Source organism: Pontibacter sp. LHS2, from assembly GCF_058932845.1.
This window is the reverse complement of record NZ_JBZYWG010000002.1, coordinates 230687-346029: the sequence shown is the minus strand read 5'-3', so window position 1 is coordinate 346029 and position 115343 is coordinate 230687. Positions and strand designations below refer to the sequence as shown.

99 protein-coding genes (2 of these 99 running past the window's edge) are annotated in these 115343 nt (G+C 46.4%); 61 read left to right on the top strand and 38 right to left on the bottom strand.

Translation table 11 applies throughout. The annotated features are described in order from the left end of the window. Positions 1 to 214, bottom strand: partial view of a c-type cytochrome gene (locus AC5FX6_RS10160; RefSeq protein ID WP_493596941.1) — the start only. It extends 794 nt beyond the left edge of the window; the window shows 214 of its 1008 coding nt (coding positions 1-214); the start codon lies at positions 212 to 214; its stop codon lies off the left edge, out of view. Between the two features lie 411 nt (positions 215 to 625). Here AC5FX6_RS10160 and AC5FX6_RS10155 point away from each other — a divergent pair, with 411 nt between their 5' ends. From AC5FX6_RS10155 to AC5FX6_RS10140, 4 genes are all read left to right on the top strand, one after another. After that, positions 626 to 1075, top strand: coding sequence for a MarR family winged helix-turn-helix transcriptional regulator (locus AC5FX6_RS10155; RefSeq protein WP_493596940.1), 450 nt, complete (start codon positions 626 to 628; stop codon positions 1073 to 1075). A gap of 64 nt (positions 1076 to 1139) precedes the next feature. After that, positions 1140 to 1799, top strand: a complete 660-nt coding sequence (locus tag AC5FX6_RS10150) for a YceI family protein (protein WP_493596939.1) — start codon at positions 1140 to 1142, stop codon at positions 1797 to 1799. Positions 1800 to 2325: 526 nt separating this feature from the next. Continuing rightward, entirely contained in the window at positions 2326 to 2988 is a 663-nt protein-coding gene (locus tag AC5FX6_RS10145) for a YceI family protein (protein WP_493596938.1), read from the top strand. 306 nt (positions 2989 to 3294) lie between these two features. Then, positions 3295 to 4056: a DUF6503 family protein gene (locus tag AC5FX6_RS10140; protein ID WP_493596937.1), complete on the top strand. Its 762-nt coding sequence runs from the start codon at positions 3295 to 3297 to the stop codon at positions 4054 to 4056. Positions 4057 to 4135: 79 nt separating this feature from the next. Here AC5FX6_RS10140 and AC5FX6_RS10135 read toward each other — a convergent pair whose 3' ends face one another. The 3 genes from AC5FX6_RS10135 to AC5FX6_RS10125 all read right to left on the bottom strand — a co-directional run bounded on the left by AC5FX6_RS10135 (position 4136) and on the right by AC5FX6_RS10125 (position 7150). Beyond that, positions 4136 to 5041 carry a flavin reductase family protein gene (locus AC5FX6_RS10135; RefSeq protein ID WP_493596936.1) on the bottom strand — a complete coding sequence of 302 codons (906 nt, stop codon included), beginning with the start codon at positions 5039 to 5041 and terminating at the stop codon, positions 4136 to 4138. A 109-nt stretch (positions 5042 to 5150) separates the two neighbouring features. Next, a complete protein-coding gene (locus AC5FX6_RS10130; RefSeq protein WP_493596935.1) occupies positions 5151 to 6239 on the bottom strand; it encodes a HEPN domain-containing protein in 1089 nt (362 codons plus the stop codon). Positions 6240 to 6496: 257 nt separating this feature from the next. Continuing rightward, positions 6497 to 7150 (bottom strand): hypothetical protein, encoded by a 654-nt coding sequence (locus AC5FX6_RS10125; RefSeq protein WP_493596934.1) that lies wholly within the window; start codon positions 7148 to 7150, stop codon positions 6497 to 6499. A 120-nt stretch (positions 7151 to 7270) separates the two neighbouring features. Here AC5FX6_RS10125 and AC5FX6_RS10120 point away from each other — a divergent pair, with 120 nt between their 5' ends. The 34 genes from AC5FX6_RS10120 to AC5FX6_RS09955 all read left to right on the top strand — a co-directional run bounded on the left by AC5FX6_RS10120 (position 7271) and on the right by AC5FX6_RS09955 (position 46127). Next, the gene (locus tag AC5FX6_RS10120) at positions 7271 to 7669 is read left to right on the top strand and encodes a helix-turn-helix domain-containing protein (protein WP_493596933.1); all 399 of its coding nucleotides are present in this window, start codon (positions 7271 to 7273) and stop codon (positions 7667 to 7669) included. 458 nt (positions 7670 to 8127) lie between these two features. Then, on the top strand, positions 8128 to 8916 hold the full coding sequence (locus tag AC5FX6_RS10115; RefSeq protein ID WP_493596932.1) for a polysaccharide biosynthesis/export family protein: 789 nt from the start codon (positions 8128 to 8130) through the stop codon (positions 8914 to 8916). A 21-nt stretch (positions 8917 to 8937) separates the two neighbouring features. Next, entirely contained in the window at positions 8938 to 11301 is a 2364-nt protein-coding gene (locus AC5FX6_RS10110) for a GumC family protein (RefSeq protein WP_493596931.1), read from the top strand. A gap of 71 nt (positions 11302 to 11372) precedes the next feature. Next, positions 11373 to 12683, top strand: coding sequence for a nucleotide sugar dehydrogenase (locus tag AC5FX6_RS10105; protein WP_493596930.1), 1311 nt, complete (start codon positions 11373 to 11375; stop codon positions 12681 to 12683). A gap of 83 nt (positions 12684 to 12766) precedes the next feature. Further along, positions 12767 to 13753 (top strand): SDR family oxidoreductase, encoded by a 987-nt coding sequence (locus AC5FX6_RS10100; protein ID WP_493596929.1) that lies wholly within the window; start codon positions 12767 to 12769, stop codon positions 13751 to 13753. A 74-nt stretch (positions 13754 to 13827) separates the two neighbouring features. After that, the gene (gene pseB / locus AC5FX6_RS10095; protein ID WP_493596928.1) at positions 13828 to 14841 is read left to right on the top strand and encodes a UDP-N-acetylglucosamine 4,6-dehydratase (inverting); all 1014 of its coding nucleotides are present in this window, start codon (positions 13828 to 13830) and stop codon (positions 14839 to 14841) included. Next, positions 14835 to 16019 (top strand): UDP-4-amino-4,6-dideoxy-N-acetyl-beta-L-altrosamine transaminase, encoded by a 1185-nt coding sequence (pseC, locus tag AC5FX6_RS10090; RefSeq protein ID WP_493596927.1) that lies wholly within the window; start codon positions 14835 to 14837, stop codon positions 16017 to 16019. Before pseB ends, pseC begins: the two co-directional genes overlap by 7 nt. Positions 16020 to 16021: 2 nt before the next feature. Continuing rightward, positions 16022 to 16906, top strand: coding sequence for an aldo/keto reductase (locus tag AC5FX6_RS10085; RefSeq protein ID WP_493596926.1), 885 nt, complete (start codon positions 16022 to 16024; stop codon positions 16904 to 16906). Further along, on the top strand, positions 16903 to 17691 hold the full coding sequence (locus AC5FX6_RS10080) for an SDR family NAD(P)-dependent oxidoreductase (protein WP_493596925.1): 789 nt from the start codon (positions 16903 to 16905) through the stop codon (positions 17689 to 17691). Before AC5FX6_RS10085 ends, AC5FX6_RS10080 begins: the two co-directional genes overlap by 4 nt. Continuing rightward, positions 17685 to 18494, top strand: a complete 810-nt coding sequence (locus AC5FX6_RS10075) for a cytidylyltransferase domain-containing protein (protein ID WP_493596924.1) — start codon at positions 17685 to 17687, stop codon at positions 18492 to 18494. Before AC5FX6_RS10080 ends, AC5FX6_RS10075 begins: the two co-directional genes overlap by 7 nt. A gap of 1 nt (position 18495) precedes the next feature. Beyond that, positions 18496 to 19017, top strand: coding sequence for a GNAT family N-acetyltransferase (locus AC5FX6_RS10070; RefSeq protein WP_493596923.1), 522 nt, complete (start codon positions 18496 to 18498; stop codon positions 19015 to 19017). 8 nt (positions 19018 to 19025) lie between these two features. After that, positions 19026 to 20069 (top strand): pseudaminic acid synthase, encoded by a 1044-nt coding sequence (pseI, locus tag AC5FX6_RS10065; protein WP_493596922.1) that lies wholly within the window; start codon positions 19026 to 19028, stop codon positions 20067 to 20069. A gap of 133 nt (positions 20070 to 20202) precedes the next feature. Then, the gene (locus tag AC5FX6_RS10060) at positions 20203 to 21999 is read left to right on the top strand and encodes an ABC transporter ATP-binding protein (protein WP_493596921.1); all 1797 of its coding nucleotides are present in this window, start codon (positions 20203 to 20205) and stop codon (positions 21997 to 21999) included. 4 nt (positions 22000 to 22003) lie between these two features. Next, positions 22004 to 23311 (top strand): UDP-N-acetylglucosamine 1-carboxyvinyltransferase, encoded by a 1308-nt coding sequence (locus AC5FX6_RS10055; protein ID WP_493596920.1) that lies wholly within the window; start codon positions 22004 to 22006, stop codon positions 23309 to 23311. Then, the gene (gene murB / locus AC5FX6_RS10050; RefSeq protein WP_493596919.1) at positions 23298 to 24155 is read left to right on the top strand and encodes a UDP-N-acetylmuramate dehydrogenase; all 858 of its coding nucleotides are present in this window, start codon (positions 23298 to 23300) and stop codon (positions 24153 to 24155) included. Before AC5FX6_RS10055 ends, murB begins: the two co-directional genes overlap by 14 nt. Before the next feature lie 3 nt (positions 24156 to 24158). Next, complete coding sequence (locus tag AC5FX6_RS10045) at positions 24159 to 25226, top strand: glycosyltransferase (RefSeq protein ID WP_493596918.1); 1068 nt, start codon at positions 24159 to 24161, stop codon at positions 25224 to 25226. 96 nt (positions 25227 to 25322) lie between these two features. Continuing rightward, the gene (locus AC5FX6_RS10040) at positions 25323 to 26405 is read left to right on the top strand and encodes a glycosyltransferase (protein WP_493596917.1); all 1083 of its coding nucleotides are present in this window, start codon (positions 25323 to 25325) and stop codon (positions 26403 to 26405) included. Between the two features lie 103 nt (positions 26406 to 26508). After that, positions 26509 to 27984: a hypothetical protein gene (locus AC5FX6_RS10035; protein WP_493596916.1), complete on the top strand. Its 1476-nt coding sequence runs from the start codon at positions 26509 to 26511 to the stop codon at positions 27982 to 27984. Positions 27985 to 28141: 157 nt separating this feature from the next. Beyond that, on the top strand, positions 28142 to 29302 hold the full coding sequence (locus AC5FX6_RS10030; RefSeq protein WP_493596915.1) for a glycosyltransferase family 4 protein: 1161 nt from the start codon (positions 28142 to 28144) through the stop codon (positions 29300 to 29302). A 3-nt stretch (positions 29303 to 29305) separates the two neighbouring features. Beyond that, a complete protein-coding gene (locus AC5FX6_RS10025; protein WP_493596914.1) occupies positions 29306 to 30847 on the top strand; it encodes an aldolase catalytic domain-containing protein in 1542 nt (513 codons plus the stop codon). A gap of 1 nt (position 30848) precedes the next feature. Further along, the gene (locus tag AC5FX6_RS10020; RefSeq protein ID WP_493596913.1) at positions 30849 to 31547 is read left to right on the top strand and encodes an acylneuraminate cytidylyltransferase family protein; all 699 of its coding nucleotides are present in this window, start codon (positions 30849 to 30851) and stop codon (positions 31545 to 31547) included. Next, a complete protein-coding gene (locus AC5FX6_RS10015) occupies positions 31498 to 32163 on the top strand; it encodes an HAD family hydrolase (protein WP_493596912.1) in 666 nt (221 codons plus the stop codon). Before AC5FX6_RS10020 ends, AC5FX6_RS10015 begins: the two co-directional genes overlap by 50 nt. Before the next feature lie 18 nt (positions 32164 to 32181). After that, positions 32182 to 32928, top strand: a complete 747-nt coding sequence (locus AC5FX6_RS10010) for a hypothetical protein (RefSeq protein WP_493596911.1) — start codon at positions 32182 to 32184, stop codon at positions 32926 to 32928. After that, positions 32929 to 34128 (top strand): glycosyltransferase family 4 protein, encoded by a 1200-nt coding sequence (locus tag AC5FX6_RS10005; RefSeq protein WP_493596910.1) that lies wholly within the window; start codon positions 32929 to 32931, stop codon positions 34126 to 34128. It begins immediately after the preceding gene. After that, complete coding sequence (locus AC5FX6_RS10000; protein ID WP_493596909.1) at positions 34091 to 35200, top strand: glycosyltransferase; 1110 nt, start codon at positions 34091 to 34093, stop codon at positions 35198 to 35200. The genes AC5FX6_RS10005 and AC5FX6_RS10000 overlap by 38 nt, the downstream gene beginning before the upstream one ends. A gap of 48 nt (positions 35201 to 35248) precedes the next feature. Continuing rightward, positions 35249 to 36445 carry a glycosyltransferase gene (locus tag AC5FX6_RS09995; RefSeq protein WP_493596908.1) on the top strand — a complete coding sequence of 399 codons (1197 nt, stop codon included), beginning with the start codon at positions 35249 to 35251 and terminating at the stop codon, positions 36443 to 36445. A gap of 155 nt (positions 36446 to 36600) precedes the next feature. Further along, a complete protein-coding gene (locus AC5FX6_RS09990) occupies positions 36601 to 37563 on the top strand; it encodes a GNAT family N-acetyltransferase (RefSeq protein ID WP_493596907.1) in 963 nt (320 codons plus the stop codon). Between the two features lie 106 nt (positions 37564 to 37669). Then, a complete protein-coding gene (locus AC5FX6_RS09985; RefSeq protein ID WP_493596906.1) occupies positions 37670 to 38791 on the top strand; it encodes a hypothetical protein in 1122 nt (373 codons plus the stop codon). A gap of 95 nt (positions 38792 to 38886) precedes the next feature. Further along, a complete protein-coding gene (locus tag AC5FX6_RS09980; RefSeq protein WP_493596905.1) occupies positions 38887 to 39870 on the top strand; it encodes a polysaccharide deacetylase family protein in 984 nt (327 codons plus the stop codon). Between the two features lie 37 nt (positions 39871 to 39907). Beyond that, on the top strand, positions 39908 to 41077 hold the full coding sequence (locus AC5FX6_RS09975; RefSeq protein ID WP_493596904.1) for a glycosyltransferase family 4 protein: 1170 nt from the start codon (positions 39908 to 39910) through the stop codon (positions 41075 to 41077). Continuing rightward, positions 41064 to 41687, top strand: a complete 624-nt coding sequence (locus AC5FX6_RS09970; protein WP_493596903.1) for a sugar transferase — start codon at positions 41064 to 41066, stop codon at positions 41685 to 41687. Before AC5FX6_RS09975 ends, AC5FX6_RS09970 begins: the two co-directional genes overlap by 14 nt. Positions 41688 to 42107: 420 nt before the next feature. After that, positions 42108 to 42707 carry an acetyltransferase gene (locus tag AC5FX6_RS09965; protein WP_493596902.1) on the top strand — a complete coding sequence of 200 codons (600 nt, stop codon included), beginning with the start codon at positions 42108 to 42110 and terminating at the stop codon, positions 42705 to 42707. A 2-nt stretch (positions 42708 to 42709) separates the two neighbouring features. Further along, entirely contained in the window at positions 42710 to 43840 is a 1131-nt protein-coding gene (locus tag AC5FX6_RS09960; protein WP_493596901.1) for a DegT/DnrJ/EryC1/StrS family aminotransferase, read from the top strand. Positions 43841 to 44195: 355 nt separating this feature from the next. Further along, positions 44196 to 46127 carry a polysaccharide biosynthesis protein gene (locus tag AC5FX6_RS09955; protein ID WP_493596900.1) on the top strand — a complete coding sequence of 644 codons (1932 nt, stop codon included), beginning with the start codon at positions 44196 to 44198 and terminating at the stop codon, positions 46125 to 46127. 116 nt (positions 46128 to 46243) lie between these two features. Here AC5FX6_RS09955 and AC5FX6_RS09950 read toward each other — a convergent pair whose 3' ends face one another. From AC5FX6_RS09950 to AC5FX6_RS09935, 4 genes are all read right to left on the bottom strand, one after another. Then, a complete protein-coding gene (locus tag AC5FX6_RS09950; RefSeq protein ID WP_493596899.1) occupies positions 46244 to 46609 on the bottom strand; it encodes an endonuclease domain-containing protein in 366 nt (121 codons plus the stop codon). 240 nt (positions 46610 to 46849) lie between these two features. After that, a complete protein-coding gene (gene fahA, locus AC5FX6_RS09945; protein WP_493596898.1) occupies positions 46850 to 48121 on the bottom strand; it encodes a fumarylacetoacetase in 1272 nt (423 codons plus the stop codon). A gap of 388 nt (positions 48122 to 48509) precedes the next feature. After that, positions 48510 to 48776 (bottom strand): NifU family protein, encoded by a 267-nt coding sequence (locus tag AC5FX6_RS09940; protein ID WP_493596897.1) that lies wholly within the window; start codon positions 48774 to 48776, stop codon positions 48510 to 48512. A gap of 5 nt (positions 48777 to 48781) precedes the next feature. After that, positions 48782 to 49885: an Mrp/NBP35 family ATP-binding protein gene (locus tag AC5FX6_RS09935; RefSeq protein ID WP_493596896.1), complete on the bottom strand. Its 1104-nt coding sequence runs from the start codon at positions 49883 to 49885 to the stop codon at positions 48782 to 48784. A gap of 236 nt (positions 49886 to 50121) precedes the next feature. Here AC5FX6_RS09935 and dnaG point away from each other — a divergent pair, with 236 nt between their 5' ends. The 3 genes from dnaG to AC5FX6_RS09920 all read left to right on the top strand — a co-directional run bounded on the left by dnaG (position 50122) and on the right by AC5FX6_RS09920 (position 54265). Then, positions 50122 to 52050: a DNA primase gene (dnaG, locus tag AC5FX6_RS09930; RefSeq protein ID WP_493596895.1), complete on the top strand. Its 1929-nt coding sequence runs from the start codon at positions 50122 to 50124 to the stop codon at positions 52048 to 52050. Between the two features lie 89 nt (positions 52051 to 52139). After that, entirely contained in the window at positions 52140 to 53381 is a 1242-nt protein-coding gene (locus AC5FX6_RS09925) for a bifunctional 3,4-dihydroxy-2-butanone-4-phosphate synthase/GTP cyclohydrolase II (RefSeq protein ID WP_493596894.1), read from the top strand. 311 nt (positions 53382 to 53692) lie between these two features. Beyond that, a complete protein-coding gene (locus tag AC5FX6_RS09920; protein ID WP_493596893.1) occupies positions 53693 to 54265 on the top strand; it encodes a hypothetical protein in 573 nt (190 codons plus the stop codon). 7 nt (positions 54266 to 54272) lie between these two features. Here AC5FX6_RS09920 and AC5FX6_RS09915 read toward each other — a convergent pair whose 3' ends face one another. From AC5FX6_RS09915 to AC5FX6_RS09905, 3 genes are all read right to left on the bottom strand, one after another. Next, positions 54273 to 55043 carry an ABC transporter permease gene (locus AC5FX6_RS09915; RefSeq protein WP_493596892.1) on the bottom strand — a complete coding sequence of 257 codons (771 nt, stop codon included), beginning with the start codon at positions 55041 to 55043 and terminating at the stop codon, positions 54273 to 54275. Between the two features lie 7 nt (positions 55044 to 55050). Continuing rightward, a complete protein-coding gene (locus tag AC5FX6_RS09910; protein WP_493596891.1) occupies positions 55051 to 55941 on the bottom strand; it encodes an ABC transporter ATP-binding protein in 891 nt (296 codons plus the stop codon). A gap of 126 nt (positions 55942 to 56067) precedes the next feature. Beyond that, complete coding sequence (locus AC5FX6_RS09905; protein ID WP_493596890.1) at positions 56068 to 56802, bottom strand: DUF2490 domain-containing protein; 735 nt, start codon at positions 56800 to 56802, stop codon at positions 56068 to 56070. 104 nt (positions 56803 to 56906) lie between these two features. Between AC5FX6_RS09905 and AC5FX6_RS09900 the strand changes: the two genes are divergently transcribed. The 3 genes from AC5FX6_RS09900 (at position 56907) to AC5FX6_RS09890 (ending at position 59430) form a co-directional block, all read left to right on the top strand. Next, the gene (locus AC5FX6_RS09900) at positions 56907 to 57506 is read left to right on the top strand and encodes a DUF3267 domain-containing protein (protein ID WP_493596889.1); all 600 of its coding nucleotides are present in this window, start codon (positions 56907 to 56909) and stop codon (positions 57504 to 57506) included. A gap of 3 nt (positions 57507 to 57509) precedes the next feature. Beyond that, the gene (locus AC5FX6_RS09895) at positions 57510 to 58169 is read left to right on the top strand and encodes a CPBP family intramembrane glutamic endopeptidase (RefSeq protein ID WP_493596888.1); all 660 of its coding nucleotides are present in this window, start codon (positions 57510 to 57512) and stop codon (positions 58167 to 58169) included. 61 nt (positions 58170 to 58230) lie between these two features. Then, positions 58231 to 59430, top strand: coding sequence for a dipeptidase (locus tag AC5FX6_RS09890; RefSeq protein ID WP_493596887.1), 1200 nt, complete (start codon positions 58231 to 58233; stop codon positions 59428 to 59430). Between the two features lie 262 nt (positions 59431 to 59692). Here AC5FX6_RS09890 and AC5FX6_RS09885 read toward each other — a convergent pair whose 3' ends face one another. The 4 genes from AC5FX6_RS09885 to AC5FX6_RS09870 all read right to left on the bottom strand — a co-directional run bounded on the left by AC5FX6_RS09885 (position 59693) and on the right by AC5FX6_RS09870 (position 64221). Further along, complete coding sequence (locus AC5FX6_RS09885) at positions 59693 to 61174, bottom strand: PQQ-dependent sugar dehydrogenase (RefSeq protein WP_493596886.1); 1482 nt, start codon at positions 61172 to 61174, stop codon at positions 59693 to 59695. 120 nt (positions 61175 to 61294) lie between these two features. Further along, positions 61295 to 63046: a M14 family metallopeptidase gene (locus AC5FX6_RS09880; RefSeq protein ID WP_493596885.1), complete on the bottom strand. Its 1752-nt coding sequence runs from the start codon at positions 63044 to 63046 to the stop codon at positions 61295 to 61297. 61 nt (positions 63047 to 63107) lie between these two features. After that, entirely contained in the window at positions 63108 to 63554 is a 447-nt protein-coding gene (locus tag AC5FX6_RS09875) for a DoxX family protein (RefSeq protein ID WP_493596884.1), read from the bottom strand. A 40-nt stretch (positions 63555 to 63594) separates the two neighbouring features. Beyond that, positions 63595 to 64221, bottom strand: a complete 627-nt coding sequence (locus tag AC5FX6_RS09870; protein WP_493596883.1) for a mechanosensitive ion channel protein MscS — start codon at positions 64219 to 64221, stop codon at positions 63595 to 63597. A 120-nt stretch (positions 64222 to 64341) separates the two neighbouring features. Here AC5FX6_RS09870 and surE point away from each other — a divergent pair, with 120 nt between their 5' ends. Further along, positions 64342 to 65115, top strand: a complete 774-nt coding sequence (gene surE / locus AC5FX6_RS09865; protein ID WP_493596882.1) for a 5'/3'-nucleotidase SurE — start codon at positions 64342 to 64344, stop codon at positions 65113 to 65115. Positions 65116 to 65188: 73 nt separating this feature from the next. Here surE and AC5FX6_RS09860 read toward each other — a convergent pair whose 3' ends face one another. From AC5FX6_RS09860 to AC5FX6_RS09830, 7 genes are all read right to left on the bottom strand, one after another. Then, positions 65189 to 65833, bottom strand: a complete 645-nt coding sequence (locus AC5FX6_RS09860) for an energy transducer TonB (RefSeq protein ID WP_493596881.1) — start codon at positions 65831 to 65833, stop codon at positions 65189 to 65191. 277 nt (positions 65834 to 66110) lie between these two features. Then, positions 66111 to 67373 carry a TonB family protein gene (locus AC5FX6_RS09855; protein ID WP_493596880.1) on the bottom strand — a complete coding sequence of 421 codons (1263 nt, stop codon included), beginning with the start codon at positions 67371 to 67373 and terminating at the stop codon, positions 66111 to 66113. A 99-nt stretch (positions 67374 to 67472) separates the two neighbouring features. Beyond that, positions 67473 to 68915 (bottom strand): TonB family protein, encoded by a 1443-nt coding sequence (locus tag AC5FX6_RS09850; RefSeq protein ID WP_493596879.1) that lies wholly within the window; start codon positions 68913 to 68915, stop codon positions 67473 to 67475. A 1-nt stretch (position 68916) separates the two neighbouring features. Further along, on the bottom strand, positions 68917 to 69291 hold the full coding sequence (locus AC5FX6_RS09845; RefSeq protein WP_493596878.1) for a BlaI/MecI/CopY family transcriptional regulator: 375 nt from the start codon (positions 69289 to 69291) through the stop codon (positions 68917 to 68919). A 139-nt stretch (positions 69292 to 69430) separates the two neighbouring features. Further along, the gene (locus AC5FX6_RS09840) at positions 69431 to 70819 is read right to left on the bottom strand and encodes a RagB/SusD family nutrient uptake outer membrane protein (protein WP_493596877.1); all 1389 of its coding nucleotides are present in this window, start codon (positions 70817 to 70819) and stop codon (positions 69431 to 69433) included. A gap of 21 nt (positions 70820 to 70840) precedes the next feature. Further along, complete coding sequence (locus AC5FX6_RS09835; RefSeq protein WP_493596876.1) at positions 70841 to 73918, bottom strand: SusC/RagA family TonB-linked outer membrane protein; 3078 nt, start codon at positions 73916 to 73918, stop codon at positions 70841 to 70843. A 248-nt stretch (positions 73919 to 74166) separates the two neighbouring features. After that, positions 74167 to 74760, bottom strand: coding sequence for a histidine phosphatase family protein (locus AC5FX6_RS09830; protein WP_493596875.1), 594 nt, complete (start codon positions 74758 to 74760; stop codon positions 74167 to 74169). A gap of 339 nt (positions 74761 to 75099) precedes the next feature. Between AC5FX6_RS09830 and AC5FX6_RS09825 the strand changes: the two genes are divergently transcribed. The 3 genes from AC5FX6_RS09825 to AC5FX6_RS09815 all read left to right on the top strand — a co-directional run bounded on the left by AC5FX6_RS09825 (position 75100) and on the right by AC5FX6_RS09815 (position 78017). Further along, positions 75100 to 76209, top strand: a complete 1110-nt coding sequence (locus AC5FX6_RS09825) for a glycosyltransferase (protein WP_493596874.1) — start codon at positions 75100 to 75102, stop codon at positions 76207 to 76209. A gap of 40 nt (positions 76210 to 76249) precedes the next feature. Next, positions 76250 to 77347 (top strand): CgeB family protein, encoded by a 1098-nt coding sequence (locus AC5FX6_RS09820; protein WP_493596873.1) that lies wholly within the window; start codon positions 76250 to 76252, stop codon positions 77345 to 77347. A gap of 112 nt (positions 77348 to 77459) precedes the next feature. Further along, positions 77460 to 78017 carry an NUDIX hydrolase gene (locus AC5FX6_RS09815; protein ID WP_493596872.1) on the top strand — a complete coding sequence of 186 codons (558 nt, stop codon included), beginning with the start codon at positions 77460 to 77462 and terminating at the stop codon, positions 78015 to 78017. On the opposite strand, the gene hisC is transcribed toward AC5FX6_RS09815, so the two are convergent. Then, on the bottom strand, positions 78014 to 80167 hold the full coding sequence (gene hisC, locus AC5FX6_RS09810; protein ID WP_493596871.1) for a histidinol-phosphate transaminase: 2154 nt from the start codon (positions 80165 to 80167) through the stop codon (positions 78014 to 78016). The genes AC5FX6_RS09815 and hisC overlap by 4 nt on opposite strands. A 210-nt stretch (positions 80168 to 80377) precedes the next feature. Here hisC and AC5FX6_RS09805 point away from each other — a divergent pair, with 210 nt between their 5' ends. Together AC5FX6_RS09805 and AC5FX6_RS09800 are read left to right on the top strand one after the other, a co-directional pair. Beyond that, complete coding sequence (locus tag AC5FX6_RS09805; protein WP_493596870.1) at positions 80378 to 80830, top strand: MarR family winged helix-turn-helix transcriptional regulator; 453 nt, start codon at positions 80378 to 80380, stop codon at positions 80828 to 80830. 76 nt (positions 80831 to 80906) lie between these two features. Further along, positions 80907 to 81719, top strand: a complete 813-nt coding sequence (locus AC5FX6_RS09800) for a TerB family tellurite resistance protein (protein WP_493596869.1) — start codon at positions 80907 to 80909, stop codon at positions 81717 to 81719. Positions 81720 to 81758: 39 nt separating this feature from the next. Here the strand turns inward: AC5FX6_RS09800 and AC5FX6_RS09795 are convergent, their stop codons facing one another. Further along, complete coding sequence (locus AC5FX6_RS09795; protein ID WP_493596868.1) at positions 81759 to 82358, bottom strand: DsbA family oxidoreductase; 600 nt, start codon at positions 82356 to 82358, stop codon at positions 81759 to 81761. A gap of 116 nt (positions 82359 to 82474) precedes the next feature. Here AC5FX6_RS09795 and AC5FX6_RS09790 point away from each other — a divergent pair, with 116 nt between their 5' ends. After that, the gene (locus AC5FX6_RS09790) at positions 82475 to 83659 is read left to right on the top strand and encodes a serine hydrolase domain-containing protein (protein WP_493596867.1); all 1185 of its coding nucleotides are present in this window, start codon (positions 82475 to 82477) and stop codon (positions 83657 to 83659) included. A gap of 60 nt (positions 83660 to 83719) precedes the next feature. Here AC5FX6_RS09790 and AC5FX6_RS09785 read toward each other — a convergent pair whose 3' ends face one another. The 3 genes from AC5FX6_RS09785 to AC5FX6_RS09775 form a co-directional block, all read right to left on the bottom strand. Further along, positions 83720 to 87013 (bottom strand): amidohydrolase family protein, encoded by a 3294-nt coding sequence (locus AC5FX6_RS09785; protein ID WP_493596866.1) that lies wholly within the window; start codon positions 87011 to 87013, stop codon positions 83720 to 83722. Positions 87014 to 87344: 331 nt separating this feature from the next. Next, the gene (locus tag AC5FX6_RS09780; protein ID WP_493596865.1) at positions 87345 to 88058 is read right to left on the bottom strand and encodes an endonuclease/exonuclease/phosphatase family protein; all 714 of its coding nucleotides are present in this window, start codon (positions 88056 to 88058) and stop codon (positions 87345 to 87347) included. A 17-nt stretch (positions 88059 to 88075) separates the two neighbouring features. After that, positions 88076 to 88618 carry a hypothetical protein gene (locus AC5FX6_RS09775; RefSeq protein WP_493596864.1) on the bottom strand — a complete coding sequence of 181 codons (543 nt, stop codon included), beginning with the start codon at positions 88616 to 88618 and terminating at the stop codon, positions 88076 to 88078. Between the two features lie 542 nt (positions 88619 to 89160). On the opposite strand from AC5FX6_RS09775, the gene AC5FX6_RS09770 reads away from it, so the two are divergent. The 5 genes from AC5FX6_RS09770 to AC5FX6_RS09750 all read left to right on the top strand — a co-directional run bounded on the left by AC5FX6_RS09770 (position 89161) and on the right by AC5FX6_RS09750 (position 94251). Next, positions 89161 to 89442, top strand: coding sequence for an ATP-dependent Clp protease adaptor ClpS (locus AC5FX6_RS09770; RefSeq protein ID WP_493596863.1), 282 nt, complete (start codon positions 89161 to 89163; stop codon positions 89440 to 89442). Positions 89443 to 89453: 11 nt separating this feature from the next. Then, complete coding sequence (recR, locus tag AC5FX6_RS09765) at positions 89454 to 90062, top strand: recombination mediator RecR (protein WP_007660826.1); 609 nt, start codon at positions 89454 to 89456, stop codon at positions 90060 to 90062. A gap of 181 nt (positions 90063 to 90243) precedes the next feature. Continuing rightward, complete coding sequence (locus AC5FX6_RS09760) at positions 90244 to 91452, top strand: pyridoxal phosphate-dependent aminotransferase (RefSeq protein ID WP_493596862.1); 1209 nt, start codon at positions 90244 to 90246, stop codon at positions 91450 to 91452. Continuing rightward, positions 91452 to 92471, top strand: coding sequence for a bifunctional heptose 7-phosphate kinase/heptose 1-phosphate adenyltransferase (locus AC5FX6_RS09755; RefSeq protein ID WP_493596861.1), 1020 nt, complete (start codon positions 91452 to 91454; stop codon positions 92469 to 92471). The genes AC5FX6_RS09760 and AC5FX6_RS09755 overlap by 1 nt, the downstream gene beginning before the upstream one ends. After that, entirely contained in the window at positions 92452 to 94251 is a 1800-nt protein-coding gene (locus AC5FX6_RS09750; RefSeq protein WP_493596860.1) for a TrkH family potassium uptake protein, read from the top strand. Before AC5FX6_RS09755 ends, AC5FX6_RS09750 begins: the two co-directional genes overlap by 20 nt. Positions 94252 to 94583: 332 nt before the next feature. Here AC5FX6_RS09750 and AC5FX6_RS09745 read toward each other — a convergent pair whose 3' ends face one another. From AC5FX6_RS09745 to AC5FX6_RS09725, 5 genes are all read right to left on the bottom strand, one after another. Further along, complete coding sequence (locus AC5FX6_RS09745) at positions 94584 to 95678, bottom strand: porin (RefSeq protein ID WP_493596859.1); 1095 nt, start codon at positions 95676 to 95678, stop codon at positions 94584 to 94586. An 18-nt stretch (positions 95679 to 95696) separates the two neighbouring features. Continuing rightward, positions 95697 to 96734 (bottom strand): uroporphyrinogen decarboxylase, encoded by a 1038-nt coding sequence (gene hemE, locus AC5FX6_RS09740; RefSeq protein WP_493596858.1) that lies wholly within the window; start codon positions 96732 to 96734, stop codon positions 95697 to 95699. 170 nt (positions 96735 to 96904) lie between these two features. Beyond that, the gene (locus tag AC5FX6_RS09735) at positions 96905 to 97147 is read right to left on the bottom strand and encodes a MarC family protein (protein WP_493596857.1); all 243 of its coding nucleotides are present in this window, start codon (positions 97145 to 97147) and stop codon (positions 96905 to 96907) included. Beyond that, a complete protein-coding gene (locus AC5FX6_RS09730; protein ID WP_493596856.1) occupies positions 97098 to 97505 on the bottom strand; it encodes a MarC family protein in 408 nt (135 codons plus the stop codon). Before AC5FX6_RS09730 ends, AC5FX6_RS09735 begins: the two co-directional genes overlap by 50 nt. A gap of 182 nt (positions 97506 to 97687) precedes the next feature. Further along, entirely contained in the window at positions 97688 to 98305 is a 618-nt protein-coding gene (locus AC5FX6_RS09725) for a MarC family NAAT transporter (RefSeq protein WP_493596855.1), read from the bottom strand. Between the two features lie 150 nt (positions 98306 to 98455). Between AC5FX6_RS09725 and AC5FX6_RS09720 the strand changes: the two genes are divergently transcribed. Both AC5FX6_RS09720 and purE read left to right on the top strand, forming a co-directional pair. After that, positions 98456 to 99586: a 5-(carboxyamino)imidazole ribonucleotide synthase gene (locus AC5FX6_RS09720; protein ID WP_493596854.1), complete on the top strand. Its 1131-nt coding sequence runs from the start codon at positions 98456 to 98458 to the stop codon at positions 99584 to 99586. A 1-nt stretch (position 99587) separates the two neighbouring features. Further along, complete coding sequence (purE, locus tag AC5FX6_RS09715; protein ID WP_116542015.1) at positions 99588 to 100115, top strand: 5-(carboxyamino)imidazole ribonucleotide mutase; 528 nt, start codon at positions 99588 to 99590, stop codon at positions 100113 to 100115. Between the two features lie 77 nt (positions 100116 to 100192). On the opposite strand, the gene AC5FX6_RS09710 is transcribed toward purE, so the two are convergent. The 4 genes from AC5FX6_RS09710 to AC5FX6_RS09695 all read right to left on the bottom strand — a co-directional run bounded on the left by AC5FX6_RS09710 (position 100193) and on the right by AC5FX6_RS09695 (position 107620). Continuing rightward, complete coding sequence (locus tag AC5FX6_RS09710) at positions 100193 to 100888, bottom strand: hypothetical protein (RefSeq protein WP_493596853.1); 696 nt, start codon at positions 100886 to 100888, stop codon at positions 100193 to 100195. Positions 100889 to 100934: 46 nt separating this feature from the next. Beyond that, positions 100935 to 102176 carry a porin family protein gene (locus AC5FX6_RS09705; RefSeq protein WP_493596852.1) on the bottom strand — a complete coding sequence of 414 codons (1242 nt, stop codon included), beginning with the start codon at positions 102174 to 102176 and terminating at the stop codon, positions 100935 to 100937. A gap of 498 nt (positions 102177 to 102674) precedes the next feature. Then, complete coding sequence (gene dnaK / locus AC5FX6_RS09700; protein ID WP_493596851.1) at positions 102675 to 104603, bottom strand: molecular chaperone DnaK; 1929 nt, start codon at positions 104601 to 104603, stop codon at positions 102675 to 102677. Between the two features lie 296 nt (positions 104604 to 104899). Then, positions 104900 to 107620, bottom strand: a complete 2721-nt coding sequence (locus AC5FX6_RS09695) for a S8/S53 family peptidase (RefSeq protein WP_493596850.1) — start codon at positions 107618 to 107620, stop codon at positions 104900 to 104902. 575 nt (positions 107621 to 108195) lie between these two features. Between AC5FX6_RS09695 and AC5FX6_RS09690 the strand changes: the two genes are divergently transcribed. After that, complete coding sequence (locus tag AC5FX6_RS09690; protein WP_493596849.1) at positions 108196 to 111381, top strand: WD40/YVTN/BNR-like repeat-containing protein; 3186 nt, start codon at positions 108196 to 108198, stop codon at positions 111379 to 111381. Positions 111382 to 111530: 149 nt separating this feature from the next. Here AC5FX6_RS09690 and AC5FX6_RS09685 read toward each other — a convergent pair whose 3' ends face one another. Continuing rightward, entirely contained in the window at positions 111531 to 112001 is a 471-nt protein-coding gene (locus AC5FX6_RS09685) for a hypothetical protein (RefSeq protein WP_493596848.1), read from the bottom strand. A gap of 204 nt (positions 112002 to 112205) precedes the next feature. Between AC5FX6_RS09685 and AC5FX6_RS09680 the strand changes: the two genes are divergently transcribed. Together AC5FX6_RS09680 and AC5FX6_RS09675 are read left to right on the top strand one after the other, a co-directional pair. After that, positions 112206 to 112715 carry a PepSY domain-containing protein gene (locus AC5FX6_RS09680; RefSeq protein WP_493596847.1) on the top strand — a complete coding sequence of 170 codons (510 nt, stop codon included), beginning with the start codon at positions 112206 to 112208 and terminating at the stop codon, positions 112713 to 112715. Between the two features lie 17 nt (positions 112716 to 112732). Further along, entirely contained in the window at positions 112733 to 115132 is a 2400-nt protein-coding gene (locus AC5FX6_RS09675) for a TonB-dependent receptor plug domain-containing protein (RefSeq protein ID WP_493596846.1), read from the top strand. Positions 115133 to 115134: 2 nt separating this feature from the next. Here the strand turns inward: AC5FX6_RS09675 and AC5FX6_RS09670 are convergent, their stop codons facing one another. Further along, on the bottom strand, positions 115135 to 115343 hold the end of the coding sequence (locus tag AC5FX6_RS09670) for a M24 family metallopeptidase (RefSeq protein ID WP_493596845.1). 1150 nt of this gene lie beyond the right edge of the window; 209 of the gene's 1359 nt are visible here — the last part of the coding sequence; its start codon lies beyond the right edge, outside the window; it ends in the stop codon at positions 115135 to 115137.

The following is a 115343-nucleotide window of genomic DNA, read 5'->3' as shown; positions in this document are numbered from 1 at the left end:
GGGAAAAGTCACGCGTAGAGTGACAATCGATACAAACCGCCACATGGTTGGCCAGGTAAGCTCCTCGCTCAATCATCTCAGGCGTTTTCTCAATAGTGATCACAGGTGCTGCATCTACCTTCGGGAAGGTATAGCGTAGGTATACAATCCCTGCGGCAGCAATCACTACTAGCGCCACAAGCAGTATACCGATGATTCGAAATGCTTTTTTCATAATAGTGAGAGGTATAAGGTTTAGAGATGATGTTTCGGTCTACTTTAAAGTGTAATATTTAAAATAAATATTTTTATAATCAAGCAATTGTATAGCTTAGCTGTTGTATTCTTAGTGTATCGCTATTTTTCGAATGTATACCTGAAAGTTATTTGAGTAGAAAGCTGAACTATGTTGCTGTATTAAATGTATGTACATATATTTGTGGGAGGGTATAGTACACCAAACCTAGGGTATAGGATCTTTGCCCCCACGGATTTACAGGGCTACTTCGAATGATCAACACTACTGTGCCCCTCTAAAGGAGAATATCTCATGTGTAATTCCCCTCTTGAGAGGGATAGGGGGGATTGATTATTAGTTACCTTTATTAACAGCCCTAATAACAACCAGAGAAGAAACAAGACAAGAATGAATATAGAAGAAGCGATTAAGCAGCCAGTGTTCAGGAGCCCGCACCAGAAGGCCTATATCAACCTGGTCTATACAGCTGGTTGGTTAGAGCAGCAGCAGAGTGCGCAGTTCAAACCTTTTGGGGTGAGTTTGCCACAGTATAACATTTTGCGTATCCTGCGCGGACAATACCCAAAGCCTACTACCGTTAGCATGCTGATAGAGCGTATGCTTGACAAAACGTCTAATGCCTCACGCATTGTTGACAAGCTGGTAGCCAAGGAACTGGTGACCCGTCAGCAGTGTCCGAATGACAGGCGTACGGTGGATGTGCTCATTACTGACAAAGGTCTGAACCTGCTAAAGCAGATGGACGAGCTGGAAGGAGGGAAAGGAACAGGAATAACAAACTTGTCAGACGAAGAAGCACTGCAACTCAGCCAATTGCTCGATAAAGTGAGAAGCTAGAGATTAAACCATTTAACGATTCATCCATCTAACATCCCATAATAAGCAATCAACCAATCGTATCATGAAAAAGACCGCTATTCTGGCATCATTCGCAGCTGCGCTGATGCTATCTGCCTTCACAGGCACTACTCGCACCGAACTAAGTGCAACAGAAGTAACCGCTCCTGCCAAGGGACGTACTTTTGCTGTTGAGACTACTGCCAGCGAGGTAAACTGGAACGCCAAAAAAGTGACAGGGGAGCACTATGGCAAGATTTCCCTGAAAAGCGGACAACTGCAGGTAGACAAAAACCGTGTGACAGGTGGTACTTTCGTAATCGACATGGGTGCGATCACAGTGGAGGATATCAAAGATGCCGGCTCTAACGGCAAACTGGTAGGTCACCTTAAGTCTGATGACTTCTTCGGCGTAGACAAGCACCCCACCGCTACTTTCGTGATAACGGAAGTTACTCCAATTGCAAAAGCCGCTGCCGGTCAGCCGAACCATAACGTAAAAGGCAACCTGACTATCAAAGGCATCACTAACCCGGTAAGCTTCCCTGCCACGATTGCTGTAAAAGACGGCGTAGCCACTGCCAAAGCTGATGTGACCGTTGACCGCACCAAATACGACATCCGCTACCGCTCCAGCAACTTCTTCGAGAACTTGGGCGACAAGGCGATTTATGATGAGTTTACAGTTAGCTTGAATATCAAAGCGAAGCAGACGAATAGCTAAGGAATAAACATTTTTCTAGAAAAGCTCTCTCCTATAATCTGGGGGAGAGCTTTTTTGTTGATGCTTTTGTGATGAGTTCGTGCAGGCATAGCAAACTTTCTTGTCCTATAGCTTGCCTGTGCGGCGGGCACTCACTTTTTGTCTTGACACAAAAAGTAAGCAAAAAAGTCAAGACGCTCCAAACTCGCTGAACGCTCAAACAGTGGAGCGCCACAAAGTGCACCTGGCTCAAGTGATCTACTTCGTAGCTAATGTGCAAGTCAGTCTTGCTATACCTGCCAGCGATTTGTTTAGACTATAACAGAAGCGACAAGGCTTATACCTGGGAACTGGTAAGGGAAGAAGTCCCCCTTTGAAGGGGGCAGGGGGATGTTAATCGTGCAAGGGAATCCTGTAAATCCGTGGGATAGAAGCCCTATATAAAGATTCAGACAAAATAGTTTGAACCATGTTTGTACAATTAATGTATATACATTAGATTTGCAACTCAAATTCGGAAATCAATCTATTATTAAAGAGAATCAACATGAAAAAGACAGCAATTCTTGCTTCGATGGCCGCAGCGCTTTTATTCACTGCTTGTGCCGACAACAACACTGCAACTGAAAACACAACTGCCGTAGCTACAGAAGCTACTGATACTGCCGAAGGTGATGCTTATACCGTAGATCCTGCTGCCAGCGAACTGACCTGGAATGGCAAAAAGGTAGGTGGAGAGCACTCTGGTAACATCAATGTACAGGGCGGTGAGCTGATCGTGGCTGGCGAAGAAGTAGTAGGCGGTGAGTTTACCATCGATATGGCTTCTATCACCAATACTGATATCGAAGATGCAAAATACAACAGCGACCTGGTAGGCCACTTGAAGTCTGATGATTTCTTCGGCGTTGAGCAGCACCCAACGGCTACCTTTAAGATCAACCGTATTACACCAGTTGCCAATGCAACAGCTGGTCAGCCAAACTATAACGTAGAAGGCGACCTGACTATCAAAGGCAAAACTAACCCAGTAAACTTCCCGGCTACAGTAAATGTAACGAACGGTACTGCTACTGCGAAGGCTGACGTGATTGTGGATCGCGCCAAATATGACGTGCGTTACGGCTCTAACAGCTTCTTCGACAACCTGGGCGACAAAGCCATCGAAGATAACTTCACTGTGAGCCTAGATATTACTGCTAAGAAGTAATTTTTCTTTCAAACAAAAACTCACAAAAACCCTTTCCTAATAACAGGAAGGGGCTTTTTCTTTTTTGTCATCTCGACGATAGGAGAGATCTGAATATAATCAGAACTTAAAAAATAGCTCAGAATTCTCTGAGCTATTCTCGCTCCCTTCGGCTCACGTCTCGGGCGTGGTCGGAATGACAAAATGAAGGTTGACAGTATGAGGATCCAGTTAATTATTTCTGCACGATTCGGACAGGTCGCGACCTGTCCCTACAGAGAAACTTGAAAATTGCTTAACTTGCTTGCATCTAAAGCCCAACAAACCATGATGCACAGAGCATTCTATACCTTCTTATTTCTCCTCCTGCTCACTATCACCTCCTGCCAAACTGAAAAGCAGCCGGATGCGCAGCAGATCGTGGACAAAGCAATAGAGGCGCATGGCGGGGACCGATTTCTGAAGAGTGCGGTCAGCTTTCAGTTCCGGGACCGGCAGTACCGGGCTTTGCGTGATGGCGGAGCCTTTGTGTATAGTCGCACTTTTACTGATTCTACAGGTCAGCAGGTACGGGATGTGTGGCGCAACAGCGGCTTTATCCGCACGATCAACGATGTAGAAGTGGAATTGCCTGAAGAGAGGCAAAAGGCTTTTACAGCATCTGTTAATTCTGTTATTTACTTTGCACTCCTGCCTTACGCCCTGAACGACGAAGCAGTGCGCAAAGAATATCTCGGCGAGGCCACTATAAAAGGAGAGCCCTACCACAAAGTACGAGTAACCTTTGCGCAGGAGGGCGGTGGGGAAGGTTACCAGGATGTCTACATCTACTGGTTCCACCAGCAGCGCCACACCATGGACTACCTGGCCTACTCATTCCAAGAAAACGACGGCGGCACCCGTTTCCGCGAAGCCATCAACCCCCGCACCATCGGCGGTATCCTTTTTCAGGATTATAACAACTATACCTTAAAAGACGAGACTATCCCGCTAGAGGCTTACGATCAAGCTTTTGAGGCAGGGAAAATGGAAAAAGTGTCGGAGATCGTGCTGGAAGAGATTGAAGTAAGAAAAATAGAAGGCCTGTAGGATCAAATCATGACTACAATCGTGCACAATTCCCCTCCTTGGAGGGGCAGGGGTGGGTTAATCGTGCACCAACAACCATTTAATCATTCAACAATTCAACCATCAACAAAACCTTCCACGCCTCCACCACCTGATGATCATCCAGCAGCTTTTTCCCCAGCTTCTCCAACTCCTCACGTAGCAACGCTTTGTCATGACCGTACTTGCCGAAGGTATAGCTTACCAGCGGATCTGATTTGAAAGCCTCTACTTCCTCAGCTGTAGGTATAACTTCCGTATTGCCCAAACGGGCCAGGTGATTGCCGGTCATAATCCTGCTGTGACGGATATGCTCCGGTATCTGATCCACGCCAACGCCTTTATTCCGTAATGGCTTAGGCAGCTCGAATATGCAATCGCCGTTAGCCCTTAGGTAATAATCACCTCCCATGCGGGCGACTGCGTCCAGCTTGTAAGGATCAATTTTGCCTTCCTCGTTCAGGATGTTTTCATTCACATGGATCAGCAACACTTCACAGATCACCAGATTGCCGGCCCCGCCTTCCGGCCCCAGGCTGATCACCTCATTTACACGGCATTCCATGGCCACAGGCGCTTCCTTCACCCGCGGGGCCTTTACCATCACCGAAGGCTCTGGCGACAGGCCAGACTTGATAAACTCGTTAATCCCCTTATCATACTCCGTACTGGCCAACGACATCTGCTCCACGATGTCGTAGTTGCAGATGTTGATTACCACTTCCCGGGTTGTCTCCACATTCTCCAGGGTATGCTTGCTGGTATTGTCACGCACACGGCGGGCAGGGGAGAATACCACGATTGGCGGCTTGGCGCTGAACACATTAAAGAAACTAAAAGGGCTCAGGTTTACATTTCCATCTTCATCCACCGTGCTGGCAAAGGCAATCGGCCGCGGCGCAATAGCCCCCAGCAATATAGCATGCACTTCCGCCGTTTTGGTTTCTTTCGGGTTGATGGTTTTCATGGTAGTTTACAGTTTATGTAAGACAAGTTACGAAAAAATCCGCCTCTCGTCGGCTATAACCTACCCAAAACAGGTAGGGAGTGAACATGCAAAGGAAGCCTCCCGTTTTCTAAGTTTTACTCACCTCAAACTTGCTGATCTTATCTTCAAATACTTGTTCAGCTGTAATTTGTAGCTGTTTGATTCTTTTGAACAACTCATCCAAGATTATTTCATCTAAGAAGAAATCATTTTCATACCGAGCCTTTAAATACGCTTCATCAAGCATATGTACAAGTAGCTTTTCATCCTCTGTATCTCTGGGAAAGATCATGTTGAGCTGGGGAGCGCAGCGTCTGCTGTATTTTATTAAGGTCTTGATACAGTGGGTTCTTTTTTCTTTTCCTATTAGAGAAAGCAGAATGGCCCTAAAGGTTAGCTCAGTCGCCTGGTGCAGCATGAAGGGTACAAGCACTTTATTTTTAAAGCCATTGTAGAGTGAAGCGCTTTCATAAAAGGCTTGGGCTCTCTTGAAGTTTTCCTCAAATTCCTTCTTTGCATTTTCGCGTATCTGAGGAAATAGCTCGTGTGGGGTTACAGGAAGCTCATGCTTACAGGCATCATAAATAAGGTTATCCTGTCTGCAGCTGAGGGAATAGAAGATATGCCCCTTTAATAAAGCTTCCTTTACAGCATCAAGTCTATGTAAGGAGCAGATGACATGCCTATTTCTTAAGTTCACGAATTCAACGAGTGCTTCGTGTTCCTGAAACAGAATATGGTTTCTGTAAGGGAGCACAATTAACAGGTCTATATAACCGCATTCGTTCGAAGTGCCAGTTTTCGGTTGGTTCAGGAGAAATATTTTTGATGGCTGCACAGTTTCAGCAAGGAAGGCTACTATTTCTTTAACATCCGCTAATTCATTGACTTTAGCACGGCATTCCGAATTGATAGTTTCTTTTTCAAGATTAGAGTAACAAACATCAAAGAACTGGATCAGGTTTTCGTAAAGGCAGAGCATGTCGGCTGTTTTCTCATGCGTACACAGGTCCTTTGAGCTATAAGCCCAACCCTTGTATAGCTCCCATAGCTTAGTATGCAGTTCATTTACTGGATGTTCATGAAAAAATTGTTGCAAGTGCTTCCAAATTGTTTGCTCAATACCTCTTGAATGAGCAGACTCTGCACCTTGTTTTTGACTCGTTTGTTTTGGCATAGCTCCTTCCTTACATAAGTTCTTCTTCTACACTATACCAACCTTGGGTTTCTTGTTCAATTGAATCAAAGAGCTCCATCAGCCTGCAGAGGTCAGAGATTATGATATCGAAACGGTTCGGTAGTCCGTGTTTATTAAACATGAGATAATCTAAGAGGAGCATGCGGAGAGTTCGATTAACCCTCGCAGGAGGAGTTTCTTTAATAAATAACAAAAACTCGGCTTTAAGATCAGGTGGCAGTAGTCTGACTTTCATTTTAGCTTTTCCCATCATTTTTAAGATTTAAATCGCTATTATTTTTGTCCAGATCATTATGCATGCAGTAAACAGCTTCCAGAAGCTTTTCTAATTGTTCATAGTACAGGATGTGATTGTAGTCATCTGTAACTTCTAGCAGGCTTGCGGAGCAGAGGGAGAATTCGGTCCAGTCGTTCAGTAAGGATTTCCATTGATGGAGCGATAGGGTAGAAAAGAATTGCTTGAAAATGAGATAAGGATTATCTATTTCTCTTTGCCGGAGTAAGCGAATCTTTCCGACATGCCTGATTTGAATATGTTTATAGTCTATTCGCATTTTTCGCACGTCTTCCTTGTATTCAGCTGAGGCAGGACAAAGGGAGAGCATTTGTATTTCACCTTCCTTTTCTTCTTTCCTTTGGAGCATAAGCCAACATGCATCCATTAGTTTCTCCAGCCGGGTCTGTAAGAGAAGAATATCGAGCGGCTGAAAGAGCCACCACCAGCCTTCTACCACTGTACTTGCTTTCAGATACTGCCATAAGTCTATTCTAAGATGCTCAATCGAGCTTGCATCGAAAAGCTCGATTATGACAGCGGAAGGGTTTTCGATTTCAGAGGCTGTTAGTGAGACTGGCTCAGCTGCTTCAGTTAATTTAGATTTGTTGTCCATAGCTTTTGTTTGAGTTTGAGACTCAAGATGGTACAATACGCTTGAGTACCGAACTCAAAAGTGTGGTATTTTACAACTTAACCAGTTTTGTTATTTTCCTATTTATGCTATATTTGGTACATGGAAGCAACAACAAAGCCAGTGCATATTGGAAGAAAAATAAGCCGCATCAGAGAACTGCGTGGTATCAAACAGGAAGGGCTCGCTTATGAGTTGGGGGTTAGCCAACAAGCGGTGTCCAGAATTGAGTCAAGTGAAAAGGTTGATGCTGAAATGCTTGGCAGGATATCAAAAATATTAGAAGTGGACCCTGAAATTATTAAGAATTTTAGTGAAGAAGCTGTATTTAATATTATTGGGAATACTTACAATGATCAATCAGCTTCTTTAAATTACCAATGTACTTTTAACCCGCTTAATAAGCTGCTAGAAGTTATTGAGGAAAATAAAAAGCTGTATGAAAGGTTGCTGGAAAGCGAGAAGGAGAAAGTAGCTTTGCTTAAAGAGCTACAGAAATAATGATGATATAGCTCTATCATGTCAGTGTTAAAGCAGATTTTAAACCGAACAAGCTAACACTTAATGTTATAATTAATGTTAAACTGATCTTATGAGACTTGATTTGGTGCGCTTAGTAAGTATTTCAAGGACTAAATTGAAAGTACGTTAACAGAGAGGCCTGTGAATTTTCACAGGCCTCTCTGTTAGTATTTGGGGGTAATTACAATTTTAAGAGTAACCTCTGACATACTCAGCCAATAAAATATGTGCTTCAATCGTTGACAATGCTTAGAGCTTTAGTTGATTGAGCTGTCGCTTATTGAAAATGAAATCTAAAACTGATAAATTACAAAGACTAAAAAACTGTTTTCAAAAACATTTTCTGTAATTTTGCTTTCTGGCAACCATGTGTTTATGCCATTAAGACTATATTTTGCCTTTAGCTTATTGCATTAGCAAATGCTATTTTACCATATATGAAAATTAAACCATTACTCTTCCTAGGTCTTATCTTCTTAGTCTCCTGCAGCTCCCTGCGCACCCGTAACATCGTCTATTTTAGCGACCTGGAACAGAAAGCCTTGATTACAGAGCCTGTTGAGACGAAACGATTAACTATTAAGCCAGGTGACCGCCTCTCCATTGATATACTGACACCTAATACGGAAACAAACGTGCTCTTCAACCGTGGTATCATAGTAGAAGAAAGCGCTAGTGGCGGAGGGCAAATGATGCGCCAATTAGGGAATGAGAATGCAGGTTATCTGGTAGATACAAAAGGAACGATTGATTTCCCTGTGCTTGGAAATTTGCCCGTCAAGGAATTAACTACGGAACAGGTTCGTGATACACTGATGAAGAAAGTGCGCGACTATGTTCAGGATCCCATTATCAAAGTTAGGTTGCAGAATTTTCGTTTTACGATGATGGGAGAAACGGGACCGACTGTAATTACTGTTCCTGCTGATAATGAAGAGGTGAATATTCTGGAAGGCCTAGCAATGGCTGGAGGAATCTCTATTTATGGAAAAATGGGAAATGTTCTAATTATAAGAGAGCAAAATGGAGAGCGAACAATGGCCCGCATAAATCTTAACAGTAAGGAAAGCCTGTCTTCGCCCTATTTTTATTTACAGCAGAATGACATTGTGTACGTGGAACCAGACAAAGCAAAAATTGCCGGTACCAGCTTCATTCGTCGTAACTGGGCCTTTGCAGCAGGTATTGTATCCTCTGCCTATGTACTCTATCGATTATTTCAATAAGTAATACTTCCTTTTTAGAATATGTCCGAGCTCGATTTCCAGGAAGATAACGCTGAATCTTTAGATATAAAAAGTCTAATCATGCGGTACCTACGTTACTGGTACCTATTTGTTATCGGAGCATCTATTGCCCTTACTGCTGCCCATTTATACCTACGCTATTCTACGCCTGTGTACAGCGTTAAAGCAACTATCCTTATCAAGGATGAAAGTGGAGCTGATTTGTCTACAAGTGGTGTCTTCGGAGATTTAGCGGGACTTAAAGCAAATAAGTCATTTTCTAATGAAGTGCTTATAATTAAATCCAAGGGTTTAATGCAGAGGGTGTTACAGGAATTGGGTATGGAGGTGTCTTATTTTGGTGAAGGACGCATTAAGTCACCAGAGCTGTATAGTGAACGCAGTCCTATTAAAACAGTTATTGCGCAACTGGATTCAACTGGTTTAGGTCGTCGTTTTGTTGTAGAAGTAGAATCAGATAATACTTTCAGCATTTGGGAGGGAGAAAATAAAGTATCCACCCACAAATTTGGAGAGCAAATTAAAAAAAGTTACGGCACGTTTACTATTGTGTCGGACTCTGATGTTTCGAATGATACCGGACGACGCATCTTGGTCCGCTTCAACAACTTGGGTAAAATGGCAAGTAGCTATAGCAAGCAACTGGGGGTGAGAAGTGTTAACGAATATGCCACGGTTATGGAACTCAGTTTAATTGATCCCATACCTGAAAAAGGTAAAGATATATTGAATAAATTGATTGAAATATACAACCGGGAGTCCATAAACGAAAAAAATCTAGCAGTTACGAAGACAATTCAATTTATCGACGAGCGCCTTGTCTACCTGACAGGCGAATTAGGCGATGTTGAAAAGGATGTACAGGAATATTTGCAGAAGAATAAAATTATTGATCAGACGGCCAGTGGGGGGCTTTACCTGAGTACAGCACATGGACTGAACCAACAAATAACAGATAATGAGGTTAAGCTTGAGATACTGAAATCAGTTGAGAACTATCTGCAAAATGAAGAGAATAAGTACGACTTAGTACCTACCAGCCTAGATATCGCTGATCCGACATTAGGGGGGCTAATTTCTAAATTTAATGAATTGCAAAACCAGCGGCGGCGTCTAGGGCGCACTGTTACCGATAATAATCCAGTACTAAGGAATGTGAATGAGCAGTTGGAGATACTGCGCCTAAACATTCTAGAAAATATCAGGAATATTAGGGAGGGACTCCTCGTGGTACGTCGCAATTTACAAGCTAATGCCCGCCAGTTCGAGTCACAGGTAAGACAGGTGCCCTCTATGCAGCGGGAATTGACGGAGATTAGCCGTCAAAAAGGTATAAAAGAAGGCCTGTACCTTTACCTATTGCAGAAGCGTGAAGAAGCAGCGCTGTCCCAAGCTATTACACCTTCCAACTCTCGTGTCATTGATCCAGCGGCAGCGAGTGGTAGTCCAATCGAGCCTCAATCCAAGAATATTTATTTGATGGCCCTCATAGCTGGTTTAGCTATACCATTTGCGGGTATTTTCCTGCGCAATGTGTTAAATGATACGGTGCAGGAATTGCGTGATGTAGAGAAAGGGACTTCTACTCCAATTTTAGGTGAAATTGGTCATAATGAATCAGGTAACATGCTCGTCATTACACAAGAAAGTCGCAGCTCTAGCGCTGAACTTTTCAGACTACTCCGAGCCAACTTGCAATTTGCTGCAGGAGGTAAAGAAAATAAAGTGATTTTAGTTACTTCCAGTATGAGTGGAGAAGGGAAAACTTTCTTCAGTTTAAACCTGGCTGCCAGTCTAGTGATGACGGGCAAACGCGTCGTGGTGCTTGGTTTTGACTTGCGCAAGCCAAAGCTTACTCAAGGCGTAAACCTGCCAAACAACATCGGTATTACCAATTACCTGATTTCTGACGAAGTTCAGATTGAAGATATGATTCAGTTCGCTCCTGAGATGCCGGAGCTAGCAATCATCGGTTCAGGGCCTATACCACCAAATCCAGCCGAACTAATGCTGCTGCCTAAGATTGGTATACTTTTAGAGGAACTGAAAGCTAACTTCGACTACATCATCCTTGACTCTTCACCTGTAGGACAGGTTGCAGATACATTAGCACTCGCTCCTTTTATTGATTCTAGCTTATACATTGTGCGCTATAACTATACCCATAAAAAGCAACTGCAAATCATCGACGATTTATATAAGACTCGAAAGCTAAAACACCCTATGGTTGTGTTAAATGATGCTAAAAAATCAAATAGCTATGGTTATTCCTATGGTTACGGGTATGGATATGGAAATTACTACGAAGATGAAGGTAAAAAAGGATTTGGCGGAAAATTGAGAAAATTATTAGTGAAGGGGTAAATATCTCTTAAATAGGGCAATGACAGATTGTTTTAAACTATAAAACATTAACTAAAGAAACTAATATAAAAATGTCAGGTACAGAAATGACTGGTATAGAGAATGCCAAAATAGCCGTAATCGGCTTAGGTTATGTAGGGTTGCCACTCGCCGTTGAGTTTGCAAAGAAGTTTCTAACAATTGGTTTCGATATCAATGAAGGGCGTGTTCAGGAGTTGAACACCGGGCATGATCGTACATTGGAAGTAGAGGATAAATACTTAAAGTCTGTATTAACTCCTAGCGCCAATGTGCAAGCTGGTCTCTATTGCTCCAACCAACTGCAAGACATTGAGGCATGTAATTACTACATAATAACTGTACCTACCCCGGTTGACAAAAATAACCGACCTGACTTAACTCCCCTTTACAAAGCCAGCGAAACCGTTGGTAAGGTGTTGAAGCGAGGTGATATTGTAATTTACGAATCAACCGTGTACCCTGGAGTAACAGAAGAGGAATGTGTGCCAGTGCTGGAGCGGCTGTCAGGATTGAGGTTCAATGAAGACTTTTTTGCTGGCTATTCACCTGAACGCATTAATCCAGGAGATAAAGAACACACCGTTGCAAAAATCTTAAAGATTACTTCTGGCTCTACTCCAGAAACTGCAGAGAAGGTAGATAAGCTCTATAGAAGTGTAATCATAGCGGGCACGCATAAGGCTGCTTCTATCAAAGTTGCTGAGGCCGCTAAAGTAATTGAGAATGCGCAACGCGATATTAACATCGCTTTTGTTAACGAGCTAGCTAAAATCTTTAATCGCCTGGGTATTGACACAGACGAAGTTTTGGAGGCAGCCGGCACCAAGTGGAACTTCCTTAAATTTAAGCCAGGTCTTGTAGGAGGTCACTGCATCGGTGTAGACCCTTACTACTTAGCACAAAAAGCTCAGGAGGTTGGTTATCATCCAGAGATAATTTTAGCCGGACGGCGACTGAATGATGGCATGGGCGAATATGTAGCTCATGAGGTAATTAAGTTGATGGTGAAGAAGGATATCCCTGTAAAAGGTGCCAACATCCTAGTATTAGGCATTACCTTTAAAGAGAACTGCCCGGATGTGCGCAATACGAAAGTGGTCGATATCTTACATACGCTCAAAGACTATGATATGAATATTATGATCTATGACCCATGGGCTGAGCCAGCGGAAGTGAAGCATGAGTATGGCTGGGTTTCAGTGAAGGAGTTGAATGGTGTAAGCGACTGTGATGCTATTATTCTAGCCGTTTCACACAATGAATTCAAGTCTCTTGATCTAAATAGTCTTTGCAAAGAAAAAGCGGTAATCTACGATGTGAAAGGTGTACTTCCAAAGGAAATCTCTGACGCCCGTCTTTAATAAAAATTATATTTAACTACCCCTCTTTAACAGGTAAGAGTAGTTAGATGCTTCCCATATTCAACTTTTTAATAAAGTACACCGTGTACGAGACTAAATATCATACAACAGACCTTAGTAAAAGCTCTTTCCTTGTTACAGGAGGAGCAGGATTTATTGGTTCTAACATTGTAGAGTATCTCCTAAAAAATGGAGCGGGTAAAGTGCGGGTGCTAGATAACTTCGCTACAGGTTCTCATGCTAACTTAGAAGGTTTTAGTAGCAATTCTGCTTTTGAACTAATAGAAGGCGATATTCGTGATTTAGAAACTTGCAAATCAGTTCTGAAAGGGATAGAATATGTATCCCATCAGGCTGCACTAGGTTCAGTTCCTCGTTCTATCAATGACCCGATTACAAGCAATGATGTTAATATCAGTGGCTTTTTAAATATGCTTGTAGCTTCACGCGATGCAGGTGTGAAACGAATGGTGTATGCTGCTAGTTCTAGCACTTATGGAGATCATCCCGGCTTGCCAAAAGAGGAAGACAAGATTGGTAACCCACTCTCTCCCTATGCAGTGACAAAGTTTGTGAACGAATTGTATGCCAATGTATTTTCTAAGACCTATGACTTCCACACTATTGGTCTCCGATACTTTAATGTGTTTGGCCCCAGGCAAAACCCCAAAGGGCCCTATGCAGCAGTAATACCGCTCTTTATAGAAGCAGCCCTTCAGAATAAAGCACCCTATATAAATGGAGATGGCGAAACAAGTCGTGATTTTACATTTGTTGAAAATGCGGTACAGGCCAATATTAAGGCTATGATGGCTAGAGGTATAGCAGAACATAATGTAGTAAATATCGCATATGGTGAACGCACTACATTGAATCAATTATGGGATAAAATCACTAAAATAGCAGGAATTGAATTATCTCCAGAACATAGAGAAGAGCGGAGGGGTGACGTCCGCCATAGCTTGGCTGATATAAATAAGGCAAAAACACTAATTGACTACTCACCTAAATACTCAGTATTAAAAGGCTTAGAAATTGCATATAGCTGGTACCAACGTGTGAATGTGTAACAACTTTAATCAAAAACTATTTGATTAAAGTTGTTATTAAAGCTTTGTAAATAAACGTATTAAATAAAATTGAAATGTTAACTGGCAAATCAGTATTAATAACCGGTGGAACGGGATCATTGGGAAAAGCTCTGACAACCCACATATTGCAACAATACCCTGGTGTAAAAAGGCTTGTTATCTTCTCTAGAGACGAGCAGAAGCAGTTTAATATGGCACAGGATTATCCACACGATAAGTATCCCCAGATTCGCTTTTTCATAGGTGACGTGAGGGACTACGATCGAGTGAAGAGGGCCTTGAAAGGTATTGACTATGTCATCCACGCGGCTGCCATGAAGCATGTCCCGATTGCCGAGTACAACCCGATGGAGTGCGTGAAGACAAACATCCTAGGAGCTGAGAATATCATTAACGCCTGTCTAGAGACCGAGGTGAAGCGAGTAGTAGCACTCTCCACAGATAAAGCCGCAGCTCCCATTAATTTGTATGGCGCAACAAAACTTGCGTCTGATAAATTATTTGTAGCCGCGAATAACATCAAAGGTTGGAACCCAATTCGGTTTTCTGTAGTACGTTACGGAAATGTGATGGGCTCGAATGGTTCAGTTATACCTTTCTTTTTAAACAAAAAGAAAGAAGGAATATTGCCAATCACTGACGCTACTATGACTAGGTTTAACATTAGCCTGCAGGGCGGCGTGGATATGGTAATGCACGCGCTGGAAACTGCTTGGGGAGGTGAAATTTTTGTTCCAAAAATTCCTTCTTATAAAATTACAGATGTTGCTGAAGCCATTGGACCAGAGTGTGAGAAAAAAATGGTAGGTATTAGACCGGGTGAGAAAATTCACGAGGAAATGATTACCTCTTCTGATTCATACTATACCTATGATCTTGGAAGGTATTATGCTATCGTACCTGCCATTCCAAGATGGAGTGTGGAAGATTTTGTTAAAGAATTCAAGGCAGAAAAAGTACCAGCGGGCTTTAAGTACAATTCTGGTGAGAACTCAGAGTGGGTTTCTGTGGAGGAATTGAGAGGACTTATAAAGGAACATGTTGACGAAAATTTTTCTGTATGCTAAATCATATAGTCCCCTATGGTCGCCAGCACATCACCGAGGCCGACATACAGGCGGTGGTGGAGACACTGCAGTCGGACTTCCTGACGCAGGGGCCAAAGGTGGCGGAGTTTGAGCAGGCTTTTGCCAAATACGTGGGCGCCAAGTATGCCGTGGCGGTGAGCAACGGCACGGCGGCCCTGCACCTGTGCGCCATGGCGCTGGGTGTGAACGAGAACTCCCGTGTCATCACCACTCCCATCACCTTCGTGGCCTCGGCAAATTGCGTGCGCTACTGCGGCGGTACAGTTGAGTTTTGCGACATCGACCCGGCCACAGCCCTGATCGACATTGCGCAGGTGCGCCAGATGGTGGAGAGCAAGCCCCGCGGCTACTATAGCGGCATCATTCCGGTGGATTTTGCGGGCAACCCAGTGAATCTGGAGGAGCTGCACCTATTGGCTGACGAGCACGGGCTTTGGATCATCGAGGACGCGGCCCACTCCCCAGGCGGCTTCTTCGTTGACAGCCAGGGTGAAAAGCAGTGCTGCGGCAACGGACGTTTTGCGGAGCTGGCTATCTTCTCCTTCCACCCCGTCAAGCACATCGCCACAAGCGAGGGCGGCATGGTGACCACCAACGACGAAGAACTCTACAAAAAACTTTTGCTATACCGCACCCACGGCATCACCCGCGATCAGGAGCTTTTGGAGGAAAACCATGGCGGCTGGTACATGGAGATGCAGGAATTGGGTTATAACTACCGCATTCCCGACATGCTCTGCGCGCTGGGCATCTCGCAGCTGGCCAGAGCCGACGAGGGCATGCTGCGCCGCCGGGAGATCGCCCGGGTATACGATGAGGCCTTCGCCGGTGCAGCTGGGATAAAGGTGCTGGGCACCAATCCGGCTGCCATGACTGAAAGTGGGGAAACAGGCCATGCCTATCACCTTTATGTGATCAAGGTGCAGGACCGCAAGGGGCTCTACGACTTCCTGCGTGAGCACCAGATCTTTGCGCAGGTGCACTACATACCAGCCCATACCATGCCGTATTACCGCAGCCTGGGCTATAAAAAGGGAGATTTCCCGCAGGCAGAGCGCTACTATGAAGCCTGTCTGAGTTTGCCGATGTACCCGACCCTGACGCAGGAGGAGCAGCAATTTGTGATTGAGAAGGTTAAGGAGTTTTGCAAAGCTTGAATGTGAGCAACCAGACCCCGACACAGCGGCTGATCCTGGGCACGGCGCAGTTCGGACTCCCGTACGGCATCAGCAACCAGCGCGGGCAGATACCGGATGCGGAGGTGAGGGTTATCCTGGCCGAAGCAGCAAAAGCAGGTATAGACACGCTGGACACGGCTGCAGCCTACGGCGACAGTGAGCAGTGTCTGGGCAATGCCCTCAGCACCCTGCCAACCCAATTCCGTATCATCTCCAAATATCCGCCCAATAGTCCTGACACAAGCATCGCACAGGCATTCCGTGGCTCACTCGAGCGCCTGAAGGTCGATAAACTGTACGGCTACCTGCTGCACAGCTATGCGAGTTATAGCAGCAAACCGAGTGTGCTGGACGAGCTGAAGGAGATCAAGTCCTCTGGCCAGGTTGAAAAGATCGGCATTTCGCTCTACCATCCGGCTGAGGCAGAGGAGCTGCTCAAGCAAGCTGCGCCAATCGACCTCGTGCAGTTCCCCTACAGCATTTTTGACAGGCGCTTTGAGGAGGTGCTGCCGGAGCTGAGAAGCCGTGGCATTGAAACGCACATCCGCTCGGTATACCTGCAGGGGCTCTATTTTATGCAGCCGGACCAGCTACCGCTATACCTACAAGAGGCTACACCCAAATTAGAGCGGCTGCAGCAACTGGCCAAGGCACATCAAGTCCCGATCGGGGCGGTTTGTCTGGGTTTTGCGCTGGCAAATCCCTATATTTCCAGTGTGGTGATTGGTGTGGAAAGCTTGCACACCCTGCAAGAGAACATCCACTTCAGCGGCACGGAGATTCCGAAGGCGCTCCATACCGAACTAATGGAATTGAAAGAAGAAAACAAAAGTATACTCTTACCTTACAAGTGGCCCGCACGATGAGCAGCAGTCTTACTGAACTATTTTCCCTCTCTGGCAAGGTGGCCCTTGTCACAGGCGGCTACGGCCATCTGGGCACTGCTATCAGCCTGGCGTTGGCCGAGGCGGGTGCTACCGTCTATGTGCTCGGCCGCAGCGAAACCAGGTTCCAGGAGGCCTTCAGCGATCATGCTGACCTTGGCATCTCCTTTGTCTCATGCGACATCTCCGATACGAAAACGGTTGCGGCGGCCTTTGAGCAGGTGCAGGGTGAGCAGGGCCGGATCGACGTGTTGGTGAACAACGCCTTTTACTCCAAAGGGCAGCAGCCAGAGCAGCTCACGGACGAAGAATGGAGCTATGGCATCGACGGCAACCTCAATAGTGTGTACCGCTGCATCCGGGAAGTGATTCCCTACCTGAAGCAGCATGGCGGACGGATCATTAACGTGTCTTCCATGTATGGCATGGTTTCTCCAGATTTCAGCATCTACGACGAAAGCCCGGCTTTTTTGAATCCGCCGCACTATGGAGCCGCCAAGGCGGGTGTGCTGCAACTCACGCGTTACTTTGCCTGCTATCTGGGCAAGCACAACATCACGGTCAACGCCGTTACGCCGGGACCTTTCCCGAGTGAGCAGGTACAGCAAAACGAAATGTTTGTGGAGCAGCTGAAGAAAAAGAACCCACTGGGCCGCATTGGCAAGCCTGATGACCTGAAAGGAGCCTTCGTATACCTGGCTTCGGACGCCTCGGCTTATATGACGGGACAGAACATGGTGCTGGACGGAGGCTGGACGGCATGGTAAAGGTCGGCGCCATCATACAGGTGCGCCTGGGCTCGGAGCGGCTACCTGGCAAGGCGCTGCTGCCATTGCCCTTCGGCGGTAGTACCAGCCTGCTGGAGCATGTGGCAACCAACGCCCAGTTGGCCAAGTCTTTGCATCAAATCATCATCGCCACTACGATACGCCCCGAGGACGATGCCATCGAAGCTTTCTGCCAGGCAAAAGGAATACACTGTATGCGCGGTTCAGCCGATGATGTGCTGGAGCGCTTCCAGCAGACTGCCCATACCTATGGGCTGGATGTGATCGTAAGGCTCACTGGCGACAATCCTTTTGTGATGCCAGAGACAATCGACCAGACGGTTGATCAAATGCAAGCTACTAACTCAGATTATATCATTACCTCAGGTCTTCCTCTCGGCACAAACGTGGAGGTATTTTCACGCCAAGCCCTGGACATAGCCGCAGCACAAGCCACTGCAGCCGCCGACAGGGAACATGTAACGCCTTTTATCAGAAGGGAAGCCGGTTTTAGCACACAGACGATGGCCTTGGATTCTCCTATCAATCAGCTGCGCCTTACCGTAGACTACCCTACCGACTATGCGCTGGCTGCTCTGCTCTTTGAGCGACTCTGGAAACCGGGTCAGCCGATCACGCACGAGGCGATTGGCAAACTGCTGCAGGAACAGCCCTGGCTGCAGGAGGTGAATGCGGCCAATGCGCAGCGGCAGGTATTTGCCTCAGAAGAAGAAGAATTAACAGCCGCCAAGAAAGTGCTCCAAGCCGGTGGATTTGACAGAACGCTGCAAAAACTACCATAGCATGAATAGGAAAACACGCATTATTTTCAGGGCGGATGGGAATAGCCGTATTGGACTTCGAGATGCTAAGGTAGCTGACCTATATTTGTTATTTGACTGGTCAAATGATCCAGAAGTACGTCGCCATTCCTTTAACCCAAGCCCTATTTCAATTCAGGAGCATACTAAGTGGTTCCATTCTAAGTTAATCAATCCAAGTTCTAAGATTTACATTGCTGAAAGTGATGGAATTTCCGCAGCACAGATACGCTTTGAGATTAATGGCAAATATGCCATAATCAGCTATTTGATAAGCAAAGGGTTTAGGGGAAAAGGCCTTGGACATATTGTTCTTCAGAAAGGGATAGAAAAACTTTTGCAGCAGAATCCAAATATAAGTTCAGTTGAAGGGCTAGTACAACATAATAATACTGCCTCTATTAGATCTTTTGAGAAAGCTGGTTTTACTTATGGAAAAGCTGACCCACATCAACCTCAAGCACACCGTTTCATATTAGAGCTTTCAACTCTAGAAAATTTTTAATAAATACCATGATCAACGATATCAGCATTGCCGGCCGTCTGATCGGCCCTTCCCATAAGCCCTTTATAATCGCTGAGATGTCGGGCAACCACAACCAGTCGCTGGAGCGGGCGCTGGCCATCGTGGACGCCGCCGCCGAGGCAGGTGCCGATGCCATCAAACTGCAGACCTACACCGCCGACACCATGACCCTGCCGGGCGCCCTCACCATCGAGGACGAAGGTTCGCTCTGGAAGGGCCGTGAGCTCTATGATCTTTACAAAGAGGCCTACACCCCCTGGGAGTGGCACCAGCCTATTTTCGAGCGGGCACGGGAGCGCGGCATGATCGCCTTCTCCTCTCCTTTCGACGAATCGGCGGTGGACTTCCTCGAGAGTCTGGATGCTCCGGCCTATAAGATCGCTTCGTTTGAGAACACCGACCACCCACTGCTGCGCAAAGTGGCTGCCACAGGCAAGCCTGTGATCATGAGTACTGGCGCTGCGACCGTGCAGGAAGTGGCCGAGGCCGTGCAGGTGTTGCGAGAGGAAGGCTGTCTGGAGCTGATTCTGCTCAAATGCACCTCCACCTACCCTGCCACACCAGAGAATACTAACCTCCGCACAATTCCGCACTTGAATGCGCTTTATGACGTACAGGTTGGCCTATCGGACCACACCATGGGTGTTGGGGCTTCGGTAGCCGCTGTGGCGCTTGGTGCGACCGTGATCGAGAAGCACTTTACGCTCAGTCGCGCTGATGGCGGCGTGGACTCGGCTTTCTCGCTGGAGCCCGCCGAGCTACAGTCGCTGGTAGTGGAGTCGGAAAGAGCCTGGTTGGCGCTGGGACATGTGCAGTATGGTGTGCAGCGGGCGGAGGAAAAGAGCCGTTTGTTCAAGCGCTCTGTCTATGCTTCCAAAGACATTCAGGCTGGTGAAGTCTTCACTGAAGAGAATATCCGCGTTATCAGACCCGGCTTGGGACTCCCGCCGAAGCACTACGACAACCTGCTGGGCAAAAGCGCAGCGCAGGACATCAAAGCAGGCACACCGCTAAGCTGGGGCATTGTATAACACATGGGAATAATTATATTATATATGAATGCATTAATTAATGTGTTGTTACTCTTAGCGATGTAATTCGTGTCTTAGTAAGCTAAAATATATAATTAGTAATTTTTTATAAATCCAAATTTTTTAATAAATCTTGAAAAATATCAAACAACTCATAAAAAACAATTTTGAACATTTTACTTACTTCTATACACATCTACGTTATAAATTAATTATAGCCTTATCATTAAGTATTATAGTAGGAACACTTGATGGATTTGGCTTAGCTATGTTTCTGCCGCTTCTTGAGATGGTTGACGGTCAGAATACAGCATCAGCAGAAGGTCTTGGAAATCTTGCTTTTATAGTTGATATACTTCATAATTTAGGTTTAAATTTAAACTTGCAAACAGTATTGTTTACAATGCTGTTTTTCTTTGGCCTAAAAGGTGTGGCTAAATTTTGTGAATCTTATTATAAGGTTATAACACAACAGTATTTTATAAAAAGATTAAGAATCTTAAACCTCAATAAACTATCAAATTTCAGATACAAAGCTTTTGTAACTGCTGATGCTGGTAGAATACAGAATACATTAAGTGGTGAAACGGTAAGAGTAGTATCAGCCTATCGATATTACTTTATGGCTATGCAGGCTACTGTAATGCTAATGGTATATGTAATCTTAGCATTCATGGCTAATCCCCAATTTGCAATTTTAGTTGCAGTTGGTGCAACTGTTTCAAATTTAGCTTTCAAACAAGTATATAAACGAACAAAGGAAGTTTCAAAAAAAATTACCCAGGATAGTCATGGTTATCAAGGTTTATTAATTCAAAAAGTAGCATACTTTAAATATCTTAAGGCAACTGCGTTAATTAGTAAATACACAGAGAAACTTAAGAAAGCTGTATATGAAATAGAAAAAAGCAATAAAAAAATTGGATATTATGGTGCTATATTAGGCTCTGTGCGAGAGCCTATGGTAGTAACAGTTGTAGTATTAGTAATTCTAATACAAGTAAAATATTTTGGATCTAGCCTTGGCTTAATAATATTGTCTTTACTATTCTTTTACCGTTCTTTAACTTTTTTGATGGTGTTGCAGACTCAATGGAATAACTTCTTAAATGTTTCTGGTTCTCTTGAGAATATGACGGATTTCCAAAGGGAAATGGAAAGCGAACAAGAAGTTAATGGCAAAACGAGACTTGTAAACTTCCAAAAGAGTATTGAAATAAGAAACTTAAGATTTGGATATGGTGATAATTTAATTTTAAAGGATTTAAACCTAACATTGATAAAAAATAAAACATACGCCTTCGTAGGAGAATCTGGATCAGGGAAGACGACATTAGTTAATTTGATTACTAATTTAATGTATCCAGATCAGGGAGAGATTTTTATTGATGATCATAACACTAGAGAATTAGAAATTAAAAGTTTTCAATCTAGGATAGGTTATATTACTCAAGAACCTGTAATTTTTAATGATTCAATTTTTAATAATGTTACCTTTTGGGATCAACCAAGTCCCGATAATATTGCTAAATTCTGGCAAGCTCTTTCTAAAGCTAATATCATAGAATTTGTAAAAGCACTACCTAACAGTGAAAAAGAAATGCTTGGTAATAATGGAATAAACATTTCTGGAGGCCAGAAACAAAGACTATCAATTGCTAGAGAGCTTTATAAGGACATTGATATTCTAGTGATGGATGAAGCAACTTCAGCGCTGGATTCTGAAACTGAAAGAGTTATTCAGAAAAATATTGATCAGTTGAAAGGTCATTATACAATACTTATAGTGGCCCATAGATTATCTACCATACGGAATGCTGACGAAGTAATAGTGATGAATAAAGGACAAATCACATCAATCGGAACATTTAAGCAGTTGATTGAGGAGTCTAGTGAGTTTAGAAAAATGATTGAATTGCAAGAAGTTTAATATAATGGAAAGAAATATAATAGCTACAATTGAGGGTGGCAGAAAACCCTTAGGTAAAGTTAGAGTAAGCGGTGCAAAGAACTCAGCAACACGTTTGTTAGCAGCTTCATTAATTTCTGATGGACATGTACAGCTCAATAATTTTCCAACTTTATTGGTAGATGCAAAATATAAAATTGATTTTATCAAAAGGAGCGGTGCTTCAATTTCAGTAAATGATATAGAAGAAACTATATTAATAGATCCAGAGAATCTCCGGAATACATTGTTAGAACACTATGATTTTCCAATTAGGACTACATATTTATTAGTACCAGCTTTGATTAAAAAATCAAATGTAGCATTTATTCCATATCCAGGTGGCTGCAAGATTGGAAATAGGGGTTATGATTTGCATATAATGGTATGGGAATCTCTTGGCGCCAAGGTAGAAGAAATGGAAAATTACATACGAGTTACAACTGATAACGGGTTTAAACCAGGTGAGATCAATTTCCCCAAAAGTACTATTGGTGGTACAGAAAATGCGCTAATATCGGCATCTACTATTAATGGTAAAACTATAATTCGTAACGCATATATCTCTCCAGAAATAGAAGACTTAATTTTGTTTTTAAGATCAATTGGAGTGACAATCAAAGTTGTAGGCAACAGTTTCATTGAAGTTACTGGAAGAGATTATTTAGAAGGCTCAGTCTACAGTGTAATGCCAGACAGAATTGAAGCTCTTACATGGGTTGTCTATGGAGTGTTATCAGGAGGTGATATTACCATTCTAGATGTACCCTTCAAGTCTATGGAAATTCCATTGATTCACTTGAAAGAGGCAGGTATTGATTTATATATGAATTCGAACAATATCCACGTTACACCTGATTGCCTAATTAATGGAATGATTCAACCGTTTGAAGTAGCAACAGGAACTCATCCAGGTATTATATCAGATATGCAACCATTCTTTGTCATGCTCGGTCTTCATGCTGATGGAATTAGTCGAATTTTCGATTACAGATATCCTGAAAGGTTAAAATATTGTGAGCAGTTAGCCAGATTTTATAAGGGTCGAATTTCATGGGAAAGAGGTAGCATAACAACGCAAGGCAACACCGAGTTTCCAAAAAGCGTAGTAAACGCTCAATCAACTGATTTGCGAGGAAGCATGGCTTTAGTTATGGCAGCTCTATTAGCAGAAGGTGAATCGACAATTCTTAATGTCGAAATGGCAATGCGTGGCTATAATAATCTTCAAAAAAAGCTGAAAGACTTAGGTATAACAATTAGAACTAAGAGTATGGAATATGAAAATAGTTAAGAATTTTGACTTGACAGATTTCAATAGCTATAAAATTAAGTCTTACTGTAACAAAGCATTTTTCCCAAAAACAGAAGAAGATTTTATTGAAATCTATAAGAATCATCCTATAAGCAACAAAATAATATTAGGAGGAGGATATAATGTAATTTTATCTAAAGAGTACTATACTGAAGATTTTATTATTATTGGGCCATCTTTTGCAGAAATTACTGTCGACAATGATATTATTTCATGTGAAGCAGGTGCAACAACATTTGATGTAAGTAATAAAGCTTACGAATTTTCCTTATCTGGATTTGAAATGTTTTATGATATACCAAGCTCTATCGGAGGGAGTATTGTAATGAACGCAGGGGCTTCAGGAGAGGAAATTAAGGACATACTCCTTAAAGTACGCTATTTAGATTTATCAGATTTGATTATTAAAGAAATTGATAATCAAGATATAGGGTTTTCTTATCGGGATAGCTTTTTTCAAAGGAGTACAGATAAAATAATTTTAAAAGGATGGTTCAAATTGAGATTTGCTAACAAGGCAGATATCAAAAATAAGATGGAATATATTAGGAATGCAAGATGGCAAAAACAGCCCAAAGAATTTCCTAATGCAGGTAGTGTATTTAAGCGACCTACAGGTTATTATGTAGGGTCTATTATAGAAGAGTTAGGATTGAAGGGATATACGATTGGGGGTGCTAAAATATCAGAAAAACATGGGGGATTTATTGTTAACTATAACAATGCAAAAGGACAAGACATCATTGATATAATAAAGACAGTTCAGGCTAAAGTTTTGAGTAAATATAATTTGAATTTAGAGGTAGAGCAAAGAATTCTGTAGTTTATGGAAAAAGTGATTTTTACCTTGGAATCAAGGTATTTAGGAGGAGCTGAACGAAGATGGATTAAAATATTTCAAAAATTATCTGAGCTAAACAATATTGATATCGCTATTATATTGTCAGAAACCTTAATTAATAATGTACAAAAAAGTGATGATATAAACATTCGAAATTTTTTGGATAAAACTAATAGCCTCAAAATTTATAAATTAAAAGATAATTTTAAGAGCAAAACTGTAAGTAAAGCATTAAAGTTTTCATCATTATTAATATATGGAGCTAATTTGAAGATAATGGGTTTCAAAAGGGTGCATTCAATTATGAATCCTAGAGCTGCTTATATCCTAAAAAAAATTTATGGTTATCATCATACGCATGAAGTTGCGGGTCCAGAGTACGCTTTAAAATATGCAAAATCAAAATATTGTAAATCTGTAAATAATGTAGTAACTGTAAGTTCAGGTATTGCAAAAATATTGATGTCACAAGGTGTTAATAATGTAAGTCATACATACTCAATCCCATACTATGAAAATAGGGAACTCGAAACACCATTACCAAAAGAGAATATTGTTGTATTTGCACATAGGTTTGTTAAAAGGAAAAATGCAATATTATGCGCTTTTATTTTCAAAGAATTAGCTGAGAAATTTCCGGATTGGAAATTTTATCTTCTTGGTAAAGGAGATAATGCTACTACTAATTATATCAAAGATATAGTCACAGGTCCTTCAAATATAGAATTTGGTTATAAAGCAGATATTTCAGAAGTACTGGTTAAATCTAAACTATTTTTATCTTTTAATTCAGTTAACAATTTCCCATCTCAAAGTGTCATGGAGGCGCTGCATTACGATAACTTTTTAGTTTTAAGTGATAGGGGCGAGTCTTCCATTTTTGTAGAAAACAAAAATGGAATTCTTGTAGATTTAGAATTTGAAGTAATTACTGAGCTGTTAAGTAAGCTAATCGCTGAAAATAATTTTGATAGTGGACTATCAAATGCACATCTAGAAAATAAGTTTAATCATAATATATTTATAAATGAATTGATTAATATTCATACGTAATTGTTGTGATTAATTTTAAATATTGATAGTTTTTAATATTGACTGGTAGATGTACGCTGAATGTAGTATATATTCATAAAAATGTGAATTAAATAAATGCCAACAAAAAAAGTACTTATAGTGATTGGTTCCTTTAAAACAGGAGGAGCAGAAAGGATGGCAATAAATGTAGGAGAAGAACTAAGTAATAGAGGATATGAAGTTCATTTTGCTTTACAAAAACCAATATTTGAGTTGCCACATAATATTGTAAGAAAAAGAATACATGTTTTAAACAATAGAAAGGTTTCATCGAAATATATTTTTCATCTGCTTAATTTCTTTTTGGTCTTCCTATTAAGGCTTAAATTAAAGCCTGATCTGGTTATTGGATTTACTTATTATAGTAGCTTCTTGGCATGTTTTACTTTTTCAAGAAACATAATTGGAAGATTTGATACTAACCCTTATGTGCTAGCAAAAAAAAGGCAAAGGATTGCTAATTTTGTTCTTAAATGGCCTTTTGTACAATATGTAATTGTACCATCTATAGGACTTTCTGAAGCTATTATTAAACGAAATAGCAAAAACAAGAAAAAAATTAAGGTGATATATAATTCAATTGACTCTAACAAAATTTTAGAACTAAGTAAAAAGGAGAGCACTTATGTATTCGACCAACCTTATATATGTGCAATGGGAAGACTGAAAAAGCAGAAAAATTTTGAAATGCTCATTGCTGCTTACTCTTTAAGTAATATTAAAGAATATTTTGATTTAGTTATTATTGGGGAAGGAAATATGAAGGAGGTACTTTTTGGTAAAGCCTTAAGCTTTGGAGTTGCCGATAAGATTAGATTTACAGGGCAGTTAAGCAACCCTTTTCCTATCATTAGAAATTCAACTCTTTTTTTAAATACATCTAATTCTGAAAGCTTTTGTAATGTGATCTTAGAGGCGTTGGTATTGAATGTTCCAGTTATTGCTACTAATTGCAACTATGGACCTTCAGAAATAATCAGAAATAAAATAAATGGAATATTAATTCCAGTTGATAACGAAAAAGAATTGATTTATATACTCAATAATCTAAATGGCGAACAGCTATCTAAATACAGAGAAGGTATTCCTAATTCTATAGAGAAGTTTCAGTTGGCTTATATAGCCGATGAATGGGAAAAAATGATAAATAGCATTTAAAAACAATGTAATGCTAAATTAGTTTCATAAACAAATTCTCTTTGTTAATAATATTGATTTAATTTAAAATGCAATATTACTATCAAATTTACATTGAATAATTATGGTTTCGAGTAAATGGTCAAGAACCGATACAGTTGAACTTATTTTAGAAATTGAGAACAAGATTAAATCAGATAATTTAGTAATAGAAGGAATTAAAGTATGGCCATGGATTAGAATAAAATTATTTGTTTATTTTATAAATAAGCTTGAAAGAAATGAAAATAGCAAAATTCGGAAGTCAAATAAAAATTCGTTCTTTAGTAAAATAAGTAATTTAAAAATATTAATATTTCATCTTTTTAAATTACTTATATTAAACAAAAAAAAATACTTATTTATTGGATCTAGAACGTATCGAGTTAAAAAGGAGGGTGAATTAATGAATAAATTTTTTGACCCACTTATTATCAATCAAAACATACAAAAAGAGAGCCTTACGGTCGATATAGATATAAATACTGAATGCAATTTTAATGGTACCAATCTTTTATTCTTTCCTACTGTTAAAAGATTATTGACACTTTTTAAAAAAAACAAATCGATAAATACAGATACTAAAATTACATTACTCAATGTAGCGGCTGATATAGAACACATAGCTAAATCTAAAAATTTAATAGGATCTGATAAAATTAAAGAAGAATTTGGGTCGATTTTAGTGTTTGAGTGGTCTAAATTAATAGTAAATGTTTCTGTTTGGGAAGTAATTATTAACAAGCTAAAGCCTAAAGTAATATTTACATTATGTTATTATGCTAATAATACTCTTGCTGCAAATGTAGCAGCTTCACGGCTCAAAATTCCTACCATAGAATTACAACATGGACCAATTAATAATTTACATTTAGCATATGGATCATTTATTAATGTCCCTCGATGTCAGGACTCGTATTTTCTACCATCGGCATTTCTTACTTGGGATTTGTCTAGTAAAAAATCTTTAGAAACCTCTTTTTTAAATAAAAAAGTATATGAGTTAGGCCACATATGGTTGGATTATAATAGTTCTAATTCGAAAGATATAGCTAAACCAAATCGTAAAATTATTACTTATGCTTTACAACCCTCAAGAGAAATGGGGGATCCTTTTCCTGATTATCTTATAAGATGGATAAGTCAATCTAAAAATGATTTTGTTTGGTGGTTTCGCCTACATCCTCGCCAATTTGATGAATATCAACAACTTAAAGATAGGCTTACATCTATTTTGGAAAATGTTGAGTGGGAGATTGATAAACCGTCTTACAATGCATTACCTGAAGTTTTAGAAATGAGTTCTTATTTAGTTACTTTCTGTTCAGGTGCTATTAGTGAAGCAGCATTACTGGGGGTCCCTTCGTTTGCTTTATCAAATTTATCAAGTGAATATTATAAATATGAATGCGAAAAGAAAATGCTTTACGTTGCTTCTGAGTATGATAAATCACTTGACTGGGGTGACTTTTATAATGTCTTTAAATTAAATGTTGATGTTTCTCAGTTAAAAAGAAATAATAGTTTTAAAGAATTTGACCAGATAATCAAAAGTATATAATTGTATTAAAATTAATTACACATTACTTTGATAAGTGTTATCTTAATAACTTTTATCATAAAATTAAAAGTGAGTAATTAATAATTATTAAGAAATTAATTAAATCATGAAATTGAAATAATTATAAGTTGTATTATTTGTATTTAACTTATGCAAAATGCGGATTTTGTTTTATTCACACTCCTCAACAGTATATGGAGCACCTTCTTCATTGATAAATTTAATTAAAGGTATTAGCGTTTTAGATCCTAAAATCGAATTACATGTAATAATTCCTAAAAGTGGTCCTATTGTTAGTTTATTAACAGACCAAAAGTTTGACTATACTATAATACCTAATAGGGTATGGACATACAATAAATTCTTATATGATAAGAAAATTAAAGAGAATAGTCTAAAAGCGAAAATATGGCTGATCAAGAATAAATTCTTAAAAAAAACGCTTAATAAAAAATATTTTAACGAGCATCTAGCCTTTGTGAAAAAATATAAACCTGATGTAATTTATGTAAATTCATCAATGGCACCAATAGGAGCATTAGTAGCGAAACAACTAAATCTTAATTTTGTATGGCATCATCGAGAAACTGTAAATGATTTTAATACTGGCTTCTTTTTAGAAGATACTGATGAATTTAATAGTTTATTTTCACAAGCAAAATTGCATTTATATCCATCAAATTTTCTTAAATATAGCTACAGTTGTTTTACAAACTTTGGTAAAAATCATACTGTTTTTAATGGGGTCTACAGCATCAATTTTAATCCAGAAAAGAGGTATCTTTCAAATAAAATACTAAAGTTTGGAATGATCGGTAGAATAAATCAGCAAAAGGGTCAAGAAGACGTTATAAGTATCTTTGCTGGTTTGTCAAATGCTGGCATCAATGCTGAATTACACATTTATGGTGATGGAGAAAGATCTTACATCGAAAGAATTAAACGCGACTATAATACTCCCAATATCATATTTCATGGCTTTTGTGAGAAAGATGAAATTTATAATAGCTTACACTTTGTAATTGTAAATGCTAGCAATGAAAGTTTTGGCAGAGTTGTTGCCGAAGCAAATGCTTTTCAAATTCCAGTTATAGCATCTAATTCTGGAGCATTAAATGAAATAGTTTTTGACGGTTTAAATGGATTTAAATATGCAAACTTGGAAGAATTTAAATCTATTCTTATAAATACTGTTAATAGCAATAATTTCGAAGAGATGTATAATCCTTTAATGAGATCTTCAAGGTTAATATTTGAAGAGAATTTCTCATTAGAATCGTATGCGCTTAAAGTTTTGAATGAGTTAAAAAAAATTTAATAAATGTTTAAAATATTAGATTGCACGCTCCGTGATGGGGGTTATTATACTAACTGGGATTTCAGCAAAGATCTAGTAAGTACTTATCTGGAATCAATGAATAAACTCCCGATAGATTATCTAGAAATTGGATATCGTAATAACCCAATGAAAGATTATCTTGGAGAATACTTTTACTGCCCTTCATATCTTCTTAAACAGATTAAACAAGCATCCAATAAAAAGTTGGTTGTTATACTGGATGAGAAAAATGTCTTACCAGAGCATGTGCAAAATTTGCTGAACCCATGTATTGGAATTATCGACATGGTGCGCATCGCATTAGATCCCCAAAAATTTGGCAGAGCCCTTAAATTAGCCGAAAAAATAAAGGCTATGGGATTTGAAGTGGGCTTTAATACCATGTATATGTCAAAGTGGCGTGAATTTCCTGAGTTTTTGGATGAATTGAAATTTGTCAATGAAGTAGCTGATTACTTCTATATGGTGGATTCCTTCGGTGGTGTGTATCCGCAGGACGTAATTGATACAATTAATTTAATCCGAGAAAAGACAACTATTAAGTTAGGGTTTCATGGTCACAACAATCTTGAACTCGGACTTATTAATACGCTTACAGCTATTGAACATGGTGTGGAGATAGTAGATGCTACTATTACCGGCATGGGAAGAGGGGCAGGTAATTTGAAAACTGAATTGCTGCTTGCTGCCCTAAATGCGAAGGGAGAGCTTGAAGTTGATTTTAATGCTTTAAGTAAAACAGTTGACGAATTCACGCAATTGCAACAGGCATATGGCTGGGGTACAAATCTGCCATACATGGTATCGGGTGCAAATTCACTACCACAAAAGAACGTAATGGAGTGGGTAACACAACGGTTTTATTCATTTAATAGCATCATAAGAGCTCTAAATAATCAAAAGCAAAAAGTAAAGGATAATTATAAATTGCCATGTTTTAAGCCTGCTAAGCACTATAATAACGTGGTGATTATTGGTGGTGGTACAAATGCCGTAAACCATGCCCAAGGGCTTAGGGAATATATTGGTAATATGGATAATGTTTGCTTAATACATGCAAGCTCAAAAAATTCGAACTCTTATGAAGATCTGAATGTAGACCAGGTTTATTGTCTTGTAGGTAACGAAGGGCATCGACTTGAAAAGGTTTTCCAAAGCCTGAAGAATTTCAATGGGAGCTGTATTCTGCCTCCTTACCCAAGAGAAATGGGTACTTATATTCCTGATGCAGTTTTGGAAAATAGCTTTGAATTAGAGCGTATTGAATTTAGCAACAAACTAAATGACACCCATACAGCATTAGCCTTACAGGCGGCAATTGAACTTGGCGCTCAGAATGTTTATATAGCGGGTTATGACGGTTATATTCAAGCAAGCATCTCACAGAAAGAAAAGAGCCTTACAGACGAAAATGAATTCTTATTTAGTTCTTTTGCGCAGCATACTGGTAAGTCACTAGTTTCATTAACTCCAACAAATTATAAATCGGTTGAAATTAATTCTGTATACTCTTTATTAGCATAGCATGAGAGAGGATGTATGTTTTTTTCTGCCTACCAGGAAAGGAAGCCAACGGGTAAAGTCAAAGAATACACGTAAGTTTTCTAATATAGAAGGTGGTATACTAGAGCTAAAATTAAAACAGCTCCTAGAGTGCCGAACTTTAAGTTCTATCATTCTTTCTACTAATGATGAGCTTTCAGTAGAAATTGCAAGGAAGGTAGATCCATCCGAAAATAAGATTCAAGTAATTATTAGACCAGAGGAGTTGTGCCTGGACACAACTCCCCTGTCTGCGCTAATAGAGTATGTGCCGGAGATAATTCGTCAGAGTCACATCATCTGGGGGCATACTACTACGCCATTTATTAATGCTGCAGAATATGATAAAGCAATAATCGAATACTTTTCTAAGTTAGAGGAAGGGTTTGATTCACTTATTACAGTAAGCGCATTACAGAATTTTATTCTTGATAGTAATGCGAAGGGTATAAACTATGATTCCAATGCAAAGCAGTGGCCCCGTACACAGGACTTACCAATGCTTTATGAAATCAATCATGCTATGTTTATCACTTCTCGCGATACATATATCAAATATAGGAATCGTATAGGCACACACCCTTACCTATTTCTGCAGGACAAAATAAAGTCCTTCGATATTGACTGGGAAGATGATTTTGTTATTGCAGAGGCTATTTATGATAAACTTTTCAAAATATAAAGCAATCCTTTGGGACTTCGATGGAGTAATAATGGACTCCATGCCTATCAGAGATAAAGGATTTGAAGTTACGCTTTCAGAATTTCCAAGGGACCAAGTACAACAACTTTTAGACTTTCATCGCTTGAATGGCGGTTTATCACGGTACGTGAAGTTTCGATATTTTTATGAAGACATTTTAGAGCAGCAAATTACTGATCATCAAGTAATGTCTCTAGCTACGCGATTTTCGGAAGTGATGATGGAATTGTTAATCGATAAAAAGCTATTGATAGAAGATTCATTAAATTTTATTAAAAAATATTATAAGCAAGTGCCAATGCATGTTGTTTCAGGATCTGATGGTAGGGAGTTAAATGAAATTTGTGAGCGCTTAGATATTGCAAAGTATTTTGTTACAATACACGGTTCTCCGACACCAAAGAAAGAGCTTGTAGGAACCTTACTCCAAGACTACAATTATGCTCCGGATAATGTTGTGCTATTAGGCGACTCCGTTAATGATTTAGAAGCAGCAGAAGACAATGATATTGAGTTTGCAGCTTATAACAACATAAAGCTGTTTGATCTTGGCTGCAGATATATTAAATCTTTTAGTGAGACGAGATTTGATTAGTAGGAAGAATATTAAATAATGATAGAAACACTAAATAAAGTTTCAGCTGCTGTACATGGTCTTTTACTAACTAAGACTCAGCTTTCAGTATTTGATACCAGTATTTTATTTAATAAACGTGTTGCATTAATAGGACCTGCAAGCTCTGCGTTTGAAGAGAATAATGGAGAATATATAAATGGCTTTGATTTTATTGTAAGAGTTAATAAATCAGGGTTAATAGTTGATAAGCATCAATTTGACTCTAAAATTGGCAGCAGGACGGATATACTATTTCATAGCTTTTTCGAAAATGAATCAACGGGAGGAGGAAAGCTTGATATAGAATTGTTGAATAGACAGGGCGTTAAATACCTTATCAATCCACGCAGTAATATTAAAGGTATCAGGAACACCTTTAATTTTTATAAAAAGTATTTACTTGAATATAGGACCTATACTCTGTCCAAACAATTGTATAACTCTATATGTACTTATACACCAGGATATAAACCTACGATAGGTTTTACTGCTTTGGCAGCACTTCTGATGTCAGATTTTAGAGAGCTTTATATTTCAGGATTTACATTTTATAAAACGCCATTTGGTGATGGTTATAGAGATGAATTAAAAACTCCCGACAAAATACTGAAGAGTATAAAAGAGGCGGGTATACATGATATAGAGCTTGAATATACTGGGTTTGAGCAGTTACTAGAAACTAACAAGCATAAAAATATCCTAATGGATCAACAGCTTAAGGATATACTTAAGAGCAATAACTAAATGAGAATTCTATATTACTCCACAGCGTACAACGCTTCCCATGGTGGTAGTAACCATTCGAAAGCGTTTGTAAAGTTTGCTGGAGAGCACCCTCTAATATCTGAAATTCGTGTTTTCCCAACGGGGCAAGCTAGATCAAAATTTGATTTAAGTAATTCAGAGCTTGGAATCACTAAATCCAAGAAAGTTACTAATCTTAGAATACTTCTACCGATTAGGTTATACAGAAGAAATCTTCAAAACTTAGAGGGATTATTTGAAGAGTTAAATTTTTTTCAGCCTGATGTACTAGTTGTGAGACTTGATAATAATTTCTTACAGCTAAGCGAGATCAGGAAAAAATTTCCAAAAATAATTTTAGTTACAGAGGTAAATGCATCCCCTTTTGATGAGTCTTTTAAGGGTATTCACTTAAAGTCTTTTTTTAAAAAGAAAGAAAGGGAGGCTCTCAGTAAGTGCGATTTGAATTTCTTTGTTTCTTCTTTTCTAAGAAATAGAATCATGGGAAATGAAGCTTCATTAACTAGAGATCTTGTAAACCATAATGGGTTTGATGACACGCTATTCAAGCTAAATAATGACCAGAAGCTAATCAAAAAAACGCTTAAACTTCCTGATGATTGCAAAGTTATTGGCTACGTAGGTACACTGGATTTTCATAAAAAAATGCCTCTTTTCATTGATGCTTTTGCATTAGTGAGAAGTAAGTTTGAGAATGTTGTTGCTTTAATAGTTGGTGGTGGACCAGCGTTAGACGAAATAAAGAACTATGTTGCAGAAAAAGAGTTGACCAATTGCTTTTATTTTACTGGCCAAGTCAACCATCAAGAGGTGCATCATTATTTAAAAGCTTTCGATATCGCTGTACATCATGCAGCCAATGATTATATGAGTCCATTGAAGGTCTTTGAATACTTGGCAGTTCAGCTTCCTGTTATTGCGCCTGATATACCAGCAGTTCGTGAAATCTTTCAGAATAAGAAGCATCTTTTGCTCACAAAGGCTAATGTTCCTGATATTGCGGATAATTTAAGTCAGCTTCTTGGAAACCCCGAATTTGCAGGTGAAATTGCTAAAGAGGGATATGAGTATGTCAACCAAAATTTCACTTGGAGAAATAACGTTGAGAATATCATACAGGCCGTATTAAAAGTTAAGAAAATTGAAAGTATTACAACTAGTACAAAAACCTCAACTTAGAGGTGCCGAAATATTTGCTTCACAACTTTCTAATCATTTACAGAAATCAGGTGTAGACGTGCACCTGATTTCTTTGTTTGATGGTGTTTCCGAGTTGCCCTTCAATGGCAAAGTGAGTCATTTCAAAAGGCCGATCAACAAACGTTTTTGGGATTTTGAAGGATGGAAAAATTTGGCAGATTTAATTAAGCGTGAGCAACCCGATCTTATCCAAGCCAACGCAGGTGATACATTAAAGTTTGCCATTTTCAGTAAGCTCATATATAAATGGGAGGTTCCTATTGTATTTAGGAATGCTAATAAAATGGGAGATTTTATAGATACTAAACCTAAGTATCTATTAAACCGGTTTTTTGTGAGTAGGGTAAATGCAGTATTATCCGTGAGTCAACTTTGTGAAGAGGATTTTAAAGAGACATTTAATTTCCCAACCAATAAAATAAAAACAATTCCAATTGGAGTGGAGGCGCAGATGGTATCCACTCACGCACCAGCTGATCTGCAATCTATATATGGGAAGTACAAGGTGCTAGTCAATATTGGGAGCTTGGTGCCGGAGAAAAATCATGAAACGCTTATTAATATCTTTGAATCAATTGCTCAAAAAGATTCGACAGTCTTTCTTATTATCATTGGTGACGGTCATCTAAGGCATGAACTGGTGAGTAAAGTTGCTAATTTAAATTGTAAAGACAGGATACTATTTGCTGGCTATAGAAATGATGTATTGCAGATTTTAAAACATGCTACTGCTTTTTTGATGCCAAGTTTGATCGAAGGTTTACCGGGTGTAATTCTAGAAGCTATGTATTGCAAAACACCAGTTGTTGCAAACAATGTTGGTGGAATAAGTGAAGTAGTGAATGATGGAACTGGGTGGCTAATAGACAAGGGAGATGTATCTGGTTTTATTAATGCAGTAAATGAGGTGTTGGCTGGAGGTGAACCTGTTAAAGTTAAAGTTGATAAGGCTTACCAATTAGTTTCTGCCGAATATATGAATTCTCAGATAACCGCTAGATTTTTGGAGGCTTACGAGCTGATAATTGCGGGAAAAAAATTATCGGAATAAGAATCTTTGTACTTTCCTCCACCGAGGAAAACTTTAAATTAATGCCTCGTGTCAGATCACAAAATAAAAGTACTTCACCTGATCAAATCTTTGGGCCGTGGCGGTGCTGAAATGCTCCTGCCCGAAACACTTAAGGTGCATGATAGGGATAAATTCGATTTACATTTTGCGTACTTCTTACCTTGGAAAGACCAAATGGTGCCTGCCATTGAAGCTTTAGGAGCTAAAGCTGTTTGCTTTAAGGCGAATAATAATCTGCAAATGTTTCAGCGGGTAGGGGAGATCAGCCGTTATACGCAGGAACACCAAATTGATGTGATCCATAGCCACTTACCTTGGGCTGGTGTAATTGCCCGACTAGTAGGGATAAAGTCAGGGATACCTGTAGTTTACACAGAGCATAATAAGTGGGAACGCTATAACAAGATCACGTACTGGCTGAATAAGCTTAGTTTCGGCTGGCAGAACGCCGCCGTGGCAGTATCGGATGACGTGCAACAATCTATCCGAAAAAATGCCGGAGCCAAATTTCGTGAGCTTGTTCTGCCAGCTATGCAAGAAGTCAGAATCAATAGGAAAGCAAAACAACCATACCTGCTCAACATCTTAAATGGTGTAAATACAGCACACTTTGTGCGGGATGAGCAGGCGGGCCTTCAGATACGACATGAATTGGGTATACCTGCTAATGCCCCTGTAGTTGGAACCGTATCTGTATTCCGCTTTCAGAAGCGCCTGGATGTGTGGATGGAGATTGCTGCTGATATCCTGAATAGAGTACCCGAGGCGCATTTCATAGTTGTCGGTGACGGTCCTCTTAAAGAAGAATTACTGACTAAGAGAAAGGCCTTAGATATAGAAGATCGCCTGCACATGCCTGGCCTTAAAACAGATGTAAAGCCCTACTTCAACGCCATTGACATTTATATGATGTCCTCTATCTTCGAGGGTTTACCTATCGCCTTATTGGAAGCTATGAGCTGTGGTTGTGCTGTAATTAGTACGAAAGCCGGTGGTGTAGGCGAAGTGGTAGAGGATGGTAAAAGCGGCTTGCTTTGCGAAGTAGATAATTATATGAAACTGGCTGATTATGGCGTGCAGCTACTCCAAAACCAGGAGCAGCTTAAAGCCCTCGCAGCTGGAGCCCGCGAACGGGTACAGGCCGACTTTAGCATAAATATAATGGCAAAGCAGCTGGAAGAATTATATTTGTTTTTGAAAGAGGAAAGGGAGAACTCTAGATAATACTATCCCTAACCTAAATTGTCATCTCGACAGAATGGAGAGACCTAGTTCATTACGCATTTGTAGCATTATTTCAGATTTTTCCCGTTGGTTGAAATGATATAAAGAGGTTTTAGATTATAGGTTAGAGTGTAGTTAGAAAGCAGACAGAAACCATGCAAATAAGAAAAGGAACAGAAGCAGATATACCAGCCATTGTAGAACTTTTAAAGTCTTCTTTAGGAGAAGGGCTGATCCAGAAGTCGGAGCGGCTGTGGAACTGGAAGCATGTGGAGAACCCACATGGAGCATCGCCAGTGTTAGTAGCTGAGGCTGACGGGCAGGTAGTAGGTGTGCGAGCCTTTCTACGTTGGCAATGGAAGTACAAAGGGCAGGTGCTGCAGGCAATTCGGGCAGTCGATACAGCTACACATCCTGATTTTCAAGGAAAGGGCATTTTCAAGAAGTTAACTCTGCAGGGGTTGGAAGATGCTAAAAGGCAAGGTATACACTTAGTGTATAACACTCCTAACGAGAGTAGCAAGCCGGGATACCTAAAAATGGGTTGGGTAGAGATGGGGCGTATGGCCTTAAAGCTAAAAATTACCCCATTTGCCTATAAGCAACAAACTCAACCGGCTTTGCCTGAGCAGAATTGGGCCAAGCTAACAGAATTACTACCTAGGCTTTCTAATCCCATAGAAAAGGCGGATCAGGTCCGAACACTTTTAAGCCCTTCTTATATCCAATGGCGTTACCAAGATAATCCTCTGTTTGATTACTATTTTCTCTCTGACTATCAATCTTACGCTTTATTCTTCCGCTTTAAGCCGCATAGTTTCGGTCAAGAAATGAGGATAGTAGATTTACTAATTGACGAAAGACAATTTGATGGAGGGGGTAAAAAATCATTGGCAAACTCCTTTCATAAGATTAGCAAAATGTTTTTCATGACTTCTGCCTCCGGGAGGCACTTTCAGTTAGTAGATAGTGTTTATCCTAGCATGGGACTAATACCTATTTTAGATAAAGGACCTATTGTGACCTTACGCAATGTTAGTTTGCAAGAGGAGGCATTTTGTGAATTGAGCAGGCAGGAGAACTGGGGCTATGCCCTTGGAGATATGGAATTGTTTTAGAAAGCAGATGATCGGAGCAGTCTTACTTATATTCTTACTCTATTTTATAAATCAGCCTCTTCTGAAATTTTATCAAAAGAAGTTTTTCTTCTTTTCGATATCACTGATGAATAAGCTCTTTTTTTATCATTTGCTATTCTGGGGTATTTATTACACTTATACTATTTTTAATCGTTCTGATTCTAAGAAATATTTTGAAAGAGCAGCAGAATTTAGTGGCGATTGGTTAAACTTATTCAAATCAGGCACTGTGTTCATAAGTTTCATCGCACATCCTTTTGCTGATGGGTTAGATTTTAGCTATGAAATGTCAATGCTTTTATTTTCTTGGTTTGGTTATATTGGTTTTGTTAATTTTTATATATTCTTTCGTGAAAATTTAACTCTTAGGCTCCATTTTTGGGGATATGATCTGTTAATAGTCCTTCTCTTTTTGCCTAATATGCATTTCTGGACGGCATCTTTAGGAAAAGGATCAATAATCTTTATGGGATTAGGTTTGTTTGCATATGCAATGCGTTTTCCACAAAAACGTCTTTTTGCATTAGTTTTAGGTTCTGTGATTGTGTATATGGTTCGCCCACATATGTTTATGTTCCTTAGTATAGGTGCTGTTTTAGGATATTTCACAGGCCGTGAGAAAGTTCCACTCTATCAAAAAATTCTAGTTTACGCTGCATTTGCTGGTGGTATTTTTGTGATGTATGACCAGATTTTAGCAATGGCTAATATTAATGAAGAAGATGTTTTAGGAAGCTTTGAAGATTTTTCACAAGTACAGGCAGGTCGATTAAGCAGTGCCGGTTCTGGAGTGAATATAACAAGTTACCCATTGCCTCTAAAACTTTTTACTTTCTGGTTCAGGCCACTCTTTGTAGATGCTCCTGGAGCCTTAGGAATATTTGTGTCTTTCGAAAACCTGCTCTACGTTATCCTTGCCTGGAAACTAGTTGACAAGGACTTTATTACTTTTCTGAAGAAATCGACATCACTGGTAAAAATGAGTTTAGTGATCTTTATTTCTTCTTCCATCGCCCTTTCATTTGTTATGTCTAATTTAGGCATTGCCATGCGGCAAAAAAGTATGGTAATGTACTTCCTGTTTTTTGTGATCATTTCGTTTATGGAATTCAAAAAACAGAAAAAGATCGATTTGTTTCAGTTAAAAAAGAAAAAGCTGGAAGAGCAGGAGCGATTGGAAAGATATCCTTCTCCTGCTATATTGTAAGTATATAGAATATACCCACCCATGTCTCTCCTAGCAAGGTATTTAAACCACCTTCGGTCCTTGCCTATCTAAGGCAGGGAATCTTGACAAAAGTTATGATTAAGAACATACCTGTCTTCACTATCTCCCTAGACTTTGAGCTTTATTGGGGGATCTTCGATAAAGTAGTCCTGCAAGAGAGAAAAGAATACTTCGCTAATACACGACGGGTAATACCGCATATGCTTGAGCTTTTCCAAGAGCAGCAGGTGCATGTTACTTGGGCTACTGTTGGTATGCTTTTCGCCAAAGACTGGCAAGACTGGACATCGGCTATTCCGGCTCAGAGACCATCCTATCATAATGGTCAATTGTCAGCTTACCGCCTTAGAGAAGAATTTGGGCGAGATAATAGCGCAAAAGACTGCTTTTTTGCTCCTGAACTCATTACGCAGATTCACAGTACTCCGTACCAGGAGATGGCTACCCATACCTTTGCGCACTATTACTGCCAGGAAGCTGGACAAACAGTGGAGCAGTTTCGTGAGGACTTGCGGGCGGCGCAAGGTATAGCGAAGCGACAGGGGATGGAACTACAATCGTTGGTATTCCCTCGTAACCAGTTTAACGAAGCCTATCTGAAGGTCTGTCTGGAAGAAGGAATCAAGACAGTTCGCTCGAATCCGAAAGATTGGTTCTGGAAGCAGACGGTAAAGGATACGCTATCGAGTAAACTCTTCCGGACAGGAGATGCCTATCTGCCACTTGGTAAACGGACTTCTTTTCCACTGTCAACACTCCAATTAGAAGCGGATATGCCGCTGGCTATACCTGCCAGTCGCTTCCTGCGACCGGTAGATGGGAAAAGAGACATTCTGAATAAACTCCGCCTGAAGCGTATTTTGTACGAGATGACAGAAGCAGCTAAGCGCAACGAATGCTATCACCTCTGGTGGCACCCGCATAATTTTGGCAGTTACCCTGAGCGTAGTATGGCTGACCTTAGAGCAATTGTCGATCATTATAAGAAGTTGCAAGAGCAATATGGCATGCAAAGTATGAGTATGCTGGAGATTTATAAGTATGTAAGCGGGACGTAATTTCTTACCTTTGCACCCGAAAACAAATAATACCTCCATGCCCCCAGTACTTATCCGCATCACCACTGTCCCGCTCTCCCTGCAAAAGCTGATCACCGGGCAGTTGCCTTATATGCGCTCCAAAGGTTTTGAGCCGGTGATGGTGTCAGCGGCCGGGCCTGAGTCAAAGGCGGTGGTACAGGAGCAGGCTACTCCCTTGATTGAAATCGGGATGACCCGCAAGATTACCCCGATGCAGGACCTGAAAGCACTCTGGCAATTTTACCGTCTCTGCAAAAAGCACAAACCAGCCATCGTGCATTCGCATACACCTAAAGCAGGTATTATTGGAATGCTCGGTGCAAAGCTAGCCGGCGTGCCTGTGCGGCTGCACACCGTAGCTGGTCTGCCGCTGATGGAAACAAATGGCAAGACACGGCAAGTTCTGGAGGCTGTAGAGAAGCTTACTTATGCCTGTGCCACCAAGGTATACCCAAACTCAACTGTGCTCAAAGACTTTATTCTGCAAAGCCAATTCTGCGGGCCGGATAAAGTGAAGGTTATTGGGAATGGCAGCAGCAACGGGATCAATACGGAATTCTTTCACAGGAAGCAATTAGATGCAGCCAAACTGGAGGAGCTGAAGGCGCAGTTAGGTATAAAGCCGGATGATTTTGTATTTGTATTCATCGGTCGTCTGGTAAAAGACAAAGGCATCCAGGAGCTTGTCGCCGCGTTTAAAAAGTTACAGGCACAGCACCCGCAGGTAAAGCTTTTGCTGGTTGGACCCTTTGAGCAGGATCTTGACCCGATCGATGACAGTATTCTGCAGGAAATTGAAAACAATCCTTCTATCTTGTCGGTCGGCTTCCAGCACGATGTCCGGCCATACCTGGCCATTAGTCAGGCACTGGCATTCCCTTCTTATCGTGAAGGTTTTCCTAATGTGCCCATGCAAGCCGGCTGCTTTGATTTGCCGAGCATCGTAACAGATATCAATGGTTGCAACGAAATTATACGACACGGTGAGAATGGTTTGATCGTGCCTCCTAAGTCGATGGAGAAACTGTATGCCGCTATGCTGACCTTTATAAGCGATAAGGAAAGTTTTGCCCATATGCAGTCGCAGGCACGGCGCATGATTGTAGAGCGCTACGAACAAACCCACTTTTGGGAGCTTTTATTACAGGAATACCAAGCCCATCTGAAACAACATGAACTTATATAGCCGATTCTTCAAGCGCCTGATCGATTTTGTGCTAAGTTTGACGGCCTTTATCGTGCTGCTTCCTGTTTTTATGGTGGTGACACTCCTTTTGGCTATTGCCAATAATGGGAAGCCCTTTTTTCTGCAGCCGCGCCCAGGTAAACAAGGGCGCATCTTTAGGGTGATCAAGTACAAAACCATGAACGACAAGCGGGATGCCCAAGGCAATCTCCTACCCGACGCTGATCGCCTGACCCCAATCGGCTCTTTTGTTCGCAAGACTTCCTTGGATGAAATACCACAACTGCTCAATGTCATCAAAGGGGAAATGTCCCTGATCGGCCCCCGTCCTCTACTGGTAGAATATCTACCGCTCTACAACGAAACCCAGCGCCGCCGCCATGAAGTGCGCCCCGGCATCACCGGTTGGGCACAGGTAAACGGCCGCAACGCCATCAGTTGGGAAGAGAAGTTCCGATACGATGTGTGGTATGTAGATAATATTTCTTTCTGGTTGGATGTAAAGATCATTTTTAAAACGATCGGTAAGGTGTTTAAATCTGAGGGGATCAGTGCAGAGGGAGTTGCGACGATGGAGCGGTTTAGGGGGAATAGCTACGTGAAAGATTAACCCACCCCTGCCCCTCCGAGGAGGGGAGTTTGGGAGCGATTGTCATCCCTCTGCCCCATTCAAAGGGCAGGGTCGTAAGGTTCTAAGAAAGTGTGCTTAAAACTTCCTGCCATTCTGTTAAGAAACTTGGTTGAAGGGATGTTAAGCTTATGCTACTCGCTAACAAGATCCTTACAGGATGACAAAAGGGGTAAAATAAAACGAACCTGCGCTTGCGAGGGGCAGGGGGATGACAACCATGCACGAGAATCCTGTCAATCCGTGGGGGTAGGGGGCCCTCTTTAGATCCTGTAAATCCTTGGGGTAGGGGCCCTATATAAAGATTCAGACAAGCACTACTCCAGATTTCTCATTACATTCGAAATGACAAATTGAGAATTATTACCTTTGCATCTGCACCATTAACATAAAACAAACTCCATGTACCTATACGGCGCGAGTGGCCATGCGAAAGTAATCATCGAAATCCTACGGGATATGGGTATACCTGTATTGGGTGCGTTCGATAAGAACCCTGCCATAAAAGAGATTGGTGGTATACCTGTGCTGGGCGCTGAAATAGAGCAGGAACTCGAGGAGCCAGTTATCATCAGTATCGGCGACAATAGTATTCGCCGCCGGGTAGCCGAAAAGCTACAGATGGGCTTCGGCAAGGCTATTCATTCAACCGCGATCATCTCACCCTCCGCTACCATCGCCGAAGGGACTGTAGTGATGCAGGGAGCCATTATACAGGCCGATGTACAGGTGGGGAAGCATGCTATCATCAACACAGGAGCAAGCATCGACCATGACTGCCAGATCGGTGACTATGCCCATATCTCTCCGGGCGCAGTGCTTAGCGGGAACGTGCAGGTAGGCGAAGGTACGCACATAGGAGCCGGAGCTATAGTGATCCCAAATTTGAAAATAGGGAAGTGGTGCAAAATAGGAGCTGGGACCGTTGTGATACGCGATCTACACGATGGTGTAACGGCCGTGGGCAATCCAGCCCGAATTATAAAAGAACATCAGCTATAAATATGAATACGAAGATCTGGCTTTCCTCCCCGCACATGGGAACAAACGAGTTTAAGAATGTCAAGGAGGCTTTTGACACGAACTGGATTGCACCGCTTGGTCCACATGTGGACGGCTTTGAGCGCGACTTAGCAGAGTTCCTGGGTGAAGGGGTGCATGTGGCGGCCCTTAGCTCCGGCACAGCGGCCCTGCACCTGGCCTTGATCATGCTGGGGGTGCAGGCGGGCGACGAGGTGATCTGCCAGAGCATGACTTTTTCGGCTTCTGCCAATCCGATTGCTTACCAGGGAGCCACGCCAGTTTTTGTGGATAGCGAGGCCCTTACCTGGAACATGTCTCCCGATTTGCTGGAAACGGCGATCGAAGACCGTATCCGTCAAGGCAAAAAGCCAAAGGCGATCATTGTGGTGCACCTTTATGGTATGCCAGCTGAAATGGACCGCATCATGGCCATTGCAGATCGCTTTGCTATACCTGTCGTGGAAGACGCGGCAGAGGCTTTAGGCTCGACCTATAAAGGCCGCAAGCTGGGCACTTTCGGGGAAATGAGCATCCTCTCTTTCAACGGCAACAAGATTATTACGACCTCTGGTGGTGGGGCCCTGGTTTCAAACAATGAGGCTCATATCAAGCAGGCCCGCTTTCTGGCTACGCAGGCTCGTGATGCAGCGCCTCACTATCAGCACTCTCACATTGGGTATAATTACCGCATGAGTAATGTATGCGCTGCGATTGGTCGTGGACAAATGGACGTGCTACTGGATCGTGTACAGCAGCGCCGTGCCAACTATGCTTTCTACCAATCAGAACTGGCTGCTATACCTGCTATCCAATTTGCAGAGGAGCCAGATGCAGATTACTACTCTAACCGCTGGCTCAGCACTATAGTGGTAGACGATAGCCAGGGGGTAAGCCGTGAGGATATTCGTTTGGCTCTGGAGCGGGAAAACATCGAGTCGCGTCCGCTTTGGAAGCCGATGCACCTACAGCCCGTGTTTGCCAGCGCGCCCTATTATGGAGATGGTACCAGTGAGCATCTATTTGACCAGGGATTGTGCTTACCCTCAGGTTCCAATATGACTGACGAAGAGAGGGAACGAGTAATAAGATCCATCAAAGCTTGCCTTGCCTGAAAAAAAGCGATTTTCTGAAAATAAAATAAAAACCACCTGTGCCTTGACAAGATTTGCAAAGCACGGGTGGTTTTTTGCGTATAGCCTAATAGCTGTGTCAATTGAGGAACAGCAAGTTAAAACCTGAATTATTCAGTTTTTTTCTTTAATTTTGGGCGGCATCTGTGTCCTTTAAATAGTGAAGGATATAATGATGCTGGTGAAGCTGCGTTTAGGTTTAGTTAAAGCTAAAACCATAAACAAATACTGACGTATGTAGGAACTTTTGACTGGATAAAACAGGTATTTATTTAAATTAAAACGAACGCTAGCTTAACGCCGTAATCTAAGCTCTTCTCTTCCCCGAGACTTCCGTATGAAAACATTTTTACAGAACAAAGCATTACCGAAATGGATTATACTGATCATCGATCAGATTATCTCCACCTGGTCTTTTGCTTTGTCTTTCTTTATCATCCGCCAGTTTGATTTCGAAACAATCCTGCGCGGCCACTTTTTTGTGTACAGCGGTATATACCTGATCATCTCTGTCATGGTGTTTTATGCCATGCGTATCCATACCGGCCTTATTCGTTACTCCAGCACCGACGACATTTACCGCATCTTTACAGCTGTTCTGATGGCTAGTTTGCTGTATGGCGCTATCGTGGGCTTCTGGGTAGCACCTGAGTTCCATATTGATTCGGTCAACATTTATGTGGTACTGCTGGTCAACTTCTTTATCAGTTCTTCAGTGCTGATTATGATGCGCCTGGGTGCAAAGGCTTTATTTTACTACATCAAGCGCGGGAGTAGCGGCGATAAAGAGTCCATTCTGATCTACGGTGCCGATAGCTTTGCCATATTGGTAAAGCAGGCGCTTGAAATCAGCAATGCGGGCCGCCTGAATATTGTGGGCTTTGTAGATGATAATCCTAACAAGATCGACAAGCACATCCAGCAAAAACGGGTATACCATATCAATGATGTAGAGAAATTGCAGCGCAAGCTCAAGATTGATAAACTGGTTATCCTGAGTGAAGACCTGAAATCAGAGTCCCGTAAAAACGCCATCGAAACATGCGTGGAGCTAGGTATAAAAGTGGTAACCGTACCACCAACCGAGCAGTGGATGTCAGGCCAGCTGCGCATGAACCAGATTCAGGATCTGCGTATCGAGGATCTGCTGCAGCGTCCACCGATCGTGATCGAGAACGATAAGATTTCAGCTGATCTAGCCGGTAAGCGCATCCTGATCACAGGTGGTGCTGGTTCAATCGGTTCAGAGATTGTGCGACAAGTGCTTTCTTACAAACCAGAGATGGTGATCATTTGCGATCAGGCCGAGTCTCCGCTACATGATTTGCAACTGGAGATGGAAGAGCAGTTCCCGGAGGCTAATTTGAGGCTTTGTATTGCAGATATACAGAACTTTAACCGTATGTATAGCCTGTTCAAGGAGTACAACCCACAAATGGTCTACCATGCGGCTGCGTACAAACATGTGCCTATGATGGAAAGCAATCCTTCTGAAGCCATACTCACCAACGTATTGGGTACAAAAAACCTGGCAGACCTCTCCATGACTTTTGATGTAGAGAAGTTCGTGATGATCTCTACAGACAAGGCTGTGAATCCGACTAATGTCATGGGTGCTTCCAAACGCATTGCAGAGATTTACATACAATCGCTTAACAATATCAGTGCTCAGCCGCAGCTTCAGGATAATGTCAAAGGCACGACTCTGCAGCAAACCCGCTTTATTACGACCCGCTTCGGCAATGTGCTGGGCTCTAATGGCTCTGTTATCCCTCGTTTCCGTTCCCAGATTGAAAAAGGTGGCCCGATTACCGTAACACACCCGGATATCACCCGATACTTCATGACGATACCGGAGGCGGTACAACTTGTATTGGAAGCTGGAACAATGGGCCGAGGCGGTGAGATCTTCATCTTCGACATGGGGCAGCCTGTGAAGATCGTGGACCTGGCCCGTAAGATGATCAAGCTGGCTGGCTTGACTTCAAATGATATCGAGATCGTATTCTCAGGCCTGCGTCCGGGAGAGAAGCTGTACGAAGAGCTTCTTAACCAGGAAGAACTGACCATTCCAACACACCACGAAAAGATCAAAGTATCAAAAGTACGCCAGTATACCTATAACAAGGTGCTTGCCAGCATTAACGAACTCCTCAACCTGAACAAAGACGGCGACGAGTTGGATACTGTCAAACATATGAAAAAGATCGTACCTGAGTTTAAAAGCAAAAATTCCAGGTTTGAAGAACTGGACTCAATGGTGCAGTAACCTACCAACAACATAAAACAGCAAAGGCCCGGTTAATCCGGGCCTTTGCTGTTTACCATTTGACATTTTTGAAGTACTGGGAAAAAGTCCCCCTTTGAAGGGGGCAGGGGGATGACTTACTTCTGCTGGTCCTTTATAAAAGCCTCAATTGTTCGCTGAACATTGGGCAAATTCTTCATTACCTCTTCATCTGAGAATCTTAATGTTGTATAGCCCAGTGCACTCAATTTCCCGTCCCGTTCATCATCTTCAGGTGTTTTGAAATTATGTGAATACCCATCCACTTCAATTACTAGTCGCAACTCTTTACACATAAAGTCAGCAATATAATTGCAAATTGGCCGCTGTCTTAGGAAGGTATATCCAGTTTTGCCTTTGCTCAACACTTCACACCACAGCCTGACTTCTGCTTTCGTGGAGTCATTTCGAAGATTTTTAGCAAGTGGCTTTAGCTGTTGGTTGTAGTGGCTGTTGTGTGGCATAGTTCAGGTTCGCTATAAATGTGTCATCCCCCTGCCCCCTTCAAAGGGGGACTTTTACTGAGCAACGCATAAAGCGATATTGAGTTCCCCGCCTTAGACTTTTATAGGGCCCCTACCCCAAGGAGGGGTTAGGGGTGGTTGGACCCGGAGCAGACAGGTTTTGCTAGTGCTATATCAAATCAAAGAAGCCCTTAAGTAAATATTACCTAAGGGCTTCCTTCCGTTTAATAAAGTTAAACCTTACAACGCCGGCAAAACCCTACTTTTCACTTCACCAAAACCAACTCTAATACCGTTTCGCTCAGCAAAGCCGCGCATGATCACGGTGTCATAATCGTTGATGAATTTACGCTCAGTGCCGTCAGCAAGCTGGATAGGCTGGGTGCCGCGCCAGGTGAGCTCGAGCATGGAGCCGTATGAGGTTTTATCCGGGCCGCTAATGGTACCGGAGGCGTACATATCACCTATTTGTATGTTGCAACCGTTGCTGCTTTGGTGCGCCAACTGCTGGTTCATGTTCCAGTACATGTACTTGAAGTTAGAGCGGCAGATGCTGTTTTTATGTCCCTCCTCAGGCTTGAGAAGCACTTCCAGGTTAATATCATAGTTATGGTCGCCGTGAAACTCAAGGTATGGCAGCGGCTTGGGATCCTGCGCTGGACCTTTCACGCGGAAGGGCTCAAGCGCATCCAGCGTTACAACCCAAGGGGAGATAGAAGAGGCAAAACTCTTAGCCAGGAAAGGTCCTAATGGCACATACTCCCAGGTTTGCATGTCACGGGCAGACCAGTCATTGAAGAGCACCAAACCAAAAATATAGTCATCAGCCTCATCCGGGCTGATCATCTCACCCAACTTGGTTTCACGACCAGTTATAAAGGCTACTTCCAGTTCAAAGTCAAGCAGACGGGACGGACCGAAAGTTGGTGCATCAGCATCAGGGGCTTTAGTTTGGCCATTAGGTCTGCGTATGTCGGTACCGGACACAATGATAGAAGAAGCCCGGCCGTGGTAACCTATTGGAATATGCTTCCAGTTTGGCAATAAAGCGTTTTTCGGGTCGCGGAACATCGTACCCACATTCGTAGCGTGCTCAATGCTGGAGTAAAAATCGGTATAGTTACCCACTTTCACCGGCATCAGCATCCGAACCTCTGTTTGCTTGATCAGGCACTCCTGCATCAGTCTGCTGTTGCCGCTGATCTCGTCATTGTCATTGCGCAGCAGTTCCGACACGCGATTGCGTACAGCTCGCCAGGTTGGTTTACCTAGAGCGATGAAATCATTCAGGTAGGGGCGGTGAAATACAGTCGGGTCAACGTCGAGAAGCTCGAACAGATTATGTTGGGCGACGGCGCAAAGATCGAGCACATAATCGCCAATGGCTACCCCTACACGCGGGTCTTTGGAGGCGGACTCAAAAATGCCGAACGGAAGGTTTTGTATAGGGAAATCGCTTTCAGGTGATATTTCGATCCAGGAATGCAGGGAAGGGTCGTTCGCTTTTATCATAGTGCAAGAAAATCTGGGTTGTTAGACAAATATAGGAATTTTGAAGGGTATGGGAAAGTTTGTAAAAGCAGTATATGGATCAAGTTTAACTTTTGCCCTAATGTGTGAATGAGGAATGCCGTAAGAAAAGATTTGATCTAAAGGATTATTTGCGTCATGCCCTCGCTCGCCTCTGGCGAGTGAGGGGTATCGGGCGGACTTTGGCCACTTGTAATTCGTGCCCAATTATTACTACCACCTGTCAGTATAAGTGGCGGGCCCCCACCATAGTAACCACAAGCGTGGCCGCTCGCGGCATGCATAAAAAAAGCAGGTGCCGATTTCTCAGCACCTGCTTTTAAAGGTCATGTGTATTTTATTAAAAAACTTTTTGCCAATAAGGAAAGCTCTAAGGTAGCGGCGTCACATTGACAGCCTCAACTGCTCTGATCTCAGGCACAGCTTTAAGTACTGACTGTTCTACACCAGCCTTAAGTGTCATCGTAGACATCGGGCAGGTACCACAGGCGCCGAGTAGCTCCAGTTTTAGGGTCATGTCATCGGTTACTTCCAACACCTTCACGTTGCCGCCGTCAGCTTCCAGGTAGGGTCTGATTTGGTCAAGGGCACTCTCGATGCGAAGTAAAAAATCGTTGTCAACGTTAATGGTTGCCATCTATCTTAGCTTTTAATTTCTACTGGTTGTGTTTTGGCCATCGTCGCATTACGAACAGACACCTGCTGCGCAACAGCCTGGGCCAACTCTCTGAAAACACCGGAAGCAGGAGAATCGTTCTGCAACGCTACCGGAGTTCCTTCATCACCACATTCACGTATGCCTTGTACCAAGGGTACCTGGCCTAAAACTGGCACATCAAACTTCTTAGCCAGATTCTGGCCCCCTTCCTGTCCGAAGATGTAATACTTGTTCTCAGGAAGCTCGGCAGGGGTAAAATATGCCATGTTCTCCACTACACCCAGTACCGGTACATTGATTTGTGGCTGACGGAACATCTGCAATCCTTTCTGTGCATCGGCAATCGCTACTTTTTGAGGAGTTGTCACAATCACAGCACCCGTTACAGGCAGCACCTGCACCATAGTCAGGTGAATGTCTGAGGTCCCCGGAGGAAGGTCAAGCAGCAGGTAATCCAACTCGCCCCATTCTACATCGCTGATAAACTGCTTCAGAGCGGAACTTGCCATAGGCCCACGCCAGATCACCGCATGGTCAGGTGGTGTCAGGAAACCGATGGACATTAGCTTCACGCCATACTTTTCCACTGGGATGATGTGATTCTTGCCATGATCGCCTTGCACCATGCTCGGGCGCTGGTCTTCTACGCCAAACATGGTAGGTATAGACGGACCGAAAATGTCGGCATCAATCAGGCCCACCTTTGCGCCAGACTGTGCCAGGGCAATAGCCAGGTTACTGGTAACGGTAGACTTGCCTACACCGCCCTTGCCGGAGGCGATTGCAATGATGTTTTTCACACCAGTGAGCACTTCTGAGCTGCCGGCACGGCCGGATGTTACGCGTGAAGTCATATTCACGGTCACTTCTGCTTCCTTGTCTACCATGGTATGGATAGCACGGATACAGGCGTTGCGGATAAGGTCTTTAAGTGGGCAGGCAGGGGTAGTGAGGATAACGGTAAAGCTTACGTTCTTGCCATCTACCTGCACATCCTCGATCATGTTGAGGGTCACCAGGTCCTTGCCCAGGTCCGGTTCCTCCACATAGCTGAGGGCTTTGAGTATATCTTCTTTTGTAATTGCCATAGTGTTAATCGCTTTTGTAAAGCCTTACAAAGATACAAACAAAAAAACTTTAAACATGATTTAGGGGCAGGGGATTATGTTGAAGAGATAGGGATGCACCTGTAGGGGTATGCGTGTGGTACCAACATTATCAATCCTCAAAATCTTTTAATCCTGAAAATCCTTGGGGAGGGGGCCCTATGTTTAGATTCAGACAATTAAAATCTATATTTGTAGTCCCTCAAAATAGCATACCCATGTCCCTGATTCCAAAAGAAGTAGTTGACCAGATCCTTGCCCAAGCCGACATTGTAGAGGTGGTAGGTGACTTTGTGTCGCTCAAGAAAAAGGGGCAGAACATGTGGGCGAACTGCCCTTTCCACCACGAAAAGTCACCTTCTTTCTCGGTTTCACCAGCCAAGGGTATTTACAAATGCTTCGGTTGCGGCAAAGCTGGTAACTCGGTGCAGTTCATCATGGATGTGGAGGGCACCAGCTTTCCGGAGGCGCTTAAGTACCTGGCTAAGAAGTATGGCATTGAGGTGCCGGAAGATCAGCCAAACCCTGAATACGCCAAAGAGCAGAGTGAGCGGGACAGTCTCTACATCGTGTCTGATTTTGCGAACAAGCACTATCAGCACCTGTTGCAAAACCACGATGAGGGGGCAATCGGGCAGTCTTACCTCAAAGAGCGCGGACTGACCAGCAACACCATCCGAAAGTTTGAACTGGGGTATAGCCTGGATACCTGGTCTGACCTGACAGATGCTGCTTTAAAAGCTGGGTATAAGCAGAAGTACCTGGAAGCAACAGGGCTTACGATTGCCAAAGAAGACGGCAAGAAGTACGATCGTTTCCGGGGGCGTGTCATGTTCCCGATCCATAACATCTCAGGACGTGTCATTGGCTTCGGTGCCCGTACGCTCAAAAGCAACGACAAGAAAAGCCCGAAGTACCTCAACTCACCTGAGTCGGAGATTTACCATAAGAGCAATGTGCTCTATGGCATGTACCAGGCCCGGCAGGCGATACGCATGCAGGATATGTGCTACATGGTGGAGGGTTACCTGGACGTGCTTTCATTGCACCAGGGTGGTATAGAGAACGTGGTTGCCTCGTCAGGCACCTCACTCACCGAAGGACAGATTAAGCTCATCGCCCGCTATACGCAGAACATCACGGTACTCTACGATGGTGATGCGGCAGGTATAAAGGCATCGCTCAGAGGGATTGACCTGATCCTGGAGAACGGCTTGAATGTAAATGTGGTCACTTTCCCGACTGGGGAGGACCCGGACTCTTACATTCATAAAGTAGGCGACGAGAAGTTCAAAGCCTATGTGGCAGAGCATGCGCAGGATTTTATCTCTTTCAAGACCAGCCTATACGCTGAGGAGTCAAAGGGCAATCCAGTAAAGAAGGCGGATGCGATACGTGAGATCGTTACTTCTATCTCAAAGATACCGGACCCGATTAAACGTACGGTTTTCTTCCGAAGCTGCAGTCTGATATTTGATATAGATGAACAGCTCCTGATATCGGAGTACAACAAGATGCACCTGCAGGAGCGTCAGCAGAAACAGCAGCGCACGGGTAGCCCGGAGGATCTGGCAGAAGCAGAAGCCTATGAAGCTGAGCAAATGGCCGCTGAAAAACCTGCTACAGAAGCGGATGGCCTCAAGCGCTACGAACGCGAAATTGTCCGGATGCTACTGAACTATCCTGACAAGGTGCTGGTAGATGGGCAAAACACCTGCCAGTATATGTTGGAGCAGTTGGAGGACGTTGAATTCCGAACTCCGCTATACGCCCGCCTGATCGAAGTGGTAAAGGATAAGCTGCAACAGGGGGTTATACCTTCGGCAGAAGACTTTATAAATTACCCAGATCAGGAAATTCGTACGGAGGCCACCAATTTGCTATCAGATCCCTACGAACTGTCTCAAAACTGGGAAACACACCAAATCTACGTTCCTCACGAGTCAGATCTATTACCCTATGGCGCTGAACGAGCGGTACTTCGCCTGAAATGGCGCAATGTGCAATTGCTCATGAAAACTGAAATGGAGAAACTCCGACTCGTTACCGACCCAACAGAACAGGACCGTGTGCTTCAGGTTATCTTCCAACTCAAATCCTTCGAGAAACAGATCGGCGACTTATTAGGGATTGTGGTGAATAAGTAAATTTAAACTTTTTACCTTTGCAGCGCATTTCATTATAAAGCAACCACCTGGCCCATACTTATAAAGTGGGTAGGTATATGAAGGTACACATGGAAACTAATTCACTAGAGCCAATTAAGCTCGATTCAATAGAAGAAGCGATCGAGGACATCCGCCAGGGTAAGATCATTATTGTGGTGGACGACGACGATCGTGAAAACGAAGGTGACTTTATCTGCGCGGCAGAAATGGTTACACCAGAGATCATCAACTTCATGGCGACGCACGGTCGCGGCCTGATCTGTGCGCCTCTTACAGAGGAGCGCTGCGACGAACTGGGACTGGAACTGATGGTGGGCCGTAACACTGCTCTGCATGCCACACCGTTCACGGTATCTGTAGACCTGATCGGGCACGGATGTACAACAGGTATATCTGCCTCTGACCGCGCCAAGACTATCCAGGCACTGGTAGATCCCAACACTGATCCGAATGCATTAGGTAAGCCAGGCCATATTTTCCCGCTCAAAGCAAAGAAAGAAGGCGTACTGCGTCGTCCGGGCCATACAGAAGCTGCTGTTGATCTGGCCCGCCTGGCAGGTCTTGCACCAGCTGGTGTATTGATCGAGATCATGAACGAGGACGGTACGATGGCCCGCTTGCCAGACCTGGTGAAAGTAGCGGAGCGCTTTAACCTGAAACTGATTTCGATCAAAGACCTGGTAGAGTACCGTCTGAAGAAAGAAAGTCTGATTGACCGCGAGATCGCAGTAGAGCTGCCAACAGATTTTGGAAATTTTGATTTGTATGCCTTCACACAGCGCAGTAACGGTGCCAAGCACCTGGCCCTGGTAAAAGGAGACTGGAAGGAAGAAGAACCTGTGCTGGTACGTGTGCACTCTTCGTGCGTAACAGGTGATATCTTTGGCTCATGCCGTTGCGACTGCGGACCACAGCTTCACGAAGCCATGCGCATGGTAGAGCGTGAAGGCAAAGGCGTGATCGTGTACATGAACCAGGAAGGGCGCGGTATCGGCCTGATCAATAAGTTGAAGGCCTATAAACTGCAGGAGCAAGGCCGTGATACAGTAGAGGCAAACCTGGAACTAGGTTTTGGTATGGATGACCGCGACTACGGTGTGGGTGCTCAAATCCTGCGTGACCTGGGCGTTACGAAGATGCGTCTGATCACCAACAACCCTAAAAAGCGTGTTGGCCTGATTGGTTATGGTCTGGAAGTAGTAGAGAATGTGCCCATTGAGATTGCGCCAAACCCACACAACCAGAGCTACCTGACAACCAAACGTGACAAATTAGGACACGAAATACTGAAGAATACGGTTGTTCGCTAAGCAGCCTTCAGATACATAAGATAGAAAGCCCATGCCATTTGGCATGGGCTTTTTTTGTACTGAGCTTCCTGCTTCTCCAGCTCAAATTATTTGGGAAAGGCCTATCCCGCTTCTATTTTCTTACGTTAAGAATTGTATGTAATCTTTTGTGAAACAATAGATTAGGTAGCGTGTTTTATAAAAGGTTATTCACAATATTTAATTTAAGGCTGATGAGAGGACTGGGTACTAAATATTTGTTTTTTACATTATTTGTGGCATTTGCTTGTAGTAGCGTACAGGGCTGGGCACAACTACGGGAGGGGTTTGACATGGAGAGATGGCTCTATGGAAAAGTTGTACTGGCCAGCGGTGACAGTTTGCAGGGGGCTGTTGTCTATCACCCTGCACAGGATGTCGTGCAAATAGCATCGGAAGACGGCGTTATAAATTCTTTTTCAGCTGTTAATGTCAGTCATTTTATGATCAGCGGGGTGTACGATGGGAAACCACAGATCTTTCGGTCTTTGCCCTGGAATAGGGGCAGCATGGATAGCGACTTCAGGGTACCCGTATTCTTTGAGCAAATCAACCAGGGGGAGCTTGTGCTGATGAAAAGATATATTGGGGTGACGGCTGCCAAAGGGGATCAGCAGCATGCAACGGCATCTTTACAGCCACATTATTTTCCGCATTTTGCAACGGCAGGAGATGAACTACAGGAGGTTCTGTATGTAATGATGTCAGACGGCGATATCGTGCAGCTACGAAAGCCCAAAAGAGATATGCTTAAGTTATGCGGCGACCATACAGGGAAAGTAAAGCAGTATGTAAAGTCAAACAAGCTGGATTACAACAATTCTAAAGACTTACTCAGTATCGTGAATTATTATAATTCGCTTTAAAGAGAGCCTACAAGTCACGATACCGCACCAGCATGACGGTAGCGAGCACAAGCACTGCGATATAGAATAGCGCGGGTAAAACTGCCAGGGCCGGACTAAGCACCATCATGGGGCTGGTCAGCCCATCAATAATTTCCTGTCCCGGGGTAGGGGTAAGGCTACCGAACACTTTCATTGGCATAAAGCGGTCAATACGGTCATCGATCTGGTAATGTAAGATGGGCTCCACTATTTTGGACCAGGCCAGGAAAGCGATGATCGCCAGGCCGCTCTTGCGTATGAGGAAGGCAAAGAACATGGCCAGGCACATGTACCCGACAGCCTGCACAAAAAAATAGGAAAGGTGATCAATCTTGCCAAATATGGCGCCTATACTTTTGTCAGTGCTGTTAGTCAATCCAAATAAGAGACCTATCACCAGCAGAAACACAGTCGCCAGGGTTGCCAGACCGAGCGTAACATAAAATTTAGCCAAAACCGCCTCAGCACGTGAACGCCCGTCTATTACCTGTTGTCTGAGAGTACGACAACTGTACTCGTCTGTGATCAGCACAATGACCAGTATACCTAGCAGCAGGTTAAAGAAATAGGCAATATAAGAGAAGCGCATCCACAGATTGGGAAAATCATAGAGCGTTTTGCCCAGCGATTGCCCTCCAACCATCATATTGCTGCTAAAATAAATCAGCAATACCTGCAGTAGTACATAGATGGCCATGATTACCCAGAAAGTAGGGTATCTAAGTATCTTTCGGAGTTCAGTTCTAATCAGGTTCATGCGGAGCTTATTTTTGGGTGATTTCAAGGAACTGCGCCTCCAGGCTTTTGCGGCGCACCAGGAGTTGCGACAGCACGATGCCCTGCGCAAACATATCGCGGTTGAGGTCGGTGCTGGTATAGCCTTCGGAGAGTGTGAGATTAATGAAATTCTTCTCCCGGGCAAACTGTACGATGTAGGGCAAGCGCTCCAGCAACAGCAGTACGGGAGCCAGTTCCTCGGCACTGATCAGCAGTTGGTCTTGTGTGGAGAGGATATCCCCTACAGGCCCATTGGCTTTGAGCTTGCCTGCCTGCAATACCGCTACGTGCGTGCATACCTTTTCTACCTCGTCTAGCAAGTGACTGGCCAGCAGGATGGTTTTGCCTTGAGCGGCGATCCGGGTAATCAGGTCACGCACCTCTGCTATACCTTGCGGGTCAAGTCCGTTGGTCGGTTCGTCGAGTACCAGTACTTGGGGGTCATTGAGCATGGCGGCAGCCAGGGCCAGGCGCTGCTTCATACCCAGCGAAAAACCTTTGTAAGTCGTGCGGCTTCGCGTACCGAGGCCCACCATGTCCAGCATGCTGTTTATATGCCGATGATCTGCCTGCTTGGTATCAGCTACTACTTCCAGATTGGCGTGGGCCGTGAGGTAAGGGTAGAAGTTGGGTGTTTCCAGCAGGGCGCCTACCTGTCGTTTGGTCTCTCTGCTGATAGGTTTCCCAAACCACAAAAAGCTACCTCCGCTCGGCCTGATCACATCCAGCACCATACCCAATGTAGTCGTTTTGCCACTACCATTCGGGCCGAGCAGACCATAGATACTGCCCGCTTCCACTTGCAGCGTCAGCCGGTCAACAGCCTGTAGGTTACCGTATTTTTTAGAGAGATCATCAAGGTATAGGACTGTTGCCATAGCGGGAAGTCGTTTAGACAAATATAGCTTTTTTCTTATACCTGCCAACAAAAGAAAAGCGCCCCCACTCAGGTATAGCGGGGGCGCTTGTGCATAAATTGTATAGGTATAGCTAGTTTAGGACTACTACTGGTTATTACTGAAATCGAGGTTGTAGAAAAGGCTTACCTGCAAGGTATGGTTATGCTCAAACACGATGCCGCTGGCCTTCTGCACGATCTGGTTGAGGTAGCCCAGTTCCAGTGTAGCGGCACTGTTGATCTTATACCCTAAAGCAACATAAGCCCGGTTCTGATCAAAGATGTTACGTTGGATGTTGTTGCCAAACCCAACAAAGATCTCATTATAGGCTGCCAGGAAAGGCTCCCCTTCGTCAATGCTCGTGCCGACAAGTGGCAGGGTGGCCTTGAGCATGTAACGTGCACGATTGAGGTATGTAGAAGTTTCAGCTCCGGCGGGCTTGATCCAGCGCTGCTCCAGGCGGTAGCGGTGCATCAGGCCTACCCGCGCGATACTGCTTTTGTGCTGTAGCTGCTGGTAAATGCGATGCTCCGGGAAAGTACCTGCAGCCGGGAAGTCGCCGTAGGGGTGCGTCTCGATGTAACCGTAGCCCAGCGTGAACATAGTCGAAGGCGTCAGGTCAAAGTTTATACCTGTGCGGATAAGCAGTTGCTGCGGGTCTTTGAGAATATTATGCCGTCGCCATTGTACCTCGGTGTGCAGTCCCCACCTGTTATTGAGTTTGTGGTCACCGAAGTACATGTACCAACCGTTGTTATTGTAATCTTTTACACGGTCGCTTTGCGCCTGTACTGGAGCGATCAGCCCGAAGAACAGGCCCAGGGCCGGCAAAATTTTCAAGAGTATACCTTTGCTATTCATATTGACAAAGGTCACCCTCAAATGGTTGAAATTCAACTTGAATTTTCGCCTATTTTTTGCTACTTATTAGTGAAATTCGCATCATGCAAGTAGACGGAGAACAGTACAGAAAAACTGAATTGAGTATGAGCGCCGCTGAAGCCAATGTGCGGGCACTGGTTTTTATTGTGCCGATAGTGGTAGTTTATGGGGTAGCTTATTGGCTGATCTGGCCTGACCAGTTCTCTACTCAAAATCTACAACAGCTTGTACAGACAAACCGGGAGCTGTTGATGATCTCACCCCTAATCATGCTGCTGGTCTTTGTGCTCGGGGCCGTGGTACATGAGTTGCTGCATGGGCTTACCTGGGCAGTATTCTGCCAAAATGGACTAAAGTCGATCAAATACGGTGTGTACTGGAAAGTACTGACACCTTACTGCCATTGCAAAGAGGTGTTGCCGCTGAAGCAGTACGCCATAGGCGGGATGATGCCGGGTCTGGTGATGGGACTCTTGCCCGCTTTGGCAGGTATAGCCATGGGGCATTTTCTGCTCTTTCTGTTTGGCCTGTTCTTCAGCATGGCCGCTGCTGGCGACTTGCTCATTCTCTGGATGCTGCGGCATCAGCATGGCACAGACCTGGTGCAGGACCATCCGGACAAGATCGGTTGCTACGTACTCAGTACAAGAAAATCTACCTAGATAATGACTACACTTGTCAATCCGCAAAATGCCCAAGAGAAGGGCCTGTTGCTACCGGGCTTTCTGCTGCTGCCAGTTACGTTCGCTGCCTTTTATTTCCTCCCTCAGATACTTGGAAAGACGACCGGTTATTTGGCTAGTTTTCTGCTATACTGGAGCTGGTGTATTGGGCATGGGTTGGTAATGAAGAAGGGTGATTTGGCCAAACGCTATACCTTGCCCCCTCGCACAGGTATGGACTTGCTTCTGGTAGTGCTCTGCTTTGTGCCGGTAATCGGCGCTTTCACGGCGGCATTTCTGGTCGCGTACCCTCATCTCAGCCCTGCGCTATACATGATACTTGGGCTTGTAGCCCTCACAAATGGTTTTATAGAGGAGTTTTACTGGCGTGGTTCTTATACAAGTAGGTATGGCCAAAATAAAGTGTACGCCTTCGTGCTGCCTACGCTGCTTTTTGGGCTATGGCATATATCGGTTTATGCCGCCTATGGCATCAGCTACCAGGGAGGGTTCATGCCTTTAGTGGGTGGGGCATTTTTTATGGGATTGATCTGGGGCTATACCGCTTTCCGGCAGCAGCGCATCCTTATACCTACACTGGCGCATATCCTGACCAATTTCTTCGCTTTCTCGAATCTGATTGTGGAGAACTGGCTGCAATAGGAAAGTCGCGCCTTTTGGCTATATTTAAGGTATGGCTCTTTAGGACGTTAAGCATCAGACTATGAATTATAAGAAACTAGTGGGCGGAGGCCTCACCCTGGCAACGCTGCTTTGTGGCAGTCTGCAGGCATCTGCACAGGATTACAAGCAACTGCACGAACAGGCTATTGTGGTGGATACGCACAACGACGTGCTGATCTCGGTACTGGAAGGACTGCGACTGGAGGATGACCTTCGCGGCAAAACACACTCTGACCTGGCACGCTTCAAAGAGGGAGGGGTCGATGTACAGGTGTTTTCAGTGTGGAGTGATGGCACCTACGGAAAAGGCAAAGGCTTTAAGTTCGCCAACCTCCAGATCGACTCACTATACGCCATCGTAAACCGTAACCCTGACAAGATGATGATTGCCCGCACACCTGCCGATATCGAGCAGGCTGTTGCGCAAAATAAAATGGCCACTATGATTGGGGTGGAGGGTGGCCACATGATGGAAAGCAACCTAAAGTACCTGGAGGCGCTGCACAAACGTGGTACCATCTACATGACCCTGACCTGGAACAACTCCACTCCCTGGGCTACATCTGCCATGGACGAGGAGGGAGGCAAACTGCCTAAAAATCGCAAACCCGGGCTTACTAAATTTGGCAAGCAGGTGGTTCGCAAAATGAATGAACTAGGTATGTTGGTTGACCTGAGCCACGTAGGCGAGCGTACTTTCTGGGATGCCATGGCCACGACCACTAAGCCCGTGCTGATCTCACACAGCTGTGTGCACCACTTCAACCCGCACTTCCGCAATCTGAAAGACGATCAGATAAAGGCAGTTGCCAAAAACGGTGGTGTCATCCACCTCAATTTTTTCTCCGGCTTCCTGGACCCCGAATACGACAAGCGCATGAACGCTTTCCGGGCCAATCACAAGGTAGAGGTAGACTCATTGCGTAAAGAAGGAGCGAACTCGATCCAGATTTTTGACTGGGCCATGGCAAACTACCCAGAAGAGGCTTCGCAGCTTCGCCCACCACTTTCTTTGCTGATGGACCACCTCGACCATATCGTAAAGTTGGTAGGAGTTGACTACGTAGGCCTCGGCTCTGACTTTGATGGTGTCACTTCCACACCGAAGCAGCTTGACAGTGTAGCTGATATGCCAGTGATTACCCGCGAGCTGCTTGCCAGAGGGTATAGCGAGGAGGATATCAAAAAGATTCTGGGTGAGAATTTCCTGCGCGTGCTGCGGGCGAATGTGGGGTCTTAAGCAAGTATAGGTATAAACAAAAAGGTCAGGCTCTGAATAAGAGCCTGGCCTTTTCAATTGTACCCTCGCTCGCGTCCCGCGAGTGTGGGCTATCCAGTCGCGGGACGCCACTTGTGACAAATCTACAGATCAAAGCGGCCAGAGCCCGCCCGATAATTCACACTCGTAGGACGCGAACGAGGGTAGTGCCTATACCTATACCTGGGCCAGAGGCCCCACCATAGTAGACACGAGCGAGGACGCTCGCGCCATGCTAACCTTTCTACTCCACAGGCATTACCCTGTAAATTGTGCCCGGGCTCTCTACTGCTACATAGATATACCCATCTGGTCCCATCTTCACATCACGCACACGGCCGATGTTTTTTAGGAGTTTTTCTTCGCTTACAATCTTATCGCCATTCATTTTGAGTTTACTCAGGAACTGAAATCGCAGCGATCCAACCAGCAGATCGCCTTCCCAGCCTTTGTAGCGGTTGCCCGTCACGAAAGCCATACCTGATGGTGCAATGGATGGTACCCAGTACCAGAGCGGCTGCTCCATACCTTCTTTTTTGGTCAGTTCAGTCAGCACGGTACCGTTGTAGTTGATGCCATAGGAAATCACTGGCCAGCCGTAGTTTTTGCCTCGTTCCGCGATGTTCACCTCGTCGCCCCCTCTCGGGCCATGCTCGTTAGTCCAGATAGCGCCTGTACGCGGGTGTATTGTCATGCCCTGTATGTTGCGGTTACCGATTGTCCAGATTGAGGCAATGGCGCCTTTTTCGTTTGCAAAAGGGTTGTCGGCAGGTATAGTGCCATCGTCTTTGATGCGGTGCACCTTGCCAGGCGCTCGCTCAATGGTTTGTGCATTTTCGTGGTGCTGGCCACGGTCGCCTACCGATACATACAACATGCCGTCACGACCAAACTCCAGGCGGGAGCCGTAGTGGTGGCGGGTACGGGCCCAAGGCTGTGCTTCAAAGATCACTTCCTGGTCCGTGAGTCTGTTGCCTTCCAGTTTGGCCCGCATTACAGCAGTAGTAGAAAGTGTCTGGTCTCCTTCTTTCTTAAAAGCAGAGTAGGAAAGATAGATTAGGTTGTTTTGGGCAAAGTTGGGGTGCAACTCCACATCCAGCAGACCGCCTTGTCCTTGTGCAAGCACATCAGGTGCACCGGCTATTTTCTGGGGCAGGCGGCTTCCCTTAGGCAAACGGTAGAAAGCTCCGTTACGGTCCGTGATCAGCATGTCACCGTTTGGCACAAAAGCCATTCCCCACGGAATCTCCATACCCGTAGCCACGGTGTCGAGGCGGTAGCGGAGATCTTTAGCGGTATAGACGGTGGTCGCGGTGGCTTCTTCGCTGAAGTCGTACTGCTTCACGTTCTGTATACCTTCCTGTATATAAGCGACCAGGGCGATAATCTCCTGGTCAGAGAAGGTCTGCTCAAAGGCGGGCATACCTTCCTCAGGATAGCCGTGTTTGATGGCGGCAAAAAGATTTTCAGCAGAACTGCCATGCTTCCATTTGCGATCAGTAAAGGCCTCCAACTCTTCGCCGTGACAACCGGAGCAGTAGCTGGCGTAATTGGTGCGGGCTTTCTCCAACTGGGCTTCAGACAATGCTACTTCCTGAGCAGAGTTTTGAGCAACAGTTTTAGTATCTGAATCATTTGTGCTGGCGCTGCTGCCAGAGCTGGTACAACTATCCAGTGTGATAAGGGCTAACCCCAGGAGTGGGATCAGATGATTTGTCTTAAACATAGTATTTGATTTCGATCGTTGGCTGTACGTGGATTGCAAGCTTGTGTATACAAATATAGGTGGTGTAAAAGCAAAAGCCACCCTCATCGGGTGGCTTTTGCTTTTTATCCTAATTCTGTTTTAAAGTGGCAGCTTCATATCCTGCATCAATCTGCCAACCGGATACATGTTGTGGGTAGGCTCGTAGTGCGGTGAGTTTCGGTATACAAAATCAAGCTGAGCGCGTCCGTTTTTGGCGAACTCCGGGTCCTGCTTTTTGCGTGCTTCCAGTTGCTTGCGCAGGTCTGGGTTTTGCTTTAGGATATCAGCGGCCAGGTCTTCAAACACATAGCTCGAGAAGTACTCTTTCTGCATCAGGATACTGTCGAAGAAGTTCCAGTTGAAGTATGAGTCCACGGCCTGAGGCTCCAATGCCTCTACCAGGAATCGGTTAGCTTCCTGGTTCAGGTATACCACGTAGTCGCCTTTCAGGAACTGGCGCGGGATAGTGCGGGTCTCCACTTGCGTGCCAGTGTGCAGGTAGTGGCCTTCGTAGGCACGTGGCGATGTCTTATAGTCCGTGATGTAATAGGTATCGAGCGTAAGGGTGGTGTCTCGCTTGAGCTGGCGCATCTCCACTTTGTTCAGCTTCAGACGATCGATCACTTCACGCCAGGCTTGCGGAATAATGTACGCTACTGGTTTCTCCACAGTCACAGAAGGGGTGAAGGTGTTATAGTAGTTGATGTTGGTGGAGTAAGGTGCTTTACGGTCGTAGTATAGGCGCTCGAGCCCGCTTACTTCGCTTGGCTTGTACTTAGCAGCATAGCCCAGAAAAGGGACTTGCTCTACCTTAGTAGTGTCCAGCTTCCAGTCCAGCGCAAAGGTCTTTTGGGTGAGCGTTTCTTGTTTCGCCCTGGCTCTCAATTCACCTATCTCTTTGGCGTCACGGCTCACAGTGCTGATCATGTGCTCCATCAGCTTGTAAGTGGACTGCACCCGCTGATCAAAGGGCTTAAGCATGTGTGTCTCCGGTACGAAACCAATGGTGTTGTACAGCGCCGTGTAGCCGGTAGCATAGCGCGGCGACTCCATGAAGCCAATGATGCCTTTCTCTGGTGTCTCACCAATGGTGTTCATGTATGGTACCATCGGGAATTTATCTTTCTTCATGCCCTCATATAGCGAAGGTAGCATCTTGCCCTGCAGGTAGCCAGCCAAGGTTGGGTTCAGCTTGTTGTGCTGCGTGGCAATCAGCGTCATCACGTGCTGGTAATCGGCTCCGTTGGAAGTGTGGTTGTCCATGAACACATCCGGATCCCAATCGCGGTAGATGAGGTGGAAAGTCTGGGCGTTTTTGGAATCCGTCTTCAGATAGTCGCGGTTCAGATCCAGGTTGCGGGCATTGCCTCTAAAGCCGTAGCTTTCCGGTCCGTTTTGGTTGGTGCGGGTATGGCTGTTGCGGTTGAGTGCCCCGCCGATGTTATACACAGGTATAATGGCCAGCACCACATTGTCCAGTTGCTTGCGTTTGTTCTTGTCCTGCAGGTAGTCACGGGCCAGCAGCATGGTCGCGTCTATACCTTCGGGCTCGCCCGGGTGTATGCCGTTCTGGATGAGCAATACGCGCTTGTCTTTCTGCTTAATGGAGCGTGGGTCGAAGTCTTTGTCGGTGGAGATGATGACCAGGTGCAACAGACGGCCGGAGTCAGTATAGCCGTAGGGCACCATTTTCACTTCGTCGTAAGCGGCATCAAGCTTGCGGTACCAGTCAATGGCTTCGTCGTAAGTGGCGGTCTGGTTCTTGTTGCCTTTCTCGTAAGGCGTTTTGAGGTCGGTTTTGTCAGGTGTTCCGGTAGCCAGCAGCGCGGCTAAGAGCAGAGTGGTTAGCATGTGTGGTGTTTACAATTGGTCTTGTAAAGCAATGTTAACCAATTCGGGGCAAAAATCCTGCTTAGACCATAAAAGTCTTCCGGTTTTTGTTTGTCGGGAATAGCTGCTTATCCAGGCTATACCTGCCCGGTCCTATGAAGTAGAGGGCAAAGAAAAGGATAGCCGCTTCCAGGGCATGTGAATAGCCGCCAAAACCGTCGCCGGCACTGACGTGACGCAACGTGGCTACGATCATCGTGATAACGAGAAGGATAACCGTAGGGCGGAAGAAAAGTCCCAAGACTAGCAGTGCACCACCCACCGTTTCAGCAAATGCAGCCATAAAACCCCAGAATTCCGGCATAAAGTCTATACCCAGCAATTGCATATTAGCCCCGATCTTCGCCCACCGTTCCGGTCCGCCCACCATCTTAGGCCAACCATGGAGTATAAACATGATGCCGATGCCGATGCGGAGCAGCAGAAGTCCGGTGTTTTTATAGCTATAACGGGTGCGGAGTAATGACATGAGAGCAATAATACACAATCTGCTGTAATATCACAAAAATCTAATATATTAAAATGCCGCGTACCAAGGTGTTAGCGGGAACTTGATCGGGTTTTAATTTATGCAGACTATTTTGGTCTAATTGGCTGGTGTCCAGTATGAAAGTCATGCCACTCTTTTCGCTTACTGCCAAAAAGCCAGCTTCGCTTAAACTGGTGCTGCTAATAGGATGGTGCTGTATTACTTCACCGTATTTTGATCCAACTCCTATACCTTGTGCTGTTTTGTAGTCTTCGTCACGAACATGGATGCGCCATACCTGGCAGTCAGGCTCACAGATTTGTTCTACCAGCAGGCCACGGGGACTCTCCGGGGCACTGAACACATAGGCAGTATACTGCTGGCCTTCAAGTTGCAGGGTGGTATCTCTGATCTGTTGCCCTTCGGGTACATGGCTGCGCATCTCTTCAATAGGCATACCTATGCGGATGCGGCCTGTCTGACCTTTGGCGATCATTAGGTCAGCGGGATCTGCCGGAGTCTCTGATGTTTCAAATTCGACTGTTTCAGTCATCGGACCACCTTCGGTCACTGTATCGTTAGTGGCATCATCGTTTTTGTCACGGTCGGCGAGGCAAGCTGCCATGCCCACCCCCAACAAGATGGCGTATAGAATATTCTTAAGCATGAGGTGAGATTAATGAATCATTATATTCCATGTAACCCTGTTGTGACAGCCCGGGTTGTCGTATATTAGCACGAAAACGTAATTCGTTTATTTTGTCATACATCAACTAAAAATAATAAAATGGCTTTACCATTAATACTGGTTTCGAACGACGACGGCATTACAGCGCCAGGTATACGTACGCTGGTGAAAGTGGCCAAGAAGATAGGAGAGGTTGTGGTTGTGGCACCTGATGGGCCGCAGTCAGGTATGGGGCATGCGATCACGATTGGCAACACACTGCGCCTGGACCGCTCCATCGCTTTTGAAGACCTGGGTATAGAAGCGTATGAATGCTCCGGCACCCCGGCCGACTGTGTGAAACTGGCTAAGCACCATGTGCTGAAAGAGCGCCGCCCGGACCTGGTGGTGAGCGGCATCAACCATGGCTCCAACTCCAGCATCAGTGTACTGTACTCCGGTACCATGTCAGCCGCTATTGAGGCTGCCATTGAGGGACTTCCGGCCATCGGATTCTCACTTTGCGACTACGGGCACGAGGCTGATTTCACCCACTCCGAAGAATTTGTGGAATTGATCATTCGGCAGGCGCTGGAGCATGGTATACCTGAAAACACTGCCCTGAATGTGAATATACCGAAAAAGAGCAGCGAACCGATCAAAGGAGTGAAGGTATGCCGCCAGGCCCATGCCAGATGGCAGGAAGAATTTGACGAACGCCTCGACCCGCGTAACCGTCGCTATTTCTGGATGACGGGCAGCTTCGTGAACCACGACAAAGGAGAAGACACGGACGAATGGGCGCTGGTGAACAATTACGTATCCGTAGTGCCGTGCCAGTACGATATGACCGCTTACCACGCCATGGCGACGCTGAACGAGTGGAATATCTAAGGTATAGGTGATAAAAATAGAAGCCTCCCCCGAATCTATAATTCTGGGGAGGCTTTTTTGTAAGTAGGCTCTATCAGAAGCGTACAGGCATGGTGAATCTTACCTTCACAGCGTTTCCCTGCTGCACACCTGGTTTCCACTTTCCATCGGTTAGGCGCAGGACCCGTATAGCCTCCTCGTCTAAAGTTGGTGTGAGGCTTTTCACTACTGCGAAATCACTTAAAGTCCCGTCTTCATGAACAATAAATGAAATCTGAGAAATGCCGGAAGGAGAGTTGGACCTGTTATACTTTCTATTCTTCTCTATAAATTTTAGTAGTTGAACCATGCCTTCTTTGTAATCAGGCATCTTATCTCCCTCCGCTAAGACCGATGGTGGAATTTGCTCATTAGCGTTTCCCTGACGAGTCAGATTCATATTTTCTGTGTTTTGCTGCGCATTCCCTTCAAAGCGGATTGGCAAGGTAAATCTGACAGCCACGTGCTTTCCGTTCTGCTTACCCGGAACCCACTTGCCACTCATGCTCTCCAACACACGTATGCTTTCCTGCTCCAGTTCCGGATGCAGACCTTTAATGATTGCCACGTCCGACACGCTACTGTCCGGGTTTACGACAAAAGAAGCCACCAGCAAGCCGCCTGGAAGACCCTCTGCATAGCGTAGATTCTGTCCGATATACTGCATCATACCTGCTTCGCCACCTTCAAATTCGGGCATCTGTTCAACAAAGGTATAGATGTGCCGTGTTTCAGAACTTTTTGTTTGAGCGGTAGCGTCAGGGAGGTTTATTAAAGTGATGCAAATGGCCAACGTTAAGCTGGTAAAGAATTGTAAAGTTGTTTTCATGAAAAGGATAAGTTGAATAAGCAGGCCCGAGGCGTAATGAAAAACTAAATGTATAGATTATTTCGTTTATTATAAAAGCTGTAAATGTAAAAACCCCTGGGCTGCAATGCGCAGCACCAGGGGCAACCTAACAAGTTTGTGTTCTAGCTTATTTATGCCTTGTTACTAGCACATCGGCTTGCTTTACATTCGAATCAGTGGCTCTCTTTGAAGCATCCTCTGTTACAAACAGGATGGTGATCTTCTGACTAACCGCTACAGGTTGTCCGTCTACTTTCCCCGGATTCCACATGCCTTGTGTTTTCTGAATTGTGTTAGAGATCATATCATGCATCTCTTTTCCCATACCTACTGTGAACATACTGATTACTTTGCCGTCTTCTTTTATGACTAAGTGCACCTCAACGGCTCCTTCAAAGTCGGTATTGGCAGGGTAACGCAGGTTTTTGGCCAGATATCTTTCAAAGGATCCCTCTTTGAAAGTTGGCTTCACATCTACTTCTTCTATCTTATAAGAGTGCTTGGTATACTTAGTCATGGTCGGTACGCCCATTTTCTCGCTGCCTTTGCCTGACTCAGAGCTCAGGAACTGTACCGGCAGCACTACTTCGGCACCGGTAGGCTGACCGCTTTTGAGGGCAGGCTCCCACTGGCCGGAAGTAGCTTTCACAGCCGCCATGGCTGATTCTGATAGTTTAGCCAGTATAGTCTTGTTCTGCAGTTGGAAGGTAGACGCATCCATGTAGTCGAGTTCAGAACCGGGGCCCACCATCTTTTTGAGCTTGGTGCCTTCCAGTCGCACATTCGATACCTGACCATCCTTTTCTACATAGAACTTCACCACCACACGGGCATTCAGGTTTTCCTTTTTCGCTTCGGCTGGGAGTGATAGGTAGGACTGCATGGCCTGCTGCATGGCTTCTGTTCCGCCCTTAAAAGCAGGCATTTGATTTGCCACGCTGGCAGAGGCTGCACGGTCTGATTCTGTTAATGAAAACCTGATCGGCAAGGTATAGCGCACCCGTACGGCTTCGCCATTTTGGCGGCCCGGAGTCCAGTGACCAGCCATCAGCTTCACAACCCGCATGGCTTCCTCATCAGTTTCTTTGCTGAGTGGCTTTACGGTTTTTACTTCACTGATTTTGCCATCGGTTTCTACCACAAAGGTTACCACCGCCAAACCTTCCACTCCATTGCTTTTGGCAACAGCAGGGTACTGGATGTTGGTGCCCAGGAATTTCATCATTTCAGTCATGCCACCTTTGAATTCGGGCATTTGTTCTACATAGGAGTAGGGTTCGTTTCCGGACTTTTTAGTTTGCGCAAGCGCATCCGTCTGTAAACCGAAACTGAGTGAGAGGGCCAGCAGGGGAGCAGCCAGCAAGGTTTTGAGTGTGTTTTTGTTTTTCATGAGATGTAAGTTTATAGTTCGTTTTAGTTCAGTAAAGGCAATAGTGACCCTACCCCGGTTTTAAGCCGGGCTTAGCAGGTATAAAAATGTGTTAGCGTATTACTTTATGGCGAAGCGTACAGGCAAGGTATAGCGGACCGGTACGGTTTTCCCGTTTTGTTTGCCAGGGTCCCATTGGCCTTGCATCGCTTCTACTACGCGTATGGCTTCCTTATCAAGCGATTCGTGTAGCGTTTTTAGGACTGTGATATCCTGCAAGCCCCCTTCTTTGTCCACTACAAAACTCAATACAACCAAACCTTCCGCGCCTGCATCCTGAGCATCCTGAGGGTAGCGTATGTTACGACCCATGAATTTCATCATCTCAGATTCGCCCCCTTTGAACCTGGGCATCTGCTCCACATAGGTATAGGGTTTCTCGGCAGCGTTCTTCTCCTCTGATGGTCTGGCTGGCGTAGTAGCCGATTCCACCATTTTGACTTCTTTCTTTGCTTGTTCCGCCGTTTTGGTTGTACTCACGTCAGCCGTCGCTGCCGGATCCTGGCTTATACCTTCTCGCTTTTGTTCCCCCACAGGTATACCGGCTTTTCGGGCAGGTGCTGTTATTAGTATTTCGGAGAGCGAAGCAGGTTCTTCTATAAGAGGGACTATATCAGCGCTTACTTTGTTCGTTGAGAATGCAGCCACAAGCAGCATGAGCACAGGCAAGGCTAATAACAATCGCATTTTGCTTGTAGGTCTGCCATGCAGTTGCAGCATGCGCAGTCTACGGAACACCTGCGGTTTCTGGAAGTAGCTTCCAACAGGTATACCGGCCATATAAAGGGCCTCTTTGGCCAGCAGTGAACTGTATTCCTGTGGTCGGTGGTTCGCCAGCACCTCAGCATCCGCCTGAAACTCGTGCACATTGCGCAGCTCTTCTTTCATAAGCCATACCAGCGGGTTGAACCAAAGCATAGCAGTCAGAATTTCATAGTACAGTACATCGTAGGTATGGCGCAGGCGCACGTGGGCCATTTCATGTGAAAGTATCTGCTGCTGTTCCTGTGCAGACAAATGGTTCATATCTCCCAGAAACACATAGTGCAAGAAGGCAAATGAAGGGAGCTGCCCTTCGGTTTGCAGCACAGTTGCTTTGGGACTTGGTGTTGGCAGGGGCTGTGCAGCAGAAGCCAGTAGTTTGATGCGCACTACCTGTATCCCCAGCCTGATCAGTAAAATCAGTCCAACTACCGCGTAAAGGAGAAGCAGAGCCTGACTGATGGTAAGAAACGGTGCAGTGTTAGCAGCAGAGGAACTGTAGGCCATCACTTTTATTTCCTGTAGCTGTATGGCAGGTATAACCTCAGCAGCAGGGAGTACTGATTGAAAAGGGAGCGGTAACTCTAGTAGCGGAACAGCTAAAGCGATGATAGGGGCTAACAGCAGGTATAGTCTGTTGTAGAGCAGGCCAGGCTGATTCTGGAGGACGAGTCTGTAAAACAGGTATAGCACCAGCAAGGCCAATGTCGATTGCAGCAGATAGTTAACCAGAGTTTCCATCTTATTTGTCCTCCTCTTTAAGATCGTCTTTTACATGGCGCATCAGCTGGTCCAGTTCTTTTACATCCAGGTTATTATCCTTGGCGAAGAATGAAACGAGCTTTTCGAAAGAGCCTCCGAAATAGCCACTCATGAAGTTTTTCAAGAAGAAGCTTTTGTACTTGTCTTCAGCCACCAAAGGGTAGTATTCATGCGACTTACCGAAGGCATTGTAGCCGACAAAGCCTTTTTTCTCCAGAATACGCACAATCGTTGACACCGTATTGTAAGCTGGTTTAGGCTCAGGCATTTCCTCTAAAATGTCTTTTACGAATCCTTTCTCCAGTTTCCAGAGAATCTGCATGATCTCTTCTTCGGCTTTGGTGAGTTCTTTCATGGGCTTATAGGCTATGTGATAGTTTAAAGATATAACTAATTACTTAGTTTACAAACTAAAGGTTTAGTTATTTTTGATTATTCATAAAAAAAGGCTCCCCATTTGGGGAGCCTTTCTAAATAAGGTACAGAAGTGCTGATTAATAGCCTTCGTTTCTATCCAGGCTAGGGTTACGCTCGATCTGCTGTAACGGAATAGGCCAGAGGTTACGGAAGGCCTGAGCATCGCAGAAACCAAGAACTTCGCAAGTCAGGTTGTAACGACGCAGGTCCATAAATCGGAGACCTTCACCTACAAACTCTAAACGGCGCTGACGCAGAATTTCTTCGAGTGCAGCTCTGTTAGTAAGAGCCAGCAATCTTGGTAAACCTGCTCTCACTCTAACCGCATTGATGTCGGAAAGAACCTGTGGCAGTACTGGCAGAATATTGTCGCCACCATTCGCTGTCTGTCTTACAGCAGCTTCTGCTCTGATCAGGTACATTTCTGCCAAGCGGATCACAATTACGTTATCGGCATTGTTCACGGCGTCTTCGTACTTCAGTAGTCTGCGGCGGTTAGCAGAGCCATCAATGCGAACAGTTGCCTCAAAACGAGTATCACCGTTAGCTGCTGACGCTTGCAACGCATCGTAAGTACCCTGACGCACATAGAATTTCTGACCAGGTGTATTAGGGTTAGTTGATGAACCCAGGTTGTTTTGGTCGTTTGGCGTGAAGTCGATCTCAAAGATGGACTCTCTGTTGCCGCTACCTTCTGTGGTGAACACACTGGCAAAAGTAGGCATCAGTTCGAAAGCGCCGCTCTCGATAACCTGACTGGCTTTTGTTTGTGCCTGTGCATAGTTTCCGCTTTGCAGATACACACGGGCTAGCAGGGCAGAAGCTGCAAGTCCTGAAGCACGACGAGGATCTGTTCTTTCCTCAGTACCCAGCATGTTCTCTGCATTAGTCAGGTCACTGATGATCGAGTTATACACATCCTGCGCAGAAGAGCGCGGCAGGAACTGAATGTCTGGCAGGCCAGTAGTTGCATTCAGCTCAAGTGGAACACCACCAAACACCTTCACCAGGTCAAAGTAAGCTAGCGCTCTTACAAAGTACATCTCACCCTGAATCGCATCGCGCTGCTCAGCTGTTATAGTACCTGCTGAAAACAAATTATCAGCCTGAGCGATAACAGTGTTTGCACGGTTGATTACCACATAAATAGTGCCCCAGGTGTTATCAATCTGTAAGTTGGAAGCTGTAAAGGCTCGTCTCGTTGCCTCAAGGTCAGTGGTAAATGTACCGATGAACTCCATATTATCAGAGTACACTTCATTGTAGAAGGCATAACGATAACCATAGTAGTCTTCATCCTGCATAGCGCTATAAGCACCCAAAGCAGCCTTGTCTAATGAATTGAAATCTGTTACGGCAACATCAGCCTCTACCTGAGTGGTCGGAGCCACTTCCAGTCTGTCTTCGCAGCCGGTCATTACACTCAGACCTAGAGCTGCGGCTATTATGAATGAATATCTTTTCATCTTCAATAATCCTTTTAATGATTAAAAACCAACATTAACACCAAATGTGATAGTGCGGCTCTGAGGCACTGTATAGAAATCTACACCCAATGTTGTGTTGCTGGTGCCCGCAAAGTTTACCTCTGGGTCGAAACCAGGGTAGTCTGTGAAAGTAACAAGGTTCTGAGCCTGAGCATACACACGCAGTGATCTCATTTTCAGGCGCTCGCTGATAGAAGTTGGCAGGGTATAACCCAATACCATGTTCTTGAGGCGGAGGTAAGAACCGTCGTAGATAAAGCGTGATGTGTTGCTTCTGCCATTGAAGTTGTCATCTAAGTAAGTAGCGCGCGGTACATCCGTCACGTCACCTTCCTGACGCCATCTTCCTAATACCTCTTCTACCATGTTGTCGTCGTATACGCCAAGGTGCATCTGATACTGACGTGACGGCATGGCGATTTCGTTGCCATAAGAGAACTGGAAGAACACATTCAGGTCGAAACCTTTGTAACGCAAGGTGTTTGTAAGACCACCGATAAAGTCAGGCTGTGCGTTGCCAAGTACAGTGAAGTCATCGTCTGTGATGATGCCATCTCCGTTGATATCACGGAAGTTCACGTCACCGGCCATCGTTCCATTGAATTCAGCTTTAGATTCCGGAACATCTTCTGTTCTGCTGTAGATACCGTCAGAGATCAGACCGTAGAATGTACCTATTGGCTGACCTTCACGCAATACCAAAGAGTTGCCACCAAAGCCGTAGAAGATGTCCTGGCCTTCATACAGCGACGTTACCTTGTTGCGGTTACGGGCAATGTTGAAGTCAGTAGTCCAGTTAAAGCCGTCGCCTGGGTTAGAGATGTTTACTGTGTTCAAGGCAATTTCAAAGCCTTTGTTCTCTGTAGAACCTACGTTGAACTGCACACTAGAAAAACCACTCTGTGTTGGAATAGGACGTGCAAAAAGCAGGTCTTCTGTTTCCTTGATATAATAGTCTAACGCCAGGTTGATACGTCCATTCAGGAAGCCAATGTCAGTACCTACGTTAAACTGTCTGGTTGTTTCCCACTTCAGGTCTGGGTTGGCCAATTGAGACTGGGCCAGACCTGAAAGATCGAGGTAGTTGCTACCGCCAGTGTAAAGTGGCAGGTATCTGAAGTCACCGATTTCCTGGTTACCTGTTACACCGTAAGAAGCACGCAGCTTCAGTTCACTCATGTAGTCAAGTCCTGACATGAAGTCTTCTTCAATCAGTCTCCAACCTGCAGAAACAGATGGGAAGTAGCCGTAACGGTTGTTCGCACCAAAACGGGAAGAACCGTCAGCACGGAAGTTGACACCCAACAGGTATCTGTCTCTGAAGGAGTAGTTCACACGACCGAAGAAAGAAACGAGTGCAGACTCAATTTCAGCGTTTGTACCGGCGTTCACACGGGCGGCGCTAGATACGTAACGGAAACGCTCACTTGCAAAACCTTCACCTGTAACGCTGGCACTGCGAATCTGATTGTCCTCGTTGCTGGCACCAATTACAGAAGAGATGCTGTGTACCTCGTTGAAAGTCTTATTATAAGCCAATGTAGCCTCTAATAAGCGCTTGGTAGCAGTTGTAGTGGCATTGATGGCTTGGCCACCTTGTGCCTCAAAAGTAGATCCAGGGAAGTTAGCGGCGCTATAACGACGTTCTTCCACGTTCAGCACGTCTATACCACCTTTCACCTGCAGATCAAGACCTGGTACGATTGAGTATTTTGCAAACGCGTTACCAACAGCACGTAGGTTACGGGTTTCGTTATCGTTCTCAAGACCTTCAGCTACCGGGTTAGTATAGTAGAAGTTAGGGTAAGAGTAAGTTCTCGTTTCTACATCAGTGAAAACCGGCCAGAGCGGAGACGCAGCCAGGGCATTGGCAAACGGGCTGGTGATCGAGTTGTCGCTAATGATACGGTCGCTGTCTGAGCGGCTCAGCTGGATGCTGGTACCTAGCGAGAACTTGTCATTTGCCTGGTGGTCCAGGTTCAGTCGGGTAGAGTAACGCTGATAACGGCTGCCAATTACAACACCCTTCTGATCGAAATAGTTACCAGATACATAGTAGCGCGTTTTCGGGTCACCGCCGCTCAAAGAGAGCTCATAGTTAGAGATACCAGCCGTGCGGGAAATCTCATCTACCCAATCCGTATCTGCTAATGGGAAATCAAGTCCACCATAATAGAAGTCAGCGAAGTCCTCTGGCGTATACTCACCTTCCGGAATAAAGCCATCATTCACGAAAGCTTCCATCATGATCTCAGCATACTGCTGCGAGTTCAGAAGCTTAGGCTGTTTCCAGTAGTTTTGTGTACCTGTGTACATATTGAAGTTCACCTGCGTTTGACGGGCAGAACCACGCTTGGTAGTGATCAGTACTACACCGTTGGCAGCACGCGAACCGTAGATAGCAGCAGCAGAAGCATCTTTCAAGATGTCAATTGACTCAATATCGTTCGGGTTGATGTCTGTCACTGCGTTAGTAGACTGACCACCAAAGCCCAGCTGAGAGAAGTCACCTGTTGTTAGTGGAACACCGTCCACTACATAAAGTGGCTGGTTGCTGGCAGAGATAGAGGTTGCACCTCGCACACGCACCGTGATACCGCCACCTGGTGTACCAGAGTTCTGGGAAATCTGAACACCTGCCGCACGACCCTGCAATGCCTGGTCAACGCCAACAACAGGTAGGTTCTGGATGTCTTCAGATTTTACCTTTGCAGTAGCACCTGTTACTTCACGGCGCTCCTGTGTACCATATCCTACTACGACAACCTCGCTTAGCATGCGCTCATCAGCTGCAAGCTGTACATCCACTGTTGAGCGTCCGTTCACAGGAACTTCCTGACGCTGCATACCTATAAAGCTAAATACCAGGGTGGCATTAGGCTGTACAGTTACTGTGTACTCCCCGTTAACTCCGGTCGTAACACCATTCGTAGTGCCCCGCTCCAGGACGGTAACACCTGGTAGCGCAGAGCCATCATTGGCCGCTGTTACTCTACCGGATACAGTTTGAGTCTGAGCCCAGACACTTCCTACAAGTGTCAAGACTAAAAAGAAGCTCAATAGTATACTCTTCTTCATAGTAGTTAAATTTGATAAAAAATTGATTTAGGAATTAACATTAGTCTTGTCAATTGGTTGAGAAAAATCAAAAAACTGACTTAACTAATTTAGCAAATATAAAAAAATAATACACACATTCCATTAAAATGTTGGATTGAACTTAGTGGTTGTGTTGTGTTAAGTGTAAACCATTAAACCCCAGAGAGATTTGATGTTACGCGATTGATCACCTTGAGGTGTTGCTTCATTTATTATGGGGGATTTTCTTATTTCTTCTCCAGTATTGTCACACTTAAAAAACCACTGCCTTCGTGCATAGCCGACTTCCAGCCCAGGTCCTGCAGGTACCATCGTATAAAATTGTTCAGTAGGCCATGTGCTACCAGGATCACAGTTGGGCTTTGCTTCGCTTCGCCTGCCAGGAAGGAGGCGGCATCACGCGCTCGCTGCTTTGCCTCCCCAAACGTTTCGATTCCTTTGCTATTCAGTCCCATCATCCAGAGCAGTCTGGCGCTTGCCAGCCAGAGCCGGATCGGAAGTCGTAGCAGGGGTAACGAGAAAATCCGGCGCTCAAACTCTCTGAACTCGTGTCGTATAATCAACTCCACTTCATCTCCGAAAATCTGACGGGCCGTGAGCTGTGACCTGATCAGGCTGCTGCAGTATACCTGCCGTATCTCCTGAAAAGGGATGGCCTCGTGCTTCATGACAAACTGCTCGACTTTGGCCGCATCGTATTCATTAATATAGCTTCGTGCATCTGCTGTGCTGAAGTACCCTTTCTTCGAAACCAGGGGCCGGGCATGGCGGATGAGGAAGATACGCCCACTAGTATAATTAGTTTGGGTTTTTTCTTTCAATTTGAGCCTATCTGTTACACTCGTAAGCTATACGCAGGGAAGCTGTAGATGGTGCACGCACATGGCAAGGAAAGTGTGATTCTGACTACCTGTTCGTTATGCGAAACAAGCATAGGATGTACGCATATTAAAAAAAAGTAAAAAACCGAAGATCACACTAACGGAATCTGGCTTGTACGCGTAATACAATGCACCGACAGGCCAGCCATCGGCCTCTTATACCTGGCCGGCACGCTTACCAATTTTACAGCTGTCTCCTTATGCCTTTCTGCAATGGAATGGAGATGGTGCATTGGCTCTAATCAAAACATGATGTAAAATATAGTTACACCAAAAACAATGAAAACACCCCATCATCCCTCGTCAATCCTGATGACTGCCGATACAGTTGGCAGCGTATGGACCTACGCCCTCGAACTGACCCGGGCCATAGCTGAGCATGGCACTACCGTAGCACTCGCCACCATGGGAGAACCCATGAGCGAGGAGCAGCGCGCAGAAGCTGAACGTATACCTAACCTCACTGTATATGAAAGCGAGTATAAGCTAGAGTGGATGGACGCACCGTGGGACGATGTACAGAAAGCAGGCGAGTGGCTGTTGGAGTTGCGCGATCAGGTGCAGCCTGACCTGATCCATCTCAATCACATGAGCTTTGGTAGCCTGAACTGGGGCAAGCCCGTCCTGACTGTGATTCACTCATGTGTGCTCTCGTGGTGGCGTGCCGTGAAGCAGGAGGAAGCTCCCAAAAACTGGAAGAAGTACAGCGAAATGGTGCGCAACGGTTTGCAGGCCTCCAATATAGTAGTCGCCCCGACGCAGGCAATGATGCACCAGGCGGAAGAACTCTATGGCCCGTTCAAGCAAAGCTCCGTCGTGTATAACGGCCGCGGGCAGCAGTATTTCCAGTTCGGACGCAAAGAGCCCTTCGTTTTCAGCCTGGGCAGGGTATGGGACGAAGCCAAAAACATTTCCATGCTGGCACACATTGCCTCTGACCTGCAGTGGCCTGTGTATATAGCCGGAGAGGGTAAGCACCCTGTGACAGGAGAAGCCATGGAACTGGACAATGTGTATTTCCTGGGGCAGCTCACAAACAAAGAAGTGTCCGATTGGCTCTCAAAGGCGTCTATATATGCGCTGCCAGCCAAATATGAGCCATTTGGGCTGACAGTGCTTGAAGCGGCCATGTCAGGCTGCGCCCTGGTAGTAGGCAAGACCGAAAGCATGGCCGAGGTATGGGGGAATGCCGCCAAGTACGTAGACCCCAACAGTGCAGACGAACTGCGTGATACCATCGAAAATCTGATTGACGACGAATTTTGCCGCAATATAATGGCTTGCCGTGCTGTGAAGCGCTCCCATGGATACACCGCTGACCAGATGGCCCAGGATTACAGTTATCTGTATGGGCAGCTGATTCAGGCACCGGTTTCGGTTTCAAAATGAAAAACTAGCTTATCTTTACCAAAAATTGTCAAACAACGAGATGAACATCGTTATCCTTGGCCTTTCTATTACAACTTCCTGGGGCAACGGCCATGCCACCACTTACCGCAACCTGGTTAGAGCACTGCATGCTAATGCCCACAAGGTTTTGTTTCTGGAAAGAAAACTGGCTCAGCGACAAGCTGCAGCTGATCTGGGTGAGCCCGACTTCTGCCAGGTTGGCACATATGGATCACTGGAGCAGTTAAAGCAATACACAGAGCATGTGCGTGAAGCAGATATGGTGATCGTGGGTTCCAGTCTGACGGAAGGCACTGCTGTCAGTAAATGGGTGATTGAAACGGCGAAAGGCATCAAGGCCTTCTATGACCTGGATGCACCCGGTACCCTGAGCGAACTCGAAGGGCAGGGACCTGCTTACCTTAGCGCGAGCCTGATTCCCGCCTTTGATCTATACCTGTCCTGTACAGGAGGGCCTGCGCTGGAACTGTTTGAGCAGAAGTATGGCGCCCGTATGGCTCGACCACTTTACTTTTCAGTTGACCCGGAACTGTATCACCAGGAGTATCGCGAAATCAAATGGGACCTGGGTTACCTGGGTGCTTACTCAGAAGATCGTCAGTCCACGTTGCAGAAGCTGATGGTAGATACCGCAGCGCAGTGGCCTGAGGGACGCTTCGCAGTAGCCGGTACCAAGTATCCTGAAGACATGGGTTGGCCAGGTAACATCAACATGCTGCATCACCTGACGCCGATCGAGCACCGCGATTTTTTCAATAGTCAGCGCTTTGCCCTGAGCATCGTACGAGCCGGCACCAGCAGATTCGGCTATACCCCGAGCATGCGCCTTTTTGAAGCGGCCGCCTGCTGCACACCTGTCATTTCTGATTATTGGGAAGGTATAGAAACGCTGTTTGAGCCTGAGTCAGAGATTCTGATAACGAAGAGTTCCTCCGAAACACTCCGCTACCTGCGCGAGATCTGTACCTCTGAGCGCAAAGCCATCGGTACACGGGCACGTCGCCGAGTAATGGCGCATCACACAGCCGCTCACCGTGCGCACGAGCTGGAAACCTATGTGGGAGAGCTAATGACACTGGATACCTCAAACGAACAAAAGCTGGAAACAATCAGCTAATCATAACTGGTGTAATTAAGTGTGGCCATACCTGATCTTGTAGCAAGCAGGTATGGCCACATTTTTGTGCCGTGGGCAACCCAGCATACACCTCAGCAATAACTTAAGAATAATGTCAAAGAAAGGAATAGAGCGCTGGAAAACGCTGAAGTCACAAGTTGTGTTTGATCATAAGTGGTATACCTTGCGGCGCGATCATGTGGAGCTGCCCAATGGTCACCGCATGGACGACTACTTTGTGAGTGTGCGGCCGGATGTGGTACTCACTTTTCCGGTAACGGAGGATGGGCAGGTGCTCTTTGTGCGGCAATACAAACACGCTGCCAGCGATATCTTCATCGAATTGCCAGGTGGAGTGATCGATGCACATGAAACAGACCCGCGTGAGGCTGCCAGGCGTGAATTGCTGGAAGAAACCGGCTATACCTCTGACGACATAGAACCCTTGCTGGAGGTAATCGACAATCCCACAAAAGACACGAACAAGGTATACTACTTCCTGGTCCGTAACGTGCGCGAAGTAGCTGCCCAGGATCTGGATGAGAGCGAGCACATTGAAGTACTCAAGGTGCCACTAAAAGAAGTAGAGCAAATGGTGCTGAGCGGCCAGGTATGCGTGGCAGGTTCTGTGGCGCTTTGCCTGCTGGCCCTCCGCAAGCTGGCAGTTTAGTCTGCCAACTGCCAGGCGGTGGCCGCTATAATGTTGGTACCCTTCCAGTGCAAGGTATAGCCAGCCACGTGCGCTGCCAGACTGAACTGCGGGTGCAGGTGTAACTCGTGCTGGAGCTGCTCAGCTGTTACCTGGCATGGAGCGGGTTTAAACCCGTTACGCGTCAGGCGGTGCTGCCAGGCATCCAGTCGTTCGTGGCGCTCTACGCGGTCATTTCCTTCAAAGGCGACCACATTGAGGATCTCTCTTCCAAAAAACTCCTGTTCGATCACGCGGCGCTCCGGCATATCGGCGGGTAGCAGCGTATCCAGCACATCAAATACAGTATAGTAGTGGCGCAGTGATTCGCGGAGGCGCGGCAGGAAGTCGAGGCGGTTGTGCTCAGAATCAGGTTCAGTGAGCGTAAGCAACTGTGGACGCAGTGCACGTATCTGTTGTAGCACCCGGTCACGCTGGTCAGGTATAGCTACTAGCTCGTCGGCAAGGTGGTGCAGGGTAAGGGCTGCATTCACGATCAAGGTATGCGAGGCGTCTATCTCCAGGGTCTGCAGGTCGAAGTCTTCGAGGCGGGTTGCCACATAGGTATAGCTAAACTCCAGACCCAGTCGCTGGGCATGTGCAGCCAGACCTGCCCCTGTGGCCTGCAGCTTATAGGCTGGATCAGGGTTGCTGTGATCTGGTATATCGATGCCGGTGAGGTGCAGCGTCGGGCGCTCGCCAGGCAAAGCCGCTAAGAGCTCCATCAAATGAAACCACTGCAAACCGCTGCCTATACCCAGGTCGAGCAGGTAGACCGAAGACTTATCGGCAATAGCAGACAGAATAGAGTGGTTCGCAAATCGGTGGCCAAATGTAACCAGCGGCGTGGCCGTCACCAGTACATTGAAAGCCGCGATCATGTCCATCTCCCCAAAATTAGTAGCATACAAGTTACCGGAAGCTGCACTTTTGTCCTGCTGGCAACGCATGGCCAGTGCCCGCGCAAAAGCCTGTGCAATACGGCCTCCTGCATCCGACTGCTCAGTTGCTCTGTTCAGTAAATCATGTGCCTGTGTTATTGCAAGTTCAGGTTGGTCTTGTACCTGGTAGCCCAGATCAAGTACTTGCGCTAATAGCGGCTGTGTAGGATATACTCGGGCAGGATGTAATAGTTCTTGTAGCATTTGCAGCAGGTATAGCTGGTGTTCGTCAGGCCCTATGGTCAGGCGCAAGGTATGGTCATCGGCGCGTCGCACCAGGATATTATTGGCAAGTAAGTACTCGTGGATCAAATCGGCGCTGTAACCACCGGCGTCAAGCAGCAGGAAATTGGCTTGCGATGGCCAGAACTGCACCCCCATTTTAAGCAGCGCTTTTTCCAGTTTGTTCTTTCCGGCTTGTGTGGCCTGCAGGGTCATGTGCAGAAAATGCTCGTCTTCCAATGCAGCCAGGGCCGCAACCTGCGCCAGCTGGTTTACATTGTAGGGTTGTTTCACCTCCAGTACCTGCCCGATCAGGTGGCGCTGCGCGATCATGTACCCGATGCGCACAGAGGCAAGACCATAGGCTTTGGAGAAGGTGCGAAGCACAACCAGATTCGGGTAACGCGGCAGCATGGCCACGGCATCTGCACAATCGGGAGCAGTGACGTACTCGATGTATGCCTCATCTACCACAACGGTAACATGGGCAGGCACCAGCTCAAGTATTTGCTCGAGTTCCGCTGTCGTCAGATAAGTACCCGTAGGATTATTCGGGTTACAGATGAAGCATAGTCGGGTGGAAGGCCGTATTTGGCGCATAAGCGCCTGCACATCAATCCGGAAAGAACTTGTGAGCGGTACTTCTCTGCAAGGTATTCGGAGCGCCCGTGCCTCGTGGCTATACAGTGGGTAGGAGGGAGTGAAAGTCAACACTTCCCCGTCTTTATCATGACCGCAAAACCGACGCACGAGGAGCGATATTAGCTCTGCAGATCCGCTTCCAATAATGATTTCGTCTTTCTCTATACCTAATTTGTCAGCCAGGGCCAGCCGCAAATCGGCCGCATCAGGGGTTGGGTAACCGTGTATGCTTGTCAGGGCTTGTTGCATCGCGGCAAGTACCTGCGGTGAGGAGCCAAATAGGTTTTCGTTTGTTGCAGCTTGATAAGGGAGGCGTTTCTGTTCCATAGCAGGTGGTAGCGGCATAATGTTTAGCATTGCAATATAGCAATTCAAAAATGTATATTATATTTTAAATGATGGTTAATCATAAAAAAATAATAACAAAGTTAAATTATAAAAAAGTGCTTTATAGGAGCAGGTAACTAATTGACTGAATATGTTGTATATACAATTATTGCAAGCGTTATTGCACATGAATCCTAGATTTTTATCAGCATGAAGTTAGAAGATGAATTAAAGATGCCGAAGTTCAGAAGCTCTTATCAAAAGGCTTCCCTGAACCTGATGTTTACGGGTGAGTGGATGATGGCACGGGTTGACAGTCTGCTCAAGCCTTACGACATCTCTTCCCAGCAATACAATGTGCTGCGCATTCTCCGGGGACAGCAGGGCAAGCCTATTAACCTCTTTGCTATACAGGAGCGCATGCTCAACCGCATGAGCAATGCTACCCGGCTCGTGGAAAAACTGCGCCTAAAGGGATTGGTAACACGAGACCTTTGCGAGCACAACCGACGCAAGGTGGAGATTGCCATTACAGATAAGGGCATGGAGTTACTCGACAACCTGGATCCCCTTATGCAGCAGATTGAGGAAGATACCTTTAAGAACCTGTCAGCTGAGGAAGCTCAGCAACTGAGTGATACCCTGGATCGGGTGCGGGATTAATCCCTGTGACAAGTTTGTATCGTTTAACTTCTGGCAGAGCCTGCCGTTTAAATGTCAGTATGACAAACGAATAGCTATGGAACAAGAACAAACCACTTTGTTGAAAGATTATACGATGGAAGAGAAGGGCGCCTACCTGGCTGCACTTGCTTCTGTCGCCTCTGCCGACGGGCATGCTTCTGAGGAAGAACTGGAATTTTTGAGGGTGCTGAGTGAGGCGGCCGAGATGCCCGAGAACGTGGAGGAGGAGGTGATTTCAATTGCCAAGAACCCCTCACAGATTAGCGTGCAACGGGTGCTGGATGTGCTCAAAAAGAGCGAATTGCGCTTCTCTTTCATCACCGATATCATCAGTTTTGCCAAAGCTGATGGCGAATATACCCAGGAGGAGCAGAAGCGGATTCAGGAGATGGCCAATTACCTGGGCGTGGATCAGAAGCAGTACAGTGTGCTGGAACAATTTGTGAACAAGGCCGATGAGGCACAGCAGCATGGAGAAGATCCGAGTTCTCAGGCATTTATGAGTAAGAACGGATTTGGCGATATGTTTAAGAATGCCGGTATCTCCCCACAAATGGTGCAAGGTATACTAGGAATAGCAGCGCCGCTTGTACTGGCTCGCATGATGGGCGGCGGCAGACGCCGCGGTGGTATGATGGGAGGCATGGGCGGCGGCCTGCTGGGAGGTCTGCTAGGTGGCATGATGATGGGCCGAGGCGGTCTGATGGGGGGCGGTCGACGCTCAAACAGCGGCCTGGGTTCCATGGCTTCCGTGTTAGGAGGCCTTAACGGGCGCAACCGCTACGGAAGCATGGGCTCCGGCGGACTAGGTGGATTGCTGGGAGGCCTACTAGGCGGTGGTAGAAGAGGTGGAGGCTCCAGTTGGTAAGGTATAGCGTTTTGCATTAGAGTTAGAGCTGGGGGTAGGCTATACCTCCAGCTCTAACTTTATCAGCCTTCTCAGGTCCTCTTCCCGCAGCAGTCCCCGCACCATTTTGTCTCCGATTATAAAAGTTGGAACGGCCTGTATTCCTGCCTCCTCGTAAGCATGCCGTAGCGCCTCCTGATGTGCCTCTTTATACCTGCGTGACTCCAGCACTTGCCGGAATTCCTGCTCATCCAGCCCAACTTCACCGGCCAACTTTGTAAGCACGTTAATATCTCCGATATCCTGTTCTTCCTGAAAAAAAGCCGTGAACATGCGGTGGGTATACGCTTCGCCTTTTCCCTGCTCCTGTGCGTACTGGTAGCCCTCGAACGATAGGTGTGTATAGGGTTGCGGCGATACCTTGGGCAGTACGATCTGCACGTCGAGCCTTTTAGCCATTGGGTACACGGAGTTCTCCCAGGTAGTTTGCAGATATTCACCCTCCGGCTTCAAGGTCGGGTTCGGGTAGGGTCGCAGCTCAAATGGCTTCCACTCCACCTGTACCTGATCCTCTATACCTTGCAGCGCCTTTTCGAGGACCTGCTCCCCAAAGAAGCAGTAGGGGCATACATAGTCGGAATAAACCTTTATTTGTAGCATAGTTTTCCATTAGGTTGGTTTATTCTACCGTACAGGCTGAGCTTTTGTTTGGCTGGTGGTGCTGATATAGTTGTCATTGTGTAGATTTAGAAAGCATATTGAATTTAAATAGAAGGATGATAAGAAACAGATTTATTCAGCTGACATTAGCTTTAGGCCTACTGGCTTGTCAGCAACAACCGCAGCAACTTACTGCAACTGCTCAAGCGCAGACCACCGAAGCGAAGGTATACTACCCCGGCAAAGGTGATAACTGGGAGAAAAAACAGCCGGATCAGGTTGGTATGGATGCTGGTTTATTGCAACAGGCAGTGGAATGGGCTAAACAGCAGGAAACCACCCAGATGCCTAAGGACTTCTCCACCCAGGAAGAGATCTTCGGAAAAATGCTCGGTTCTATACCTAGCGACCGGGCCAATACCAATGGCATTATCCTAAAGAATGGCTACATCGTGGCTGAATGGGGTGAAACAGAGCGGGTAGACCCGACTTACAGCGTGGCCAAAAGCGTGCTCTCCACCATACTGGGCATCACGATTGACCGGGGCATGATCAAAGACATCCAGGATCCGGTGGCGAATTATGTGCAGGACGGCGGCTACGACTCGGAGCAGAACCGAAAGGTAACCTGGGAGCACCATGTGCGCCAGACCAGTGAGTGGGAAGGCGAGCTGTGGGGAAAGAAACATGACTTCGTGGGCAAGGAAGAATATGGCCGTGGAGAGCGCAAACCGCGTGAACTGCAGGAGCCGGGTACTTTCTACGAGTACAACGACGTGCGCATTAACCGCTTTGCCTTGTCTATGCTTCGCTTATGGAAGAAGCCGTTACCGGAAGTGTTTAAAGATGAAGTGATGGACCCGATAGACGCCTCCAACACCTGGCAGTATGTACCTTACCGAAACTCTTATGTGGATGTTGACGGCAAGCGCATGCCATCGGTGAGTGGCGGTACCCGCTGGGGGGGCGGACTCTGGATCAGCGCCCGCGACGAAGCCCGCTTCGGTTACCTGTTTTTGCGCAATGGCCGCTGGAAAGACAAGCAGATCGTGTCGGAAGAGTGGGTGAAGGAAGCAACTACTCAACGTGGACCGGTAGGCCCTGACTACGGCTACCTTTGGTGGCTCAACACCGAAGGCAAAGCTTGGCCAAGTGCGCCGACTACTAGCTATGCGGCTTTAGGGGCCGGGCAGAATACCATTTGGGTTGACCCGGAGCATGATATCGTGATCGTGTGGCGCTGGCATAATGGCAATCCGGATGAATTGATCAAACGCGTGCTGGCGGCAGTGAAGGAATAAAACAAAACGAGCCGACTCAACTGAGTCGGCTCGTTCTATATAAGGTTATACCTTTAGATATTAGTGACGGCAAGTACAGTGCTCACCGGCTATACCTTCTGTGCGGGTGTCAGATCCTTCGTGCCAGTCGAAAGAGGCTGCGTACTTGTTGTTTTCCCACCAGAATTTGCCTGGCTTGCGCTCGTAGTTGCCTACTTCGTTCAGGGTAGCGGCATCAAACAGACGGCCGTTTACCATGGTGTAGCGCACGTGCTCGGAGTTCTGGATGTTCTCCAGCGGGTTCTGGTCCAGCACGATCAGGTCAGCCAGTTTGCCAGTTTCCAGTGAGCCGATCTCTTTGCCCATGCCCAAGTATTCTGCACCATTCAGCGTAGCAGCACGCAGGGCTTCCAGGTTCGTCATGCCGCCTTGCTGCAGCATCCACAGTTCCCAGTGTGCACCAAGGCCTTGCAGCTGTCCATGCGCACCCAGGTTTACTTTCACACCAGCATCGGTAAGGGCCTTGCAGGCTTCAGACGTTTTGAAGTAACCGTTCTTGTATTCTTCGTCCGGCACCTGCATCACGAAACGTGAGCGACCGTCGATTACAGAGCGTGGCGTGAACTTCAGGAGTCTTTCTTTCTCCCATACCTTGGTGTTCTGGTACCAGTAGTATTCGCCGCTGGTCGCACCGTAATTCACGATCAAGGTAGGGGTATAGCCCGTGTTAGAAGCTTTCCATACTTCCACCACGTCTTTGTAAAGCGGAGCAATCGGAATGTTGTGCTCTATACCTGAGTGACCGTCGAGGATCATGCTCATGTTATGGAAGAAAGTCGAGCCGCCTTCCGGTACCACGGTCATGTCGAGTTCGCGGGCCGCCTGAATAATTTGCTGGCGCTGCTCACGGCGTGGCTGGTTGTAGCTCTTCACCGAGAAGCCACCGGCAGCCTGAATACGGCGCAGGTGCGAACGGGCATCATCAAGGCTGTTAACCACGGCTTTGAAGTTGCCATCAGCTCCGTATAGGATGGTGCCTGTTGAGTAAATTCTAGGACCCACCATATGGCCTGCCTTCACAGCTTCAGACTGGCTGAATACCATCTCCGTGGTAGAAGACGGGTCGTGCGTTGTAGTTACACCGTAAGCCAGGTTGGCAAGGTAGGACCACTGCTGTTTCGGGCTCATGCCGTTGCGGAAGGTACCCAAGTGCGCATGCACATCTACTATACCAGGCATAATGGTCTTGCCGCTGGCGTCGATCACTTTCGCGTCTTTCGGCACGGCTATACCTTTGCCAACTGACACAATGCGGTTGCCGTTCACGATGATCGTACCGCCTTCAATCACTTCATCGCCCTTCATCGTGATAATGCGGGCATTGGTGAAGGCTACTTTGCCCTGTGGGGCGTCTGTCTTGAACTCCAGCCCGATCTTTATACCTGTCGTGTCGATAGCAGGCAGTTTCTCAGGAGCGCCCTCTATAAAAGCAAAGCGGTCTTTCAGATCGTTAGAGAAGTACTGGTCGCCCAGCACCCAGTTCACTTTTTTACTGTCGCCTGACCAGTGCACACTCGTACCGGCGTCTTTGGTGAAGCGAGCTACCGGAACGGCCTTGGTTTCAGCACTCAGTTCCATACCGGCACCGTTGGCCGAGAAAGGAACCACGTAACCGTTGAACAACTCCACAAAAGCCAGCCACTTGTTGTCCGGGCTTGGGTAGAACTGATCGGTATAGGTAGAGGTATAGTGCGTGCGTTCTTCTTTTCCGTTCAAGTCAACGCTTTTGAATACATATTTACCACCTGCTCCTGAAGTGAAGAAAATGCGGTCAGACGTAGCGTTGAACAGTGGGTTGAAGCCGTTTTTCTGTATCAGTTTCGGGTTTTTGCCGTCGGCTGTCATGTAATAGGTGCCACGCTCATTGCCGTGCGCATAACCCATGTGGTTGTTGCCGCCGTCTTTGGTATACAGGATCAGCTTGCCGTTAGGCGAGAAAGAGGCATTGGTATAGAAACCTTTCTCCGAAGTCAGTTTGGTTGGCTTCGCGTTCTTCTTGCGGATGTCCACTGCCATCAAAGCGCCGAGGTTCTCATCATCCCAGGTAGAGTACACCAGGGTTTTGCCGTCAGGCGAGAAAGCAGGATAGAATTCGAAATCCTTGCCATTGGTGATGCGCTCCGGCTTACCGTTTGGCAGTTCTTTTTTGTAGATATGGCCTGCCGCGTTGAACACCAACAGCTTGCCGTCAGGCGACGTCACAGCATGGCGGATGGCCTTGGCAGTGAACTGTGCCGGGGAAACACCTTCCTTGCTGAAGTCGTGGCGAACAGCTTCGGCGATGTGGTGCGTGGCAGTCGCTTCGAAAGGGATGTTGGTCACCTTCTGGCTGGCTACATCGATCCTGTTGATCTTGCCACCTGCCCAGAATACCAGGCTCTTATTATCAGGTGTCCAGGCGAAGTTCGGGTAAACACCGAAGATAGCCCAGGCTTCCTGCTGGTCGTTGCTCAGCTGGTCGTAGATAGGCCACTGTTCACCAGTCTTCAGGTCGTGGATGAAGAGCACAGACTTGGTGCGCACGCGGCGCACGAAAGCCAGCTGCTTGCCATCGCGGGAGATCACCGGACGCACAGAACCGCCGTTGCCGGTCACCACGTTCTCGATCTCTCCTGTGTTGCGGTCCACGCGACGGATGACGTAGATCTGGCCGTTCGGGTCTTTGTTGTACTCGAAGGTAGTGCCGCCGCTCATGTCTTCAGAGAAGTACACGTACTTGCCATCCGGTGATGCCATCGGCTCACCAGCATCCTGCTGGTCGTTTTTGCGCTTGGTTAGCTGCACACCAGCTCCACCTGACTTGTGGTACATCCACATCTCGCCGGCACCCAGCGAACGGGAAGCTGTAAAGTGCTTGCGGGCAATCAGGTACTCTCCGTCTGGCGTCCAAACGGCATTGTTCAGCAGTCGGAAGTTCTCTTTGGTGATCTGCTTGGCATCGGAGCCGTCGCGCTTCATCACCCAGATATTGTCGCCACCACCCGCATCAGAAGTGAAGGAGATGAACTTGCCATCAGGGCTAAAACGGGGCTGCACTTCGTAGGCGCGGCCGCTGCGGAGCAATTTGGCCTTGCCACCTGAGATGGGCATACTATAGATGTCGCCGAGCATGTCGAATACGATCTCTTTGCCGTCCGGACTCACGTCCAGACTCATCCAAGTGCCTTCGTCAGTTGTTACCGTGATTTCTTTTTGCGGACCGCGGGCTTCTTCCACGTTCCACTTATTGTCTTTTTTGTCCTGCGCCGTGGCTGTGCCTATGGGTAAGGCAAGTGCCGCCGCGAGGAACATACTCAGATAGGTATGTTTCTTCATGACAGGGTGTTAGTCGATTAGATTAGTTTAGATTCTCAAATTTAATGATTTGAGGGGAGAAATCAGAAAAGGTTTAAATGGAACGGGCAGGATTGAGAATATTGGAGGGGAGCGTGGATTTGAGATAAGAGTTTCCGTAGGGACAGGTAGCGACTCAATGCTGTCAACTTAAGAGTTTTTTGTCATTTCGACCCTAGGGAGAAGTCTGAAAAATTGAGGAAGCCTTGCAATAATCCAGATCTCTCATTGCATTCGAGATGACAATTAGAGGCTGGATGCCTTAAGTTGACGGTATTGGGTCGCGACCTGTCCCTACAGTTAAATTGACACCTTAATTCATATCAAACTCGCAACTAACCGGCAAATGATCGCTGATTTTCAGCCATTGCTCAACACCTCCAATTTCAAACTTAGTTAGGCCAGTATAAAACTCCTGACTGCCAAATACATAATCGATATGGTAGGGCCTTTCCAGTTTTCTGTGAAAGAAGAAGGTAGGTTGAGACTCTTTGCCTTGTTCTTCTTTGTGGTGTAGATGATACAAGCTTCTTATACCTAACTCCTCCAACTCTTTTACTACATCAGAGTGATTCCACCATCGGTCCCACTGATCCCAAATGGTATTGCTGTTAAAATCTCCTGCAATCAAAGTTTGTTTGAGGTACTGTTTGTTTACCTGAAGGTACTTCCACAACTGACCAATGTAGCCGAAGTTCGGAGAGTTATTCTGGTGTGTCCAAATACCCAGAAGCTGAAACCTGTCGTTGATCCTGCACGGCAAAAAATGCTTTACCGTATGATCCTGATATGTATTACTCCAATCCAGCGGCTCAATTTTTATATGCTCAGTTGCGAAAATGCCGAGCCCCTTGTTCTTAGTATCGCCAATCCAGATATGATTTTTTGCCCAAGCCATGTACTCATGGTGGCGGGATCGCTCGGGGTCCTCACACTCTTGGATGATGTAAATGTCAGCTTTAAAGGTTGACAAATGCTCAAATTTGTTCCTTAAAGCACCATTGCAGTTCCACGTTACGATCTTCATCCCTTCAATTGATAGACCTACTCCACTTCAAAACTCCTTGGTAATTCAAAGCTCAGCGGTTTATTACGGCTGTGGATCTGCTCCAGAAAATTGTCAAGCTCGTCTTTGTACTCGAGATGATAGTCTTCGTGGAGGTTCTTGTGGATAAGCTGGATAGTACGCTGCAACAGACGGGCCGTGGCGGTATAGAAGGCTTTGTAATAGCTGTCGAACTGGCCGGTGAAGTTGTCGAAAATCAGGCGCAACAGGTATAGGTGCAGGTCGGTTTCCAGTTTGACGTCCTTGGTAATGCGCTTGAAACGGGCAATCTCTTTGGCTGACTTTCGCAGCGACTTAGTGAGAGCACGGCCCAGGTAACGACCCGTGGTGCCGATCATGAGTTCATGAATCTTTTCCGCGGTCTGCTCATAGGCCTCTTCCGGCGTGAGTTCGCCCAGTTCGATTGCCAGCAAATCGTACAATTCCCCGTCGCGTCTGGCGGCTTTGAGTATAATCGCTTCCTTTTCTTTGTCGCTCAGCTGCTTAACAGCTTTTTTAAAACCAGTAGAGACGGTAGGCATAAATTTTCAGGCAAATTAATTATGATAAGGCCAAAACGGTGACAGTATGTTATGGTTGCAACCGCAACGGCTGTACCTGTAAAACTAGGCAAAATTGACGGGCTGTTCAAGACGGGGTGATGGGAAAACAATCATCTATAACCACCCTCGCTCGCGTCCCGCGAGCGAGGGCTATTCAGTGGCGTCCCGCCACTTATGCCGCAGGCACAAACCAAAGCGGCCATTCGCATATCCCGAACACTTTCGGGAAGTCCGCCTAACAGCTCACACTCGCGGGAGGCGAGCGAGGGCTATTGCAATCTGAAGGTACTCATCGCTTCGTGAAAATTCAGATTTCTCACTTATCGAGGGCCCTTACCTCCAGTTCGAATTGACAGAGGAGGAGTAATTTATACCTGTAAATAATCACCTTTACAGGAATTATGCCCGGCTCCGGATTGTTTTAACCTATACCTTTTTTTGAATGGATGGGGCTTAACGGGAGTCCTGTTTTATAGCGACTTTCGTTTCCGTGGCACCATAAAAATTCGTAATTTTGCACTATGAATATTGAGACAGAAATTTTACATCAGGACGATGTCGCCTTGCTCGAAGAGAGCACCGATCTGCATAACCTGATTGTGTATAACGACGATATAAACACGTTTGACCACGTGATCGCCACATTGATCAAGGTATGCGGCCATTCGGCGGAACAGGCGGAGCAATGTACGCTGCTGATCCATTACAAAGGCAAGTGCACCGTAAAGGTAGGGTCTTACGAAGAGCTGGCAGGTATGTGCACCGCCCTTCACGACAAAGACCTTTCGGCCAATATAGAGTAGCGGGAGGCTGAATGGAATTTCCATCTAAATTGATTGAAAATGCCGTAGAGGAGCTGGCCAAGCTCCCAGGCGTGGGGCGCAAGACTGCCCTGCGATTGGCGCTGCACATGCTCAAAGAGGAGTCTGAAGAGACCTTCCTGCTGGCCGAAGCGCTGGTGAAAATGCGCACCGAGGTGAAGCACTGCAAGCAATGTCACAACATATCTGACACAGAGGTATGCGGTATCTGCCTGAACCCACTGCGTGACCGTAGCCTTTTGTGCGTGGTGAGCGACATCCGGGATGTGATCGCGATCGAGAATACTTCTCAGTTCAAGGGCCTGTACCACGTGCTAGGTGGCGTGATCTCTCCGATTGAAGGTGTTGGCCCATCGGACTTGCACATCGACTCGCTGCTGGAGCGCCTGCCGAACTCTGAGGTTAAGGAGATTCTGCTGGCGATCAGCCCAACCATGGAAGGCGACACGACTGCTTTTTACCTGACACGCAAACTCCGCGACCACAACGTGCGCATCACTACGATAGCCCGTGGTGTGCCGGTAGGAGGGGAGTTGGAGTATACTGACGAGATAACCCTGGGACGAAGCATCGTAGAGCGCACGTCCTACGGCAAGAACTAAAACTCGCGGCTTATAATAGCTGGAAAAGGACATGCGAATAGCGTGTCCTTTTTGTTTGGGGGGTAGGTTTAGGTATAAGTATAGCTATGGCGCGAGTGTGGACGCTCGCGCCATATTCAACCCCCATTTCACTGGTTTTCTCTTGCATTATATTAACTTTGGGGCTTAATTCAGAACAAGCATGCAGCATACAGCATCAAACATACTTTCAGATAGAATCATGGCGCTGTCGGAGTCGCAGACCATCGCGATGGCCAAAAAAGGACGTGAACTTGCCGCGCAGGGCTATGATATCATCAACCTGAGCTTCGGTGAGCCTGATTTCCAGACGCCGCAATACATCAAAGACGCCGCCAAGCAGGCCATTGATGATGGTTTTACCTTCTACACACCGGTACCGGGTTTCCCGGCGCTTCGTCAGGCCATTGCCGATAAATTCAAGCGCGATAATAATTTGGACTATGGTCCGGAGAACATTGTGGTGTCGACAGGGGCCAAGCAATCTATTGCCAATGCGGTGATGTGTCTGGTGAATCCGGGTGACGAGGTAATCATCTTCTCGCCTTACTGGGTGTCGTATGAAGAGATCGTGAAACTGGCCGAAGGTACGCCGGTGCCGTTGCAGGGCCGTTTGGAGAATGACTTCAAAGTAACGCCGGAGCAGCTCGAGAATGCCATTACCTCCAATACCAAAGTGGTGATGTACTCTTCGCCTTGCAACCCGACCGGGTCTGTGTTTGACGAAGAAGAGCTGCTGGCGATTGCCAAAGTGCTGGAGAAGCACCCGCAGGTATACATCATTGCCGACGAGATTTACGAGTACATCAACTTTGGTGGTAAGCACGCCAGCATGGCCAGCTTCGACTTCATCAAAGACCGTGTGATCACGGTGAACGGCTTCTCGAAAGGCTATGCCATGACGGGCTGGCGCGTGGGCTATATCGCGGCGCACAAGGACATTGCCACAGCCTGCGAGAAAATGCAGAGCCAGATTACGTCTGGTACCTGTTCCATCGCCCAGAAAGCGGCTCATGCGGCACTGTTGGGTGGAAATGAATCAGCTTTGGAAATGCGTGACGCTTACCGTCGTCGTCGTGACCTTGTGCTGGAGATCATGCAGGATATACCGGGCTTCAAGACCAACGTACCAACCGGCGCATTTTACATTTTCCCGGATGTGAGTTACTATTTCGGAAAGAGTTGCAACGGCAACATCATCAGTAGTGCATTGGACCTGAGCTTATACCTGCTCACTGACGCGCATGTGGCGCTGGTGAGTGGCGAGGCCTTTGGGTCGCCGCAATGTATCCGTTTCTCTTACGCCACATCCGACGATAAACTAATCGAGGCACTCCGTCGCATTAAGGTGAGCCTCGCCAAATTGCAGTAATGAATCAGCATACCAATCTTGAAGATATTTTCAGTGCCTTCGATCGCCTGACGGTGCTTATCGTAGGTGACGTGATGATTGACTCCTATCTCTGGGGTAAGTCGACACGCATTTCACCGGAAGCACCTGTGCCGATCGTGAACGTGGTGAAGCGTGAGAAGCGACTGGGCGGAGCGGCCAACGTGGCCCTGAACGTGCAGGCGATGGGCGCAACCCCGTTGCTTTGCTCCGTGATCGGCGACGATCCGGACGGTGGTGATTTTCTGCGCCTGATGGAAGAGCGCAATCTCTCCACAGAAGGCATTGTACAGAGTCCCGAGCGGATAACCACTATCAAGCACCGCATCATAGCCGGTGGACAGCAGTTGCTGCGCGTGGACGCTGAGATTGAGCACAACCTGGCCGACTACGAAGAACGCCATTTGGAGGCGCATTACCTGAAACTGCTCGACCGTGCCGATGTGGTCGTGTTTGAGGACTATGACAAAGGTGTATTCTCAGAGCAAAACATAGCTCGTTTCATTGAGCTGGCAAACCAGCGAGGTATACCAAGTGTGGTGGACCCGAAGAAGAAAAACTTCCTGAATTACAAAGGCTGCACGCTTTTCAAGCCGAACCTGAAAGAGCTTAAGGAAGGCCTGAAAGTAGACTTCGCCGACGAAAACCTGTCTGCTTTTGAAGAAGCGGTTGCACAGTTGCAAGAGCGCCTGACTACGAAGCAGGTGCTCGTGACACTTTCGGAGCGTGGTGTATTTGTGGCCAATGGAGACGAAAAGACTTATATACCAGCGCACCGCCGTTCTATTTCCGACGTGTCTGGTGCCGGTGATACCGTGATCAGTATTGCGGCGCTTTGTATGGCGCTGAAAACTTCGTTGCCTTTTATGGCCGGCCTTAGTAATCTGGGTGGCGGACTGGTATGCGAACAGGTAGGGGTGGTGCCTGTCGACAGAAACCGCTTGTATGCGGAGGCGAAGGAAAACAGTTTATACGAAAAGCATGAACACCGAACAGCTTAACAGGCTTCTTTACGGCAGTAAGCTGCAGGCGTATAAGTTGATGCGTCGCACAACTTATACCCTTACCATTCTGGCAATAGGGCTGCTCATCTATGCCCATGGTGTAGTGGAAGATCCTGATGTACTGCAGTATCTTTTCTATGCGATTGATGGAATACTGGCCATCTTTGTCATCATTTATTTCCTGCGCATACTCTATACCTTCGAACGAATCAAGTTCCTACAGCGCACCTGGTTTGAGGGTATTTTGATGGGGATCATTTTCTTTAACCAGATTTCGACCTATCTCTTCAATTATCCCTTAGTTTACAACCTTTTTGAGGGTATAGGTATACCGCTATCTGTTGAGTTATACCGCATCCTGGTTTCACTTTACATGCTGGTGTTGCTAGTAGTTGAGCTCCTGGAAACAAGAGTGCACCTGAAAACACTACAAATAAAGCCGGGTATTACGTTCGTTCTAAGTTTCTTACTCATCATATTGGCAGGCACAAGTCTTTTCATGCTGCCCAAAATGACGAATGCGCCGGAAGGCATGCGTTTTATCGACGCCCTTTTTATGGCTGCCAGCGCTACCTGTGTGACAGGTTTGGCTGTGGTAGATCCAGGCACCTATTTTACATTTGCAGGACAGGTTGTTCTGCTCATACTGATTCAGGTTGGTGGTTTAGGTATCCTGACGTTCGCCACTTTTTTTGCATCGCTTATGCGACAAGGGATAGGGATTAAGCAACACGTGGTCATGCATCAGCTGCTTGAAAGCGAGTCTCTGTTTACTACCAAAGGGCTTTTACGCAAAATCATTATTATAACGCTTACAATCGAAATGATTGGAGCTTTTATCATATTCGCTACATGGGGGCCTTTGGCACAGTTTGATAACTTAGGTAGCAAAATCTTTTTTTCAGTCTTTCATGCTGTTTCGGCATTCTGTAACGCTGGCTTTTCTCTTTTTCCAGAAGGTATTTATACCGAGCCAATTCGCTTTTCGTACGTACTGCACCTTACACTAGCCGTTCTGATTATTTTTGGAGGCATAGGTATGCCAACTATAATTGATGTGCTTTCTCCGAAAGCAATGCGGGCACGTATGGATACACCTTGGAGAAATTGGAAGCTGATGTCGCGGGTGATCATCTATACATCCGCTGGCTTGATTGCTTTAGGAACAGTTGGCTTTTTCTTGTTAGAGTATTTTAATACCCTCTCACATCTAAGTTTAGTTGAAGCAATTATTACATCGTTTTTTCAATCGGTAACTACTCGAACAGCCGGTTTTAACACAGTAGACATTTCAGCGCTTAATGTGCCAACACTGCTGATGTTCATTTTCCTCATGTTCATTGGGGCATCACCGGGGTCTACGGGGGGCGGTATAAAAACAACAACGTTCACAGTTATTTTGCTCTCCGTAGCAGCTACCATCCGCAACAAACGCAATATTGAAGTCGGTCACCGGACTATACCGCATTATATATCCTACAAGGCCTTTTCCGTTTTTACGTTTGCCGCTGTGATCAATATTTTGTTCATTTTCATCCTCTCAATTACAGATGCACAGTTTGACATCATGCGGATAGCCTTTGAACAAGTATCAGCATTCGCTACGGTAGGTCTTAGCACAGGTATAACCGCAGGTCTCTCTGATGCCGGAAAGACGATTATTATCCTATCCATGTACATTGGTAGAGTAGGCACACTCACGCTTGCTTTTGCCTTAAGTACCCGTGCATTGACGACGGCATACAAGTACCCAGAAACACATTTGGCAGTTGGTTGATGTTATCATAAATCGTAGGGCTCCGGATGGGCCATCCAGGCAATTACATTGTTTGTAACATCATGTGATCCAACATGAATGGTGTTAGATGCATCTATATATCCTATATCAACACACCTTTCACCCTCAGTGGCTTCTATTGTCAAAATAATGGGTTTGCCTATACTTGGAAGTTCATCTTCGACTTTTATCCATTTCATATAGAGAGGGAGTTCCGTTTATTTAACTATTGATATTAGATCAACATGATGCCTTTGTTAGCATGCAGGCTTCATGAAGAGACTAATAGGCAATAGTTTTTTTACGGTTCTATACGCAATAATGTAGGCAAACTACCTTTTTAAGCGGAGGGCAATGGAAGAAAGGAAAACGAAGTTGCTGGAAGAAGCGCCTGTGCCTTTTTCGAAAATGTCATTTTGCCCTTTCAGCCAACGGGCTTCCACACGGCAGACTACATGAGGGTACGGATTATAATCGGCGTTGGCTGATAGGCCAGTGGTCCGGAAACCACTTGCTCCTACAGGGGCCGTTATAATCACCTCATTTCTGTCGGAGTAGTGTTCGGCGCGGGCAGCCACAGCCCATGCTTCGCTGAGCTTATACTGTGCGATCAGAACCGGACTATACCACGTGTGGTAACTGCTGCTACCTTTACTTTGTTGCTGTATACCTATATCAAATCCGGCAATCAAAGTGGTTCTTTCACCTATACCGAACTGCCCATAAAAGTTGTTGAAATAACGCATCCTGCGGACAGCATCCGGGTCGTCGGTGCCGATGTAAGTGCTCCAGTTCAGGGTCAGGTTGTCGTGCGGGGCAAAATTCACCTGCGTACCAAAGGAGGGCAGTGAGTTGCCCGGCACCCGTCGGATGCGCTGCCATCCGTTGACTACCAGTGCAGCCAGCGTCCAGGCAGGAGTAGGGGTATAAGTCAGCTTGGCTCCTGAAAGGAAGTATGGTGAATTCTCGGCTAGAAGGGAACGACTAAGCGTGAGGTTGTCGGCTGAGATAGCGCTTTCGAAACCAATGTGGGAACCCATAATACCGGCATCCAGCCATACAGTTGATTGCTGGTTCAGCGCTATACCTGCGTTAGCCTCAAACACATGGCGCATCACTTCATCTTCAGCGGCATAGTTATCAGATGCGTAGGTGCCGACCTGCAACGCCAAAGCGCCTCTATACCTGTTGTGTTCCACTGTAGCACGAAGCAAACCGAGGTTCAGGTTAAACTCGTTGTGGCGGTTGTGATTGTAGAGAAAGGGTTGTCGATAGCCTGCGGTAGGCTTGTTGAAATCGTAGGCATAAAAAATGTCGGCAAATCCTTCGAAGCGAACTTCAGGACTTGCCGACATCGTAGTATCTGTTTGAGCATAAGCCGTGATGGTGCTGAGAAGTAATAGGGTTAGTATGACGGCTCTTATCACGGCTCAATCCGAATATTTCTAACCCCTTACGCCGCTATACGCCTTCACCGTTTGGATGAAGCATTTCACTTTCTCCGGGTCGGTGTCCGGGTATACACCATGACCAAGGTTGGCGATGTGGCGCTGCGGACCGAACTCCTTCAGCATGTTTATCGTCTCACGCTCAATTGTTTCGAAAGAGCTGTAAAGCAAGCACGGATCCATGTTGCCCTGCAGGGTCTTGTTCGGACCAACCTGCGCTCTGGACGTTTTGATGTCCATATTCCAGTCGAGGCCGATGGTTTCGCAGTTCAGTTTGCTGAAATCCTCCAGCGCAAAGAAAGCACCTTTGGCGAATACCGTTACCGGCACATCGTTGATGGCGTTGCAGATCTCGCTGATGTAGGGCAAAGAGAACTCACGGTAATGCGCTGGGGTGAGTATACCTGCCCACGAGTCAAATACCTGTATCAGGTTGGCGCCTGCTTCTACCTGTGCTTTCAGATAAGCAATAGTGGTATCGGTGATCATGCGCAGCATCTGATGTGCCAACTTTGGGTTGGTGTACAGCAAACCGCGTGCATGCGAGAATGTCTTGGAGCCGCTACCCTCTACCATATAAGCCAGAATCGTCCATGGCGCACCGGCAAAACCGATAAGTGGCACACGGCCGTTCAGGGCTCTTTTGGTTACCTTAATGGCTTCCAATACATAGTCCAGGTGCTCATGCGGGTCAGCTACGCGAAGGCGAGCCAGGTCCGCTTCTGTACGGATCGTTTTCGGGAACCATGGTCCACGTTTCTCTACCATTTCGTAAGTACAGCCCATTGCCTCCGGCACCACCAGGATGTCAGAGAAGATAATGGCAGCGTCTACGTCGAGAATATCCACGGGTTGGATGGTCACTTCAGCGGCCAGATCCGGTGTCTCCACCAGTTCCTTAAATCCGCTCAGGCTTTCGCGTACAGCTCTGTATTCAGGTAGGATGCGGCCGGCCTGGCGCATCAGCCACACCGGAGTACGTTCTACGGTTTCTCCTTTGGCAGCTCTTATAAGCAGGTCATTCTTCAATTGCATGGCACAAAGATACGTTAAAAATGCTGACTGTCGGAAGATGATTGTTATCATCTAATGGCAGGGCAACTATCATGTTAAATTGGTGTACTCTGTGCGGTGTGAAGTGGTTGGGAATTTTTGGCGGGTATAGCCAAAACGGAAGCGCTTTATACCGCTGTGAATAAAAGCCCCTATATACCTGTCACAATAAAGTTCACCCCGATCGACAGCACCATAAAGCCCATAATACGTGAGAGTGCCGATAGGCCCGCTTTACCCATAAACTGGAGTAACTGGTGCGAGAAAATCAGAATAACATAAGCCACCACAGCTAATGCAACAATGGCTGTTACGACTAGACCCAGATCAGTGATACGGAGGGCATCAGAGTAGAGGCTGATGCTCACGGCAATGGCGCCCGGGCCCGACAGCATCGGCATAGCCAGTGGCGCGAAGGAAATGTCTTCTTTCTGCATACTCTCTCATCACACCTTTCGATACTTTTTTGCCACGGTGCGCCTTGCTGGAGAGGAGCTCAAAACCAGCCTTCATGATCATCAGTCCGCCGGCTATGCGGATATCATGCAGCCGGATGCCAAAGAAGTTAAGCACGTACTGCCCGGCCAGAAAGAATACCCCCAGAATGAGCGCCATGTAAATGCAGGCGCGCAGTGCTTGCTGGTTGCGGTTGGAGGGAGTGTCGTCTTGGGTAAGCGTCAAAAAAACGGGCATGGCCCCAAAGGGGTTTACCACACTAAATAAGGCCGAAAAAGTGGCCAGCATCATTTCCATAGCTTGGTCAGGTTGTTTTCTGATGCAAAGCTAGGATGGTGAAATTACGCCTGCGTTACCGCCGTATTGTATGATTGTTAAGTGTAAAGATATTTTCTCGTGTGGCGATGATTAAAGCTTAAATAAGCTTAATGTCATGACCACGAAAATCCTGTAAATCTTTTAATCCTGTACATCCTGATCTACGACAAAAACAGCGCATAAATGGCGGACACAATGAAGTTCACACCGATCGAAAGCACAATGAAGCCCATGATACGTGATAGTGCCGACAGACCGGCTTTGCCCATGAAGCGGGTCAGCTGCGTCGAAAAGCGCAAAATCACATAACTGATCGCAGCCAGCAGAATGATGCCTACCAGAATCAGGGTCATATCCCAGAAGGAAAGGGAGGTGGTGAACAGACCGATACTCACCGCAATAGCGCCCGGACCGGAAAGCATAGGCATGGCCAGCGGCGTGAAAGAAATATCTTCTTTGTGCTGCGCCTCTTCCACCACATCCGGCGATACTTTCTTGTTGCTGCCTCCGGGCGTGAGCAATTCAAAACCGGCACGCATGATCATCAAACCACCGGCAATGCGCAGGTCGTGGATGCGGATGCCAAAGAAGTTGAGCACGTACTGTCCTGCCAGAAAGAACACCGCCAGTATACCGACCATGTAAAGGCAAGCCTTGAGCGCCTGTTGGTTACGCTGGGCAGGCGTGTCGTTTTGGGTGAGCGTCAGGAAGACCGGCATGGCCCCGAATGGGTTCACAACGGAGAAGAGGGCAGAAAGCGTGGCAAGAATAATTTCCATGGGAGCGATAAACGTATAACCTCCAATATAGTTTTTAATCGATATAAAACCAAAGGCTATCCTTACCAGGTATAGAAAATGACTTGGAGGAGGGCGGATTAAAACATTATCCTTAATTTTGGGTGGAACAACACCCTAAGCAACGATACTATGAAAGGAGAAGTAAAGCTCGGGATACTGGGCGGCGGACAGCTGGGCCGCATGCTCATTCAGGCCGGACTCGATTTTAACCTCTATACCCTGGTGCTCGACCCCGACGAGAACGCCCCTTGCAAAGATGTGTGCCACGAATTTTACGTAGGCAGTTTCCGAGACTTTGACACGGTATATGAGTTCGGTAAGAACTGCGACATCGTGACTATCGAGATTGAGCACGTAAATGCCGATGCTCTCGAGAAGTTGGAACAGGAAGGCGTGAAGGTATACCCGGATGCTAAGACTGTCCGCACGATCCAGGATAAAGGACTTCAGAAAGAATTCTACAAGAAACACGCTATACCTACTGCCGATTTCAGAATCCTGAAAGACGCCGAAGAGCTGAAAGCAAATACCGATTTTCTGCCTGCTTTCCAGAAGCTGCGTCGCGAAGGCTACGATGGCCGTGGCGTAACCAGACTGCAGAGTGATGCCGATCTGGGCAAGGGCTTCACAGAACCGTCGGTGCTGGAGAAATTGGTGGACTTCGAAAAAGAAATCTCCGTGATCGTGGCCCGCAACGCCAACGGACAAGTAACGGCTTTCCCGGTAGTGGAGCTGAGCTTCCATCCGGAGCACAACCTGGTAGACTCACTCTTTGCGCCTGCCAATGTGCCTTACAAATTGCAACGTCTCGCCATTGAAATTGCTACCCGTGTAATCGAGTCGTTTGACATGGTCGGAATATTGGCCGTGGAGATGTTCCTGACCAAAGACGGACAGATACTGGTAAACGAAGTCGCGCCTCGTCCGCACAACAGCGGGCACCATACCATCAAGGCCAATTATACCTCGCAGTATGAGCAGCACCTGCGAGCTATCCTCAACCTGCCACTAGGCAGCACTGATATCCAGAGTGCAGCTGTTATGCTCAACCTGTTGGGTGAGCCCGGCTACGACGGCGAAGCCAAATACGAAGGTTTACAGGAGGCCCTGGCCGTGCCGGGTGTGTACATTCACCTCTATGGCAAAAAATATACCCGTGCCGCCCGCAAAATGGGGCATATCACTGTGCTGGGCACCGACTTGAAGGAAGCGCAGCAACGGGCAGAATCAATCCGAAACATCATCAAAGTAATCGCATAATATGGCCAACGAAACCACAACTACGCAGCCGCTGGTAGGCATCATTATGGGCAGCCAGTCCGATATGAAAGTAATGGATGCTGCAGCTGAGATACTCGAGAATCTGGGCGTACCTTTTGAGATCACCATTGTGTCGGCGCACCGCACCCCGCACCGCATGTTCGAATATGCCGAGCAGGCCCGTAAAAAAGGACTTAAAGTAATAATCGCCGGAGCCGGTGGTGCAGCGCACCTGCCAGGTATGGTGGCCTCTATCACGACACTGCCTGTTATTGGGGTGCCAGTGAAGTCGAGCAATTCCATCGATGGTTGGGATTCCGTGCTGTCTATCCTGCAAATGCCAGGCGGTGTGCCTGTGGCTACAGTAGCCCTTGATGGCGCCCTCAACGCAGGTATACTGGCCGCTCAGATCATCGGCACTTCCAATGCCGCGGTAGCTGACAAACTGGAGAAGTATAAGGTTAGCCTCAAAGACAAGGTGATGCGCTCGGTAGAAGAGTTGCGTCGTGGTGACAGAGACCTTGATTAAAAATAGCTTCGATTAAAACAGAACGGCCCGCAGCATATTTGCTGTGGGCCGTTCTGTTTTAACATATATGAGTTCAATTAAAAGTAGTATCCTACACCAATATTTGTAGAAGCTAGGCTGAAGCTAACATTCAGGTTTTTCTGGGTGTTCTGGTCAAACATAAATGTGATGGGATCTTGATTTGGACCATTGCCTATTCCATGGGTATAGCTTATCACATTGGTCTTTAATTCTATACCTAATTTTGCTTTCGGGAAAAACACAACTCCCGGTGCAAAACCCGCATAAAGATTTTGAATCTTCGTACTCGTCAGATTATAGGATTCATATAGTGGAGCTCCATTTTCATCTGTTGTTTGTGTTGTGTAATCCCTTTTAGTTACTGTTCTGGCATAGCCGGCAGTACCTTCCGCAAAAAAGGCTAGCTTAGGAACGATCTCCTGGTAGTAGCGTGCAACCGGTCCAACACCAACAGAACGCTCTCGGGTATAATTAAGCAGTACCCGGGAAGTCTGGTTATTGACTGTGTAGACTGCATAATGATTGTTGGTTCTGTAGCTTGAGTTATAAGATGCACTTAAGCCCAGCATCCAGTTGTCTGTTACAAAACGGCCGGCCACTGGCTTTAAATTGAACGAGTTCATTTTGATCCCAGTAGTCTCATTGTAGCCACCACCAAGAGTACCTCCTATGTAAGCATTGCCTAACTGTACTTGCGCGTGGGATATGCCATATACCACACAGCAGATAATAAAGAGTAAGATTTGTTTCATGAGGTGCAAGATAGCACGCTAAACTTAATTCGCTCTACCTACAGTACTAGAAAGTATAGCCTGCTACCAGGCTGAAGCTCCTGATGCTTGTTACCAGATTAGGGATGCTCGAAACTCCATCAGTTACTTCATAGCGGGTTTCCAGGATCAGCGCTTTGTTATTTATCGGATAACTAATTCCGGCGCCTCCCACAAGGCCATACATATACCTTTTAAAGCCATTATTAGGGATCGCGTCCGATTTCTCTGTGTACCCACTGGAATGGAAGGTGCTGCTGGTTGTTCTATACTGATCGGCCTTTATGGCATAAGAGAACGAGGCGCCTGCATTGAGGTAGGGCTTTAGCTTACCGATAGGAAAGGTATAGCGCAGTTGTACCGGTAATTTCAGATAATCAAGATTAAACATGAGTCTGTGATTTGTTGTCCTGCCCACGTTGTAAACTTCATCCAGTTCGCTTTCAAACTTGTATGGAGCATAAAGCAACTCTGTCTGTAATGATAGTTTTTCGCTGATTTTAGGGGTTGAAAAGTTAAAACCTATCCCGCCTCCTATACCTAATCCTGTACTGCTATGCTCGCCTTTGGAATAGTGGTGCTGACCATCAAAGTGCATAGCGTTGATGGAATAGGTGAGCACAGGTATTATGGTCACCTTAGTTTTCGTCTCTGTCTGTTGGTGCACGATGTTACTTCCCATGCACTGATTATACTCCTTTATTACTAGCATAAGCGAACGGTCTCTCAGAGCAGTGTTTTTTAATCGAGCCTCTCTGAAATCGGGACAATCGGATAAGGCTGATGCCAGTGTACCGATGTATATCTGATCGACCATTTTGTAAGTTTTGCCTGTTCTCTCATCCTTTCGGTTGTAGGTATGCTGTACCAGTTCAACCAAAGTTCCTTGGTCTTTCGACAAGTAGAAGTGGTCGTAGTCAGCAGCGTCGCGGTAGGTATAGAGACTGGCTTTACCCTTGATCAGGGCCTGAAGAAACAGCTGTTGCGCTGGTTGCGCCTCCGTCGCCGGTATAGTGTGCGTTTCGTATACCTTCTGCTCTTTAGTAAAGCCGTAACCTGTCAGCTGCGTAGGGTCGAACTCCTGCTCGGGTGCCTGCAGGTCTGCTTTAAAAGTGGCGATCCTGGAACTACGGACTGCGCCCCGGTAATCTACGTAGCCCTGCAGGGTGTCGCTGTTCTGAACAATGTAACCTGGGCGAAAATCTTTTTGGCCAAAGGCTGTTGAAATAGCGAGTAACACGAGAAGAGGAATAAGGTAAAGTTGTTTCATTTTAAAGCATTAAAGTAGTTTGTGTCGCTTAAAAGATGCAGCCCGCTAGCAGGCTGAAACTGTGAATAGGCAGGCTAGCTCCCGGAGGTGAGAGATGCCTTCGGCTGTTTCGTACCCCGCCTTCAGAGAAAAGGTTTTGGTTCGCTAATATGAAAAAGAACTCCTGCTCCGCCGCCTAGTCCAAAATTGCCTTTTCTGAAAATGCCATATAGGAATGAACAACTGCCTGGGGACTTGTTTTGAAGCTAGTTGTTTTAGAGTACCGGATGGCATCACGATAGTCTACATGGCTGCGTAGAATAACAAGTGGAGGCTTGTTGTTTTCAGGGATTGAACATTCACCATGAAATATAGAGATAAATAAATATTTTTCAGAAACCAGTCAGAAAATTGTTTTGAGAGGTGTGCCTATCAGTTTGTTGACCTTCAGAAGTCTACAAAAAAAAATCCCCTGCCGAGATTCTCGACAGGGGATTTTGTATGAATTTGTGTTAATGCTTATTTCTTACCGCCGTCTACTTCTTCGTAGTCAACATCGGTTACACCGCCATCATCAGTTGCGGCGCCTTGCGGACCACCAGCCTGCTGACCGTTTCCGGCTGCAGCACCTTCCTGTCCGGCACCGGCTGCATACATCTCCTGAGAGGCTGCCTGCCAAGCGTTATTCAGGCTTTCAATAGCTGCGTCAATACCAGCAATGTCTTTGGCTCCGTGCGCGGTCTTAAGCTGACCCAGCGCACCTTCGATGTTAGACTTGTTGCCTTCAGACAGCTTCTCGCCGTACTCTTTCAGCTGCTTCTCGGTTTGGAAGATCATGGAGTCAGCTGCGTTCAGCTTCTCGATCTCTTCCTTCGCCTTCTTATCTGACTCAGCATTAGCTTCCGCTTCCTGACGCATTTTCTCGATCTCCTGTTCGCTCAGACCAGAAGAAGCTTCGATGCGGATCTTCTGCTCTTTGCCAGTCGCTTTATCCTTAGCCGTTACATGAAGGATACCGTTGGCATCGATGTCGAAGATAACTTCGATCTGCGGAACACCACGAGGTGCTGGCGGAATACCGTCCAGGTGGAAGCGACCGATCGTACGGTTGTCTTTCGCCATTGGGCGCTCACCCTGCAGTACGTGGATCTCCACTGATGGCTGGTTATCCGATGCAGTCGAGAAAGTCTCAGACTTCTTCGTTGGGATCGTTGTGTTAGACTCGATCAGTTTGGTCATCACACCACCCATTGTTTCGATACCCAGTGAAAGCGGGGTTACGTCCAGCAGAAGTACGTCTTTTACTTCACCTGTCAGTACACCACCCTGAATCGCAGCACCGATGGCTACAACTTCATCCGGGTTCACACCTTTAGAAGGCTTCTTACCGAAGAATTTCTCTACTTCTTCCTGTACCTTAGGGATACGGGTTGAACCACCTACCAGGATTACCTCGTCGATGTCAGAAGTTGACAGACCAGCGTCCTGCAGGGCCTTCTTGCAAGGCTCCATCGAGCGACGGATCAGGTCGTCAGACAGCTGCTCGAACTTAGCGCGTGTCAGTTTGCGCACCAAGTGCTTTGGCACACCGTCCACTGGCATAATGTATGGCAGGTTGATCTCTGTTTCGTTTGAAGAAGAAAGCTCAATCTTCGCTTTTTCAGCAGCTTCTTTCAAGCGCTGCAAAGCCATTGGGTCTTTACGCAGATCCAGGCCTTCGTCGTTCTTGAACTCGTCTGCCAGCCAGTTGATGATCACCTGGTCAAAGTCGTCACCACCCAGGTGTGTGTCACCGTTCGTAGAAAGTACTTCGAACACGCCGTCACCCAGCTCCAGGATAGAGATATCAAATGTACCTCCACCTAAGTCGAATACTGCGATCTTCTGGTCTTTGTGTTTTTTGTCGAGGCCGTAAGCAAGCGCTGCTGCTGTTGGCTCGTTGATGATACGCTTCACTTCAAGGCCTGCGATCTGACCGGCTTCTTTTGTTGCCTGGCGTTGCGCATCGTTGAAGTAAGCTGGTACCGTGATAACCGCTTCTGTTACCGTTGTGCCCAGGTAGTCTTCTGCAGTAGCCTTCATTTTCTGAAGTACCATTGCCGAGATCTCCTGTGGTGTGTACTGGCGGTCGCCGATCTCTACACGCACGGTGTTGTTACCACCCTGGATCACTTTGTAAGACACCTGCTTTGACTCTTCGCTTACTTCATTGTAGCTGTGGCCCATGAAGCGCTTGATCGAAGCGATCGTGTTTTGCGGGTTTGTGATTGCCTGACGTTTGGCAGGGTCACCTACCTTACGCTCGCCTTTGCCACCGTCCAGGAACGCGACAATAGACGGAGTAGTTCTGCGGCCTTCGCTGTTAGGAATAACCACTGGCTCGTTACCTTCCATTACGGCAACGCAGGAGTTGGTTGTACCTAAGTCAATACCAATTATCTTTCCCATTCTATAGTTTTATAATGATTCGATTACAATTTCTTTTCACTGTTGCTAGCACTATTACAAGGGATGTGCCAAGGCGTATTTTGTTGTTTTTTTATGTCATTCTGTCACAAGTGCAGGATGGAATATTCTTTTTGTCGTTTTTCGTCAAGCATAATTTCTTCTACCCAGACATATTTACCTGCAACCGACCAGGTATAGAATCTCTTCGGCGTTAAGCTTTATACCTGTATCCTGCTTCACTCCATAAAAAAGGCCCTCACTCCAGAGGGCCTTTTCAATTTGCTGTTCAGATAATTTTAGCGTGCGATCACCATTTTCATGGTAGCGGTTTTCCCGTTCGTATTGATTCTGTACAGGTATGTGCCACTTGGTAGCGTGCTGCCATCAAACTGCACCTCGTGTTTTCCTGACGGTTTTCTTTCAGATACAAGCGTTCTGATTCGTTTACCCATCACATCCATCACATCCACTGTCACAAAGCTATCCTCTTCCAGACCAAACTGGATGGTAGTGGTTTCGGCAAATGGGTTAGGGTAGGCGATGGCTTTCGCATTGGCAGCTTCAGCTACCTGCATGGCTGATGTCGTTGCGGCAGCAAGTTCATTCCAGCCGTTGAAAGTGCGTGTCACGATGACGGCAAATTCAGCGCGTGTCACGTTTGCTTTTGGTTTGAACGTAGCGTGAAGCACCGGCTCCATGTCATACGGCCCTTGCGTAACAGTATAGAAAGCATTGATCAGGTTCAGTTCAAGTGCCACACTCACATAGCCTTCTAAGCCGGCAGGTATATCCTGTGCATCTTCTATCGGGTAAGTGGTGCCATTCAGCGTTACAGTTGGCGCAGTGCCATTTCGCTTAAGTGCTTCTGCTTCCTGACCAAGCGCCTGTACCAGTGAGTAAGCAAGACTTGCTCTGCTTACAGAACCGTTCGGACTGAATTTACCAGCAGAAGTTGGTGTCATCATGCCGTTGGCAGTATGGAAACCGTCTCGTAGAGCAGCGCCTTTTGCTGTAACTGACTCAGCTAGCAGTTTTTGAGCTGCGGATACGTCAGTGAAAGAAACTGCTCCATCCGTCGGGATGTACTGGCGTACGCCCTGACCCATCATGAGGTAATCCGCTAACTCAATGCGCTTCAGGAGGGCATCTGGCTTAAAGGTCCCATTGCTGAGTCCATCTGCTAGGCGATCCCCAACGGCCAGTTCAATGGCTGCTTTCGCCGGATGGCTGGCAATGTCACTCAGTCCTGTTGAGCCCAGGATCTGCGTCTGTGCAACCTTCACATCGATCGCTTCAGGAAAGCCAGCGCCTTGCAAACCGTATACTACTGCTTTCCAGGTACCGGCCATCGGGTTGCTCACCGCAACCACTCTGTCAGTATATAAAGTGAACAAGGCTGATATACCTGAGCCGTAGGTAGTGCCATCAGGGGCAACCAGTCGCAAGCCCACAGGGTTACCCGTCTCACCCAACAAACCTGTTGCATTCATCTTCGCCTCTATACCTGTCACGCCTTCTGCCACATAAAATGCGCTTTCATTGGTGGCAGTTGTTGCAGGATTGTAGTCGATGCGCATGGTCTGAGCCGCTACAGAGGAGGTAATATTGCTGTTGAATTTTCTGGTGATGTTAAGTTGAGAACCAAAGGAAGTGCTTCTTAAAATATGGTCGACAGCGGCATAGGCGTTTACATAGCCAGCACCTACTTCCCAAGGCTCACGGCCCGGTATGTTAGTAGCGGTCTGCTGCAAAATTGATTTCACCTGATCCGGTGTCAGTGCCGGATTCGCTTCGAGTATAAGCGCAATGATGCCGGCTACGTGTGGAGTGGCCATGGAAGTGCCGCTCATGTGGGTATAGAACGGAACCTCAGCAGGCTCAAGCGTTTCCACATCTTGTTGGGCTGCTAGCGAAGCGACTGGACCGATCACTCTGGTAGAAACTACATCCACACCCGGACCAACGATGGTTGGTCTGTTCTCTACTGTCCAGGTCTTGCCATCGTAGGTTAAGGTTTCTTTATGGTCCTTCACGCCTCTGGAAGAAAAATCGGCCAGTCTGCCGTAGCGGTCGCCAGCACCAACAGAAATTACCCACGGCGCAATGGCATATGGGTTGTGGGTATCAGAACCAGGACCTTCGTTGCCAGCGGCAAATACAGAAATAATGTTCTTTTTATAAGCTGCCAGAGAAGCAACGTTTACAGGGTTGTTCGCATCAAATGGGCCTGATGTACCCCAGGAGTTGCTGATAACACGGATACCATAACGGGCTTGGTTCAGCATCACCCAGTCATAGGCGCCAAGGGCATCCAGAATGAAAAGCGCACCGCCGGATCCATAACCGATCAGGTCAGCTCCTGTGGCTACGCCTGCATACTTGCCTTTCGACATAGTGCCCAGTCCTCCTACAGAACCTGCGCAATGCGTGCCGTGGCCTGAGTTGGTGTCTGTGTTAGGAACATTTTCTAACCAAGTAGGTGGCAGAAGCGAAGAAAGGCCATTCAGGTTGGTGGTGCCGAGTACGTTCTGTTTTAGGTTTTTACCTAGCTTCAGATCTTCGTGTGTACCATCAACACCACTGTCATTGATAACAACTGTTACACCTTTGCCAGAAACTGGTAGTCCACCGTTTCTGGTTGTTATCTCCATGTCGTTGCGTAGTCTTTGTACACCCGTCAGGTGGGTGTCGTGGTGATTGAAGTAGGTCAGTCTTTTATTCAGATAAAGCGATCGCACCTGCGAATTTCTAGCAAGTGCATCTACCTGTGCAGGGGTAGCCAGCACACCCACAATCGGCAAGGACTGTAAAGAGATGCCAGTAGTGATGCCGAGCAGCTTGAGCGATAAAATATTGCTGGTGCTCGGTGCTTTATCTCCGTGGAAAGTAACAATTACTTGCTGTGGCAGGATCGAGGAGCGCAGTGCCTCCCGCAAATCCGGGTCGACCGTAGCCTGTGCAAAAGCACTACTCACAAAGAAGAATAGTGCAGCAACCAATGTAAAGAATTTGTTCATAGGTGAGATGTTTTTAAGTTAGAAATAGTACTGAATTAGTAAGCTGAAATAAGTGACTATCCTTAAAATAATAGATGATCTGCTTTATACTTGGTTTGCATTATATTGGTTTGTAGAATTTAGTACAGGATGTATATTTTATAATATACTGTATTTCAATGGTTAAACACCTTGTTTTTGAGTTGAGGAAAGACTCTTGGATATTTATAATTTAGTATTTTTTTAAGTTATACTAAAGATGTGTATTTAAGGTATTAAAGCTGGAATGTTTTTCCTTATTTGTATTTTTACCGGGAGTTTTACGCAGGGAATGAGGGACAAACACGTAATCGATGTTGGGAATCCCTTTTATAGAGTGCAATTTTATTTCAAAAGCCTCTGGCAGATGTTACTTGTTAAGCAAACTGAAAAAAATGCGGCATGTTCGCTGGCGTATGTCGCAGTTCTGGTTTCACATAGAATGTTCAAGCTGAAGGGGGCTAAGGCCGAGTGGTTGTCTTTATTTGCTATTCTGGCTAAACTTTTATAAATCAGTTGATCAAACAAAAGTCTATTAACCTATCGCTCACCTTTACATGAAAAGAATCTTCTACAAAACAGGTACGGCTGCCTGTTTGCTACTGACCTTTGCCTTGGCAGCACCCGAGGTAGCCGCCCAGAAACAAAAGCCCCGCAGCAGCAAACAAAAAGAAGTGACAGCTCCTTTTGATGCTAAACTGTACAATGGCATCACCTGGCGTTCCATCGGGCCTTTCCGGGGTGGACGCTCTGCTACTGTAACCGGTGTGCCGGGCAAACCAAACCTCTACTACATGGGTACCGTGGGAGGTGGGGTATGGCGCACGACGGACGGTGGCTCTACTTGGGAAAACATCTCGGATGGTTTCTTTGGGGGTTCCATCGGCGCGGTGGCCGTTAGCGAAGCTGACCCGAATGTGATTTATGTGGGCGAAGGAGAGAAGACCGTACGGGGCAATGTCTCGTCAGGGCATGGCATGTGGCGATCCGTGGATGCCGGCAAAACCTGGGAGCAGATCGGATTGAAAGACTCGAAGCACATCGGTCGCATCCGCATCCACCCGACAAATCCTGACATCGTGTACGTGGCCGTGATGGGCGATCTGTATAAGTCGCACGAAGAGCGCGGCGTGTTCAAAAGTACCGACGGTGGTAAAACCTGGAAGAAGACACTGTTTGCCAACAAAGACGCTGGCGCCGTGGACCTGATCCTCGACCCGAACAACCCGCGCCACCTGTACGCCACGACCTGGAACGTGCGCCGCAACCCTTTCAGTCTGTCGTCGGGTGGTCCCGGATCAGGTATATGGAAAAGCACCGACGGTGGTGAGACCTGGAAAGACATCTCTAAAAACGAAGGCCTGCCAAAAGGTACGCTGGGTATCATAGGTGTAACGGTATCGCCGGTTAACTCCAACCGCGTGTTTGCGATGGTGGAAGCCGAAGAAGGCGGCCTGTTCCGCTCCGACGACAGCGGCCTGACCTGGAAGAAGGTGAACGACGACCGCAACCTGCGTCAGCGGGCCTGGTACTATACCCGCGTGTATGCTGATCCGAAAGACGAAGATGTGGTGTACGTATTGAACGTGGCCTATCACCGCAGCAAAGACGGTGGCAAGACCTTTACCTCTGCCTACGCAGGCCATAGCGATCACCATGATCTCTGGATAGCCCCTGAAAACCCATCACGTATGGCGATTGCCGACGACGGCGGTGCACAGGTAACATCGGATGGTGGTATGAACTGGAGCACGATGAACAACCAGCCCACCGGTCAGTTTTACCGCGTCGTAACCGACAATCATTTCCCATACCGCATCTACGGTGCGCAGCAGGACAACTCGACGGTGCGCATCAGTCATCGGTCCACAGGCTGGAGCATCTCAGAGAAAGACTGGGAAGAAACAGCCGGCTCGGAGAGTGCCCACCTGGCCGTGAATCCGGAGAATCCGGAGATTGTATATGGCGGTAACTACGGTGGCTTTTTGTCACGCGTAGACCACAGCAACGGGCAGGAGCGGGTGATCAACGTGTGGCCAGACAATCCGATGGGGCACGGTGCGGAGGGTATGAAGTACCGCTTCCAGTGGAACTTCCCGATCATGTTCTCGCCTAACGATCCGAAGAAACTCTATACGACGTCCAACCACGTGCACGTGACCTATAACGAAGGGCAGACTTGGGAGCTACTCAGTCCGGACCTGACACGCAATGACTCCACCAAGTTGGGACCATCGGGCGGACCGATCACCAAGGACAACACCAGTGTGGAATACTACGGCACCATCTTCGCCATCAACGAATCGCCGGTAGAGCCAGGCGTGATCTGGACAGGTTCGGACGACGGACTGATTCACGTGACCCGCGACAATGGCAAGAACTGGACAAAGGTGCAGCCAAAGGGCATGCCGGAGTGGATCCAGATCAACAGCATCGAGGCGCACCCGACCCAAAAGGGAGCAGCTTATGTAGCCGCTACCATGTATAAGTCCGGCGACTTCAGCCCATACCTGTACAAAACAACCGACTACGGCAAGACCTGGACGAAGATCACGGCAGGTATACCAGGCCACCATTTTACCCGCGTCGTGCGCGCCGATCCGAAGCGTGACGGTTTGCTGTATGCTGGTACCGAGTATGGTATGTATGTGTCGTTCAACGACGGACAAAGCTGGCAACCGTTCCAGCTGAACCTGCCGATTGTGCCGATCACGGATCTAACCATCAAAAACGACAACCTGATCGCCGCCACACAGGGCCGCAGCTTCTGGATCATCGACGACCTGACGCCGCTACACCAGCTGAACGAAGGTATAGCCAAGAGCAAATTCCATCTGTACAAGCCACTGGACACTTACAAAATGGACGGCGGCAACCGGGGCCTCTCCAAAACGGAAGGCGAGAACCATCCGGGTGGTGTAATGGTGCATTACTACCTGCCAACCAAACCGGACTCGGCCATGGTGGTACAACTCGAGATCATGGACCAGAATGGTAAACTGATCCGCAGCTACGCCAGCAATGCCAAAGAAAAAAAGGACCAGCTGACAGTGAAAGAAGGTCTGAACCGTTTCGTGTGGGACATGCGCTACCCGGAAGCTAGTCGCTTTGATGGCATCATCCTGTGGGGTGGTGGCTTGCAGGGCCCCAAGGCTATACCTGGAAATTATAAAGCAAAGCTGACGGTAAACAAGGAAAGTCAGGAAACAGCCTTTACTATTCTGCCTGATCCGCGCACCAAAGCCACGCCGGAAGATAGAGCAGCGCAGTTCGCTTTCCTGAACGAAGTGCGCGACAAGCTAACCGAAACGCATGATGCTATCAAAGACATCCGGACGATGCGCGCCCAGCTCAACACCTTAAAGGGGAACCTGAAAGGGCAGGAGAGTTACAAGGATGTAGTGGAGTCTGCTACGGCCATCGACAAGAAGATCACGGCTATTGAAGAAGCGCTCTATCAGACTAAGAACCGCAGCGGCCAGGACCCGCTCAACTTCCCGATTCGCCTGAACAACAAACTGGCGAACCTGGTAGGACAGGTGAGCACCGGCGACTTCCGCCCGACAGATCAGGCCTATGCTTTTAAAAAGGAGATCACTGCTCAGATTGACGAGCAGCTGAACTTGTTCAAGCAAGTGCAGGCCCAGGATGTGCCAGCGCTCAACAGGCTGGTAAAAGAAAAAGGTGTGGATGCAATATCTGTGAAGAAAGCAGAAGCTGCTCCGGCAACAGGATCCTTGTAAGATATAGCCTATACCTGAATAAACAGAAAGCCCTGCCAGTAAAGGCAGGGCTTTCTGTTTTTAGAAACAGGAAATTTGGGGCTGAAAGAAAAGGTTTAATCTAAAGATAGCTTCGACCTATAGTTTCAGGTATAGCGAGGTATACATACCTATTTTTTCTCCACGATCAGCTGTGCCTTTTGCACTTCTCCTTCATGTGCCTGACCTGGGTAGGGCTGCACACCTTTCAGCGTAAACTTGTAACTGACATCGCCAACTGCTGCCTCTACGGTATGTATTTCTCTTGCCCCTTCAGTTCCGCAATCACCGATGCAGAGCGCGATGTTCTCGTTAACGCCTTGGCTGTTGGAAGCCCGCAGCGCAATAGTGGCATTCCCAGCTGTCACACAAGTGACATCAGTTGGGCAGCGGGAGTCCTCTATGCTTTTCAGGGAAACGATCAGGCGGCGAGGCACCTCATCACCGTACAGCGTGACTTGACCGAACTGTTGTAAAAGCACTTCCTGCCCAAACTTCAGGTCGCCGGCTTCTTTCTTAAACTCCGTGGTTTCGTAAGATTCCTCTTGTTGGCATTGCGTAAAGAGTGCCAGAGCCAAAAGAGGATAGAACAATTTAATCATAGTAGTATAGGTTAATCAACCCTAAGATTCCTTAAAACGGGGAATGGTTGCAATTAGTATTCAAAATTTAAAGACTAGTGTCGCCACATTGTTTATCTCCGTCAATTGTTGGATATTGGGCTTTTATACCTATCCTGATCTATCTAAGTGAGTACCAGTACTGCCACCCTTCTAAAACAAAGAGTAAGAACGCTTGCCGATAGGTTGCGCAACTTTCGCGTGTACCACCGTTATCTGGGGCTCTTTCTGGGTGTGTTTATTCTGATCAGCAGTGGCACAGGTATCCTGCTAGGCTGGAAGAAGGATGTCGATCTGCTGCAGCCGCCCACTCAAAAGGGAGCCAGTACAGACTTGCAACAGTGGCTGCCACTGGCTGAGTTATCAGCACGATCTCTTGCTGGCCTGGACTCAGCAAAGTCAATCAGCAACAACCCCATCGACCGCATCGAAGCCCGCCTGGACAAAGGTATTGTCAAGACCATCTTTGAGGAAGGAAGCTGGGAAGTGCAGTTGGACGCGAGTACCGGCAAAGTGCTTTCCGTGGCCCGCCGTCACTCCGACTGGATTGAGAAAGTACACGATGGCTCCATCATCAGTGATCTCTTTAAGTTGGTGTCGATGAATGTGCTCGGCTTTGGACTGTTAGTCCTTTCCATTACAGGTTTCTTCCTGTGGTTTTATCCTAAACGGATCAGAAAGATCAAGAGTGAGTAAGCGGAATGATTAAGCTGTTGTATTTATTAGGATGGCTGTGTCTGCTCAGCACTACCACGGTTGCACAAATCCTGACCGTAAAAGATCAGGTAACGCGACAGCCACTGGAGATGGTGCAGCTCTCCGGTAAGAACACAGCACATACAAGCTTTACCAATAGCAAAGGGCAAGTGGATGTCAGCCCTTTCCAGAGTCTCGACAGCATCGTGGTTCGCCTGGTGGGTTATGATCAGGAGATCTTGTCCTATGATCAATTGCAGCGCCAGGACTTTCAGCTATACCTGCGCGAAAACAGGATTGCTCTAAATACCGTGGTGGTGTCAGCTACCCGATGGCAGCAGGATGCGAAGGAAGTACCGCAGCGCGTGAGCACTATCCGGCCTAAGGATGTACTGCTGCAACAACCCCAAACTGCCGCCGATATGCTGGGGCAGGCTGGCGAAGTGTATATCCAGAAAAGCCAGGGTGGAGGCGGTAGCCCCATGATCCGGGGCTTTGCAACCAACCGGGTACTGATTGCCGTGGACTGTGTGCGCATGAATACGGCCATTTTCCGGAGCGGCAATTTGCAGAATGTGATTTCGCTGGACCCGTTTGCGACGGCCAGAACAGAAGTACTTTTCGGGCCGGGCTCTGTGATGTATGGCAGCGATGCGATAGGCGGCGTGATGAACTTCTATACCTTGTTGCCAAAGTTTGCCACAGAGGCCGCGCCACTTGTAAAAGGAAACGCCGCCCTCCGGTGGTCATCAGCCAACCAAGAGAAGACCGGCCACCTCGACCTGAGCTATGGCCTGAATAAATGGGCCTTCCTGACCAGTGCCAGCTTCAGCGACTACGGCGATCTGACAATGGGATCTCGTGGACCGGAAGACTACCTGCGGAAAGAATATGTGCGCACCCATAACGGTCAGGATGAAGTGATCACCAATCCGGACCCTGAGCGTCAGGTATACACGGGCTACGAGCAGCTGAACCTGATGCAGAAGGTCAGGTATAAGCCCAGCGAAAACTGGGAACTGCACTACGGTTTCCATTACTCCACCACCTCCGATGTGCCCCGCTACGACCGCCTGACCCTCTATCGAAACGGCAAACTCCGCTCAGCGGAGTGGTACTATGGTCCGCAGGTATGGCTGATGAACAACCTGCAGCTAACACACCAGGCAAGTAGTAACGTTTTTGATCAGGTAAATATCAGCCTGGCGCATCAGCTTTTTGAGGAGAGCCGTCATAACCGCGATTTCGGCAAACCGATCAGGTATAGCCGTTATGAAAAAGTAAATGCCTACTCCCTAAACTTTGACTTTGAGAAAGGACTGGGGCAGCGGCACCACCTTTTTTACGGACTGGAAGCGATTTACAACAAAGTACGCTCAAGCGGCACCGACCTGAATGTCAGCACCGGAGTCAGCCAGCCTGGGCCATCCCGCTACCCCGACGGCGCGGACTGGAATTCTTATGCAGCTTTCCTGACCTATCGCTTTAAAGCTGGAGAGAAAATTACCTTACTCACCGGCGCCAGGTATAACCACATGCTACTGCAGGCAGATTTTGATAGTCGCTTTTACGATCTTCCTTTCACCTCCGCCAATCTCAACAATGGAGCTGTAACGGGCAGTGCCGGCCTTGTGTATAGCCCGTCGCCCTCCTGGCAAATAAGCACCAATTTATCGACCGGTTTCCGTTCACCCAATGTGGATGACATCGGCAAAGTGTTCGACTCTGCCCCCGGCCTTGTGGTGGTGCCTAACCCGAACCTGAATCCGGAATATGCCTACAATGCAGACCTGGGTGCTGCCAAAACATTTGGGGAGTTACTTAAACTGGATGTCACGGCATTCTATACCTATCTGCAGGATGCACTGGTGCGACGAAATTATACCTTGAACGGGAGCAGCTTGATCGAATACGAAGGAGAAATGAGCCAGATACAGGCGATACAGAATGCTGCCTTTGTCAGGGTAGGGGGCATACAGGCAGGTATAGAAATTAAACTACCGGCTGGTTTTGGCCTCACCTCCAGGTATAATGTGCAGTGGGGGCGTGAGGAACTGGACAATGGAGCAGAGGCGCCTCTTCGCCATGCGGCGCCGGCATTTGGCACTACCCGCTTTACCTATACCCGCGACCGCCTGAAAGCAGATCTGTATGCTGTTTACAATGGGGCCATCAGGTATAGCCAACTGGCCCCGGAAGAGCAGGACAAAGCTTACCTCTACGCCACAGACGCAAACGGAAATCCGCATAGTCCGGGCTGGGCCACACTCAACCTAAAGGCGCTTTACCAACTGACGCAGCATTTGTCGCTAAGCGCAGGTATAGAGAACATCACCGACCAACGCTACCGGCCTTACTCCTCAGGTATAGCCGCAGCAGGCAGAAACTTTGTACTATCGGTGCGGGCATCGCTCTAAACTTACTGCTGCAGGTAATTGCCCGCTTGTTCCTGTCTCGGAATCAGGAGTAGCTCTTTTTGCCGGCCATGGATGTAGCGTATACCTGCAGGCGTCAGCACAGCTTCCTCTTCGAGCATCACCCGGATCTCCTTGTTGTTCCATTCTGGAAGCGTGACTTTGGCATTCAGCTCAATAGCATAGGCCGTGTTATACTGCAGCGGATAATCTC

Coding starts and splice junctions, on each gene's coding strand:
- AC5FX6_RS09705 (WP_493596852.1), bottom strand. CDS start 102,176: ATGAAACAACTTTACCTTATTCCTCTTCTCGTGTTACTCGCTATTTCA.
- AC5FX6_RS09750 (WP_493596860.1), top strand. CDS start 92,452: ATGAACACCGAACAGCTTAACAGGCTTCTTTACGGCAGTAAGCTGCAG.
- AC5FX6_RS09790 (WP_493596867.1), top strand. CDS start 82,475: ATGATAAGAAACAGATTTATTCAGCTGACATTAGCTTTAGGCCTACTG.
- AC5FX6_RS09980 (WP_493596905.1), top strand. CDS start 38,887: ATGATTAAGAACATACCTGTCTTCACTATCTCCCTAGACTTTGAGCTT.
- AC5FX6_RS10025 (WP_493596914.1), top strand. CDS start 29,306: ATGTTTAAAATATTAGATTGCACGCTCCGTGATGGGGGTTATTATACT.
- AC5FX6_RS09755 (WP_493596861.1), top strand. CDS start 91,452: ATGAATCAGCATACCAATCTTGAAGATATTTTCAGTGCCTTCGATCGC.
- AC5FX6_RS10155 (WP_493596940.1), top strand. CDS start 626: ATGAATATAGAAGAAGCGATTAAGCAGCCAGTGTTCAGGAGCCCGCAC.
- AC5FX6_RS10040 (WP_493596917.1), top strand. CDS start 25,323: ATGCCAACAAAAAAAGTACTTATAGTGATTGGTTCCTTTAAAACAGGA.
- AC5FX6_RS09855 (WP_493596880.1), bottom strand. CDS start 67,373: ATGAAAAACAAAAACACACTCAAAACCTTGCTGGCTGCTCCCCTGCTG.
- AC5FX6_RS09685 (WP_493596848.1), bottom strand. CDS start 112,001: ATGATTAAATTGTTCTATCCTCTTTTGGCTCTGGCACTCTTTACGCAA.
- fahA (WP_493596898.1), bottom strand. CDS start 48,121: ATGATAAAAGCGAACGACCCTTCCCTGCATTCCTGGATCGAAATATCA.
- AC5FX6_RS09955 (WP_493596900.1), top strand. CDS start 44,196: ATGAAAACATTTTTACAGAACAAAGCATTACCGAAATGGATTATACTG.
- AC5FX6_RS09845 (WP_493596878.1), bottom strand. CDS start 69,291: ATGAAAGAACTCACCAAAGCCGAAGAAGAGATCATGCAGATTCTCTGG.
- AC5FX6_RS09910 (WP_493596891.1), bottom strand. CDS start 55,941: ATGGCAACAGTCCTATACCTTGATGATCTCTCTAAAAAATACGGTAAC.
- AC5FX6_RS09915 (WP_493596892.1), bottom strand. CDS start 55,043: ATGAACCTGATTAGAACTGAACTCCGAAAGATACTTAGATACCCTACT.
- AC5FX6_RS10105 (WP_493596930.1), top strand. CDS start 11,373: ATGTCAGGTACAGAAATGACTGGTATAGAGAATGCCAAAATAGCCGTA.
- hemE (WP_493596858.1), bottom strand. CDS start 96,734: ATGCAATTGAAGAATGACCTGCTTATAAGAGCTGCCAAAGGAGAAACC.
- AC5FX6_RS09840 (WP_493596877.1), bottom strand. CDS start 70,819: ATGAAAAGATATTCATTCATAATAGCCGCAGCTCTAGGTCTGAGTGTA.
- AC5FX6_RS09780 (WP_493596865.1), bottom strand. CDS start 88,058: ATGAAGATCGTAACGTGGAACTGCAATGGTGCTTTAAGGAACAAATTT.
- AC5FX6_RS10045 (WP_493596918.1), top strand. CDS start 24,159: ATGGAAAAAGTGATTTTTACCTTGGAATCAAGGTATTTAGGAGGAGCT.
- AC5FX6_RS10055 (WP_493596920.1), top strand. CDS start 22,004: ATGGAAAGAAATATAATAGCTACAATTGAGGGTGGCAGAAAACCCTTA.
- AC5FX6_RS10075 (WP_493596924.1), top strand. CDS start 17,685: ATGGTAAAGGTCGGCGCCATCATACAGGTGCGCCTGGGCTCGGAGCGG.
- AC5FX6_RS09985 (WP_493596906.1), top strand. CDS start 37,670: ATGAATAAGCTCTTTTTTTATCATTTGCTATTCTGGGGTATTTATTAC.
- AC5FX6_RS09885 (WP_493596886.1), bottom strand. CDS start 61,174: ATGTTTAAGACAAATCATCTGATCCCACTCCTGGGGTTAGCCCTTATC.
- AC5FX6_RS09720 (WP_493596854.1), top strand. CDS start 98,456: ATGAAAGGAGAAGTAAAGCTCGGGATACTGGGCGGCGGACAGCTGGGC.
- murB (WP_493596919.1), top strand. CDS start 23,298: ATGAAAATAGTTAAGAATTTTGACTTGACAGATTTCAATAGCTATAAA.
- AC5FX6_RS10135 (WP_493596936.1), bottom strand. CDS start 5,041: ATGAAAACCATCAACCCGAAAGAAACCAAAACGGCGGAAGTGCATGCT.
- AC5FX6_RS10020 (WP_493596913.1), top strand. CDS start 30,849: ATGAGAGAGGATGTATGTTTTTTTCTGCCTACCAGGAAAGGAAGCCAA.
- AC5FX6_RS09835 (WP_493596876.1), bottom strand. CDS start 73,918: ATGAAGAAGAGTATACTATTGAGCTTCTTTTTAGTCTTGACACTTGTA.
- hisC (WP_493596871.1), bottom strand. CDS start 80,167: ATGGAACAGAAACGCCTCCCTTATCAAGCTGCAACAAACGAAAACCTA.
- AC5FX6_RS09970 (WP_493596903.1), top strand. CDS start 41,064: ATGAACTTATATAGCCGATTCTTCAAGCGCCTGATCGATTTTGTGCTA.
- AC5FX6_RS10150 (WP_493596939.1), top strand. CDS start 1,140: ATGAAAAAGACCGCTATTCTGGCATCATTCGCAGCTGCGCTGATGCTA.
- pseB (WP_493596928.1), top strand. CDS start 13,828: ATGTTAACTGGCAAATCAGTATTAATAACCGGTGGAACGGGATCATTG.
- surE (WP_493596882.1), top strand. CDS start 64,342: ATGGCTTTACCATTAATACTGGTTTCGAACGACGACGGCATTACAGCG.
- AC5FX6_RS09875 (WP_493596884.1), bottom strand. CDS start 63,554: ATGTCATTACTCCGCACCCGTTATAGCTATAAAAACACCGGACTTCTG.
- pseC (WP_493596927.1), top strand. CDS start 14,835: ATGCTAAATCATATAGTCCCCTATGGTCGCCAGCACATCACCGAGGCC.
- AC5FX6_RS10015 (WP_493596912.1), top strand. CDS start 31,498: ATGATTTTGTTATTGCAGAGGCTATTTATGATAAACTTTTCAAAATAT.
- AC5FX6_RS10140 (WP_493596937.1), top strand. CDS start 3,295: ATGATGCACAGAGCATTCTATACCTTCTTATTTCTCCTCCTGCTCACT.
- AC5FX6_RS10010 (WP_493596911.1), top strand. CDS start 32,182: ATGATAGAAACACTAAATAAAGTTTCAGCTGCTGTACATGGTCTTTTA.
- AC5FX6_RS09975 (WP_493596904.1), top strand. CDS start 39,908: ATGCCCCCAGTACTTATCCGCATCACCACTGTCCCGCTCTCCCTGCAA.
- AC5FX6_RS09900 (WP_493596889.1), top strand. CDS start 56,907: ATGCAAGTAGACGGAGAACAGTACAGAAAAACTGAATTGAGTATGAGC.
- AC5FX6_RS09805 (WP_493596870.1), top strand. CDS start 80,378: ATGAAGTTAGAAGATGAATTAAAGATGCCGAAGTTCAGAAGCTCTTAT.
- AC5FX6_RS10035 (WP_493596916.1), top strand. CDS start 26,509: ATGGTTTCGAGTAAATGGTCAAGAACCGATACAGTTGAACTTATTTTA.
- purE (WP_116542015.1), top strand. CDS start 99,588: ATGGCCAACGAAACCACAACTACGCAGCCGCTGGTAGGCATCATTATG.
- AC5FX6_RS09695 (WP_493596850.1), bottom strand. CDS start 107,620: ATGAACAAATTCTTTACATTGGTTGCTGCACTATTCTTCTTTGTGAGT.
- AC5FX6_RS09730 (WP_493596856.1), bottom strand. CDS start 97,505: ATGGAAATGATGCTGGCCACTTTTTCGGCCTTATTTAGTGTGGTAAAC.
- AC5FX6_RS10030 (WP_493596915.1), top strand. CDS start 28,142: ATGCGGATTTTGTTTTATTCACACTCCTCAACAGTATATGGAGCACCT.
- AC5FX6_RS10080 (WP_493596925.1), top strand. CDS start 16,903: ATGAGCAGCAGTCTTACTGAACTATTTTCCCTCTCTGGCAAGGTGGCC.
- AC5FX6_RS09950 (WP_493596899.1), bottom strand. CDS start 46,609: ATGCCACACAACAGCCACTACAACCAACAGCTAAAGCCACTTGCTAAA.
- AC5FX6_RS09825 (WP_493596874.1), top strand. CDS start 75,100: ATGAAAACACCCCATCATCCCTCGTCAATCCTGATGACTGCCGATACA.
- AC5FX6_RS09690 (WP_493596849.1), top strand. CDS start 108,196: ATGAAAAGAATCTTCTACAAAACAGGTACGGCTGCCTGTTTGCTACTG.
- AC5FX6_RS09785 (WP_493596866.1), bottom strand. CDS start 87,013: ATGAAGAAACATACCTATCTGAGTATGTTCCTCGCGGCGGCACTTGCC.
- AC5FX6_RS10145 (WP_493596938.1), top strand. CDS start 2,326: ATGAAAAAGACAGCAATTCTTGCTTCGATGGCCGCAGCGCTTTTATTC.
- dnaG (WP_493596895.1), top strand. CDS start 50,122: ATGTCCCTGATTCCAAAAGAAGTAGTTGACCAGATCCTTGCCCAAGCC.
- AC5FX6_RS09940 (WP_493596897.1), bottom strand. CDS start 48,776: ATGGCAACCATTAACGTTGACAACGATTTTTTACTTCGCATCGAGAGT.
- AC5FX6_RS09850 (WP_493596879.1), bottom strand. CDS start 68,915: ATGGAAACTCTGGTTAACTATCTGCTGCAATCGACATTGGCCTTGCTG.
- AC5FX6_RS09870 (WP_493596883.1), bottom strand. CDS start 64,221: ATGCTTAAGAATATTCTATACGCCATCTTGTTGGGGGTGGGCATGGCA.
- pseI (WP_493596922.1), top strand. CDS start 19,026: ATGATCAACGATATCAGCATTGCCGGCCGTCTGATCGGCCCTTCCCAT.
- AC5FX6_RS09925 (WP_493596894.1), top strand. CDS start 52,140: ATGGAAACTAATTCACTAGAGCCAATTAAGCTCGATTCAATAGAAGAA.
- AC5FX6_RS10120 (WP_493596933.1), top strand. CDS start 7,271: ATGGAAGCAACAACAAAGCCAGTGCATATTGGAAGAAAAATAAGCCGC.
- AC5FX6_RS09815 (WP_493596872.1), top strand. CDS start 77,460: ATGTCAAAGAAAGGAATAGAGCGCTGGAAAACGCTGAAGTCACAAGTT.
- AC5FX6_RS09800 (WP_493596869.1), top strand. CDS start 80,907: ATGGAACAAGAACAAACCACTTTGTTGAAAGATTATACGATGGAAGAG.
- AC5FX6_RS09990 (WP_493596907.1), top strand. CDS start 36,601: ATGCAAATAAGAAAAGGAACAGAAGCAGATATACCAGCCATTGTAGAA.
- AC5FX6_RS09920 (WP_493596893.1), top strand. CDS start 53,693: ATGGAGAGATGGCTCTATGGAAAAGTTGTACTGGCCAGCGGTGACAGT.
- AC5FX6_RS10130 (WP_493596935.1), bottom strand. CDS start 6,239: ATGCCAAAACAAACGAGTCAAAAACAAGGTGCAGAGTCTGCTCATTCA.
- AC5FX6_RS09760 (WP_493596862.1), top strand. CDS start 90,244: ATGCAGCATACAGCATCAAACATACTTTCAGATAGAATCATGGCGCTG.
- AC5FX6_RS09820 (WP_493596873.1), top strand. CDS start 76,250: ATGAACATCGTTATCCTTGGCCTTTCTATTACAACTTCCTGGGGCAAC.
- AC5FX6_RS09960 (WP_493596901.1), top strand. CDS start 42,710: ATGAATACGAAGATCTGGCTTTCCTCCCCGCACATGGGAACAAACGAG.
- AC5FX6_RS10005 (WP_493596910.1), top strand. CDS start 32,929: ATGAGAATTCTATATTACTCCACAGCGTACAACGCTTCCCATGGTGGT.
- AC5FX6_RS09735 (WP_493596857.1), bottom strand. CDS start 97,147: ATGCTGTCGGGCCCGGGCGCCATTGCCGTGAGCATCAGCCTCTACTCT.
- AC5FX6_RS09895 (WP_493596888.1), top strand. CDS start 57,510: ATGACTACACTTGTCAATCCGCAAAATGCCCAAGAGAAGGGCCTGTTG.
- dnaK (WP_493596851.1), bottom strand. CDS start 104,603: ATGGGAAAGATAATTGGTATTGACTTAGGTACAACCAACTCCTGCGTT.
- AC5FX6_RS09935 (WP_493596896.1), bottom strand. CDS start 49,885: ATGGCAATTACAAAAGAAGATATACTCAAAGCCCTCAGCTATGTGGAG.
- AC5FX6_RS10115 (WP_493596932.1), top strand. CDS start 8,128: ATGAAAATTAAACCATTACTCTTCCTAGGTCTTATCTTCTTAGTCTCC.
- AC5FX6_RS10070 (WP_493596923.1), top strand. CDS start 18,496: ATGAATAGGAAAACACGCATTATTTTCAGGGCGGATGGGAATAGCCGT.
- AC5FX6_RS10125 (WP_493596934.1), bottom strand. CDS start 7,150: ATGGACAACAAATCTAAATTAACTGAAGCAGCTGAGCCAGTCTCACTA.
- AC5FX6_RS09725 (WP_493596855.1), bottom strand. CDS start 98,305: ATGGAAATTATTCTTGCCACGCTTTCTGCCCTCTTCTCCGTTGTGAAC.
- recR (WP_007660826.1), top strand. CDS start 89,454: ATGGAATTTCCATCTAAATTGATTGAAAATGCCGTAGAGGAGCTGGCC.
- AC5FX6_RS09965 (WP_493596902.1), top strand. CDS start 42,108: ATGTACCTATACGGCGCGAGTGGCCATGCGAAAGTAATCATCGAAATC.
- AC5FX6_RS09770 (WP_493596863.1), top strand. CDS start 89,161: ATGAATATTGAGACAGAAATTTTACATCAGGACGATGTCGCCTTGCTC.
- AC5FX6_RS09775 (WP_493596864.1), bottom strand. CDS start 88,618: ATGCCTACCGTCTCTACTGGTTTTAAAAAAGCTGTTAAGCAGCTGAGC.
- AC5FX6_RS09710 (WP_493596853.1), bottom strand. CDS start 100,888: ATGAAACAAATCTTACTCTTTATTATCTGCTGTGTGGTATATGGCATA.
- AC5FX6_RS09860 (WP_493596881.1), bottom strand. CDS start 65,833: ATGCCCGAATTTGAAGGTGGCGAAGCAGGTATGATGCAGTATATCGGA.
- AC5FX6_RS09880 (WP_493596885.1), bottom strand. CDS start 63,046: ATGCTAACCACTCTGCTCTTAGCCGCGCTGCTGGCTACCGGAACACCT.
- AC5FX6_RS09890 (WP_493596887.1), top strand. CDS start 58,231: ATGAATTATAAGAAACTAGTGGGCGGAGGCCTCACCCTGGCAACGCTG.
- AC5FX6_RS10110 (WP_493596931.1), top strand. CDS start 8,938: ATGTCCGAGCTCGATTTCCAGGAAGATAACGCTGAATCTTTAGATATA.
- AC5FX6_RS09795 (WP_493596868.1), bottom strand. CDS start 82,358: ATGCTACAAATAAAGGTTTATTCCGACTATGTATGCCCCTACTGCTTC.